Here is a 114449-nt window from a genome sequence, read left to right on the forward strand (position 1 = left end):
CTTAAGAAGAGCGTTGCTCTGCTGTCTCTTGTGAGTCACTCCGCAACTCGCAACGCGGGATGCGGTCGCCTTTGGGTGCGAAATAAAGGAGGAGGCCGCAGGCCGGGGGACATTCGCACCCAAAGGCGTCCGCATCCGGCGCCCGACGGATATCCGCATCCGGCGCCCTGATCAGTCCGTACCCGGCGCCCCATGTCCGACGCCAACAAGCCTTCGCACCGGCCCCGACCAACCTGCGAACCTCGGCGCAGCCCCGCAGCCCGTTGCGCCATGGGAGCTTCGGACGCGGAGGCAATCCCGGCGCGCCAGCGCGCGTTGCCTACGCGTTGCCGGGTGCCTTTCCTGGCGCGCGCAGCAGTCTTGTTGCGCTGGCGCGGTCGTGCCAGGTCAAGCGGTCGCGATCGATCCATGCCCACCAGAACCCCGCGCCGACCAGCAGCAACGACGCAGTGCCGACGGCATAACGCTCGAGCAAGGCCCGCCACGAGGCATTGCCGCCACCGGCGGCCACCACCCGCAGCCGCCACGGGCGCATGCCCAGCGTCTGCCCGCCGCGATGCCAGCTCAGCACCGCGTAGGCGCCGGTCAGCAGCCAGCACAGCAGCCACAGCGCCAACTGCAGCGCACTGAACGGCGCGATGTTCTCGCGCACCGCATGTCCCGTCTCGTAGTAGCCGAAGGTGAAGGCGGCCGACGCCAGCATCCATAGCGCCAGCGCCGGGAACAGGTCGTACACCAGCGCCAGCAGGCGCCAGCCCAGCAGCGCGGCGGGTTCGGGACTCGATGCGGATTCCATCCGGCCAGCATACCGGCGTGCGCCCGGCCGTGGCCCGCGAACGCTAAGCTCGCCGCATGCCATCGACCACGCCCGCCGAACGCCGCCAGCGCGCCACCGCGTTGCCGCCGTTGCGCGACGCCGATGCGATCGCGATCGAGGCCTTCCTGGATGCCAGCTGGGCCGAAGCGGGATTGTCGCGGCAGACGCTGGCCAGCTACCGCCGCGACCTGGAGGGCTTCGCGCGCTGGCGCGACGGCGCCGGCGGCGGTTTGCCCGCGGCCGACCGCGGCGCCCTGTTCGACTACCTTGCCTGGCGCACGCGCGACAACTACTCGCCGCGCAGCAACGCACGCCTGCTGTCGGCGCTGCGCGCCTTCTTCGCCCACGCGTTGCGCCGCGGCGCGCGCACGGACGACCCGACCGCGATGCTGGAGCCGCCGAAGCTGCCGCGCGCGCTGCCCAAGGCGCTGGCCGAGAGCCAGGTCGACGCGCTGCTCGCCGCTCCGGACATCACCACGCCCGCCGGCCTGCGCGACCGCGCGATGCTGGAACTGATGTACGCCGCCGGCCTGCGCGTCAGCGAACTGGTGCAACTGCCCGCGACCGCGCTGAACCTGCGCCAGGGCGTTCTGCGGGTGACCGGCAAGGGTGGCAAGGAACGGCTGGTGCCGCTGGGGGAAGAAGCCCAGCACTGGCTGCAACGCTACCTCGACGAGGCCCGCCCGCAACTGGCAGGCAAGCGCGCACTGGCGACGCTGTTCATCAACGCCAGCGGCGCCGCGCCGACCCGGCAACAGTTCTGGCAGCTCGTGAAGCGCCATGCCGCCGGCGCCGGCATCGACCCGGGCAAGGTCAGCCCGCATGGCCTGCGCCACAGCTTTGCCACCCACCTGCTCAACCACGGCGCCGACCTGCGCGCGCTGCAGATGCTGCTCGGCCACGCCTCGTTGTCCACGACCCAGATCTACACCCTGGTGGCGCGTGAACAACTCAAGCGCCTGCACGAGAAGCACCATCCGCGGGGGTGAGGAAGGCCGCTTGCGCGGCACTGCCGCGCGTCCTGCCGAACGCCCGGCCATGGATGGCCGGGCCGGGGTATCCGGAGCCGAAACCCTGCGCCAGGGACGGCATCGTCGGACTCCGCCACGCGCCGCGCTCGCGCGCAGCAGGCAGCGCGCCTGCGAGCACCGCAGGGCAACCGCCCCCGGGCCGCGCGGCCGATCGGGCCAGATCAACGGCCCGGCTCCTGCCGTCGCGCATGCGACAATCCCCGGAACCCCATGATCGGCACGCGGTCGAAGGCCGTCCGTGCAAGCACCAGGATCCCGATGAAGACTTCCCTGTTCATCCTGCTCGGCGCAATGAGCCTGTCCGCCTGCGCCCAGGACAGCGCGCCGGCCGCGCCGCCGGTTGCCGCCAAGCCCGGCGCGACTGCCAGCAAGGCCGACCTGGCGCTGGCCGCGATCGTCCCCGGCAGCCCCGCCGCGCGGGTCCGCGATGTCCTGCACGAGATCAATCCCGGCGCGCAGATCGAGCAGATCGACCCGGCGCCGCTGGCGGGATTCCAGCAGGCGATCGTCGGCGGCCAGGTGGTCTATGTCAGCAACGACGGCAAGTACCTGATGCAGGGCGCGCTGTACGACGTCGCCGCGAGGAAGGACCTCGGCGAGGCGGCGATGGCGAAGATGCGGGTCAAGCTGCTGCGCAGCATCCCGCTCAGCGACCGCATCGTGTTCGCCCCGGCGAACCCGAAGTACACGGTCACGGTGTTCACCGACGTCGAGTGCGCCTATTGCCGCAAGCTGCACAGCGAGATCGCCGATTACAACAGGCAGGGGATCGCGGTGCAGTACGTCGCGTTCCCGCGCATGGGCCTGGGCAGCGACGACTTCAAGGAAATGGTCGCGGTGTGGTGCGCGCCCGACCAGAAGAAGGCCCTGACCGATGCCAAGAACGACCGCCCGGTGCCGTACCGCAACTGCAACAACCCGGTGACGATGCAGTTCAACCTCGGCCAGCGCATGGGCCTGACCGGCACCCCGATGATCCTGGCCGCCGACGGCACCCAGCTCGGCGGCTACGTGCCCCCGGAGCAGCTGCGCGCAGCACTCGACAAGCTGGCCGCCGACGGCACCAGGCCCGCGGCCAGCACTGCCACCGGCGGCACCTGAGTCGATCGGGGCCCCGGAGCCGGCCCAGCGCCGGCTCCGTTACAATGGCGGGCCGTTTCCCTCGGTTCCGCCGGACATGATCGTCCTTGAGGGCCTGCCGGCCCTGTCGCCGTTCCGCCGCGAGCGGCTGCAAGCCCGCCTGCAGGCCGTCGTCCCCGAGCTGCGCGTCCTTGGCGCCTGGTTCACCTATTGGGTCGAGCCCGAGGCCGATGCCGACGTCGATGCGGCTGCCCTGCAACGCATCCTCCAGGCCGATGACCAGCTGCAGCCGCTGCCAGCGGACGCGGTCGCCCGTTTCGTGGTGCCGCGGCTGGGCACGATCTCGCCGTGGGCGAGCAAGGCCACCGAACTGCTGCACGGGGCACGCCTGCCGGTGCAGCGGGTCGAGCGCGGAACCCGCATCGACCTTGGCGGATGGCCGCGCGATCCCGCGCAACAGGCCGCGCTCGCCAGGCTGCTGCACGACCCGATGACGCAGTCGCTGCTGGCCACGCGCCAGGAAGGCGCGGCGCTGTTCGTGGCGCCGGCGCGCGGCGCGCTCGAGCGCATCCCGCTGGCCGACCTGGACGCCGCCAACGCGCGCCTGGGCCTGGCGCTGGCCGACGACGAGATCGACTACCTGCGCGCGCGCTACGGCGAGCTCGGCCGCGATCCGCACGACGTCGAGCTGATGATGTTCGCGCAGGCCAATTCCGAGCACTGCCGGCACAAGATCTTCAACGCCTCCTGGACCATCGACGGCCGCGAGCAGCAGTCCGCGGGCAAGCCGGTGTCGCTGTTCGGCATGATCCGGCACACCCATGCGACCACGCCGGAGCACACGCTGTCGGCGTACAGCGACAACGCCGCGGTGGTCGCCGGCTACCCGACGCGCCGCTACCGGCCCGATCCGCAGTCGCACGAATACCGCGCCGAGGCGCAGGCCGACAGCGCCTTCTGCATCAAGGTCGAGACCCACAACCACCCGACCGCGATCGCGCCGTTCCCGGGCGCCTCCACCGGCGCCGGCGGCGAGATCCGCGACGAGGGCGCCACCGGCCGCGGCGGCAAGCCCAAGGCCGGGCTTACCGGCTTCAGCGTCTCGCACCTGCGCATTCCGGCCTTGCCGCAGCCGTGGGAGGCCGAACGGGCGCTCAACCCGCGCATGGCGCCGGCGCTGGAGATCATGCTCGACGGTCCGCTCGGCGGCGCCGCGTTCAACAACGAGTTCGGGCGCCCGAACCTCGCCGGTTACTTCCGCAGCTTCGAACTGCACGAAGGCGACGGCCTCAGCCGCGCCTACGACAAGCCGATCATGCTCGCCGGCGGCCTCGGCGCGGTCGACCGGCCGATGGTCGAAAAGCAGCGGCTGCAGCCCGGCGACGCGGTGGTCGTGCTCGGCGGCCCGGCGATGCTGATCGGGCTGGGCGGTGGCGCCGCGAGTTCGGTCGCGTCCGGCGACAGCGCCGAGGACCTCGACTTCGCCAGCGTGCAGCGCGACAACCCGGAGATGGAGCGGCGCTGCCAGGAAGTGATCGACCGTTGCGTCGGCCTGGGCGAACGCAATCCGATCGCGTCGATCCACGACGTCGGCGCCGGCGGCCTGTCCAATGCGATCCCGGAGCTATTGCACGATTCCGGCGTGGGCGGCGTGGTCGACCTCGACAAGGTGCCCAGCGACGATCCTTCGCTGTCGCCGCTGCAGCTGTGGTGCAACGAGTCGCAGGAACGCTACGTCCTCGGCCTGGCGCAGGAGCGCGTCGCCGAATTCGCGGCGCTGTGCCTGCGCGAGCGTTGCCCGTTCGCCGTGGTGGGCGTGGCGACCGCCGAGGAACGCCTTGTCGTGGGGTACGGCGCGACGGCCGAAACCGTGTACGGCCGTGCGATGGGCGAGGCCGCGAATGCCACGCCTTCAGGGCCGGCGCCCGAAGCCGGGCAGCAGGCCCTGGCCGCCGAACCGGGTGCGTTCGCGATCGACCTGCCCATGGACGTGCTCTTCGGCAAGGCGCCGAAGATGCACCGGGATGCGGTGCATCCGCCGCCGCCGCGCTGGCCGTCGCTGGCCACCGGCGTGCTCGACCTGCACGAGGCCGGGCTGCGCGTGCTCGCGCATCCGACCGTGGCCGCCAAATCCTTCCTCGTCACGATCGGCGACCGCAGCGTCGGCGGGCTGACCGCGCGCGACCAGATGGTCGGCCCGTGGCAGCTGCCGGTGGCGGACTGCGCGATCACGCTGTCGGGCTTCGAGGGGCATACCGGCGAGGCGATGGCGATCGGCGAGCGCACGCCACTGGCGCTGCTCGACCCTGCCGCCGCCGCGCGCATGGCGGTGGGCGAGGCGATCACCAACCTGTGCGCCGCGCCGGTGGAATCGCTGGACCGGATCAAGCTCTCGGCCAACTGGATGGCCGCCGCCGGCCACCCCGGCGAGGACGCGCGCCTGTTCGACGCGGTCCGGGCGGTGGGCATGGAGCTGTGCCCCGGGCTCGAACTGAGCATCCCGGTCGGCAAGGATTCGTTGTCGATGCAGGCGCAGTGGCAGGCCGCGGCGGAGGGCGCGGCGGGCGCGCCGCAGAAGTCGGTGTCGCCGGTATCGCTGGTGGTGACCGCGTTCGCGGCGGTCGTCGATACCCGCGCGCAGTTGACGCCGCTGCTGTCGCGCGACGCCGACACCGAGCTGTGGCTGATCGGGCTGGGCGCCGGGCGCCAGCGCCTGGGCGGCTCGATCCTCGCGCAATGCCATCCGCACGCGGTGCAGTCCGGCGGCGGCGGCGACGCCGCGCTGCCGGCCTTCAGCGGCGACGGCGAGGGCTTCGGCGTCCCCGACCTCGACGACCCGCAGCGCCTGCGCGCGTTCTTCGAGCTGATCCGCGACGCGCGCGAAGCCGGCCTGCTGCTCGCCTACCACGACCGCTCCGACGGCGGCGCGTTCGCCGCGCTGGCGGAGATGGCGTTCTGCTCGCACGTCGGCCTGGACATCGTGCTCGACGGCTGGGGCGCGGACCGGATCGAGGACGTCTGCCGCACCCTGTTCAACGAGGAACTCGGCGCGGTGGTGCAGATCGATTGCCAGGACCGCGCCGCGTTCGCCGACCTGGTGGCGCGCCATGGCCTGGTCGACTGCGCGCAACGGATCGCGCGTCCGACCGGGGCGCCGCTGCTGCGGGTCCTCGACAATGGCCAGAGCCTGGCCGAGTGGCGCTGGGAGCAGCTGTTCGACGCCTGGTGGTCGGTCAGCCACGCGATGCAGCGGCTGCGCGACAACCCCGACTGCGCCGACGAGGAGCGCGACGCCCTGCGCCGCTTCGATGCGCCCGGCCTGCGGCCGGCGTTGACCTTCGATCCGGCCGAAGACATCGCGGCGCCGTTCATCGCCACCGGCGCGCGGCCGCGGGTCGCGATCCTGCGCGAGCAGGGCGTCAACGGGCAGGTGGAGATGGCGGCGGCGTTCGAACGCGCCGGCTTCCGCGCCTTCGACGTGCACATGAGCGACCTGATCGCCGGGCGCATGCGCCTGGAAGACTTCGCCGGGTTCGCCGCCTGCGGCGGCTTCAGCTACGGCGACGTGCTCGGTGCCGGCCGCGGCTGGGCCACCAGCATCCTCGAGCGGCCGCAACTGCGCGACATGTTCGCCGACTTCTTCGCCCGCGGCGACAGCTTCGCCCTGGGCGTGTGCAACGGCTGCCAGATGCTCAGCCAGCTCAAGCCGATCATCCCCGGCGCCGGTCACTGGCCGCGCTTCCTGCGCAACCGCAGCGAACAGTTCGAGGCGCGCTTCGGGCTGCTGGAAGTGGTCGAGTCGCCGTCGTTGTTCCTGCGCGGCATGGCCGGGTCGCGGATCCCGGTCTCGATCGCGCATGGCGAGGGCCGCGCCGACTTCGACGGCCCCGACGGCAGCCTGGACCGGAGCGCGGCGCGGGTCGCGCTGCGCTACGTCGCCGGAGATGGCGGCGCCGCCACGTCCTATCCCGCCAATCCCAACGGCTCGGCGGACGGTATCGCCGGCCTGACCAGCGAGGACGGCCGCGCCACCATCCTGATGCCGCACCCGGAGCGCACGCCGCGGCGCGCCAACCTGAGCTGGGCACCGCAGGACTGGCCGGAGGATTCGCCGTGGCTGCGGATGTTCAGGAATGCGCGCGCGTTCGTGAATTGATGGCCCGCGGCGGCGGCGGCGCGCATTGCCCGACCTGCTAGAGTCGGCGCTTCGCCGCGGAGGGCGGGTCGTGAACGCAGTGGCCAACGAAGCAAGCGTGCAGTTGCCGGCCGGCGACGGGGTCGAGGCCAGCGCCGACGAGCGCGTGGTGGCGGCGTTGCTGGACAAGGGCCGGGTCAAGGAGGCCGACCTGGTCCGCGCGCGCCGCCTGCAGGAGGAAACCGGTGGAAGCCTGCTGACCCTGCTGGCGCGGCTGGGGCTGGTGTCCGAGCGCGACCACGCCGAGGCCTGTGCCGCGGTGCTGGGGCTGCCCCTGCGCAGCACCCGCGAGGTGCCGGAACTGCCGCCCGAGGGCGTGGCGCTGACGCCCAAGTTCATGAAGCAGTTCCACGTCGTCGCCGTCGGCGAAGACGACGGCCACGTCGACGTGCTTTGCGCCGATCCGCAGGACGGGTACGCGCTGGACGCGGTGCGCCTGGCGAGCGGGCGCGAGGTGCGGCCGGCGATCGCATTGCGCTCGGAGATCGACGACCTGATCGAACGCTGGTACGGCCAGGGCCGCAGCGCGATGGGCGCGATCGTGGAGACCGCGGAAGGCGAATCCGGCGACCTGGACGACGTCGAGCACCTGCGCGACCTGGCTTCCGAGGCGCCGGTGATCCGGCTGGTCAACCTCATCATCCAGCGCGCCGTCGAGTTGCGCGCGTCCGACATCCACATCGAACCGTTCGAGAACCGGCTCAAGGTGCGCTACCGCATCGACGGCGTGCTCGAGGAAGGCGAGAGCCCGCCGCAGAACCTGACCGCGGCGGTGATCAGCCGGGTCAAGATCATGGCCAAGCTCAACATCGCCGAGCGCCGGCTGCCGCAGGACGGCCGCATCATGCTGCGGGTGCAGGGCAAGGAGCTGGACCTGCGCGTGTCCACGGTGCCGACCGCGCACGGCGAATCGGTGGTGATGCGCCTGCTGGACCGCGAGACGGTGGTGTTCGACTTCCACCGGCTCGGCTTCACCGACCACTTCCTGCCGCAGTTCGAGCACGTGCTGCAGCAACCGCACGGCATCCTGCTGGTGACCGGCCCCACCGGCTCGGGCAAGACCACCACGCTTTACACCGCGCTGAGCAGGCTCAACACGCCCGACGTCAAGATCATCACCGTCGAGGACCCGGTCGAATACCAGATCGAGGGCATCAACCAGATCCAGGCCAAGCCGCAGATCGGGCTCGATTTCGCCAACGCCCTGCGCAGCATCGTGCGCCAGGACCCCGACATCATCATGATCGGCGAGATGCGCGACCTGGAGACCGCGCGCATCGCGATCCAGTCCGCGCTCACCGGCCACCTGGTGCTGTCGACGCTGCACACCAACAACGCCGCCGGCGGCATCACCCGCATGCTCGACATGGGCGTCGAGGATTACCTGCTCACGTCCACGATCAACGGCATCCTCGCCCAGCGCCTGGTCAGGAGGCTGGAGCCCACGCACGCCGAGCGGTACCCGGCGTCGCCCGAGGAGATCGAGAAATTCGCGCTGCGGCGCTACCAGCCGCAGGGCGAGATCTTCCTCTACCGCCCGCGCGGTTCGGCGCTGGCGCCGACGGGTTACCTGGGGCGCACCACGATCATGGAATTCCTGGTGATGGACGATGCCCTGCGGCGCGCGGTGATGCGCCATGCCGGCATGGGCGAGCTGGAGCAGCTCGCGCGCGACGCCGGCATGCGCACCATGTACGAGGACGGCATCGCCAAGGCGCTGGCAGGCACGACCACCATCGAGGAAGTGCTGCGCGTCACCGAGGACGCCTGAGCGCATGCCGCTGTATCGCTACAAGGCGCTGAACACCCGCGGCGAAATGCTCGATGGCCAGATGGAGGCCGCGAACGACGCCGAGGTGGTGCTGCGGCTGCAGGAGCAGGGCCACCTGCCGGTCGAGGCGCGACTGGCGTCCGAAGGCGGCGGCGACGGCGCGTGGCGCGCGCTGTTCAAGCCCAGGCCGTTCGCCGGGCAGCGGCTGGTGCAGTTCACGCAACAGCTGTCGACCCTGCTCGGCGCGGGGCAGCCGCTGGACCGCGCGCTGACGATCCTGCTGGAACTGCCCGAAGATGAAGCCGCCAAGCGCACGATCGCCGACATCCGCGACGCGGTCCGCGGCGGCACCGCGCTGTCGACCGCGCTGGAGCGCCAGCACGGCGCCTTCGGCAAGCTCTACGTCAACATGGTCCGCGCCGGCGAGGCCGGCGGCAGCCTGCACGAGACCCTGGCGCGGCTGGCCGACTACCTGGAGCGCAGCCGCGCGATGAAGGGGCGCGTGGTCAACGCGATGATCTATCCGGCGATCCTGTTGCTGATGGTCGGGTTGTCGCTGCTGTTCCTGCTTGGCTTCGTGGTGCCGCAGTTCGCGGCGATGTACGACAGCCTCGACGCGCCGCTGCCGTGGTTCTCGCAACTGGTGCTCGGCGTCGGCATGTTCGTGCGCGACTGGTGGATCGTGCTCCTGGTGGTCCCGGCGCTGGCGTTGTGGTGGGGCGAGCGCCGCCTGCGTGACCCGGTCGTGCGCGCCGGCTTCGACGAATGGATCCTGCGGCAGAAGTTCGCCGGCCCGCTGGTCGCCAAGCTCGAGACCGCGCGCCTGGCGCGCACCCTGGGCACCCTGCTGAAGAACGGCGTGCCGCTGCTGACCGCGCTGGGCATCGGCCGCAACGTGCTCGGAAACCGCGCCCTCGCCACCGACGTCGAGGCCGCCGCCGACGAAGTGAAGAACGGCGTCGGCCTGTCGAGCGCGCTGGCGCGCGGCAAGCGCTTCCCGCGGCTGGCGCTGCAGATGATCCAGGTCGGCGAGGAGTCCGGCGCCCTGGACACGATGCTGCTCAAGACCGCGGACACCTTCGAGCAGGAAACCTCGCTGGCGCTGGACCGGATGCTGGCCGCGCTGGTGCCGGTGGTGACGATGCTGATGGCGGGCATCGTCGGCATCGTGATCCTTGCCGTGCTGACCCCGATCTACGACCTCACGAACGTGATCGGCTAGGCGCGTGCATGACGCATCGACCAAGACGGATCGACTATGGAGAGGATGAACTGATGGGCAATCGACGGTTCCAGGCCCGACGCATGGTTCGCGTGTCGCCAAACGCTGGCAGCCACGCCATGTGCGGCGCGCAGAACAGCCGCAGGCGAACGAGTGACGCACGCCGTGCCGACGGCATGTACAACGCGGACATGAGCCGCAGGCGCATGGAGGGCGCACGCCGTGGCGACGGCTTGCGTCACGTCGCGGCGTACGGATCCGCCATGCGCGGCTTCAGCCTGATCGAGATCATCCTGGTGGTGGTGCTGATCGGCGGCATCGTCGCCTTCGCCGCCAGCCGCATCCTCGGCGGCGGCGACCGCGCCAAGGCCAACCTCGCCAAGGCGCAGGTACAGACGCTGGCCGAGAAGGTGCAGCAGTACGAAATGGACACCGGCACCTTGCCCGGATCGCTCGACGCGCTGGTCGACAATCCGGGTAATGCCACCGGCTGGCTGGGCCCGTACGCCAAGGCAGCCGAACTCAAGGATCCGTGGAACCACGCCTACGAATACCGCGTGCCCGGCGATGGCCAGCCGTTCGACCTGATCAGCCTGGGCAAGGACGGCCAGCCGGGCGGCGAAAGCGTCGACGGCGACGTGAAGTACCAGTAGCCGCGCGTTACGGGCCGGGGTCGGGAATGTGGTGAGCCGAAGCGCCCCGCTGACGGGTCCTGCGAGCCGTGGCGGCGGTGACGCGGGGCAGGGCCGTGGGCTTGCGGGTGGGACAAGCCACGGCGACGGCTTGGCGACGCCGGCACGGCGTTCAGGCTTGCGCGGCGATGGCTTGCGCAACGCGGTAGCGGGTGCATCGACCATGCGCGGTTTCTCGCTGCTCGAGATCGTGCTGGTGATCGCGATCATCGCGCTCGCCAGCCTGCTCGCGGCGGCCGCGCTCGGCGGTGGCATTGACGGGCTGCGCCTGCGCTCGGCGGCGAAGGAAGTCGCCGCGCAGTTGCGCTACACCCGCGCCCAGGCGCTGGCGACGGGCGAGCCCCAGCGCTTCACGATCGATCCCCATGCCCACACCTGGAGCGCGCCGAAGCAGCGGCATGGCACCCTGCCGGAACAGCTCGGCATCGTGTTCACCGGCGCGCGCGAAGTCCAGCCCTCGCGCGGCGAAGGTGCGATCGTGTTCTTCGCCGACGGCGCCTCCACCGGCGGGCGCGTGCAACTGCAGGTGGACGACGCGGCGTGGAAGGTGGATGTCGCCTGGCTGACCGGGCAGGTGCGGCTGGCGCGCACGGAGGCGGTGCGGTGAGCGGTGTCTGCGACGTGCTGGTGGCCTCCAAGGCGAAAGCCAGGATGCCGGTTTTCAGGGCCCCCGACGGTTTGGAGGGTCCGACGGCGCCTGCAGGCGCCTTGCGCGGCCGCGGCGGCAGTCCGGACAACATGAGGAACCGCCGCGGGCGAGCGGGTAACGCGGGCCGTGCCGACGGCATATGCAATGCGGTAGCGGGTCCATCCACCATGCGCGGCTACACCCTGATCGAGGTGATCATCGCCTTCGCGATCCTCGCGCTGGCGCTGACCTTGCTGCTGGGGACGTTGTCGGGCGCGGCGCGGCAGGTGCGATGGGCCGAAGAAGCCGGGCGCGCGGCGCTGCACGCGCAGTCGCTGCTCGACCAGGTCGGCGTCGGCGAAGTGCTGCAACCCGGCCACAGCGAAGGCGATTTCGAGCACGGTCGCTATCGCTGGACGCTCGACGTGGCGCCGTACCAGGATCCGCTGCTGCCGCCGACCATCGCCCGCGACTTGTCGGCGCCGCAGTTGCTGCAGCTGTCGCTGGCGGTGCAATGGGGCGACGGCGACGATCCACGCCGCCGGCTGCAACTGCAATCGCTGCGCCTGGTGACGCCGGCAGCGGTGGCCGCGGAGCCGCCGTTGTGAGGGCGGGGCGATCAACCATGCGCGGATTCACCCTGATCGAGGTGCTGCTGGCGACCGCGCTGCTCGCCGCGGGGCTGGCGCTGGCGTTCGCGACGCTGCGCGCCGCCACCGCCACCGCCAACCGCGGCGAGGCGATCGCCGCGCGCAGCGAACGCATGCGCGCGGTCGAGGGCTTCCTGCGCGCGCGACTGGTCGCGACCCGGCCGGTGGCCTTCGCGATCGAGGCCGACAGTGGCCTGGCGCAGCGCTTCGTCGGCGAGCCCGGGCGCATGCGCTTCGTCGCCGACCTGCCAGATTACCTGGGCCATGGCGGCCCGTACCTGCACGAGTTCGCGGTCGAGCGCGACGGCGGCGACACGCTGCGCCTGACCGTGGCGCTGTCGGTGGTGCAGGGCGGGGAAGTGGTCCAGGAGCGCGAACCGCGCGCGCCGGAACTGCTCGCCGAAGGACTGCGCGCGGTGCGCTTCCGTTATCGGGCGATGGATGCCGATAATCGCCTGGGCCAGTGGCAGGAACAGTGGCGCACCCCGGAGGCCTTGCCCTTGCAGGTGGAGATCGACCTGCAGGACGCCGATGGCCGCGACTGGCCGCCGCTGGTGGTGGCCTTGCCGCTGGCCGGCAGCTACGCCGCCGCGCCGGGGAACATGCAATGACGCCGGTGCGCCGGCGCCGCCGCGCGCAATCCGGCAAGAGCGGCGGCGCCGCGCTGCTGCTGGTGCTGTGGCTGGTGGCATTGCTGACCGCGCTGGTCGGCGCGTTCGCGCTGGCCGCGCGCACCGAGCACCTGCAGGGCCAGGTGCTCAGTCGCGGCGTGGTCGCGCAGCAGGCCGCGCGTGCCGGCATCGAATACGCGATCACCCGCGTCGGCCAGCAGGACCCGCGCTGGCGCTGGCTCGCCGATGGCCGCGAATACCGCTGGACTTTCGCCGATGCGCAGGTCGAGATCCGGATCGTCGACGAACAGGGCAAGGTCGACCTCAACATGGCCGATGCCGGCCTGCTGGCATCGCTGTTGCAGGCAGTCGGCAGCGATCCGCGCGAGGCCGGGCAAGTGGCGGTGGCGATCCTGGACTGGCGCGACGCCGATTCGTTGACGCAGCCGGCCGGCGGCGCCGAGGACGCCGACTATGCCGCCGCCGGTCGCGCCTACGGCGCCGCCGACGCGCCGCTTGAGAGCGTTGCCGAAGTCGAGCAGGTGCTGGGCATGACGCCGGCGCTGTACGCGCGGCTGGCACCCCACGTCACCGTGTACAGCGGCCGCGAACGCCCGGATCCCGCGTTCGCTTCGGCGCAGGTGCTGGCGGCGATGGGGCTGGACGCGCCGCGGCTGCTGGCGCAGCGGCAGGCATGGACGCCGGCTTCGGGCAATCCACCGCCGCAGTTGCCGGACGGGCAGCCGCTCGTGGGCGCCGATAGCGGCACGTATAGTATCGACAGCCGTGCGCGGCTCCGCGGCCGCACCGCGGTGTTGCGGGTGGTGGTGCGCAGCGGCGGGAACGGCTTGCCGGGGTCGGCATGGACCGCACTGCGATGGGAGGAGGGAGCATCGCCACGATGACGTCGCTGCGCGACCGCATGGGCCGCCAGCTTGCCCGCTGGACCGGCACGGGCGGCTTTTTCGCCTGGTGGGGCCACTCGCTGGCGGCCTGGTTGCCGCGTCGCTGGCGCCTGGCGCTGGGCCTGGATCGTGGCCGCCTGCTGTTGCAGGCCGATGGCGATGCCGTGCAGTTGCGGTTGCAGGACGGCGACGGCATGCGCGACCTCGCGCGCGTCCCTGACCTGGCCGCGGCGGGCGCTGACGTGCTGGCCACGCTGTTGTCGCCAGAGCTGGCCGAGTTGCCGCGCTGGCTGCTGCTGCCCGCCGCCAGCGGCCTGCGCCGCAGGTTGCTGCTGCCGGCAGCCGCGGCCGAGCGCCTGCGCGACGTGGTCGCCTTCGAGATCGACAGGCAGACGCCATTCGCCGCCGACGCCGTGGCCTTCGATGCGCGCCTGCTCGGGCGCCGCGGCAGCGATGGCCAGCTCGACGCCGAACTGGTGGTGGTGCCGCGCGAGGCCTTGTCCGCGCAACTGGACGCGCTGGGCCCCCTGGCCGGCCAGTTGGCCGGCATCGATGTCGCCGGCGGCAGCGGCACGCCGCTGGGCGTCAACCTGCTGCCGCAGGCGCAGCGCCGGCAGCAGCTGGATCCGTGGCGCGCGTGGAACTGGGTGTTCGGCGCGCTGGCGCTGCTCGCCCTTGCGATGATGCTGTGGCAAGTGCTCGATAACCGCGACCGCGCCGCCCAGGCGCTGCAGGCGCGTGCCGACCGCGAGGCGCGCGCCGCGCGCGCAGTCGCGCTGCAGCGCCAGCAACTGGTCGACCTGGTCGAGGGCCGCGCGTTCCTCGACCGCCTGCGCAACGCGCGCCCGACCGCGATCGAGGTGCTCGATGCACTGGCGCGACGGCTGCCGGACAACACCTACCTGGAGAAGCTGGCGATCGAGAACGACCGCCTGCTGCTGATCGGGCTGAGCAGCGAGGCCTCGGCGCTGGTGGGGCGGCTGGAAGGCGCCCGGCCGTGGCGTTCGCCGGCGCTCACCGGCGCGCTGCAACCCGATCCGCGCAGCGGCCGCGACCGGTTCACCCTGACCGCCGACCTCGCGATCGCGCCCGCCGCCGCGCCCGCGCCCGCTGCCCCGGAGCCCGCCGATGCCGGCCACGACTGACCGCGACCGCTGGCTGGCGCTGGGCTTGCTGCTGGCCGCGCTGGCGCTTGCCTACCTGTTGCTCGTGCACCCCTGGTGGACCGTGCCGATGCAGGAAACCGGCGCGCGCATCGCCACCCTGCAGCAACGCGAATTGCGCGCGCGCATGCAACTGCAGCAGGCGCCGGACATCGGCAGGCGGCTGGCGGTCGCGCAACAGCAGGATGCCGCCGCGCCCGCGTTCCTGCCCGAGGCCACCACCGAACTCGCCACCGCCGGGCTGGTGCAGCGGCTGGAGACCGTGGTGGCACAGGCCAGCCCCGGCAATCGCGGCTGCGCCATCAGCAACCGTTCGCCCATGGACGGCAACGGCGGGCAAACCGAGCGATTCGCGCGGGTGACGGTGCAGGTGCGCCTGCGCTGCGGCAACGCCGAACTCGCCGCGGTGCTGCACGCACTGGAAAGCGGCTCGCCCCGGCTGTTCGTCGACAACCTCAACGTGCTGGCGCAGCGCTACTTCTTCCTGCCCGGGCAGAACCGGGCCCAGGATGCCGGCCTGGACGTCAGCTTCGACCTGTACGGCTACCTGCGGCCGCGGCCGGGCCAGGCCGTGGTGGAGGTGCCGCGTGCGCGTTGACGGCGCCGGCCCGCGCACCTGGTTGCTGGCGACGGTGGCCGGCTGGGCGCTGCTGGCCTGGGTGCTGGCGCTGGCCGGCATGGGCGGGCGCGCGGCGCTGCTGGCCGACGACCCCGGCCTGCTGCAGCCGTTGCCGCAGCCGCGGCCTTCGCCGCCGGAGCGGCTCGGGCCGCTGGCGCAGTACGCCGAGATCGGCGCCCGCCCGCTGTTCGCCGAGGACCGCCGCCCGCATCCGTTCTCGCTGCAATCGGGCGATGGCGAGGAGGCGGAGGTCGATGCCTTCGACTACGTGTTGACCAGCGTGCTGATCACGCCGCAACTGCACATGGCGATCGTGCAGCCCAGCCAGGGCGGGGATTCGGTGCGGATCAAGCTCGGCGAAGCCGCCGAGGACATCCCGGCGTGGCGGCTGGTGGAACTGAACGCCCGCAGCGCGGTGTTCGAGGGGCCGGAAGGGCGCAAGGCGCTCGACCTGCGCACCTTCGACGGCGTCGGCGGGGCGTCGCCGACCGAGGTGCGCGAACCCGGTGACCGCGCCGATGCCGGCGATGCGAACGCACCCGGGCGGCGGCCGTCGCCGCCAGTGGCCGCGGCCGAGGCCGATGACGCCACGGAGGCGTCGCCGGCGCCGGCGGCGAACACGCCCGAGCCCACCGCCACCGAAAAGCAGATGGATGCGATCCGCAAGCGCATCGAAGCGCGCCGCGCGCAGTTGCGGCAGGAAGCGCTGCAAAAGACAGCGCCGGCCAGGAAACCGTAGAGTGCCCGACCAATGAACCTTCGTCCCCAGCTCAAAGCGGTGCTCGCCGCGACCCTCGCCAGCCTGCTGGCCGCTTGCGCCAGCATGTCGTCGCCGGTGGTGCAGCGCAGCCAGGCGCGGGCGCCCGCCGTGCAGCCATCGGCGGATGCGGCCAGCCCCACGGGCAACGACGTGCGCAGCCAGGTGCTGCCCGCGGAGGACGCCGGTCCGCAGCCGATCATCCGCCGCGGCACCGGCCAGGTGATCAACCGCGGCGCCGCGGCCGCGCCGCTGCCCAACCTGGTCGGCACCACCGGCGCGGCCACCTTCAACTTCGAGGGCGAGTCGCTGCAGGCGGTGGTCAAGGCGATCCTGGGCGACATGCTCGGCCAGAACTACGTGATCGCGCCCGGCGTGCAGGGCACGGTGACGCTGGCCACCCCGCACCCGGTGAGCCCGGCCGAGGCGCGCAGCCTGCTGGAGATGGTGCTGGGCTGGAACAACGCGCGCATGGTCTACAGCGACGGCCGCTACAACATCGTGCCGTCCGACCAGGCGCTGGCGGGCACCGTCGCCCCGCGCACCGGCTCGGCGGCGAGCGCGCGCGGCTTCGAGTCGCGGGTGGTGCCGCTGCGCTACATCTCGGCGGCGGAAATGGAGAAGGTGCTGAAGCCCTACGCGCGGCCCAACGCCATCGTCAACGTCGATTCCGGCCGCAACCTGATCACCCTGGCCGGGACCCGCGCGGAACTGGAGAACTACCTGCGCACGGTCGAGATCTTCGACGTCGACTGGATGTCCTCGATGTCGGTCGGGGTGTTCCCGCTGCAGTCGGGCAAGGCGACCAAGGTGGTCGCCGACCTGGAAAAGGTGTTCGGCGAGCAGAGCAAGTCGCCGGTGGCCGGCATGTTCCGCTTCATGCCGCTGGAAGGCGCCAACGCGGTGCTGGTGATCACGCCGCAAGCCGATTACCTCGACGACATCCAGCAGTGGCTGCAACGCATCGACAGCGCCGGCGAAGGCGTGCAGCTGTTCTCCTACGAGCTCAAGTACGTCAAGGCCAAGGATCTCGCCGACCGGCTCGCCGAGGTCTTCGGTGGTGGTGGCGGGCGCTCCGACAACGGCGGCGCGCCGAGCCTGATGCCCGGCCTGCAATCGACGCAGATCAAGGACGGCGGCATCGACGACACAGCCAGCAGCGCGCAGGTCGGCGGCGACAGCGGTGGTGGCGGCCTCGGCGACGGCTCGCTGTCGCTGGATCCGCGCCAGTCCGGCAACGGCGCGGTGATGCTGGAAGTGGACGGCGACAAGGTCGGCGTGTCCGCGGTCGACGAGACCAACACCCTGCTGGTGCGTGCCACCGGACAGGCCTGGCGTTCGATCCGCGACGTAATCGAGCGCCTGGACGTGATGCCGCTGCAGGTGCACATCGAGGCGCAGGTGGCCGAGGTCAAGCTCAGCGGTGCGCTGCAGTACGGCGTCAACTGGTACTTCGAGCAGGCAGTCAACGCGACGCCGGCCAATGGCGGCGCCGGGCTGCCGAGCGCGGCCGGCCGCACCATCTGGGGCGACCTGGCCGGCAGCATCCGTCCCGCCGGCGGCGTCAACCCGGGCCTGGCCTGGACCTTCCTCGGCCGCAACGCCGCCGCGGTGATCAACGCGCTCGACGAGGTCACCGACGTGCGCCTGCTGCAGACGCCGTCGGTGGTGGTGCGCAACAACGCCGAGGCGGTGTTCAACGTCGGCAGCCGGATCCCGATCTCCTCGGTGACCTTCAACCCGAACAGCGGCAGCGACGGCAATACCTTCAGCCAGGTGCAGTACCTGGATACCGGCACCATCCTCAAGGTGCGTCCGCGCATCACCCGCGATGGCACCGTGTTCCTGGACCTGGTGCAGGAAATCAGCACGCCGGGTTCCCTGTCCAGCGCCGACCCGAACGGCAACGTGCGCATCGACACGCGCCGGCTCAAGACCGAGGCTGCGATCCAGAGCGGCGACACCATCATGCTGGCCGGCCTGATCAGCGACGGCGTCGACCGGGGCTCATCCGGCGTCCCCGGCCTCAGCCGGATCCCGGTGATCGGCGGCCTGTTCGGCACCCAGCGCTCGGGCACCAGCCGCGAGGAAGTGATCGTGCTGCTGACCGCGACGGTGCTGCGCAATCCGCTGGAAGCACGCGACCTGACCGACGAATACGGCCGTCGCTTCCGCGCCATGGAACCGCTGTACAGGACCCCGAAGCAGCGGTGACGACGGCAGCCACGGCGGGCGACGCGGCGACGACGGCCGGGCAGGGATTGCCGATCGTGCTGTTGCCGGTCGGCAGCGACGACACCGCGCTCGACGCCTGCCTGGCCGCACTCGACGCCGCGACCCCCGCCGGCACCCGGGTGTGGCTGGTCGACGACGCCCAGGCCGGGCCGCGCGGGCTGTCGATCATCGAGCGCTGGCTGCGGCACACGCCACTGGCGGCCGACTACAGCCGCCGCCAGCGCCATGCCGGCGAAGTCGCGCACCTGGACGAGGCGCTGCAGGCCTGCGGCGATGCCGACGTGGTGGTGCTCGCGGCCGACGCGGTTCCCGCACCCGGCTGGCTGGCGCAACTGGCCGCCTGCCTGGCGCGCGATGCCGCGATCGCCACCGCCACGCCCTGGTGCAACGCCGGCGAAACCGCGGCCTGGCCGCGCTGCGGCGAAGTCGCGCTGGTTCCCGAAGATCTCCCGCGCCTGGCCCAGGCCTGCGCGGCGATGCCGCCGCGGCACGCGGAACTGCCGGCGGCGGTGGCGCACGCGGTCGCCCTGCGCGGCAGCGCGCGCCGTCGCGCCGGCGGCCTGGACGGCGCCAGTTACGGTTCCTGGTATGCGGCGCTGGTGGACCTGTCGCTGCGCCTGTCCGGACTGGGCTGGCGCAACGCGCTGTGCGAGACCGCGTTCGTCGCCCGCGGCGGCGAGGGCACGCCCGGCGACGGCGACCTCGACGCGCTGGCCGCGCGCTGGCCGGGGTGGCATGCGCGGCTGGCGAACTTCCTGATGGACGATCCCTTGCGCGACATCCGCCGGCAACTGCAGCAACGCCATGACGCCATCGACGCGGCGCACCCGCAGGCGGACCTGTTCCCGCGCGTCGCGCCCGGGGCGGCGGCCGACGACGGCACCCAGGCGCCATGAACGCGCCCGACATCGCCGCCATCGTGGTCACCCACCAGAGCGCCTCGACGATCGACGACTGCCTGTCGCGCCTGCGCGCGGCCGACGGCGTGGTCGCGATCCGGGTCGTCGACAACGCCTCCAGCGACGACACCGTCGCGGTCGTGCAGCGCCACGCCGCAAGCGACGCGCGCCTGCGTTTCGTCGCCAATCCCGACAACCCGGGCTTCGCCGTCGCCTGCAACCAGGGCGCGGCGGCACTCGGGGACGTCGCCGACGCCACGTGGCTGGCCTTCGTCAATCCCGATTGCCTGGTCGAGGCGGACACGCTGGCGCGCCTGCGCGCGCACGGCCGCCAGCTCGACGGCAACGCGCTGCTCGGTGCCGACCTGGTCGGCGAGGACGGCCTGCGCGACGCGGCCGCGCGCCGGCGCGACCCGGATTTCGCCGGGATGCTCGCGGCGATGCTGCGCTCGCCAGCGGCGGCCCGGCTCGGGGTTCCGTTCGACCCGCAACGCTCGCTGCAGCGCGTCGATGCCGTATCCGGCGCGCTGATGCTGCTGCCGCGGATCCTGTTCGCGCGGGTCGGCGGCTTCGACGCGGGTTACCGGCTGCACGCCGAGGACCTCGACCTGTGCCGGCGCGTGCGCGCTGCCGGCGCCGTGGTCGCGGTCGCCAACGACGTGCGCGTGGTGCACGTGCGCGGGGTGTCGTCGCGGGCGCGGCCGTTGTTCGTGGAGTGGCACAAGCACCGCGGGTTCTGGCGCTACTTCCGCAAGTTCGAGGCGCCGCATCGCGGCGCGATGGCGCGGGCCGCGGTGCTGGCGATGATCTGGGGCCGGTTCCCGGTCGCGGCGCTGCGCGCGCTGCTGCGTCGCGACTGAGTTGCCCGCTGCCGGCGGCGATGCGGCTCGCGCCCGGGGCTGGAGTCAGCGATAGCGGTCGATTTCGTCGCGCAGGCTGCGCGCGGCCGCGGCTGCCGCCTCGGCGTAATCCGCCCCGCGCGATGCGTACAGGATGCCGCGCGAGGAATTCACCATCAGTCCGGTGCCGTCGGCGGCCTTGCCGTTGCGCACCGTTGCTTCGACATCGCCGCCCTGCGCGCCGATGCCGGGCACCAGCAGCGGCAGGTCGCCGACCAGGTCGCGGATGGCCTGCAGCTCTTCCGGGAAGGTCGCCCCGACCACCAGCGCGCAATTGCCGTTGCCGTTCCAGTCGCGGGCGATGGTCGCCGCCACGTGCTGGTACAGCGGCCGGCACGCGCCGCCGTCGGCGGCGACGACGAGTTCCTGGAAGTCGCCCGCGCCGGGATTGGAGGTATGGCACAGGAACACGCAACCGCGGTCGCCGCGGTCCAGGAACGGCTGCGCGGAATCCCGGCCCATGTAGGGGTTGAGCGTGACCGCGTCGGCCGCGTAGCGATCGAACGCCTCGCCCGCGTAGTGCGCGGCGGTGCTGCCGATGTCGCCGCGCTTGGCGTCGAGGATCACCGGGATGCCGGGGTGCGCGGCGTGGATGTGCGCGACCAGTCGCTGCAGCGCATCCTCGGCGGCGAGCGCGGCGAAATGCGCGATCTGCGGCTTGAAGCAGCAGGCGTACTGCGCGGTGGCATCGGCGATGTCGCGGCAGAAGGCGAACACGGCATCGGGGTCGCCCGCGAACCGCGCGGGGAACTTCGCCGGCTCCGGGTCGAGGCCGACGCAGACGAGGGAATCGGCAGCGTTCCAGCGATCGCGCAATGCCTGCATGAAACCCATGTTTCCCCTCCTCAGCCTGCTCTTTGTGGGAGCGGCTTCAGCCGCGAGCTCTGTCGGTGTCCGCATTCTTCAATAGCTCGCGGCTGAAGCCGCTCCCACGGGACGCGTCCGCCGATTGGCGGGCACTGCCTCACTTCAGCGCCTTGAACCGCAGGCGGTGAGGCTGCGCGCCTTCCTCGCCCAGGCGCCGCTTCTTGTCTTCCTCGTACTCGCGGTAGTTGCCCTGGAAGAACTCCACGTGCGAGTCGCCCTCGAAGGCGAGGATGTGGGTGGCGATGCGGTCCAGGAACCAGCGGTCGTGCGAGATCACGAACACGTTGCCCGGGAACTCCAGGATCGCGTCCTCGAGCGCGCGCAGGGTCTCGATGTCGAGGTCGTTGGACGGTTCGTCCAGCAGCAGCACGTTGCCGCCCTGCAGCAGGGTCTTGGCCAGGTGCAGGCGGCCGCGCTCGCCGCCCGACAGCGTGCCCACCAGCTTCTGCTGGTCCTGGCCCTTGAAGTTGAAGCGGCCGATGTAGGCGCGCGACTGGATCTCGACGCCGTTGATGTTGAGGATGTCGGCGCCGCCGGAGACTTCCTGGAAGACGTTGTGGTTGCCTTCGAGCTTCTCGCGGCTCTGGTCGACGTAGGCCAGCTTGACCGTCGGCCCCATCACGATCTCGCCCTTGTCGGGCTTCTCCTGCCCGGTGATCATCTTGAACAGGGTCGACTTGCCGGCGCCGTTGGGGCCGATGATGCCGACGATCGCGCCCGAGGGCACGATCAGGCTGAGGTCGTCGATCAGCAGGCGGTCGCCGAACGACTTCGACACGTGCTTGAACTCGACCACCGACTGGCCCAGGCGCTCGCCCGGTGGAATGAAGATCTCGTTGGTCTCGTTGCGCTTCTGGTAGTCGACCGCCTGCAGTTCCTCGATCCGCGCCAGCCGCGCCTTGCCCTTGCTGCGGCCGCCCTTGGCGTTGCTGCGCGCCCATTCGAGTTCGCGCTGGATCGCCTTCTGCCGCGCCTTCTCCGACGACTCCTCCTGCTTCAGGCGCGCGTCCTTCTGCGTCAGCCAGTCGGTGTAGTTGCCCTTCCACGGGATGCCCCGGCCACGGTCGAGCTCGAGGATCCACTCGGCGGCGTTGTCGAGGAAGTAGCGGTCGTGGGTCACCGCGACCACGGTGCCGGTGTAGCGGGCCAGGAACTGCTCCAGCCATTCGACCGACTCGGCGTCGAGGTGGTTGGTGGGCTCGTCGAGCAGCAGCATGTCCGGCTTCTGCAGCAGCAGCTGGCACAGCGCCACGCGCCGCTTCTCGCCGCCGGACAGGTTGCCGATCCGGGCGTCCCACGGCGGCAGCCGCAGCGCGTCGGCGGCGACTTCCAGCTGGTGCTCGAGCGTGTGCGCGTCGCCGCTGGCGAGGATGGCTTCCAGCCGCTGCTGCTCCGCGGCGAGCTTGTCGAAGTCCGCGCCTTCCTCGGCGTAGGCCTCGTAGACCTTGTCCAGCGCGGCCTGCGCCTGCAGCACTTCGCCGACGCCCTTCTCGACCGCCTGGCGCACGGTATCGTCCGGATCGAGCTGCGGTTCCTGCGCCAGGTAGCCGACCTTGATGCCCGGCTGCGGCCGCGCCTCGCCGACGAAGTCCTGGTCGACCCCGGCCATGATCTTGAGCACGGTCGACTTGCCGGCACCGTTGAGGCCCAGCAGGCCGATCTTGGCGCCGGGGAAGAACGACAGCGAGATGTCCTTGATGATCTGGCGCTTGGGCGGGACGGTCTTGCTGACACCGTTCATGGTGTAGATGTATTGCGACATCGGGGGCTCCGCAGGCGGGCGGCGGCGAGCTGCGAAGGCAGGGCCGCGGGAAAGGGTTCCGGATGGGCGGGATTATCCCGGAACAGGCTGTTCCACGCCAGTTGAATGGCCGTAAACCCCCGCTGCGGCTACACTTTGCGCCTCCCCGACCCCCGCCCGGAGCGATCCATGTTCCCCCGCGATGCCCGCATCGAAGGCTACGATCCCGAACTCGCCCAGGCCATCGCGGACGAGCGCCAGCGCCAGGAAGACCACGTCGAACTGATCGCCAGCGAGAACTACGCCAGCCCGCGGGTGATGGAGGCGCAGGGCAGCGTGCTGACCAACAAGTACGCGGAAGGCTACCCGGGCAAGCGCTACTACGGCGGCTGCGAATACGTCGACGTCGCCGAACGGCTGGCGATCGAGCGCTGCAAGCAGTTGTTCGGTGCCGGCTCCACGGAAGGGATGTACGCCAACGTGCAGCCGCATTCGGGCTCGCAGGCCAACCAGGCCGTGTATTTGGCACTGCTGCAGCCGGGCGACACGATCCTGGGCATGTCGCTGGCGCATGGCGGCCACCTCACCCACGGCGCCAAGGTCAACATCAGCGGCAAGCTGTTCCATGCCGTGCAGTACGGGGTCAACGACCGGGGCCTGATCGACTATGACGAAGTCGAGCGCCTCGCCGTCGAGCACAAGCCGAAGATGGTGGTCGCCGGATTCTCGGCCTATTCGCAAGTGGTCGACTGGGCGCGCTTCCGCGCCATCGCCGACAAGATCGGTGCGTACCTGTTCGTGGACATGGCGCACGTGGCCGGGCTGGTCGCCGCCGGCGCCTACCCGAACCCGGTGCCGCATGCCCACGTGGTCACCTCGACCACGCACAAGACGCTGCGCGGCCCGCGCGGCGGCATCATCGTCGCCAGCCGCGCCGCGATGGGCGACGCCGCTGACGAGATCGAGAAGAAGCTGCAGTCGATCGTGTTCCCCGGCATCCAGGGCGGCCCCCTGATGCACGTGATCGCGGCCAAGGCGGTCGCGTTCAAGGAAGCGCTGGAGCCCGAATTCACCGCCTACCAGCAGCAGGTGGTGAAGAACGCGCAGGCGATGGCCGAAACCATGGTCAAGCGCGGCTACAAGATCGTCTCCGGCGGTACCCGCAACCACCTGATGCTGGTCGACATGATCGGCAAGAACATCACCGGCAAGGATGCGGAAGCCGCGCTCGGCCGCGCCCACATCACCGTCAACAAGAACGCGGTGCCCAACGACCCGCAGAAGCCGTTCGTCACCTCCGGCCTGCGCATCGGCACGCCCGCCGTCACCACGCGTGGCTACAGGGAGCCGGACTGCGTCGCGCTGGCCAACTGGATCTGCGACGTACTCGACAACCCGAACGACGGCAACGTCATCGCCGGCGTGCGCGAGAACGTGACGAAACAGTGCCGGCAGTTCCCGGTGTACGGCGGCTGAGCCGGAAGGTCGCGCCTTGCACTGCCCCTTCTGCCAGCATGTCGACACCCGCGTGATCGACTCGCGCGTCTCCGACGACGGCGCCACGATCCGCCGCCGGCGCGAGTGCGAGGCCTGCGGCGAACGGTTCTCGACGCTGGAGACGGTGGAGTTGAAGCTGCCGGTGATCATCAAGTCCGATGGCCGCCGCGAGAACTTCGACGCGCGCAAGCTGCGCGTGGGCTTCGACCGCGCACTGCAGAAGCGGCCGGTCGCCGAGGAACAGATCGAGGCCGCGGTGCGCGCGGTGGTGCACCAGCTGCGGATGACCACCGAGCGCGAGATCGGTTCGCGCCGGGTCGGCGAGTTCGTGATGGCGGAACTGCGCAAGCTCGACCATGTCGCATACGTACGCTTCGCCTCGGTCTACCGTTCGTTCGAGGACGTGGCCGACTTCCGCGACGAGCTCGACCGGCTGGAACGCGACCTGCCCGGCGAGGGCCAGTTGCCCCTGCTCAGCGCCGAGGTCGTGCCGATCGACAAGCACGCCGAACGCCACGCCGACAAGAAGAAAAAGGGGTCGGAGTCATTTTTCGATCCTGCGCCGCGCCGTCCGACCGGGCCAAGGGAAAAATGACTCTGACCCCTTTTTCTTCCATCGACCACGCGATGATGGCGCGCGCCTTGCGCCTGGCCGAGCGCGGTGCGTTCACCACCAAGCCCAACCCGATGGTCGGCTGCGTGCTGGCAAGGGACGGCGAAGTCGTGGGCGAAGGTTTCCACGAGCGTGCCGGGGGCCCGCACGCGGAAGTGTTCGCGCTGGAAGGCGCACGCGAGCGCGCCAGGGGCGCGACCGCCTACGTCACCCTGGAGCCCTGCTCGCACATCGGCAGGACCGGGCCGTGCGCGGAGGCACTGGTCGCCGCCGGCGTCGCGCGCGTGGTCGGGGCGATGCGCGATCCCAATCCCAGGGTCGATGGCAACGGCTACGAAACCCTGCGCGCCGCCGGCATCCAGGTCGACAGCGGGCTGATGGAAGCCCAGGCGCGTGCGCTGAACCAGGGTTTCCTGTCGCGGATCGAGCGCGGCCGTCCCTGGCTGCGGGTCAAGCTCGCGTCCAGCCTGGATGGTCGCAGCGCGCTGGCTTCGGGCGACTCCAAGTGGATCAGCGGCGAACCCGCGCGGCGCGACGTGCAGCGCTGGCGCGCGCGTGCCGGCGCGCTGCTCACCGGTGCCGGCACCGTGCTGCTGGATGATCCGCACCTGACCGTGCGCCTGGACGACGGCGTCCCCTTCGTCCCGCCGTTGCGGGTGGTGCTGGACCCGGGCCTGGCCACGGTCGCGCGCGGCCACATCCGCGAAGGCGACGCACCCACCCTTTACCTGCACGCGCCCGACGCGCGCATGCCGCGCGGCGTCGACGCCCAGCACATGCACGTGCCGGTGAGGGCCGGCTTGTTCGACCTGCACGCGGTGCTGAAGCTGCTGGCCGAGCGTGGCGTCAACGAGGTCCAGGTCGAGGCCGGCGCCACCCTGGCCGGCGCCTTCCTCGCCGCGGGCCTGGTCGACGAGCTGCTGCTGTACGTGGCGCCGGTGATGCTGGGCGAGCGCGCACGGCCGCTGTTCGAGGGCCTGCACATCGATGCGATGACCCAGCGCCTGAACATGCGCATCGTCGAGACCCGGCGCATCGGCGAGGACGTGCGCGTGCTGCTGCACCCGGAAGCGGTTCCGGTGTCGACCGCCGCCGCACCGCCGCCGCCGCCGGCGGACTAGTCGCAGCATGGCGTCCGCGGTCGCTCCCTTCGCCGATCATTTCTCCGCGGTCGCCGCCGACTATGCCGGCGCGCGCCCGGAATACCCGGACGCCCTGTTCGCGTGGATCGCCTCGGCTGCCCCGGCGACGGCGCTGGCATGGGAAGCGGGCTGCGGCAGCGGGCAGGCCACGCGCGGGCTGGCGCGGCAGTTCGCCCGCGTCCACGCCACCGATCCCAGCGCGGCCCAGGTCGCGCAGGCCCGCGGGCCGGCGAACGTCGCGTTCTTGGTCGAGCCCGGCGAGCGCTGCAGCCTGCCCGACGCCAGCGCCGATGCGGTGTGCGTGGCGCAGGCGCTGCACTGGTTCGACCTGCCCGCGTTCTTCGGCGAATGCGCGCGCGTGCTCAAGCCCGGTGGCGTGCTGGTCGCCTGGGGCTACCAGGACATCGAGGTGCCCGCCGCGCTCGCGGCCGTGAACGACACGCTGCAGGCCGCGATCCGTCCGTGCTGGCCAGCGCAGCGCACGCTGGTCGACCAGGCGTATGCGGGCTTCGACTGGCCATTCCCGGCGATCCGCGCGCCGGGGTTCGAACTGCGCGCGCAGTGGACGCTGCCGCGACTGCTCGGCTATTTCTCCAGCTACTCGGCGACGCAGCGTTACCGGGACGTGCGCGGCGGCGAGGATCCGGTAGCTGCGTTGGCGCCGGCGTTCGCCGATGCCTGGGGCGATCCGGGCACGCTCCGCGACGTGCGCTGGCCGATGTTCGTGCACGCGCGCAGGAAGCCCGCCTGATGTTCACCGGATTGATCGCGGGCGTCGGCCGCCTTGCCGCGCGTGAATCGCGCGGCGGCGACGCGCGCCTGCGGATCGCCGTCGGCACGCTGCCGTTCGCCGACGTGGCGCTCGGCGAGAGCATCGCGGTCAACGGCGTGTGCCTGACCGTGGTGGCGTTCGACGGCGACGGCTTCGAAGCCGACGCCTCCAGCGAGACCCTTGGCCTGACCACGCTCGGTGCGCTCCCCGTCGGCGCCGCGCTCAACCTGGAGCGGGCGCTGCGCGCAGGCGACCGCCTCGGCGGGCACCTGGTCAGCGGCCACGTCGATGGCGTCGGCCGCGTGCTGCGGATCGCGCAGGATGCGCGCGCGCAGCGCTGGGCGTTCGCCGCGCCGGCGCCGCTGCTGCGCTACATCGCGCTGAAGGGCTCGGTCTGCGTCGATGGCGTCAGCCTCACCGTCAACGCCGTGGACGACGCCGGTTTCGAGGTGGCGCTGGTGCCGCATACGGTGGCGCACACCGCCTTCGCCGGCACCGCCGTCGGCGACGCCGTCAACCTGGAAGTGGACCTGGTCGCGCGCTATGTCGAGCGACTGCTGACGACACGGGAACAAGCATGAGTTTCGCACCGATCCCCGAGCTGCTCGAGGAAATCCGCGCCGGCCGCATGGTCGTCATCGTCGACGACGAGGACCGCGAGAACGAAGGCGACCTGATCATGGCCGCCGAGCTGGTGCGGCCGCAGGACATCAACTTCATGGTCACGCACGCGCGCGGCCTGGTGTGCCTGTCGCTGACCCGCGAGCGCTGCCGCCAGCTCGGGCTGCCGCCGATGGTGCGCGACAACACCTCGCCGCACGGCACCAACTTCACGGTCTCGATCGAGGCCGCCGAAGGCGTCACCACCGGCATCAGCGCCTACGACCGCGCGCATACCGTGCGCACCGCGGTGCGCCCGGACGCCAGTGCGGCCGACCTGTCGCAGCCGGGCCATATCTTCCCCCTGCAGGCGCAGCCCGGCGGCGTGCTCAACCGCGCCGGGCATACCGAGGCGGCCAGCGACCTGGCCCTGCTGGCGGGGCTGGAACCGGCCGGGGTGCTGGTCGAAATCCTCAATCCCGACGGCTCGATGGCGCGACGCCCGCAACTGGAGGCGTTCGCCCGCGAGCACGGGCTGAAGATCGGTTCGATCGAGGACCTGATCCGCTACCGCCTGGAAACCGAGCACACGGTCGAACGCATCGATGCGCGCGACATCGACACCGAGCACGGTCCGTTCCGGCTGCACACGTATCGCGACCGGCTCGGCCACGCGCTGCACTTCGCCCTGCTGCGCGGCGAGCCCGACGCCGCGGCGCCGACTTTGGTGCGGGTGCACATGCTGAATCCGCTGGCCGACGCGCTGCACTGGCGCCGCGCCGATTTCGGCCCGGCGGTCGGCGACGTGCTGGCGCGCATCGCGCGCGAAGGCCGCGGCGCGCTGGTGCTGCTCGGGGAGGCCCAGGACAGCGACGCGCTGCTGGCGCGGATCCGCGAACCGCACGACGAGGCCAAGCCGGAAGCGGCGCCCGTGCGCGGCGGCGCGCTGGCCGAATGGCGCCGCAATGGCGCCGGTGCGCAGATCCTCGCCGACCTCGGCCTGGGCAAGCTGCGCGTGCTGGGCACGCCGCGGCGGCAGGTGGGGCTGGCCGGCTACGGGCTCGAGGTCGTGGCCTACCTCGACCCGGCGCAGCGCTAGGGCGGCGGCCAGCCGCACCGGCAGGCGCTAAACTGGCGCACCCCCGCAACGATTCCGACCATGCCGCATTACGAAGGCGACCTGCGCGCTGCCCCGGCTGTCGACGGGCGTGCCGCCCGCTTCGCCATCATCGCCAGCCGCTGGAACCCGCGCATCACCGACGCGCTCGTGGCCGGCGCGCGCAAGTCGTTCGCCGACCATGGCGTGGCCGCCGAGGCGCTCGACGTGGTGCGCGTCCCGGGCGCCTGGGAGCTGCCGCTGGCCGCCGCGCGCATCGCCGCCGCCGGGACCCATGTCGCGGTGGTGGCGCTGGGCTGCGTGGTGCGCGGCGATACCCGCCACTACGAGCAGGTCGCCGACGGTTGCGCCGAAGGCCTGATGCGGGTGGCGCTGGATTACGGCGTCCCGGTATGCAACGGCGTGCTGGCGGTCGAGGACCATGCCGATGCCCAGAACCGCGCCGGCGGCAGCCACGGCAACAAGGGCGAGGAAGCGGCGCTGGTCGCGATCGAGATGGCGCAGCTGCTCGGCCAGTTGCCGTCTGCCCGCGAACGTACCGCCGCAGCCACTCGGGTGGGGCAGCCATGAGCCGGCCACGGCGCGGGGACGGGATCGATCCGGTGGCGCGCTCGCGCGCGCGCCGGCGCGCGTTGCAGGCGGTCTACGCCTGGCAGGTGTCCGGCGGCAGCGCGCCGCAGGTGATCGCCCAGTTCGCGCACGAGCAGGCGCACGAAGTCGCCGACCTGGAGTACTTCGAGGATCTGGTGCGCGGCGTGGTCAAGCACGTGGGCGAACTCGATGCCGCGCTGGCGGCCTTTATCGACCGCGAGGTCGAGCAGGTCGACCAGATCGAGCGCGCCGCGCTGCGGATCGCCGCCTACGAGCTGCTGCACCGCCCGGACGTGCCGTACCGGGTGGTGATCAACGAAGCGATCGACACCACCAAGCGCTTCGGCTCCGAACACGGCCATACCTATGTCAACGGCGTGCTCGACCATGCCGCGGCGGCCTGGCGCGCCCCGGAGTTCGCGGCCGCGCGCGGGAAATAGCCGCGCGCCCTTTGCGCTGCCCGCCGTGGGCAGGGCGCCCCGGGGATCGCGCGGCGGTGCCCACGATGCGGCCATCGCCGTGTCCCGGACGGAAGGCTGGACCCGCATGCCCGAATTCGAACTCATCGCCCGCATCCAGGCGCGCGCCGCGACGCGGGACGACGTGGTGCTCGGCATCGGCGACGATGCGGCGCTGCTGCGGGTGCCGCCGGGACACTGGCTGGCGGTCGCGACCGATACGCTCAATGCCGACGTGCATTTTCCCGCGGGCACCGCCGCCGCGGACATCGGCTGGAAGGCGCTGGCGGTGAACCTGTCCGACCTCGCCGCGATGGGCGCGCGCCCGGCCTGGGCGACGCTGTCCCTGTCGCTGCCGCATGCGGACGGCGACTGGCTCGAGGGTTTCCTCGATGGCTTCCTCGCGCTCGCCGAACGCCATGGTGTCGCGCTGGTCGGGGGCGACACCACGCGCGGTCCACTGTCGATCTGCGCCACCGTGCACGGGTTGGTCGCCGTGGACCAGGCCCTGCGCCGCGACGGCGCGCGCGCGGGCGACGACATCTGGGTCAGCGGCACCCTCGGCGATGCGGCCGCGGCGCTGGCGCAGTGGCGCGCCGGCGGCGCCGCCGAACCCGCGCTGCGCGCGCGCCTGGACCGGCCCACGCCGCGGATCGAACTGGGGCTGGCGCTGCCGGGTATTGCCCACGCCGCCATCGACCTGTCCGACGGCCTGCTCGCCGACCTCGGCCATGTCTGCGTCGCCAGCCGGGTGGGCGCGGAGATCGAACTGCAGGCGCTACCGGCTTCGCCCGCGCTCGCCGCCCGCTTCGACGCGTCGGCGCGCGCAGGCTTGCAGGCCTGCGGCGGCGACGACTACGAGCTGTGCTTCACCGCGCCGGCATCGCGGCGCGACGCGATCGCGTCGCTTGCGCGCGCGCAGCCACAGGCGCTGGCGCGCATCGGCCGCGTCGTCGATGGCGATGGCGTGCGCGCCCTGCACCCGGACGGCAGCCAGTGGCTGCCGGCGCGCGCTGGCTACGCCCACTTCGACCCGACCGGCTGAACGTGCCTCAGCCGCCGGCGGCGCGCGCGTACAGCGGCGCCAGCGCCTCCGCCTTGAGCAGCACCTTGCTGCCATCGCCAGCCAGTTGCGGCTGGGTCTCGATCGGCGTGTCCGGATGGGTCAGCGCGGCCGGCGGCAGCATCGGGAAATCGATCAGCAGGTCCTGCGCCACCGGCGCGCGGCCGGTGACCGCTGAATAGAGTTGCGCGGCCATCACCAGCGAGGAGGCGATGCTGGGATGCATGTCGTCGCTGAAGGGATGCGGGTCGGCGGCGCCCTGTTTCGGCGCCAGCAGCACCGACGCGGCCGCAACCACCTCGACCCGCGCGCCGTCGCCACCCAGGCGGCTGGCGAGTTGCGAATACGCCTCCGAGTAGACCTCGCGCATGCGGCGGCGCAGGTCGTTGTCGCCGAGGTCGCTCGCACGCAGCGGCGGCCATGTCGCCAGCAACAGCACCCGGGCGCCGGCGCCGGTGGCCAGCCGGGTGAAGTCGCGATGCGCGCGCTCGCTGCGCCGGCACTCCGGCTCGCGGCGGTTGTTGGCCATGCAGCGGACGAGGCCGCCGCGCTCCTGCAACACCAGCGCGTCCCACGGCCCCGCACGCAAGGCGTCTGCGGCCTTGCTGTCGTCCCACAGCGTGTCCAGTTCGGCGCCCGGGATGACATAGGTGGCGGTTTCGATCGCCGGGCCGCCCGGCTGGGAAGCGGCGACCGCGCGCAACAGGCGCGGCAGGTTGTTGCTGTAGGTGAGGCTGTTGCCGACCAGCATGACCCGCAACGGCCGCGCCTGGCCCGCTGCCTGGTCGGTGGCTGGCGCGCCGGCGGGTGCCTGCGCGGATGCGGCAAAGGCGATGGCGACCAGCGCCAGCGTCGACAGCATGCGAGCGATCGCGTTCATGGCGACTCCCGGGCGGGTGATGACGCGGAAATTACCACTCCGCGGCCGAAGGCGGTATTCGGCGTCGGCGCCCGAAAACCGCCCCCGATCACAGCCGGGTGCCGCTCACCCCGGCAGGGCGTGCACGCGCTCCCGCAGCACCGGCAGTTGCTCGCGTTCGAACCAGGGGTTGGCCCCGAAACAGCCGACGTTGCGCGGGCCGGGATGCGGCAGCGGCAGGTGCGCCTCGCGGGTGCGGCAGGCGCGGATCCGCCGCGGCAGGTCAATGAACGCGATGCTCACGGCGGCAGCAGCTTGCCCGGATTGAGGATGCCGTCAGGGTCGAATACGGACTTGAGTTGCCGCATCAGGTCCAGCGTCGGTGCAGTGATCGCCCGCGGCATGGAATCGCGCTTGGCCAGGCCGATGCCGTGTTCGCCCGACAGGGTGCCGCCGAGCGACAGCGCAAGGGCGAACACGCGCGCCATCGCGGCGGAGGCGCGCCGGGACTGTCCGGCGTCGGCGGGGTCGAACAGCAGGTTGACGTGCAGGTTGCCGTTGCCGGCATGGCCGAAGGTCACGATCGGCAGCGCGTATTCGCGCGCCAGCGCCTGTACGCCGGCCACCAGTTCCGGGATCCGCGACACCGGTACCACCACGTCCTCGTTGATCTTGCCGGGCGCCAGCGTGCGCAGCGCCGGCGACAGCGCCTTGCGCGCGGCCCAGAGCCTGGCGCGCTCGCCATCGTCCACGGCTTCGTCGAGTGCGACCAGGCCTTCGCCCGTGGCTGCCTGCCGCAGGGCGCGGATCGCGTGCGGCAGCGTGTCGGGGTCGCCGTCGGCTTCGACCAGCAGCAGCGCGCCGGCATCGGCGGGCAGGTCGCCGCCGCCGTTGGCCTGCATGTGTCCGCGCGCCAGGCGCACGCAGTCGCCATCCATGAATTCCAGCATCGACGGTGTCACCGGCTGCGCCATCAGCCGCGCGACCGCCGCCGCGGCGCTGGCGACGTCGCGGTACAGCGCGCGCAGAACGCGCCGGGCCGGGGGCAGCGGCGCCAGTTTCAGCGTCGCCTCCACGATCAGCGCGAGCGTGCCTTCGCTGCCGACCAGCAGGCGCTGCAGGTCGTAGCCGGTCGCGCCCTTGGTGGTGGCGCTGCCGCAGTGGATCAGTTCGCCGGCGCCGGTGACCGCGGTCAGCGCCAGCACGTTGTCGCGGCTGGCGCCGTACTTCACGGCGCGCGGGCCGCCGGCGTTGCAGGCGAGGTTGCCGCCGATGCTCGAGAAGTCGGCGCTGGTGGGATCCGGCGGCCAGAACAGCCCGTGCGCCGCGAGCGCGCGCTGCAGGTCGCCATTGAGCACGCCGGGCTCGACCACCGCGCAGCGGTCGCCCGGGCGGATGTCCATGATCGCATCCATGCGCTCGAACGACGCCACCACGCCACCGGCCACCGGCACCGTGGCGCCGGTGGTGTTGGTGCCGCGGCCGCGCGCCACCAGCGGCAGCGCGTGCGCGCGGCAGGCGCGGACCAGCGCCTGCACCTGTTCGCGCGTGGTCGGCAGCGCAACCGCATCGGGCACGGCCAGCTTGCGCGAATTGTCGTAGGCATAGGCCAGGCAGTCGCTCTCGTCGCGCAACCAGGCGTCGCCGAGCAACGCGCGCAGTTCGCGATCCAGTGCCTGGGGAATGGCGGCCATGCCGCATTGTAGGTGCCGCAGGCAGTCGAAAGCGGCTGCCTGCGCGATCGCGCTTGCCTACACGTCATCCGCCCGGAAGGCATCCCGCAACCAGCTCAGGCGTGGCGCCGCCGGGTCGCCGTCGGCTTCGACCACGTCGAAGCGGCAGGGCGCCTCGCGCAGGGTGCGATGCAAGGCGAGGAAGCGCCGTGCCGCGTGCACCAGCTTGCGGCGCTTGCGCCAGTCCACCGACGCCGCGCCGCCGCCGTAACCGGCGTGGCTGCGATAGCGCACCTCGACGAACACCACCACGGTGCCATCGCGATGGTGGTCGTCGAGCATCACCAGGTCGAGTTCGCCGCCGCGGTAGCTGGCGTTGGCCGCGAGTTCGCGCAGGCCCGCATCGACCAGGTACCGCCGGGCGGCGGCCTCCACCAGCGCGCCGCGGGCACGTCGGTCGACGCGCGGGTCGCCGGCATCAGCCGCCGGCATTGCCCAGCGGCACCGCGGTCGCGCCGCTGTAGGTCGACCATGCCGGCGTGCGCACGACGTTGCCGAAGCCGTCGATGCGCAGGGTGCCGGTGGCGCCTTCGACCTTGCCGTTGGCGTCGTTGGCCAGGCGCTCCAGGTACGCGGTCAGCAGCCACGCGTCGTAGCCGAACGCGAACAGCTTGGCCGCGCCACCGCGCGCGTTCGGCAGCTGCGATGCGGCGCTTGCCGCCGAAGGCAGGCCGGTCACGTTGCGCACCGCCCAGGCTTCGCTGGGGAAGGCGATGCCATCCAGTGCGTGGTCCTTGGTGAGCTCGCTGCTTGCCGACGCCAGTTGCGAGGTCGCCACGCGCAGCTTGCCACCGAGCCCGGCCAGCACCAGCTGCGGCGCCAGCGCGCGCGCCTGCGCGGGCTTCAGCGCCAGGAATACCGCATCGACGCCGCCATCCTTCTGCACGGCAGTGGCGAGTGCCGGCGCCAGGTCGCCCGGCTCGCTGGTGATGCCGATCTCGGCAACGACCGTGCCGCCGCGCGCCTGCAGCTGTTCGCGGAACGCGGCCACCGCGCGGCGCGTGCCGTCGTCGCCATCGGCCAGGACCAGCACCCGCGGCGCCTTGCGCGCGATCAGGTATTCGGCGGCGGCGCTGCCGTCGTCCTCCGGCGCCAGCGAGAAGCTGGCGCTGCCAGGCGGCGGCGGCATGTTGCCGCGGTTGAGCGCCAGCACCGGCACGGTCAGCCTGCCGCTGCGGAACAGGGTGTCGACCTCGTCGCGGCCGAGCGGACCGAGCACATAGTCGGCGCCGGCGGCGACGGCCTTGTCGTAGGCGGCGAGGGTGCCGCCCGCGGTGTCGGCGGTGTCGTAGAAGGCGATGTCGGGGCGGCGGCGCTGCTCGGCGTAATAGCCGGCGAGCAGGCCGTCGCGCACCGGGCCGGCGGCGGTGGACAGGCTGCCCGAAAGCGGCAGCAGCACGCCCAGCTGCATCGGCGGGCGATAGCCGTCGCTGTCGGCCGGTGGGCGGTTGCCCGCGTCGAAGCGCCAGTTGCCGCCGCGATCGAACGGACGCGGCAACGGCAGCCCGCGGTTGAGCAGCGCGCGACCGACGAAGTCGTAGAGCGGGTCGCCCGCGGGCAGGGCCGCCGCATCGCGCGCGAGGGTGGCGTCGTCGATCCCGGCAAGCAGGCGTTCGATGCGGATGCCGTTGTCCACTCGTGCCTGGCCGGCCAGCGCGGCGTGGTTGCGGGCAAGCGCGGCGGCCTCGGCGAACGCGGGCGCCAGCCGCGGCGCAGCCGACGGCCTTGTCACCACCTGCGTCGTGGCGCAGCCGGCGGCCGACAGCGCCAGCAGCAGCGCCAGCAGGAGCCTGGCCCAGCCCGCATCCTTTCGATTCCAGCTCATCTGCATCCGCCGCGCGAGGCGCTCCATGGGGAACCGGGTAGGATTCTACCCGCGCGCGGAAACCGCGCGGTGAGGGGAGCAGCGATGGCAGCGGCCAGCAATCCACCCGGTGGCACGCTTCACGTCGTCGCCACCCCGATCGGCAACCTCGGCGACCTCTCGCCCCGCGCGCTGGACACGCTCAAGACGGCGTCCGCGATCTGCGCCGAGGACACCCGCCATACCCGGCAGTTGCTTGCGCACTACGGCATCGAACGGCCGCTGCTGGCGTTGCACGAACACAACGAGGACGCCATCGCCGACCGGCTGGTCGCGCGGCTGCTGGCGGGCGAATCGCTGGCGCTGGTCTCCGACGCCGGCACGCCGCTGGTCAGCGACCCGGGATATCGCGTCGTGCGCGCGGCACGCGCCGCGGGCATCCGGGTCAGCCCGGTGCCTGGACCCTGCGCCTTCATCGCGGCGCTGAGCGCCGCGGGATTGCCGAGCGACCGCTTCGTGTTCGAGGGCTTCCTGCCGGCGAAGGCGGGCACGCGGCGCGAACGCTTGGCGCGGCTGGCGGGCGAACCGCGCACGCTGGCGTTCCACGAATCCGCGCACCGGATCGAGGACACGCTCGCGGACATGGCCGCGGCCTTCGGCGCCGATCGCCCGGCGGTGCTGGCGCGCGAGCTGACCAAGTTGTTCGAAACCCTGCTGGACGGGACCCTCGGCGAGTTGCAGGCGCGCGTCGCCGCCGATCCCAACCAGCGCAGGGGCGAATTCGTGGTGCTGGTGCAGGGCGCGGGCGAGGATGCCGATGCCCGCATCGCCGAAGGCCGGCGCCTGTACGCCAAGCTCTCCGGGCACCTGCCGCCCTCGACCGCGGCCAAGCTGGCGTCCGAGCTCAGCGGCGCGCCGCGCAAGGCCCTGTACGGCAGGGGCACCGACGAGGACGCGGTCGCCGCGCCCTGAGCCAGGGGCGATTCGCACCGCAGGCGCCAATGGGGGCGTGGAAGCGCGGGGTGGGCCCCAGGGATTGCGCAGCAGACTCTGGGGTATTGGACGGCGATAGCCGTAGAATGCGCGACGGCGGAGTCGGCCAGGCAGTCGCGTCATCCCGTCCATTTCGGTGGGCGCGGATGCCGAGGAAAGTCCGGGCTCCACAGGGCACGGTGCCAGGTAACGCCTGGGCGGCGCGAGCCGACGGAAAGTGCAACAGAAAGATACCGCCGAACGGTCCGGCTGCTGAAAGGCATCCGGACGCGTGGCAAGGGTGAAATGGTGCGGTAAGAGCGCACCGCGAGCCTGGCAACAGGCCGGCACGGCAAACCCCACCGGGAGCAAGGCCAAATAGGGACCTCATGACGTTGCCCGCGTCGGGTCCGGGTAGGCTGCTCGAGCGTAACGGTGACGTTGCGCCTAGAGGAATGACTGCTCCAGACAGAACCCGGCTTATCGGCCGGCTCCGCCACTGTTTCCTGGTCCGTCGCCCGAGTCCGAAAAAAAACGGCATCGGGCGGCCTTCTCGTGGCCTTGCCGTCCAGCGGGGCGCTGCTGCATCCGCATCCGGCGTTGCGAGTTGCGCAGTCACTCACAAGTGCAAAGCAGGGCACGGCGCTTTGGCAAGCCTGCAATCCGACGTCCCGGCGTGGCCGCCAGCCCTTCGGGTCGAAATAAAGGAGGAGGCCGCAGGCCGGGGGACATTCGCCCCGAAGGGCTGGCGGTCACGCCGGGGCCCGTCAGGTCACGACGAGGCCTGCCGGCCACGCCCGGACTGTCAGGTCGCCCCGAAGGGCTGGTGGCCACGCCGGGGCCCGTCAGGTCACGACGAGGCCTGCCGGCCACGCCGGACCTGTCAGGTCGCCCCGAAGGGCTGGCAGCCACGCCGGGGCCCGTCAGGTCACGACGAGGCCTGCCGGCCACGCCGGGCCTGTCAGGTCGCCCCGAAGGGCTGGCAGTCACGCCGGGGCCCGTCAAGTCGCGCGGGCGCCGGCGATTGAACCATCGGGCAAGAGCCCTTGGGGTAATCCGGAGCGTGGACGGATCGAGGTTGTTGCGACGCAACAGCCCTCCGACGGGCCGATGTGACGATCTCGTGAGAGTCGCGTGAGGATCGTCAGATCCGACGAATTCTCAAAATTTGAGACGAAACAGCGGCTTGTGGATAAAGCTTGAACAAGTCTCTGAAGTTTGACGCAAGTCATTGACCTGCCTAGCGAAAATCGCCTCGGAAAGTTGTTGACAACCCTCCGGGGCACTCCTAAGGTGGCGACTCGTGGGGAAACCGGGAAATTCGTGGTTTTCTTGGGTCGTAAACCCGCCTTAGACGGGGGCACCAGGCAGGCATGTTCCAGGGCGAGACCGCCATCACCATCGACGACAAGGGCCGGCTGGCGATTCCGACCAGTTACCGGGACCTGGTCGCGGGCGCCTGCGGCAACCGCTTGGTCATCACCTACAACCCCTTCGACGCCGGCTGCCTCTACCTGTATCCGCACGCGGTCTGGGAAAAGGTCCGCGACCAGGTCAATGCCCTGCCGCGCACCCGCAGCATCAGCCGACAGATGCAGCTGAAGCTGGTCGGCGCGGCCAGCTTCGTCGAACCCGATGGCAGCGGCCGCATCGGCATCCCCGCCAGCCATCGCAGCGCGTGCGGGATCGAGAAACGGGCCGTGCTGCTGGGCATGGGCGACAAGTTCGAATTGTGGAGCGAGCAGGCGCACCACGCGCAGATCCGGCAGACGCTCAGCGATGCCGACCTGGGCGACGGGCTGCTCGACCTGCAATTGTGACGCGGGGTGGCGCGGAGATCCGCTCCGCCCACCTTCCGGTGATGTTCGCGCAGGTCATGGAAGGGCTGCAGGTGAAAGCGGATGGAACGTACCTGGATGGCACGTTCGGACGCGGCGGACATGCGCGCGGCGTGTTGCAACGGCTCGGCCCCGGAGGGCGACTGCTGCTGATGGACAAGGATCCCGAGGCGATCGCGGTGGCCGGACGTGAATTCGGCGGCGACCCGCGCGTGGCGATCTTCCGCGGCAGCTTCGCCGACCTTGCACGCTGGGACGCCACGGCCGCCGGCCTGGACGGCGTGTTGCTCGACCTGGGCGTGTCTTCGCCCCAGCTGGACGTGGCCGAACGCGGTTTCAGCTTCGGCAAGGATGGCCCGCTGGACATGCGCATGGATCCCGATAGCGGCGAAAGCGCGGCGCAATGGCTGGCGCGCGCCGACGAGCAGGCCATCGCCGACGTGCTGTGGACCTACGGCGAGGAGCGCATGTCGCGGCGGATCGCGCGCGCGATCGTCGCGGCGCGCGCGCAGCAGCCGATCCTGCGCACCGCGCAGCTGGCCGGGCTGATCGCCTCGGTGATGCCGCGCGGCGAGCACAAGATCCATCCGGCCACGCGCAGCTTCCAGGCGATCCGCATCTTCATCAACCGCGAACTGGCCGACCTCGAAACCGGCCTCGATGCCGCGCTGGCGCGCCTGCACACCGGCGGCCGGCTGGCGGTGATCAGCTTCCATTCGCTGGAAGACCGCATCGTCAAGCGCTTCATCGCCGGCCACGCCAAGGCGCCGCCGGCCAACCGGCGGATGCCGGAGCTGAACGCGTTCGTGCCCACGCTGCGGACGCTGGGCAACGCGCAGAAGGCCGATGCGGCTGAAACCGCGGCCAACCCGCGCGCCCGCAGCGCGGTGCTGCGCGTGGCCGAAAAGCTGGCCGCGCAGGGGGCGGCGCCATGAGCCTGCGCGTGCTGCTGATGCTGCTGGTCGCCGCCAACGTGCTGTCGGCGATCGCGGTGGTGTTCGCGCGCCACGAGCACCGGCAGTCGTTCATCGCCCTGACCCGGCTGGAGCGCGCGCGCGACGAGCTCAACATCGAATTCGGCCGGCTGCAGCTGGAGCAGGCCACCTGGGCCGAGAGCAACCGCATCGACCAGGTCGCCCGCACCAAGCTGGGGATGAAGTTCCCCGAGAGCAGCGACATCGTCGTGGTGCAGCCATGAGCCGCCGGTCGCTGACGCCTGCAACCTGCACCACGGCGGCGCTGCCATGCGCCGCGCTTGAAACGGGCAGTGCAGCCATGAGCCGCCGGTCGCCGACGCCTGCAACCTGCACCACGGCGGCGCTGCCATGCGCCGCGCTTGAAACGGGCAGTGCAGCCATGAGCCGCCGGTCGCCGACGCCTGCAACCTGCACCACGGCGGCGCTGCCATGCGCCGCGCTTGAAACGGGCAGTGCAGCCATGAGCCGCCGGTCGCTGACGCCTGCAACCTGCACCACGGCGGCGCATGCGCCGCGCTTCAACCGGCAGGTGCAGCCATGATCGGTCGCGCCACCCCCAAGGCGAGCAAGTCCGGCAAGCCGCCGCGCGGCCGCGCGCGGTTCAACCTGCGCGGGCGGCTGGGGCTGGTGGTCGGCACCCTGGGCCTGTGTTCGCTGGCGCTGGTCGGGCGTGCGGTCGACCTGCAGCTGATCGACAACGACTTCTACCGCCAGCAGGGCGATGCGCGCTTCCTGCGCGAGATCCCGATCCCGACCTCGCGCGGCATGATCACCGACCGCAATGGCGAGCCGCTGGCGGTGTCCTCGCCGGTGGAATCGATCTGGGGCAATCCGCAGGAACTGCTGAAGCATCCGGGCCGGCTTCCGGAACTGGCCAAGGCGCTCGGCATCCCGGCCGACCAGCTCACCCGCAAGCTCGGCCAGCGCAGCGACAAGGAATTCGTCTACCTCAAGCGCCGCATCAATCCCGACGAAGCGAAGGCGATCCTCGCCCGCGACATCCCGGGCGTGGCTTCGCAGCGCGAGTTCCGCCGCTTCTACCCGCAGGGCGAGGCGCTGGCGCACGTGCTCGGCTTCACCAACATCGACGACCGCGGCCAGGAGGGCGTGGAGCTGGCGTTCGACGACTGGCTGCGTGGCAAGCCCGGCGCCAAGAAGGTGATCCGCGACCGCCGCGGCCGCATTGTCGAGAACGTCGACCTGGTGCGCGCCGCCGAACCGGGGCGCGACCTCACCCTGTCGATCGACCGCCGCATCCAGTACCTGACCTATCGCGAGCTCAAGCGCGCGCTGCTGGAAACCGGCGCCAGCAGCGCCTCGGCGGTGGTGCTCGACATCGCCACCGGCGAAGTGCTGGCGATGGCCAACCTGCCTTCGTACAACCCCAACGCGGTCGACGGCAGCCATCGTGACGCGCACCGCAATCGCGCGATCACCGACGTGGTCGAGCCGGGTTCGACGATGAAGCCGGTCACCATCGCCGCGGGCCTCGCTGCCGGCGTGGTCACGCCCGACACCCTGATCAACACCAATCCCGGCTGGATGCCCAACGGGCGCTACCGCACCACCGACACCAGCAACCATGGCGTGCTGACCGTGACCGGGGTGATCACCAAGAGCTCCAACGTCGGTGCCGCGAAGATCGCCAACATGGTGCCCGACCGGCAGTTCTACGACTTCGTGCACCGCTTCGGCTATGGCAGCGCCCCGGGCAGCGGCTTCCCCGGGGAGTCGGCCGGCGTGCTGCCGCCACCGGACGGCTGGTACGGCACCACCAAGCAGACCATGGCCTACGGCTACGGCCTGTCGGCGACGCCGCTGCAGATCGCCGAGGTCTACGCCACGCTCGCCGACAACGGTCGCATGCGCGCGCCGACCTTCGTCAAGGGCCAGCGCAACGAGCCGCGGCAGGTGCTGGACCCGGCGATCGCGCACGAAGTGATGAAGATGATGCAGACGGTGACCGAGCCCGGCGGCACCGCCACCACGGCCGCGATCCTGGGCTACCACGTCGCCGGCAAGACCGGCACCGCGCGCATGGCCAGCGGCGGCAGTTACTCGCGTCGTTACGTGTCGCTGTTCGCCGGCGTGGTGCCGGTGGACAACCCGCGCTTCTCGATGGCGGTGGTGGTCAGCGAACCCGATCCCAGCCGCCGCGGCTACTACGGCGGTTCGGTCTCCGGCCCGGTGTTCCACAACGTGATGCAGGGCGCGCTGCGGCTGATGGACGTGCCGCCGGACGACATCGAGACCTGGCTCGCGGCGCAGGCGAAGGAAGAGGCCAGGCGCAAGCCGCCGGTCGCCATCGCGCAAGCGCAGGCACCGGCGCAGGCGCAGGCAGCGCTGCCGGCAGCGGCGCAGGGGGCGGTGCGATGACCCGCGCGATGCTGCTCGCCGAGCTGCTGCCCGACGTGCCGGTACCGCCGGAACTGGCCGTCACCGGGCTGGTGCTGGACAGCCGCGACGTGCAACCGGGCGACGCCTTCGTTGCCATTGCCGGCTTCGGCGCGCACGGCCTGCTGTTCGTCGAGCAGGCGCGGGCTGCCGGTGCCGGCGCGATCCTGTTCGAGCCGCCCGCCCCCGCGGACATCCCGGCGCCGGCCGACGCCATCGCCGTGCCCGGCCTGCGGGCCCGCATGGGCGCGATGGCCGACCAGTTCCACGGCGCACCATCGCGGGCGATGACGATGGTCGGCGTCACCGGCACCAGCGGCAAGACCTCGACCGTGCAGCTGCTGGCGCAGGCGTGGACGCTGCTGGGCACCCGCAGCGGCACCATCGGCACGCTCGGCGCCGGCCCCTACGGCGCGGCGGTCGCGACCGGCTTCACCACCCCGCTGGTGCTGCAGATGCATGCATTGCTGGCGCAGCTGCGCGACGCGGGCACGCAGGCGGTGGCGATGGAAGTGAGTTCGCACGCGCTCGACCAGGGCCGCGTGGACGCCGTGCATTACGACGTCGCGGTGTTCAGCAACCTCACCCGCGACCACCTCGACTACCACGGCGACATGGCCAGCTATGGCGCCGCCAAGGCCAGGTTGTTCTCGCGCCCGGGCCTGCGCGCGGCGGTCATCAACCTCGACGACGGCTTTGGCCGCGAGCTGCTGGCCGCGTTGCCGGAGGGCGTGCGCGCCATCGGCACGAGCTCGCAGGGCGCGCAGGCGGACGTACGCGCGGAGAACGTGGCGCTGGCCGCCGACGGCCTGGCCTTCGACCTGGTGGTCGGCGACGAGCGCCGCGCGCTGCGCTCGCCGCTGCTGGGCCGCTTCAACATCGACAACCTGGTCGCGGTCGCCGGCGTGCTGCATGCGCTGGGCGAACCCGTGGACGCGATCGCCGGCGTGCTGGCGCGGCTGCAGCCGATCCCGGGGCGCATGAACCGGCTCGGCGGCGACGGCGTGCTGCCGCTGGTGGTGGTGGACTACTCGCACAAGCCCGACGCGCTGCAACAGGCGCTGTCGTCGCTGCGCGGCCACCTGCGCGGGCGCCTGACCTGCGTGTTCGGTTGCGGCGGCGAACGCGACCGCGGCAAGCGCCCGCAGATGGCGGCGATCTCCGAGGCCGGCGCCGAATCGGTGATCGTCACCGACGACAACCCGCGCGGCGAGGATGGCGACGCCATCGTCGCCGAGATCATGGCCGGCTTCGCCGAGCCGGCGAAGGCGATCGTGGAACGCGACCGCCGCAAGGCGATCGAACGCGCCATCGGCGCGGCAGGTGCGCAGGACATCGTGCTGGTCGCGGGCAAGGGCCACGAGGCCTACCAGGAAATCGCCGGCGTCAAGCATCCCTTCGACGACAGCGAAGTCGCGCGCGATGCGCTTGCGCGGCACGCGGGCGCGCAGCACGCCGGAGGCATGGCATGAAGCCGCTGCCGCTGTCGCGGATCGCGCAATGGACCGGCGGCCGCCTGCACGGCGCCGACGTCCTGATCGACGCGGTCGCCAGCGATACCCGCACCCTCGACGCCAGCGATGGCCGCGCGGCGCTGTACGTGGCGCTGAAGGGCGAGCGCTTCGACGGCCACGACCATGTCGCCGCGGCGCAGCAGGCCGGCGCGCGCGCGGCGCTGGTGGCGCGCGAGGTCGACAGCCCGCTGCCGCAGGTGGTGGTCGCCGACACCGAGCGCGCGCTGGGCGCGTTCGCGGCCGCCCTGCAGCGCACCCGCGCCACGAAGGTCGCCGCGATCACCGGCAGCAACGGCAAGACCAGCGTCAAGACGCTGCTGCTGCCGATCCTGCAGCGCGCCACGGTCCTGGGCGCAGACGGCGCCTACGCCAACCCGGGCAACCGCAACAACGAGATCGGCCTGCCGCTGGCGGTGCTGGACGCGCCGGAGCACGCGCAGTTCGCGATCTACGAGATGGGCGCCGGCAAGCCCGGCGACATCGCCTACCTGACCGCGATCGCGCGTCCGCACGCCGCCCTGGTCAACAACATCGCGCCGGCGCACCTGGAGCGCATGGGCAGCCTGCTCGGGGTTGCCGACACCAAGGCCGCGATCTACGACGCGCTGCCGCCCGACGGGGTTGCGGTCATCAATGCCGACGACGCCTTCGCGCCCTATTTCGCCGAGCGCGCGCACGGCCGCCGCCTGATCCGCTTCGGGCTGGAGGCCAGCGCCGATGTCGGTGCGCGCGACATCAGCGTCGACGCCGCCGGTTCGCGCTTCGTGCTGACCACCCCGCAAGGCGACATCGACATCGTGCTGGCGCTGGCCGGGCGCCACAACGTGCGCAATGCGCTGGCCGCGGCCTCGCTGGCCCTGGGCCTGGGCGCGACGCTGGAGGCGATCCGCGACGGACTGGCCGCCGCGCGCCCTGTCGCTGGCCGCCTGGTGAACCATCGCCTCGCCAGTGGCGCGTTGCTGATCGACGACAGCTACAACGCCAACCCCGGTTCCATGAACGCCGCGGTGGAGCTGCTCGCCGCGGATACCGCAGGCCACGCAGGCGCAGAGGCCTGGCTGGTGCTTGGCGACATGCGCGAACTCGGCGCCGACGCGCAGGCCCTGCACGCCGAAGCCGGGCGCCGGGCGAAGGCCGCGGGCGTGGCGCGGCTATATGCGCTCGGGCCGTTGAGCGCCGCCGCGGTCGAGGCATTCGGCGGGGGCGCACGCCATTTCGATGGCCACGCGGCGCTGGCCGATGCGCTGCGCCGTGACCTCGCGGCCTTCATGGGTGCGGCTCCGCCCGCGCGTACGACGCGTGGCGACGCGGCGACGGTCGAAGCCACCCGGCAAAGCCTGCGGGTGCTGGTCAAGGGTTCGCGCGGCAGCGCCATGGAGCAGGTCGTCAAGGCCTTGCTCGAGGGGGAGGACACCGATGCTGCTTGAACTGACGCGCTGGCTGGAACAACTGCAGAGCCTGTTCGGGCTGTTCGGCTACCTCACCTTCCGCGGCATCCTCAGCGCGCTGACCGCGCTGGCGCTGTCGCTGTGGTGGGGGCCGGCGATGATCCGCAAGCTGGCGCAGTTCAAGGGCGGGCAGCCGATCCGCAGCGACGGCCCGCAGACCCACTTCTCCAAGGCCGGGACGCCGACCATGGGCGGCGCGCTGATCCTGGTCACGGTACTCGCCTCGGTGCTGCTGTGGGGCGACCTGCGCAACCGCTACGTGTGGGTGGTGCTGGCGGTGATGCTCGCGTTCGGGGCGATCGGCTGGTACGACGACTGGTTGAAGATCGTCAAGCGCGATCCCAACGGCATGAAGTCGCGCTGGAAGTACCTGGCGCAATCGTTGTTCGGCCTCGCCGCGGGCCTGTACCTGTACTACACCGCCGACGTGCAGGCGGCCACCACCTTCTACATCCCGATGTTCAAGGCGGTGGCGTTGCCGCTGGTAAGCGTGAGCTTCGTGTTCATCGCCTACCTGTGGATCGTCGGCTTCTCCAACGCGGTCAACCTCACCGACGGCCTCGACGGGCTCGCGATCATGCCGACGGTGCTGGTGGCCTGCGCGCTGGGCGTGTTCGCCTATGCGTCCGGGCATGCGCAGTTCGCCAGCTACCTGCAGATCCCGCGAATCCCCGGCGCCGGCGAGCTGGTGATCATCTGCGCGGCGATCGCCGGCGCGGGCCTGGGCTTCCTCTGGTTCAACACCTACCCGGCGATGGTGTTCATGGGCGACATCGGCGCGCTGGCGCTGGGCGCGGTGCTCGGCGCGATTGCCGTGATCGTGCGCCAGGAGCTGGTGCTGGTGGTGATGGGCGGCGTGTTCGTGATCGAGACGCTGTCGGTGATGATCCAGGTGGCGTCGTTCAAGCTCACCGGCAAGCGCGTGTTCCGGATGGCGCCGATCCACCACCACTTCGAGCTCAAGGGCTGGCCGGAGCCGCGGGTGATCGTGCGCTTCTGGATCATCTCGGTGGTGCTGGTGCTGGTCGGCCTTGCGACCTTGAAGGTGCGCTGATGAATGCCACGGCTTCCGCCTCGCACGCGCCCTGGACGGGCGCGGCCTCCAGCCAGGCCACCCGGCTCGAGGCCATCGGTGGCCGCTACGACCCCTGGCTGCTCGGGGTGTCGATCGCGCTGGCGTGCTTCGGCGTGGTGATGGTCGCTTCCAGTTCGATCGCGATCGGCGAAGGACTGGGCGTCGGCCCGTTCTATTTCCTCGAGCGGCACGTGCTGTTCCTGGCCGGCGGGGTCGCGCTGGCGGCGTGGGCGATGCGCACCGAGCTGAAGCTGGTCGAGCAGTACGGGCAGTGGTTGCTGCTGGCCTGCTTCGTGCTGTTGCTGCTGGTGTTCGTGCCCGGCATCGGCGTCAGCGTCAACGGCGCGCGGCGCTGGCTCAACCTCGGGCTGGCGAACTTCCAGGCGGTCGAGGCGGTGAAGCTGCTGTACATCGTGTGGCTGGCCAGCTACCTCAAGCGCTACAGCGAGGACGTGACCGCGACCTGGTCGGCGATGCTCAAGCCGCTGGGCGTGGCGGTGCTGCTGGTGGCGTTGCTGGTGTTGCAGCCGGACTTCGGCTCGCTGTCGCTGATCCTGGCGATCACGGCCGGCATGCTGGTGCTGGGCGGCGTCAACATGCCGCGCATGTTCGGGCCGGTGCTGGTCGGGCTGCCGCTGCTGGCGATGATCGCGATCGCCGAGCCCTATCGCATGCGCCGCTTCACCTCGTTCATGGATCCGTGGGCGGACCCGTTCGACAGCGGCTACCAGCTGACCAACGCGCTGATGGCGGTCGGCCGCGGCGAATGGTTCGGGGTCGGCCTTGGCGCTTCGGTGCAGAAGCTGGCCTACCTGCCGGAAGCGCACACCGACTTCATCCTGGCGGTGATCGCCGAGGAGCTGGGGTTCGTCGGCGTGTGCGCGGTGATCGCCGCGTACGCGCTGCTGACCGGGCGCGCGTTCTGGATCGGGCTCAAGTGCGTGGAGATGCGCCGCCACTTCGCCGGCTATTGCGCGTTCGGCATCGCGTTGTGGATGGCGCTGCAGAGCTTCGTCTCGATCGGGGTCAACCTCGGCCTGCTGCCGACCAAGGGGTTGACGCTGCCGCTGATCTCCTCCGGTGGTTCCAGCGTGCTGATGAGCTGCGCCGCGCTGGGCCTGCTGCTGCGGGTCTCCTACGAACTCGATCGCGCGCAGCGCCAGGTCGCGCGGCTGCGCGGCGAAGCGGTGCCGGCCGCCGCTGGCGCAGGCAGCCCGCCGCCGCCGACGGCGCACCCGCTGCCGGCCGCCGGCAAGCCCGCGCGCGGTAGTGCGCGCTTGCGTCCGCGCACCGAGCCTGTCGCCGGGCAATCGCCACCGGTTGCGTCGTCGTCGCTCGGCCTGAGGAAGCGCACGTGAACGCGCCGCGACCCAATGACAGGCCGGTGATGATTCTGGCCGGCGGCACCGGCGGCCACATCTTCCCCGGGCTGGCGGTGGCCGCGGCACTGCGCGCGCGCGGCGTGCAGGTGTCGTGGCTGGGCGCCGATGGCGGCATGGAAACGCGGCTGGTGCCGCAGCACGGGATCGCGATCGACACGATCGCGGTCAAGGGCCTGCGCGGCAAGGGCGTGGCGGCACTGCTGGGTGCGCCGTGGCGCGTGCTGCAGGCGATCCGCGCGGCGTCCCGGGTCATGCGCGCGCGGCTGCCGGTGGCGGTCGTCAGCTTCGGCGGCTACGCCGCGGGGCCCGGCGGCATCGCCGCGAAGCTGCGCGGCGTCCCGCTGGTCGTGCACGAGCAGAATCGCGCGCCGGGGATGACCAACCGCGTGCTTGCGCGATTCGCGCGCCGGGTGCTGACCGGCTTCCCGCAGACCTTCAAGGGCATCGCCGAGGACGTGGTCGGCAATCCGGTGCGCGGCGCGATCGCGGCGCTGCCGCCGCCAGCGCAACGCTTCGCCACCCGCAGCGGCGCATTGCGCCTGCTGGTGCTGGGCGGCAGCCAAGGCGCGCGCGCGCTCAACGAAGCGCTGCCGCGCGCGCTGGCCACGCTCAGCGGCAGCGTGCAGGTCCGCCACCAGTGCGGCGAGAAGCTGCGCGAGGACGCCGAGCGCGCCTACGCACAGGCCGGCGTCGCCGCCAGCGTGGAGCCCTTCATCGCCGACATGGCCGCGGCCTATGCCGACGCCGACCTGGTGGTGTGCCGCGCGGGCGCGCTGACCCTGGCCGAACTGTGCGCCGCCGGCATTGGCAGCGTGCTGGTGCCGTTCCCGCAGGCGGTCGACGACCACCAGACGAAGAACGCCGAATACCTGGTCGAGCGCGGCGCGGCGCTGCTGCTGCCGCAGGGCGAACGCCTGGCAGAGGAACTGCGCGCCGCCCTGGCCGCGCTTGCGCCGGACCCGGTGCGGCGCCTGGCGATGGCCGAAGCCGCGCGCGCGCTGTCCCGCCCGGATGCCGCCGAGCGCGTCGCCGACGCGGTGCTCGCCGCCAGCGCATGGAAGGAAGCCGCATGAGCGCCGTCCGCCGCCTGCTCGGCAGCCGCGACATCGCCCGTACCCGGCTCGATGGCGCCGCCACGCGCGTCCACTTCGTCGGCATCGGCGGCGTCGGCATGAGCGGCATCGCCGAAGTCCTGTGCACGCTGGGCTGCACCGTGTCGGGCTCGGACAATGCCGACAACGCGGTGACCCGGCGGCTGGCCTCGCTGGGCGCGACCATCCACCGCGGCCATGCCGCCAGCCACGTGCACGGCGCCGACTGCGTGGTCGCCTCCAGCGCGATCCAGGCCGACAACCCCGAACTGGCCGAGGCGCGCGCGCGCCGCATCCCGGTGGTGCCGCGCGCGGAAATGCTGGCCGAGCTGATGCGCTTCCGCCGCGGCATCGCGGTCGCCGGCACCCACGGCAAGACCACCACCACCTCGTTGCTGGCCAGCGTGCTCGGCGAGGGCGGGCTCGACCCCACGTTCGTCATCGGCGGCAAGCTGCTGGCGGCCGGCGCCAATGCGCGCCTCGGCGGCGGCGACTGGCTGGTGGCCGAGGCCGACGAAAGCGACGGCAGCTTCCTGCGCCTCAACCCGCTGGTCGCCATCGTCACCAACATCGACGCCGACCATCTGGAGAACTACGGCGGCGACTTCGCCAACGTGCAGGCCGCGTTCGCCGAGTTCCTGCACCGGCTGCCGTTCTATGGCCTGGCGGTGCTGTGCATCGACGACCCGGAGGTCGCCACGCTCGCCGCCGGCACGCCGCGCCACGTGATGACCTACGGCTTCGCCGACGAGGCCGACGTGCGTGCCGAGGACGTCCGCCAGGACGGCGCCTGCATGCGCTTCGTGCTGTGCCTGCCCGATGGCGCGCGCACGCCGGTCGAACTGGCGCTGCCCGGCCGCCACAACGTGCTCAACGCGCTGGCCGCGGCCGCGGTCGGCTGGCAACTGGGGATCGCCGCCGATGCCATTGCGCGGGCGCTGCAGAAATTCGCCGGCATCGGCCGCCGCTTCAACCTGCTGGCCAGGCTCACCACCGCCAGGGGCGCGACGGTCCAGCTGGTCGACGACTACGGCCACCATCCCAAGGAACTGGAAGCGGTGTTCGCCGCCGCGCGTGGCGGCTGGCCGGACCAGCGCCTGGTGGTCGCGTTCCAGCCGCACCGCTACAGCCGCACGCGGGACCTGTTCGACGAGTTCGCGGCGGTGCTCTCCGGCGTCGATGCGCTGGTGCTGACCGAGGTCTACCCGGCCGGCGAACAGCCGATCGCCGGCGCCGACGCCAAGGCGCTGGCACGCGCGATCCGCGCCCGCGGCCGTATCGATCCGGTGGTCGTCGGCAGCGCCGGCGAGCTGGCCACGGTGTTGCCCGACATCCTGCATGACGGCGACCTGCTGCTGCTGATGGGCGCCGGCGACATCGGCCAGGCCGCGCAGCAGCTGGCGGCGAACGGGTTCGGCGCGGGCGAGGGCGCGCAGGCATGACCGCGATGCTTTCGCCGCCGCGCATCACCGATCCGGCGCTGTTCGGGCACGTCGCCGTGCTGATGGGCGGCACCAGTTCCGAGCGTGACGTGTCGCTGGATTCCGGCCGCAACGTGCTGGCGGCGCTGCGTGCGCGCGGGATCAAGGCCGACGCTGTCGACGGCATTCCCAACCTGGTGCGCGAACTGCAGTCCGGGCACTTCGACCGCGTGTTCAACATCCTCCACGGCAACAAGGGCGGTGGCGAGGACGGCGTGCTGCAGGGGCTGCTGGAAGCGCTCGGCATGCCGTACACCGGCTCGGGCGTGCTGGGCAGCGCGCTGTCGATGGACAAGATCCGCAGCAAGCAGGTGTGGCTGGCGCTCGGCTTGCCGACGCCGCGCTACGTGCGGCTCGAGCGGGGCGCGGACGTGCATGCCGCCGCGCGCGAACTGGGCCTGCCGCTGATCGTCAAGCCGGCGTGCGAGGGCTCCAGCGTCGGCGTCAGCCGCGTCCACGGGGATGCCGACCTCGACGCCGCGGTCGAGCTGGCCGCGCGCTATCCCGGCGAGTTGCTGGTCGAGCAGCTGATCGAATCCGACCGCGGCGCCGCCGGCGAGTACACCATCGGCGTGCTCGACGGCCGCGCGTTGGCCAGCATCCACATCGTGCCCAGAGGTGGCTGGTACGACTACAACGCGAAGTACGTCGCCGAGGACACGCAATACATCTGCCCGGGGCTCGACGAAGCCGGCGAAGCGCAGGCGCGGGCGATGGCCGAGCGCGCGTTCGCCGCGCTCGGGCTGCATGGATGGGCGCGGATCGACTTCATGCGCGACCGCGACGGCCGCAACTGGCTGCTGGAGGCCAACACCGCGCCGGGCATGACCAGCCATTCGCTGATGCCCAAGTCGGCGGCGGCGTTCGGCATTGCCTTCGAGGAGTTGTGCTGGCGGATCCTCGAAACCAGCCTGCCGGCGACGGAGGTCGCGCCCGCATGAACGCGATCCTGCGCATCCTCGCCTGGACGCTGGCCGTGGTGCTGGTAGCGCTGCCGGTGGTGGCGGTCGTCAACGGCTGGATCGGCGCCGAGCGCTGGCCGCTGCGCACGCTGCGGGTGCAGGGCGAACTGCAGCGCGTGGATGGCGCCACCCTGCAGAAGACGCTGCTGCCGTACGCGCATCGCGGTTTCTTCGCGGTACGGCTCGAGGACGCGCGCGCAGCGGTGGCGAGGCTGCCGTGGGTCGAGCACGCCGAAGTGCGCAAGCGCTGGCCGGACGTGCTGGAAGTGCGGATCGTCGAGCACAAGCCGTTCGCGCAATGGGGCCGGGACCGCCTGCTGTCGGAGGAAGGGCAGTTGTTCCCGGCGGCCGGGATCGCGGTCCCCAAGGGCCTGCCGCGGCTGGATGGCCCGGATACGCGGGTCGCCGCCGTGGTCGCGCTCTACAACGAATCGCGCGCGCTGTTCGCGCCCAGCGGGATCGGCGTGCGCGGCGTGGCGCTGGACCGCCGCGGCAGCTGGACGCTGGTGCTTTCCGGCGGCACCGACGTGGTCGTCGGCAGCAGCGAGGCACGCCTGCGCCTCGGGCGCTTCGCACGGCTGCTGCCGCAGCTGCTGTCGCAGAAGCAGCTGCCGCTGGCGCGCGCGGACCTGCGCTACACCAACGGCTTCGCCCTGACCTGGGCTGGGGCGACGGCGCCCCAACACAGCGCGACCACTCCCCCACCCGCCACCGCCGGCGGGCGCAGCACGGAAGGAAGTACATGAACCGCAAAGGCGACAAGGCACTGATCGTCGGGCTCGACATCGGCACCTCCAAGGTGGTGGCGCTGGTGGGCGAGTATTCGCCCGGCAACCCGATCGAGGTGATCGGCATCGGCTCGCACGAGTCGCGCGGGCTCAAGCGCGGCGTGGTGGTGGACATCGAATCCACGGTGCAGTCGATCCAGCGCGCGGTCGAGGAGGCCGAGCTGATGGCCGGCTGCGAGATCCGCAGCGTGTACGCGTCGATCTCCGGCAACCACGTGCAGTGCCGCAACTCGCCCGGGATCGTCCCGATCCGCGACGGCGAGGTGACCTGGGGCGACCTCGACCGCGTGCTCGAGGCGGCCAAGGCAGTGGCGATCCCGGCCGACCAGAAGATCCTGCACGCGATCCCGCGCGAGTACGTGCTGGACGATTCCCAGGAAGGCATCCGCAACCCGGTCGGCATGACCGGCGTGCGCCTGGAAGTGCACGCGCACCTGGTGGTGTGCGCGCAGTCGGCCGCCGCCAACATCAGCAAGTGCGTGCAGCGCTGCGGCCTGCAGGTCGACGACCTGATCCTGTCGTCGCTGGCCTCGGCCACCGCGGTGCTGACCAGCGACGAGCGCGAGCTCGGCGTGGTGCTGGTCGACATCGGCGCCGGCACCACGGACCTGGCGGTATTCGTGCTGGGCGCGATCAGCCATACCGCGTCGTTGCCGATCGCAGGCGACCACGTCACCAACGACATCGCGCACATGCTGCGCACGCCCACGCCCGAGGCCGAGCAGATCAAGGTCCGCTACGCCTGCGCGCTGGCGCAGCTGGCGACGGCGGAGGAGTCGATCCAGGTGCCCAGCGTCGGCGACCGCCCGCCGCGGCGCCTGCCGCGGCATTCGCTGGCGCAGGCGGTGCAGGGGCGCTACGAGGAAATCTTCGAGATGGTGCAGGCCGAACTGCGCCGCAGCGGCTTCGAGGAACTGGTGCGCGCCGGCATGGTGCTCACCGGCGGCGCCTCGAAGATGGAAGGCGTGGTGGAACTGGCCGAGGAAATGCTGCAGATGCCGGTGCGCGTGGGCATCCCGCAGCACGTGACCGGCCTGGGCGAAGTGGTCAACAACCCGGTCCACGCCACCGGCGTCGGCCTGCTGCTGATGGGCAGCCAGATCGAGCATCCGCGGCGGCCGGTGATCCCGACCGGGCGCGCGGGCAGCTTCTTCAACAAATTGAAGGACTGGTACCGCGGCGAGTTCTGAGGCCGCGGCGCGGGACAACACCGGCGCGACGGCGCGCCGGCGGCAGGGCAGGCAAGGCGATTGCGGTACTTGGCAACACGACCCGATTCCATAACGAGCAACACAGAACAGAGGACACGGACATGGCGCATTTCGAACTGGTTGAAAAGATGGCCCCGAATGCGGTCATCAAGGTAGTAGGCGTGGGCGGCGGCGGCGGCAACGCGGTCGCGCACATGGTCAACGGCAGCGTCGACGGGGTGGAGTTCATCACCGCCAACACCGACGCACAGGCGATCAAGAACTGCGGCGCCAAGCTGCAGCTGCAGCTGGGCAGCAACGTCACCAAGGGCCTGGGCGCCGGCGCGAACCCGGAAGTCGGCCGCCAGGCGGCGCTCGAGGATCGCGAACGCATCATGGACGCGCTGCAGGGCGCCGACATGGTGTTCATCACCGCCGGCATGGGCGGCGGCACCGGCACCGGCGCGGCGCCGGTGGTCGCGCAGCTGGCCAAGGAGATGGGCATCCTGACCGTGGCGGTCGTCACCAAGCCGTTCCCGTTCGAGGGCCGCCGGCGCATGCAGGTCGCGCTCAAGGGCATCGACGAACTGAGCCAGCACTGCGACTCGCTGATCACGATCCCGAACGAGAAGCTGATCACCGTGCTGGGCCGCAACGCCACCATGATCCAGGCCTTCCGCGCGGCCAACGACGTGCTGCTGGGCGCGGTGCAGGGCATCGCCGACCTGATCGTGCGCCCGGGCCTGATCAACGTCGACTTCGCCGACGTCCGCACCGTGATGAGCGAGATGGGCCTGGCGATGATGGGTACCGGCCACGCCCGCGGCGACGACCGCGCGTCTGCCGCGGCCGAGGCCGCGATCCAGAACCCGCTGCTCGACGACGTCAACCTGTCCGGCGCCAACGGCATCCTGGTCAACATCACCGCCGGCCCGGACTTCACCATGGCCGAGTTCGACGAGGTCGGTCGCACGGTGGAAGGTTTCGCCAGCGAGGACGCGACGGTCGTCATCGGCACCGTGCTCGACCCGGACATGCAGGACGAGGTCCGCGTCACCGTGGTCGCCACCGGCCTCAACCGTGCCGTCTCGCGGCAGTCGGTGCGCGGCGAGCGTGCGGACTTCAGCTCCGAGCCGAACCGCAAGCCGCACGTCCAGCTGATCAATACCCAGAACGGCATGGGCAAGCGCGACGGCACCACCGGCATGCTGATCGACGCGGTCGCCGATCCGTTCAATCCCGGCCAGGGCATCGCCGCCAACCTGCGCGGGCGCAGCAGCGGCAGCGAGGCGCCGGCGCCGGCGGTGGCCGATTTCGGCGGCGACAGCAGCTACCTGGACATCCCGGCGTTCCTCCGGCGCCAGGCCGACTGAGCGGTCGCCGCCCCGGCGGCAGCCGTGTCCTGCTCCAACCCGCCTGGCCTGCGCCGGCCAGGCGGGGCTGTCTTTCGGTCGGTCGGCCCGTGTGGCCGGCCGGCCCGCTTCGCCACCGTCCGCGGATGCCGCGCCACCGCAGCGGTGCCCGGATGGCCCGACCGGTGCAGCTTGCCCATGGCGGCTGCTTCCGTTCATGTTCAGCGGGGTGCATGCTAGGCTTTGCGCCCTCCCGCGGCCCTGACGCCGTCCTTCGCGACGCCCCGTCCGCACCCACGCCCGCGACAGCCCGAGCCTGCATGCTGCAGCAACGCACCCTCAAGAACGTGATCCGCGCCACCGGCGTCGGCCTGCACAGTGGCGAGAAGGTCTATCTCACCCTGCGCCCGGCCGCGGTGGACACCGGCATCGTGTTCCGGCGCGTGGACCTGGACCCGGTGGTGGAAATCCCCGCCAGTGCCGACCTGGTCACCGAAACGATGCTCTGCACCGGCCTGTCGCAGGGCCTGGGCAAGGTGATGACGGTCGAGCACCTGATGTCGGCCTTCGCCGGCCTCGGCATCGACAACGCCTACGTCGATCTGTCGGCGGCGGAAGTGCCGATCATGGACGGCTCGGCCGGGCCGTTCGTGTTCCTGCTGCAGTCGGCCGGGCTGGTCGATCAGGCCGCGGCCAAGCGCTTCATCCGCATCCGGCGTCCGATCGAGGTGCGCGACGGCGACAAGCGCGCCGGCTTCACCCCCTACGACGGCTTCCGGCTCGACTTCACCGTCGAGTTCAACCACCCCGCCATCCCCGCCGCGCAGTCGCGCGCGCAGGTCGAGTTCTCCAGCGAAGCCTACGTGCGCGAGGTCAGCCGCGCCCGCACCTTCGGCTTCATGCGCGACCTGGAATTCATGCGCGAGCGCAATCTCGGCCTCGGTGGCTCGATGGACAACGCGATCGTGCTCGACGAGTTCCGCGTGCTCAACGACGACGGCCTGCGCTACGCCGACGAGTTCGTGCGCCACAAGATCCTCGACGCGGTCGGCGACCTGTACCTGGCGGGGCGCCCGATCATCGGTGCGTTCGAGGGCTTCAAGTCCGGCCATGCGCTCAACAACAAGCTGGTGCGCGCGCTGCTGGCCGAGCGCTCGGCCTGGGAAGAAGTCAGCTTCCCCGACGCCGCCGCCGCCCCGGCCGCCTACGGCCTGCCGCTGCCGGCCTGAGCCCTCCGGGCCACTGCCCGGGGGCTTCCCGGGCCATCGTCATGCCGCTGAACCCTGCTCAGACAAGTGAGTGGGTTGTGAGTGTTTAACGGAAAATTAACGGGAATTTTCCGGTTTTCTAGCGCTTTGTTAACGCTTCTGCCGGTTTCGGCCGGTAGCATGCCCCCTTCGCTGCGGCCCGTAACGTCAAACCGGCCCGCCAGCGGACACTCAGGAGTCGTTCTTTTTCGTCCCGTCGGGGACATCCTTCGGTGCCAGTGCGGCCTGCAACGCTTCGCGTGCGGCGGCCGGGATCGGCAGGGGACGGCGCGGTGCCGGGGGATCCGGCGACAGCGGCACAGTCGTGGTCTTGACGACGACCTCGCCGCATTCCAGCCCGACGGATCGGGCGGCGTCGAGGAGTGCGGGGGCCGCGAGCCGCAAGCGCGCGTGCCAGACCGGCGAATCGACGACGAAAACGAGCTTGGCGCCATCCACGTTCGCAAACCTCGCGTGCGCGGCAAGTGAAGGCGGCAGGTGGGGACGCAGTCGCTGTTCCAGTGCATCGAGCCACAAGGCGCGGCGCAACGGATCGGCGGCACCGCCCGCGAACAGCGCATCCAGCGCGTTGCGCGGCGGCGCCGGGGCCCTGGGGCCGGGCGGCTTCGACGAACCAGATCGGGAACCAGACATCGCATGACTTTACACAGCATCCTCGACAACCTGCGCGGCCGCCTTGGGCGGGCCGCCGAGCACGCCGGCCAGTGCGCCTCACGGCAGCCGGCAGTGACGACCGTGGTGCTGCTGGCCGCGGGCATCGCCTTCGGCGCCGGCGCCCGCACCGGGGTCGGATTCGCCGAGGTCTCGCTGCTGCAGCAGCGCGTGGTGCAACAGCAACTGCAACTGGACAGCACCCGCGACCAGGCCCAGCGCGAGGTCAATGCACTGGCCGCGCGCCTGGGCGAGCTGCAGGCCGAGGCCAACCGCCTCAACGCCCTCGGCGAGCGCCTGACCCAGGTCGGCCAGCTCGGCGACGGCGAGTTCGATTTCGACGCCCCGGTCGGCATCGGTGGTTCCGGCCCGGTGCGCGACATGCCGGCGGCCGAGCTCCGCGCCGGCCTTGGCCAGCTCGACACCCAGTTCAAGGCCTCCGGCGCGCAGCTGTCGGTGCTGGAGTCGCTGCTGTTCAACCGCAAGCTGGACCAGGACGCGACCCCGTCGCGGATGCCGATCGCCAACACCTACATCACCTCCGGCTTCGGCGGCCGCGCCGATCCGTTCGGCGGTGGCCGTGGCTACCACAAGGGCATGGACTTCCACGCCCGCACCGGCGATCCGGTGATGGCGGTGGCCGACGGCGTGGTCAGCTACGCCGGGGTGCGTTCGGGCTACGGTAACGTGGTCGAGATCGACCATGGCAACGGTTACGTCACCCGCTACGCCCACAACTCGCGGCTGCTGGTGCGGGTGGGCGACCTGGTGCGCAGCGGCCAGCAGGTCGCCAAGGCCGGCTCGACCGGGCGCTCGACCGGCGCCCACGTCCACTTCGAGGTCTGGGACAACGGCCGCGTGGTCAATCCGCGCAAGTTCCTGGGCCAGGCGCAGGTCGCCAGCCGCGGCTGAGGCCGCCGCGCCCACGCGCTCCCGACCCGGGCGGCGGACGCCGGGGCGGATGGCGGGAAAGGGCCGCCGCAGCGGGGTGTCGTCGCGCGCGGCGGCGCGTTGCGGCGGCATCGCGGGCAGCGATCAACCTTGCCCCGCTTGATTCCGCGGCCCGCGCCTCCACGCTACAATCCGGTTTGCCGTGAAAAGGGCGCCCCGCGCCCTTTTTCGTTTTCGGGCCGTTCCCCCAGGGGAACGCCGGGGAATTCCGCGCACCCGCGCTGGTCTGCTTTCCCCGGCCACCGACTCCTCCTACCGGATCCAGAATGTTCAATCGCCTGCTCACCAGCGTTTTCGGCAGCCGCAACGAGCGCCTGCTCAAGCAACTCGGCGGCATCGTCAAGAAGATCAACGCGCTCGAGGCGCAGATGGTGGCGCTGTCCGACGCGGACCTGCAGGCCAAGACGCCCGAGTTCCAGCAGCGCCTCGCCAACGGCGAGTCGCTCGACAAGATCCTTCCGGAAGCCTTCGCCGTCTGCCGCGAAGCCTCCAAGCGCGTGCTCGGCATGCGCCACTACGACGTGCAGCTGATCGGCGGCATGGTCCTGCACATGGGCAAGATCGCGGAGATGCGCACCGGCGAGGGCAAGACCCTGGTCGCGACCCTGCCGGTGTACCTCAATGCGCTCGCCGGCAAGGGCGTGCACCTGATCACCGTCAACGACTACCTCGCCCGCCGCGACGCCGGCTGGATGGGCAGGCTCTACACCTGGCTGGGGCTGTCGGTGGGCGTCGTCTACCCGGGCATGCCGCATTCGGACAAGCACGCCGCCTACGCCGCGGACATCACCTACGCCACCAACAACGAGATCGGCTTCGACTACCTGCGCGACAACATGGCGCTGGCGAAGGAGGACCGCTTCCAGCGCGGCCTCCACTACGCGATCGTCGACGAGGTCGATTCGATCCTGATCGACGAGGCGCGCACGCCGCTGATCATCTCCGGCCCCGCCGACGAATCGCCGGAGCTGTACCTCAAGGTCAACGCGATCGTCCCGCGCCTCACCCGGCAGCAGGAAGAGGAAGGCGAGGGCGACTACTGGGTCGACGAGAAGCAGAAGCAGGTGCACCTGTCCGAGGCCGGCCAGGAACACGCCGAGGCGCTGCTGCGCGAGGCCGGGATCCTGGAGGGCGACGACAGCCTGTACGCGTCGCACAACATCCACGTCGTCCACCACCTCAACGCCGGCCTGCGCGCGCACGGCATCTACCAGCGCGATGTCGACTACATCGTCCGCGACGGCGAAGTCATCATCGTCGACGAGTTCACCGGCCGCACCCTGGCCGGGCGGCGCTGGTCCGACGGCCTGCACCAGGCGGTCGAGGCCAAGGAAGGCGTCACTGTCCAGCGCGAGAACCAGACGCTGGCCTCGATCACCTTCCAGAACCTGTTCCGCATGTACGGCAAGCTCGCGGGCATGACCGGCACCGCCGATACCGAGGCCTACGAGTTCCAGTCGATCTACGGCCTGGAAGTGATCGTGATCCCGACCCACCGGCCGATGGTGCGCAAGGACCATTCGGACATGGTGTTCCTCAACCGCGCCGGCAAATACCGCGCGGTGGTCGCAGAGATCAAGGACGCGCACGCCAAGGGCCAGCCGGTGCTGGTCGGCACCACCTCGATCGAGGTCTCGGAGATGCTCAGCGAGCAGCTGCGCGCGGCCGGCATCCACCACGAGGTGCTCAACGCCAAGCAGCACGAGCGCGAAGCGACCATCGTCGCCCAGGCCGGTCGCCCGGGCGCGGTCACCATCGCCACCAACATGGCCGGCCGCGGCACCGATATCGTGCTTGGCGGTTCGCTGGAAGCCGAGCTCGCCGAGCTCGAAGCGCAAACCGGCGCCGAGGTCGACGCCGACACCAGGGCGCGCCTGAAGGCGGAATGGCAGCAGCGCCACGACGCGGTCAAGGCCGCCGGCGGCCTGCACATCGTCGGCACCGAGCGCCACGAGTCGCGCCGCATCGACAACCAGCTGCGCGGCCGCTCCGGCCGCCAGGGCGACCCGGGTTCGTCGCGCTTCTACCTGTCGCTGGAAGACAACCTGATGCGGATCTTCGCCGCGGACTGGGTGCAGCGGGTGATGGCGCGGATGGGCCTGAAGGAAGACGACATCATCGAATCGCCGCTGGTGTCCAAGCAGATCGCCAACGCCCAGCGCAAGGTCGAGGCCCACAACTTCGACATCCGCAAGAACCTGCTGGACTTCGACGACGTCAACAACGACCAGCGCAAGGTCATCTACCAGCAGCGCAACGAGCTGCTGGAAGCCGACAGCGTGCAGGACAACATCCTGGGCATCCGCGACGACGTGGTCGCCGCGACGGTGGCGCGCTTCGTGCCCCCCAACTCGATCGACGAGCAGTGGGACCTGCAGGGCCTGGAATCGGAGCTGGCCAGCGAGTTCGGCGTGCGCCCGGAGCTGGTCGACATGGTCGCCAGGGCCACCGAGATCGACGCCGAGAAGATCGCGACCGAAGTGCAGCAGGAAGTCGAGCGCATCTTCACCGACAAGGAAGCGCAGGTCGGCCCCGAAACCATGCGCATGATCGAGAAGCACATCATGCTCAGCGTGCTCGACGACAACTGGAAGCAGCACCTGGCGCGGATGGATTACCTGCGCCAGGGCATCCACCTGCGCGGCTACGCGCAGAAGCAGCCCAAGCAGGAGTACAAGCACGAGGCCTTCGAGCTGTTCGGCGAAATGCTGGAGAAGGTCAAGCGCGAGGTGGTCACGCTGCTGGCGCGGGTGCGGATCCGCAGCGAGGAGGAAGTGGCCGCGATGGAAGCCGCCGAGCGCATGCAGGCGCAGGCGCAGGCCGGGCAGATGCAGTTCCAGCATGCCGACGCCGGCGGCCTGGGCGCGGACGAGGAAGCGCAGCAGGCCCAGGCCATGGCCGCGGCGCTGCAGTCCGGCATGCCCAAGGTCGGCCGCAACGATCCCTGTCCCTGCGGCAGCGGCAAGAAGTTCAAGCACTGCCATGGACAGCTGGCCTGAGACATCGCCACGGCGCCCTGCCGCGCCACGCACCCCTCACCCTGCTTCGCTGCGCGAAGTTGTCCCGCACTCCGTGCCCCGGCCCTTGCGCATGGCGCAAGGGCGTTCGGTCGTGCGCGAGCCAGTGGCTCGCAAGCCGCACGCCCCCACCCCCGCAGGCGGGGCGAGGGTGATGCCGGGCAGCCCCTGCTGTTCCTTCTCCCTGCCTGCGGGGAGAAGGTGCCGAAGGCGGATGAGGGGCGGGCAGGACGACGCGAATTCGCGCTGCGACGCACATGCCTGAGCCCATCGTCGATGTCGTCGCCGGCGCCATCGCCGACGCCCGCGGCCGCATCCTGCTCGCGCGCCGCACCGAAGGCCGCGACCTCGCCGGGCTGTGGGAATTCCCCGGCGGCAAGCGCGAGCGCGGCGAAACCCCGGAAGCCGCGCTCGCGCGCGAGCTGCACGAGGAACTCGGCATCACCATCGAGATCGGCGCGCCGCTGATCGCGGTGCCGCAGCAGTACCCGCACAAGCGCCTGCGCCTGGACGTGCGCCGGATCGACGCCTGGCGCGGCACGCCCAAAGGCCTGGACGGCCAGGCGCTGGCCTGGGTGCCGGCGCACAAGCTGGCCAGCTACGCGATGCCGCCGGCCGACCGGCCGGTGGTTGCGGCACTGCTGCAGCCGGACCGCTACCTGGTCACCCCCGCGCCCGGCAGCGACGCGGGCCGCTGGCTTCAGGCGCTGGAAGTCGCCCTGGCCCAAGGCGTGCGTCGCGTGCAGTTGCGCCCGGGCGAGGGCACCGAGCCTGCGCGCTGGCGCGCGCTGGCGGCACGGGCGGCCGCGTGCTGCCGCAGCGCCGATGCCGAGGTCCTGGTCAACGGCGACCTGGCGCTGGCGCGCGACCTCGAGGTCGGCGTCCACCTGCGCGCCGCGCAACTGCAACAGCTTGAGCAACGCCCGCTGCCTGCGGGCCTGGTGGTGGCCGCATCGGCCCATGACGCCGACGACCTGCGCCATGCCGAAAGACTGGGCTGCGACTTCGCCGTGCTCGGTCCGCTCAAACCCACCCCCACGCACCCGCGCGCCAAGGGCCTGGGCTGGCGCGCGTTCGCGGCCCTGCGCGAACAGGTATCGCTGCCGCTGTACGCGATCGGCGGCCTGGCGGCCGACGACATCGCCGACGCCCGTGCCCACGGCGCCCAGGGCATCGCCGCCATCCGCGCACTGTGGCCCGCGCACGCGTAGGAGCGGCTTCAGCCGCGACCGTGGGTTGCGCGCATCTCTCCTGGCACGGGCACCGTAAGCCGTCCTTGTGCGGCGGATCGCCGCTTACCCCGCAGTGCCCAGGGCATCGCCGCCCTCGGCGCGCTGTGGCCCGCGTACGTGCAGGGCTTCAGCCGCGAGCGTTGGTTGCGTGCAGCCCACTTCTCAGGAGCGCAGTAAGCCGTGATGCGCTTGTGCGGCGGATCGCACCTCGAGTTGCTGCCACGGAATGGCAAGCGGGGCGGTGCGCGGGCAACCGGCTTGTCGCGGCTGAAGCCGCTCCTACACGTGCGGGCGATCCCGGCGTGCCGGCGCCGCCGCGCCGCCGCATCGATGAAGCCGCTTCGGACCGTCTAGCCAGCCGCCAGCCGCCGGTACAGCGCATCCAGCGCCGCCACGTGCGCGTCCAGCGCGTCCAGCGTGCCGTTGTTCACGATCACGTCGTCGGCGATCGCCAGCCGCTGCGCGCGCGTGGCCTGCGCGGCAAGCATGCGCTCGGCCAGGGGCTGGTCGATGCCGTCGCGTTGCCGCAGGCGCGCCATCTGCACCTGCTCCGGCACGTCCACGACCAGTATCCGGGCCAGCCACGGATAGGCCTCGCGGCCGCCGCCTTCGGCCAGCAGCGGGATCGCGGCGATGGCATACGGCCCGGCGGCCGCCGCGCATTGCGCGTGCAGCGTCGCGCGCACGCGCGGATGCACGATCGCCTCCAACGCACGGCGTGCCGCGTCGTCGGCAAAGACCCGCCGCCGCATCGCGGCCCGGTCCAGCGCCCCGGATGCGTCCAGCACGCCCGCGCCGAAAGCCGCCACCACGTCCGCCAACCCTTCGGACCCGGGTTCCACCGCCGCGCGCGCGGCGGCATCGGCATCGGCCACCGCGACCCCGAGCGCCTCGAACCGGCGCTGCACCTCGCTCTTGCCCGAGGCGACGCCGCCGGTGAGGCCGATGATGTAGTGGCTCATGCGTGGATCATGCGGCGCGGAGCGGATCGCCGAGGTTACCGCAGCCCGGAAAACCGCAGATACGCGTCGACCATCCAGTCGCCCCAGAAGAACACGATCCAGCCGGCGACGGCCAGGTAGGGGCCGAACGGGATCGGGGTGGCGCGATCGCGGCCCCTGGCCGCCAGCCAGATCGAGCCGACGATGGCGCCGACCAGCGACGACAGCAGGATCGTCGGCAGGATGCCCTGCAGGCCCACCCAGGCGCCCAGCGCGGCCAGCAGCTTGAAGTCGCCGTGGCCCATGCCTTCCTTGCCGGTGAGCTGCTTGAACAGCCACCACACCGACCACAGGCTCAGGTAGCCGATGACCGCGCCGACCACCGCCGGCTTGCTCGGCAGGTACAGCGCATCGATGCTGGCGATCAATCCCAGCCACAACAACGGCAGGGTCAGCTGGTCGGGCAGCAGCTGCGTGCGCAGGTCGATGCCCGACAGCGCGACCAGGAAACAGGTCAGTACGATCGCGCCGAAGCCCTGCCAGCCGAAACCGAAGCGCCACACGCAGCACAGCACCAGCAGCATGGTCAGCAGTTCAACCAGCGGGTACTGGATCGAGATCGGCGCATGGCAGTGGCGGCAGCGCCCGCGCAGCGCCACCCAGCTCAGCACCGGGATGTTCTCGTACCACGACAGCTGCGCCTTGCAGTGCGGGCAGTGCGAGCGCTCGACCACGATCCCCGGCGGTGGCGGATCGTAGATCTCCGGCTCGCCCAGCACTTCCAGGCTGTCGCGCTTCCACTGCCATTCCAGCCGCCTGGGCAGGCGCAGGATCACGACGTTGAGGAAGCTGCCCAGCAGCAGCCCGAGGCCGGCCGCGACCGGGAAGCCGAGGCCGGGGTTCTGGTCCAGAAAAGACATTCAATCTCCCCGGGATTTCATCGGCATCGGATTCCGTGCCGAAAACTCGGAAGCGTGTAGCGCAGCGCGCGGCGGCGCGTTGGAGCGGCGTCGCTGGCAGCGATCGCCGCGGCGCGGTCAAGGAAGGACATGCAGCGAGGGCAGCGTCACATTGCCGCGGCAAGCTTGAAGATCGGCAGGTACATGCCGATCACCATGCAGCCGACGATACCGCCGATGAACAACATGATCATCGGCTCCAGCAGGCTCGACAACGCATCGACCGCGTTGTTGACCTCTTCCTCGTAGAACTCGGCGACCTTGAACAGCATCGCGTCCAGCGCGCCGGCCTCTTCGCCGATGGCGGTCATCTGCACCACCATGTGCGGGAACAGGTTGACCTGCTTCATCGCCATGTTCATCTGGTAGCCGACGGCGACGTCGTTCTTGATCCGGTGCACGGCCTCGGTATAGACCTTGTTGCCGGTGGCGCCGGCGACGATGTCCAGCGCCTCGACCAGGGGGACGCCGGCCCTGAAGGTGGTCGCCAGGGTACGCGCGAAGCGCGCGACCGCGGCGTCGTGCAGGATCTTCCCGACCACCGGGATCTTCAGCATCATCCGGTCGACCAGGTGCTGCAGCTGTTCGGAGCGCTTGTAGAAGTACAGGAAGGTAAAGACCGCGCCGACAATGATCAGCAATATCAGCCACCACCACTTGATCATGAAATCGCTGGCGGCGAGGATCATCACGGTGAACGCGGGCAGGTCGGCACCGAAGCTCTGGAACACCTGCCGGAACTGCGGCACCACGAACACCAGCAGGATTGCGCTGACGATGATCGCCACCGCGATGACGGTGGCGGGGTAGAACAGCGCCTTCTTGATCTTGCCCTTCAGGCTCTCGGTGTTTTCCTTGTAAGTGGCGATGGTGTCGAGCACCGTCTCCAGCACGCCCGCGGTCTCGCCGGCCTTGACCAGGTTGCGGTAAAGCTCGTCGAACTGCACCGGGTGCTTGAGCATGGCCTCGTACATCGACGAACCGCCGGCGATGTCCTCGCGCAGGGTGTCGATCAGCAACTTGGCCTTGGGGTTCTTCTGGCCGCCGGCAATGATCTCCAGGCCCTGCACGATCGGGACGCCGGACTTCATCATCGTCGCCAGCTGGCGGCTGAACACGGCGATGTCCTTGGCCGTGACCCGCTTGCCGGCGCTGCCGAACAGCGGCTTGGGCTTGGCCTTGACCATGGTCGGGTTGATGCCCTGGCGGCGCAGGTCGGCGCGGACGAAATTCTCGCTCTTGGCCGCGGCCTCGCCCTTCATCTTGGTGCCGCGCTTGTCGGTGCCTTCCCAGACGAAGGCCTTCAGCGGCTCCAGCTGGCGGGTAGCGGTCTTGGCTGCAGTACGGGTCACGGCCATGGGTCAGTTCCTGTGCCAGATGCAAGAGCGGGAGGGGCCGGCCGTTGCCGACCGTTCCGGGATTCCAATGAGCGGGATTGCGGGGGTTCTTCCTTCTCCCCGCAAGCGGGGAGGCGACGAAAGCGGCGGGCGCAGCGGGCGCATGGCCATCAATCCTTCGTCACGCGATTGATCTCGGCGAGGCTGGTGACGCCATTCTTCACCTTCATCAATGCCGACTGGCGCAGGTCGCGGACGCCGGATTGCAGCGCCGCTTCGGTCAGCTGCTGCACGTTGCCGCCGGCCAGCACGATCGCCTGGATCTCGTCGGTCATCGGCATCACCTGGTACAAGCCGGTGCGGCCCTTGTAGCCCTCGGTGCAGTCCGGGCAGCCGACCGCCTCGTAGATGGTCAGGCCGGCGTGGACCTCGTCCGGGGTGAAGCCTTCCGCCAACAGTGCGTGCTCGGGCAACTCCTGCACGCGCTTGCAGTCGTGCAGGCGCCGTGCCAGGCGCTGCGCGATCACCAGCGTCACCGACGAGGTGATGTTGAACGGCGCCACGCCCATGTTCATCAGGCGCGAGATGGTCTGCGGCGCGTCATTGGTATGCAGGGTGGACAGCACCATGTGGCCGGTCTGCGCGGCCTTGATAGCGATCTCGGCGGTTTCCAGGTCGCGGATTTCGCCGACCATCACCACGTCCGGGTCCTGGCGCAGGAAGCTGCGCAGCGCCGCGGCGAAGGTCATGCCGCGCTTGACGTTCATCTGCACCTGGTTGATGCCCGGTACGCGGATTTCGACCGGGTCCTCGACCGTGGAGATGTTGCGGGTGTCGTCGTTGAGGATGTTGAGCGCGGTGTACAGCGAAACGGTCTTGCCCGAGCCGGTCGGGCCGGTAACCAGCACCATGCCGTAGGGCTTCTGCACCGCGTCGAGGAAGAGCTTCTTCTGGTCTTCCTCGTAGCCCAGCTTGTCGATGCCCAGCTTGGCGGCGCCGCCGTCGAGGATGCGCAGCACGATCTTCTCGCCGAACAGGGTCGGCAGGGTGCTGACGCGGAAGTCGATCTGCTTGGTCTTGCTCAGGTTGAGCTTGATGCGGCCGTCCTGCGGCACGCGCTTCTCGGCGATGTCCAGCTGCGCCATCACCTTCAGGCGCGCGGCGATGCGCGGCGCCAGCTTGACCGGCACCTTGGCCACCTGCTTGAGCAGGCCATCGATGCGCAGGCGCACCCGGTACTTGTCCTCGTACGGCTCGAAGTGCACGTCCGAAGCGCCGCGGCGGATACCGTCGAGCAATATCTTGTTGATGAACTTGACCACCGGGGTGTCGTCGCCCTTGGCGTCGACGCCGCTTTCGGCGGCAAAGTCGTCCTCGCCCCCGCTGACCTCGAGGTCCTCGAGACCCTCGCTGTCGCCGACCGCGTCGGCCAGGGCATCGGCCGTCTCCAGCCACTGGTCGATGGTGCGTTTGATCCGGTCCTCGTCGACCAGGATCGCCTCGACGGTCAGGTTGGTGTGGAACTTGAGTTCGTCGAGTGCGCGGGTGTTGGTCGGGTCGGCCAGGCCGACGTACAGGCGACCGCCGCGCTTGAACAGCGGCAGCGCGTTATGTTTGCGCACCAGTTCCTCGCTGACCAGCTTGATCGCCGACTGCGCGGGATCCATCGACGAAACGTCGAACAGCGGCATGCCGAACTCGATCGAGTTGGCCGCGGCCAGGTCGGCCGGCGCGATCAGCTTGGTCTCCAGCAGGTAGTCGGCGACCCGGCGCTTATCCCGGGTGGCCGCCTCCAGCGCCGCACGCGCGTCCGCGTCGCCCAGGACCCCGTCCAGCACCAGGCGCCGGGCAATGCCGGTGATTCCCGCCAGGTTCGCAGTTGCGGCATCGGCCATGACAGGCCCTCCAGAGTCCCCACCCCGACTTTACCCCAATCGCGCCCCAGCGCGAACGCTGCGCCAGCCCCGTCCCCGGCGTGCGACGGCCATCACAACGCGCCGTGCCCGGAAGTCCGCCGTGCGCCCTGCGTGCCGCGACAAGCGCGGGCCGGGCTCTACGCCACGGACGGGAAGTCGAAGAACTCCAGGCCACGACGCCGCGCACCGCCCCCAACTCCTCCTTTCAAGCTACCCTTCACGACAAGGGGCCCCGCATGCAACTCACCGTCATCCTCCCGGCCAAGAACGAAGCCGAAGGCCTGCGCCAGACGCTGCCGGCCCTGCGTGCCTGCCTGCCGGATGCCGAGATCATCGTCGTCGACGACGGCTCCGCCGACGACACCGCCGCCGTCGCCGCCCGGCACGGCGCCACCGTCATCAGTTCGCCGTATCCGATGGGCAACGGCGCCGCCATCAAGCGTGGCACCCGCGCCGCCCGCGGCGGGATCCTCGTGTTCATGGACGCCGACGGCCAGCACGACCCGGCCCTGATCCCGCAACTGCTGGCCAGGCTCGACCAAGGCTTCGACATGGTCGTCGGCGCCCGCAACGGCCAGGGCCAGGCCAACGTCGGCCGTGGTGCCGCCAATGCCTTCTACAACAGGCTCGCCAGCTGGATGACCGGGCACCGGGTCGCCGACCTGACGTCCGGTTTCCGCGCGGTGCGCGCGGACCGGTTTCGCGAGTTCCTGCACCTGCTGCCCAACGGCTTCAGCTACCCCACCACCAGCACCATGGCGTTTTTCCGCAGCGCCTACCCGGTGGCGTACGTGTCGATCCCGGTGGCGAAACGGATCGGCACCGGCAGCCATATACGCCCGCTCAAGGACGGCATCCGCTTCCTGCTGATCATCTTCAAGATCGCGACCCTGTACTCACCGCTCAAGCTGTTTGCGCCCACGGCGTTCCTGTTCTTCATGACCGGGCTCTGCTACTACGTGTGGACGTTCGCCACCGAGCATCGCCTGACCAACATGAGCATGTTGCTGTTCAGTGCCTCGGTGATCATTTTCCTGATCGGGCTGGTTTCGGAGCAGATCACGGCGCTGATCTACAAGCGCGCGGAATGAGGGCGATGAAGACCATACGATCCCGCGCGGACCTGGCGATAAACGGCGCCCCCCCTGCCTTCGCCGAACCGCTGCACGTGGGGCGCCCCAACATCGGCGATCGTCAGGCATTCCTGCGCAACGTCGAAAACGTCCTCGACAACCAGTGGCTGACCAACAACGGCCCGCTGGTGCGCGAGTTCGAGCGGCGCATCGCGCAATACCTGGGCGTGAAGCACTGCGTGGCGATGTGCAACGGCACCATCGCCCTGGAAATCGCCATCCGCGCGCTGGGGCTGCAAGGCGAGGTGATCGTGCCGTCGTGGACCTTCGTCGCGACCGCGCACGCGCTCTACTGGCAGGGCATCACCCCGGTCTTCGCGGACATCGACCCGGCCACGCACAACCTCGATCCCGGTGCGGTGCGCCGCATGATCACGCCGCGCACCACCGGCATCATCGGCGTCCACCTCTGGGGCCGGGCGGCGCCCGTCGACGAACTGCAGTCGATCGCGGACGAGCACGGACTCAAGCTCATGTTCGACGCGGCGCATGCCTTCGGCAGCACGCACAAAGGCGAGAGCATCGGTCGTTTCGGCGCCTGCGAAGTCCTGAGTTTCCACGCCACCAAGGCGTTCAACACCATGGAGGGCGGCGCGGTCGTCACCGACGACGACGAACTCGCCGAGGCCATGCGCCTGATGCGCAACTTCGGCTTCATTGGCTACGACAACGTCATCCATCCCGGCACCAACGGCAAGATGATCGAGGTGTGCGCCGCGATGGGCCTGGCCAACCTCGGCGGGTTCGACGGCATCGTCGCGACGAACCGGCGCAACCACGCCGCGTACAACCAGGCCTTCGCGGGTGTCCCCGGCGTCGCGGTACTGGATTACGACGCGTCCGAACGCAACAGCCACCATTACGTCGTGGTCGAGGTCGGAGGGGGTTGCCCGTCCTCGCGCGACGAAATCCTCGCCGCGCTGCACGCGGAGAACATCCTCGCCCGCAAGTATTTCTGGCCCGGCAGCCACGGCATGAAACCGTACCGCGACCTGTTCCCGCATGCGGGGCTGCTGCTTCCGAATACGCGCGCGGTGGCGGAGCGGGTGCTCGTGTTGCCGAACGGCCAGTCGCTGCCTGACGGCGCTATCGAAACGGTCGCTGGCCTTTTCAAGGCCCTTAGCGGTGCTGTCCCCTGATGCGGCTGGTAGATGCCAAGGCAGCGGTGCTGCCAAGCCACCAGGAACTCACGGCCGCCGCCGCCTTGCATGGTGACGGGTTCTGGTTGCTATCTACCGATCGGGTTCGCGGGAATATCCGCGCATTTCGAGAAGCCTTTCTGAGGGCGGGACTGCCCGAGGTCGAAATCGGCTGGTCCGTCAAGACGCAATGGCTGCCTGCTGCCATGGCGGCAGCGTTTTCCGAGGGCGCCGCGGCCGAGGTCGTCTCGGCCCACGAAATGGAGTTGGCGCTACAAGCGGGAGCTGCCACGGCGTCGCTCATCTTCAACGGCGTCGGCAAGTCGGTCGCTGACGTGGAGCGGGCGCTTGCCTTGGGGGCGCGCGTGCATCTTGACGGCGAAGATGAAGTTCAGGACCTCATTGGGCTGGCAACTGATCATCCGAGCCACCAGTACAGGGTGGGGTTACGCGTAAATTTCGAACTGGGGCTGGGAGACCGCGGACGGTTCGGGCTGGATGCCGAATCGGGGCAATTCCAAGCTTGCTACCTTAAGCTGAGCAGCTTGCCGAACGTCGCCGTATGCGGAATACATCTCCATGTTTCCGGGGCGCGGCGTGCGAAGCAATTCAGCCAGCGCATGGCCAGGTTAGCCGGGCTGGCGAACGAGGTCCGGGCTTTTGGCGGCGAGTTGGAATACATGGACATTGGCGGTGGCTTTTGCGGATCAATGCCGGTTGAGCTCGCCGCACAGATGCCATTCGCGCCCCCATCATTCGACGAATACGCAACGGCTATCGCAGGCGAGTTTTTGTCGCACTGGCCAATGTCCGGGCCGCGCCTGATCCTGGAGCCGGGCGTGGCCCTCGCTGCGGATACAACCTGGTTTGCCGCGAAGGTCTTGGCAATTAAAACCATCGGCAGCCAACGTCACGCGATTACATCAGCCAGTGTTTACACGGTTAAGCCGATGCAGCACGCGATGGACATGCCGTTCATCCACGTGCCGTCAAACCCAAGCGCAGTCCAGCAAGGCGATTCAAGCAACGCAACGGTCGTCAGTGGCTACACATGCATGGAGTCCGACATCCTGCATCGGCGATGCACAGCTCCGTTGCAGCGCGGGGACTGGCTTCTGTTCCCCAACTGCGGTGCCTACACACACGTGCTGACCCCGCGTTTCATCAGGGCCACACCGGCCACCCTCTTGTTGAACGGCTCCGTGTTGCGTCCATGCATGCGAGCAGAGCGTGTTGGAGACTGGCTTGGCTTGCAGGTCCTAAGTAGATGAACCTACTTTTCTCCTGCATCGGCCGGCGTGGGTACATGGCCGATTATTTTCGCCCGCACCTACTTCCTGGGGAGCGAATCATAGGCACCAGTCACTCCGCATGGACGGTAGGCCTGGCTGCGTGCGACGAGGCAGTCATCCTTCCACCCATAGAATCTGGCGAATACCTCGAAACGGTTCTTGATTTATGCGGCCGCCGTGAAATCAATGCGGTACTTTCCTTCTACGATCCGGATGTCGCGTTTCTCTCATCCCATCGTGACAGCCTGGCGAACGCCGGGTGCATGCCGCTGCTGGCCACGCCGCGTACGGTAGCGATCGCATACGACAAGTCGGCGATGCATGATCGGTTGCGAGCCATGGGCTATCTTGTGCCGTACACCGTCGCAACGATCGAAGAAGCCGAAGCGTCGATCTCCGAAGGGTTGTTGCGATTCCCATTGGTGGTCAAGCCGCGTCGCGGGTTCGGCAGCCTGAACACGTTCGTCGCAAACACCGTGGAGCAGATGCGGGTGTTTCATGGTTACGCGGCCGACATGCTGGTGCAAGAGTTCATTGTCGGGGAGGAGCTTAACTCAAGCATCTTCTCCGACATGGACGCTCGCGTGCTATCCGTTGTGCCATGTAGGAAGCGCCTGATGGCAGGTGGGGAAACGCAGCACGCGGAGAGCATCGAGCACCCGGGTCTCCTGGCACTAAGCCATCGATTGGCAGAGGATATTGGCTCGGTTGGGCCGTTGGACGTCGACTTCATGGAGTCGCGCGATGGTCGCTTGTACGTGTTGGATCTGAATCCTCGCTTTGGCGGGGCCTATCCCGTTGCGCAAGTTGCCGGCGCCGATTTTCCTTCCCTGGCGATGGCAATCATCAGGGGAAATGCTGTGGCGCCGACGGTCGGGGCGTATCGGCGCGGCGTCTACATGATGAAGGCCATCGCGATTGCCGGCGGGCCGCTGACCAGCCTGGACGACAGGTCCTACGATGACCGACGATATTAGGCGAGACAACGGGTTCGCCCGTAACGAGTCCCTTGAGGCCTTGCTGGTTGAGTTGAACGCCATGCTCTCCAGGGCGGAGCAGGGGTTGGCGTTGCCGTCGCAACCCACCTTGCCGGTGCTCCTCGTGGTCGGGCCGCCGCGCAGTGGGACCACCCTGGTAATGCAGTGGCTGGCTGCTACGGGGAGTTTTTCCTGGCCAACCAACCTGCTGTCGCGCTTTTACGCTGCTCCATATGTCGGTGCGCGCATTCAACAACTGCTCACCGATCCGCAATTCAACTATAGGAATGAACTGATTGCGGATGCTTCGCCATCCGGTTTTGAGTCGGACCTCGGAAAGACTCGCGGCTTGTTGCAGCCTAATGAATTCTGGTATTTCTGGCGGCGCTTTTTTCCGCTTCAGTGGCCAGAACCACTGTCCCAGGAGCAGCAGGTGAGTGCCGACGGGGCCGGGTTCGTCGCGGGACTTGCTGCCATTGAATGCGCTCTCGGAAAGCCATTTGCCGCAAAGGCGCTGCTCCTGCAATACAACCTGACGCTGCTTTCGGCCCTGCTGCCCAAGGCCATTTTCCTGCATGTTCGGCGCAACCCTGTGGAAAACGCAGCGAGCTTGCTGCGCGCGCGAGAGCGCTTCTGGGGCGATTCCGAACAATGGTATTCGGCGCGACCTCCGGGTTCGGAGTCGCTTCTCATCCGCAACAAGTACGAGCAAGTCGCTGGCCAGGTCGCCTATACGCATTCCTCCATAGAGCGCGAACTCTCCTTGTTGCCGAATGAGCGACATTTGCGAATTGATCTGGAGGAATTCCGTAGCTCCACGCATCCGACCTGGCGCGCCATAGTCGAGCGATGCGAGCTCCTTGGTCATCGGTTGCCGAGCAGTCACGCTGCGCCTCGAGGCTTTGCAAGGCAGGACTCCGTGATTTCGGATGACACCGCCAGCGCGCTAACTTCGGCATTCGATCGCGTCGCGATGCCTTGATGGTCGCCGTCACAGCACTGGCCTTATGACGTCCTCTGGCAGCCTCACCCATCGCGCCGCGAACGCCACCTGGTGGAGCGCGCTGGAGATCGCGGCGCGCTATGGCGTGCAGCTCGGGGTGATGATCGTGCTGGCGCGGCTACTCTCGCCATCCGACTTCGGCCTGGTCGCGATGCTGTTGGTGTTCACTTCGGTCGCCGTGCTGCTGGTCGATGCCGGCTTCGGCACCGCGCTGGTGCAGCAGCAGCGCACCAGCGACGACGACGAGAGCACGGTGTTCCTGACCGGCATCGGCGCCAGCGTCGTGGCCTGCTGCATCCTGTGGCTTGCGGCGCCTTCCATCGCGGCCTTCTATTCGCAACCCGTGCTGGTGCCGCTGGTCCGGCTGCTGCTGTTCGTGCTGCCGCTCAGCGCGCTGGCTGCGGTTCCCGATGCGCTGCTGACGCAGCGGCTGGACTTCCGCGCGCGGGCGAACGCGGAAGTCTTCGCCTCGCTCGCCTCGGGCGCGGTCGCGGTGCTGCTGGCCTGGCGCGGCTTCGGCGTATGGAGCCTGGCCTGGCAGTCGATCGTGGCGATCGGCGTGCGCGCCGCGCTGCTGTGGCTGTATTCCGGCTGGCGCCTGCGCGGGCGATTCCGGCTCGCATCGTTCCGGAGGTTGTTCGCATTCGGCAGCTACATGCTGTTGGCCAACCTGCTGAACACCCTCTCGATCCGCCTGCAGTCATTGCTGATCGGGCGCATGTTCGATTCGCGCGCGCTCGGCTATTACACCCTGGCACAGAACACCCAGCAGGCGCCGGCGCAGTTCATGAGTGGGGTATTGAACCGCGTTGGCCTGCCGGTGTTCTCGACGATCGCCGACCAGCCGGCCAAGCTGGTCGGCGCCTTGCGCCTGTCGCTGCGGGTGGCGATCTTCGCGTTCGTGCCGTGCATGGTCGGCATCGCGGTGATAGCCAAGCCGCTGGTCGTGATGTTGTACGGTCCGCGCTGGGCGCCGGCGGCGCCGATCCTGGGCCTCCTCTCCGCCAGCGCCGCGTTCTGGCCGCTGCACGTGCTGAACATGGCCGCCATCGGGGCGCAGGGGCGCTCGGACCTGGTCTTCCGGCTCGAGCTGGTCAAGCGCATCGCATCGATCGGCCTGATCGTCGCAGCCAGCCCCCGGGGCCCGGTCGCGATCGCCTGGGCGGTCCTGGTCGCGAGCCTGTTCGCAGTCGCGGTCAATACCTGGTATTCGAAGAAGCTGCTGGGTTACGGCGCGCTGGCGCAACTGCGCGACCAGGCCGGCACGTTGCTGCTCTCGGCGCTGGCCGCGTCGGCCGGCTGGCTCGTGCTGCGATGGCTTCCCCCGGGCACCGGCGCAATGGTCGCCGCGATCGCGGCAGCGGTCATCGTGTACCTCACGGGTGCGGTGCTGGGCCGGCACCCGGCGCTCGCCGACCTGCGGGAGCTGTGGCGCGCATTGCGCACGGGCGCCGCGCCCCGACCCGCCGCCGGCGACGAGGGCAGGGCATGAGTCCGCCGCGCGTCACCGTATGCGTGGCGACCTGCAACCAGCGCGGTTTCATCGCGCAATGCCTGCGCAGCGTCGTCGAACAGCACGCCGATGCGGACCTGCGGTTGCTGGTCGGCGACGACGCATCCGATGATGGCACCAGCCAGATCGTCGCGGCGCTCGCGGACGAATACCCCGGGACGATCCTGCCGTTGCGGCGCCCGCGGCGAGTGGGTGCCTTCGCCAACATGCGCGACCTCATCGCCTGCGCCGACGGCGATTTCGTCGCGCGGATGGACGGCGATGATTACTGGCTCCCGGGGAAACTGCAGCGGCAGCTGGACTACCTGCAGGCGCACGCCGACTGCGCCGCGGTTTACACCAACGCGATCACCGTGGACGCGGCCGGCAACAGGATCGGGCTGTTCAACGACGTGGGCGATGCGCGGTTCGACCTGGCTGCCATGCTTCGCCGCGGGAACTTCCTCAACAACAGTTCCGTGCTGTTCCGGGCGTCGGGTCGGCGGGCCTGGCTGGATGTCGAGGTCCCGCAGATCGACTACCGCGCGCATCTGTGGCATGCGCGGCACGGCCATCTCGCGCACCTGGGCGAGCCGCTGGCGGCTTACCGGGTTGCGACGCGCGGGTCGATGGTCGCGGAAATGAACGACCGGGTCCGCGCGTTGTACTGGGAGGCCATCCAGAGCGTGCCGCGCGGCGCCGTCGCCGACGCGGACCTGGCCGCCGGGATGGCGGATTTCATGCGCAAGACCGCATTCCATGCATTGCGGTCGGGCAATGCCTCCCTCGTGCACGAATGGCTGCCGCGGGTGATGGCCGCGTCCCCCGTGGCCCGCTGGCGTTTGCTCGCCCTGCTTGCGTCATCGGTCGCGCGTGGCGCCGCGGGGGAGGCCTGGGGGCGGCTGGCGGACGCGGCCCGTGGCGGCGGGCATGCCGTCCTTTACCGGAGGTGACGCGGATGCGGTTCCACGACCCGATCAAGCTGCTGCGTTACGCCCTGGCTGGCTGGCTGCCGGGCGGCAGGCGCCGATGCGTGATGTGCGGGCATTGCGTCTGGCGGTTCATGCCCTACCGGAGTGGCCTGCGGGTCGCGTTGATGGACGCGCTCGATATGGTCGGCAGCGATACCCGCAACCATGCATGCCCGCGCTGCGGGGCGCACGACCGCGAACGACACCTGCTCATGTACATGCAGGCCTCCGGCCTCTGGGATGGACTTCGCGGGCTGCGGGTCCTGCACTTCGCCCCCGAACGCCACCTGTCGCCCCGGATTGCCGCGGCGGGCCCGGAAGCCTACGTCCGTTGCGACCTGCACCCGCGCTCGGACGACGTCCGCCAGGCCGACATCCAGGAGATGCCATTCGATGCCGGCAGCTTCGACCTCGTCATCGCCAATCATGTGCTGGAGCACGTCGGCGACGACCGGCGCGCCCTTGCGGAGATCCACCGGGTACTGAAGCCGGGCGGCGCCGCGATCCTGCAGACACCTTACAGCGCCGCCCTGCACCATACCTGGAGCGATCCGGGGATCGCGAGCGAGCAGGCGCGGTTGCAGGCCTACGGCCAGGAAGACCACGCCAGGCTCTTCGGCCGCGACATTTTCGATCGCTTCGCCGCCAGCGGCCTGCGCGCATGCATTGCCACCCACGACGAACTGCTTCCCGGTTGCGATGCGCGGGAACACGGCGTCAACCGGCGCGAGCCCTTCTTCCTGTACCGCCGCGCCGGTTGAGTTCGGTCAGTTGCCGATCGCGGGGAAACCGTGGCGCAGCAGCATGGCCAGTTTTTGCGGGATCCAGCGCGTGAACGCGAACAGCGTGGCCGGCGGGGCCGTTCGCCGTTGCCGCAGGCTTCGTCGCAGCGCCCTGGCCTGCCGCCGCCGCGCCCACAACTGCCGCGGCAGCGGGGCATAGATCGCCAGCACCGTCGCGGCCCCCGCGCCGGACACCAGCAGGGCGCAGGCTTCGATCGCCAGCAGCAGCGCATGGATCGGCAGGATGCAGGCCAGGGCAGGCCACGGATAGCAGCACAGCATCGTCAGCGTCTTGTTGCGTTCGCTCAACGCGCGACGCCGCACCGTGGTCTGCAATCCACCATCCACCAGCTTCCCGCCCCCCAGTTGCTTGCCTACCCAGTGGTCGAAGCCGGGGCCATCGAGCACGAAGACGCGATGGCCGAGCAGGCGCGCGGCCAGGCACAGGAAGATGTCCTCGGCAACCGACTCGAACCACGGCGGGAATCCGCCCACCTCGTCCCATGTCTGTCTTGGTATCCACAGGCAAGCGCCGGTCGCCACGCCGACCTCATGGGTTTGCGGGTCGAGCATGGGGATTGGATTCAGGAAAGGATCCGTGCGGTAGCCGCGATCCACCAGCGCTCCATCCGCCATGGCGTACTGCGGCAGTCCCAGGATGCAGTCCTGGTGGCCCTCCTCGGCGAACCGGAGCAGGCGTTGCAGGCTGCCGGGGCGCAACACCGCATCGTTGTTGAGCAGCAGCAAGTAGCGGCCGCTGGCTGCCGCGGCCATGCGGTTGTTGCTGATGCAGAAGCCACAATTCGCTTCGCTGGCGATTACCCGTGCGTTCGGGAACCGTGCGCGTATCCGTTCTGGCGAGCCATCGCTGGACGCGTCATCGTGGACGAGCACTTCGATCCGGAAGCCGCCCTGCTGCGCAAACGCCGAGTCGAGGCACTCAAGCACGAGTTCGCCGCCGTTGTAGTTGGCGATGCATACGCTGATATCCGGCTGGCTCACGCTGCTCATGCCAGGCGCCTCGTCGCATGCCTGGCGGCGAGTTGGCGCACCAAGGGCAACAGGCGGTCGCCGATTACGCGCCCGGACAGGCGTTGCTCGTACAGCGCCCGCCCGCGCCTGCCGATGGCGGGCAGTTCCGCGCGATGGTCATGCGCCCATCGGATCGCCTCCGCCAGCGCCGCGGCATTGCCCTGTTCCACCAGTAGGCAATTGTCGCGGTCGATGAATCCGTAGTCCTCGTCGATCCGCCCGATGACCGTGGCCTTGCCCGACGCCATGCATTGCGATGCCTTGCCGGTGACCACGCGGCGCGCCTGCGGCGTACCGCCGAACGGGCCACCCAGGCACAAGTCGGCGCCCGGGATTTCGTGCTGCAGCAAGTGCTCTAACGGAACCCAGCGGCGATGCGTGTAGCGCTGGATGCCCCGGGTGTTGCAGGCGGCGCGGAACTGCCGTGCCTGGGCACGGCTGCCGCCGATGAAATCGAACTCGATCGGCAGGTCGGAAAGGCTTGCAGCCGCATCCAGGATCACGTCCATGCCATGCAATGGCAGGAACGAGCCATAGAACAGCACGCGCAAGGGCCCATGCGATGCCGTCGACGGGGGAATCGCCGGATCGCCCGCGCGCTCGATCGCGCCAACCGGTATCGCGATGACCTTGTCGACGGGTAGGCGGAACTCATCGCGGTAGTACGCGGCCTGCAGGTGCGTGTCGGCCAGCACCGCGTCGGCCAGGTGCAGGATCGCGCCCTCGTACCGCCGCCAGCATGGCGCCAGCACCCGGCCCAGGAGCCCCAGCTTCCCCTCTTCCTTCATCGCGGCATAGGGCGACATCAGCGCGTCCAGGACCAGCTGCCTGTCGCGTGTCAGCCAGCGGACCAGCCACGCGATTTCGTGGCCGCGGAATCCGAGGATGTAGACATCGGGATCGAAATTGCTGCGCACGTGCAGCAATTGGCGGATCGATTGCCAGTACCGCCTGATGCCCTTGGTGCGATTGACCGCCAGCCACAGGTCGACCGCCCCGGAGCCTGCGAGTGCCGCGCAGAGCGCGCGCCCGCGGATGTAGTCGGGTGCACGATAGGCCAGAACGAAGCAGACCTTCGGCTTGGCCCCCCCGGGATGGCCTGGTGGCGCACTCGCGGCACGGGCACTCAATTGGGCCGGTCCCGGTAGCGCGCCATCAGCTGGCGGAACCGGCGGGTTTCATCGCCTTCCCGCAGGCGTGGTTCAAGCTGCGTGGCCAAGGCATCGGCTTTCGCGGATTCGCCCCGGGCCAGGTAGGCCCCGAGCAATTCCAGGGCTGCGTCATTGCGCGCCGCATCCGCCGCCACCGCTTCCGCGAGCAGGGCTTCGTAGCCGCTTTCATCGCTGAAGTTGCGTTGCAGGCGGGCCTTGGCGAGCAGCGCATCGCCCGCGCCACCGGCCAGCCCGCGTCGCCCGTATTCCGCTGCCAGGTCATCGAGGAATTCCTCAAGCTGGCCGCGGCCGATGCCGTTGCAGGGATAGGGATTGGTGTTGTCCGCGATCGATACAAGCGCGCTGGACGACCAGGGATCCTCAGGGTGCAGCAGCGCCACGCGTCGCAATTCGGGCCAGTCCGGCGGCCCGGGCAGGAGCCGGCATGCGACCAGGATGAGCTTTTGCGATTGGGCGAAGAAGTTGTCCGGGAAGCGCGAAGCGAGCAGGGCGGTCGAGCTTGCCATGCCCTTCTCGTCGCCGTGGCGGAAATGGTACTCGCCCAGATTGTTCAAGGCGCGGAAAGATTGGGGATGCCGTTGTGCTTCCAGGCGCAGGAAGCGGCCTTCATCCGACCATTCACGGGCACGCTGCAGGGTGCAGGCCCCCAGCATGGCCGCCACGATGCAGGCGAGCCAGGGGAAGGCACGCGGCCGCGCGGAGCAAACACTCCATGCACACCCCGCCGCCCACAGGGCGACGCCGAACAGCGCCAGGTAATTGCGATGTTCGAAGGCCAGTTCCAGGCCGAAAACGGTGGATTCGAGCAGGTGGCATCCAAGGAACCAGAGGATGGCGAACGCGGCCAACGGGAAGCGCCTGCGACCGATCCATGCAGTGACTGCCGCGAGCAGCCAGAACCCGGTCGCGGCCAGGGATGCTGCATCGCCGGGCTGGTGCAAGGGATAGTCCAGGTGCAAGCCCATCTGGCGGATGTCGGGCCATAGCATCGCGCCCAGGTAGTGCAGCAGGATCACCGGCTCCGTGGCCAGGCGCTGCGGTAGCGTGAAGTCGCGACGCTGGTAGCTCGCGATGACGACATCCCAGTTCACCAGCAACAGCAAGGCATACAGGGCCGCCGGCAGGACTGCGGCCAGCAGCACGAACACGCGGCGGCTGCGGCGGGCCTGGGCGCCATCCGGCGCAGGGATGAAGGCCGCCAGCAGCCCGATGAGGACTGGCACCAGTACCGTGATTTCCTTGGCCAGCAAGCCCAGGACACTGCAGAGGACGACCAGCGCCAGGGTGCGCGCGCTGCGGCGCGGGCCAAAGTCATTCCCGCCCAGGAAACGCGCCGTCACCAGCAGGGAAAGCAGCATGCCGGTGGTCGCCAGCAGCGTCATCCGTTGCACCACGTACAGGACACTGCCCACCTGCAACGGATGCAACAGCCAGAGCGCTGTGGCGAGCAGGGCCACGCCGCGCGCCTGCGTGGGCATTGTGGCGCGGGCCATGGCGGGATAGAGCTGACTGGCAAGCGCGAACACCAGCAGCCCGTTGCAGCCATGGATCAGCACGTTCACCAGCTTGTAGCCCAGCGGAAACTCGCCGGAGACCATGGCGTTTGCAGCGAAGCTGGCCATTGCCAGCGGCCGGCCGAAGGGGCCGGACGCATTGCCGGAAATCGCGCGCCACCAGTCGCCGTCCTGCAGTGCGGACAGCACGGGCTGCAGGTTGACGTTGTCGTCAAGCATGAACGGCCCGGCGATGCCGGGCAGGAACGGCAACAGGCACAGGCCGATGACAAGCCACACGGCGCGCTTACCGGATGGCATGTTCACGGCGCGCGCTTGCCGGGTGCGGGCGCGGTCCCTGGCGATGGTGCGGCGGCCATGCGTGCTTGTGTGACCTGCGCATCCAGTTCGTCGATGCGGTAGCCGACCAGGCGGTGTCCCGGCTGCCGCCGCCGCAGCTCCGCGACAGCATCGGCTGCGGCTTCGGGGCGGCCGCGATTGAGTTCGAGGTAGGCCAGGTCGAACAGCACCTCCACCGCACCGGGTGCTTCCTTGGCCGTGCGCCGCATCCAGCGCGCCGCACGCGCGGTATCGCCCTGGCTGCTGGCCATCCAGCCAAGATAGCTGCCGAAGGATTCGACCTGGTTGCCGTTGCCGTCCGCGAGCGCCCTGGCATACGCGGTTTCGAGCAGGCGTGCGAGGCGGGGGCGATCCAGGTGCGGGCACTTGCCTTCGATCATGTTGATGGCCGCCTGTCGTAGCATCTTCATGGTAGCGGCATCGGTGCCGTCCCGATGGATGCGTCGCGCCAGCGTATCCCACTGCACCGGCGTTTCGGGTTGGCTGCAGCGGATCGACAGATCCAGCGCCAGCGGCCACGACGCGTCCGGGTCCAGTGCGTGGATCCTGCGACGCATCGAGGCAGTGGCGGCCACGTCGCCGTTGGCGACGTACAGGGCAAGCAACTGGGTCGCCGCGCGGTCGGAGCGTGGATGGTGGGCGTATTCGCTGGCGGCGAACAGCTGCGGTGAAGACCAGTCATGCGCGCGCTGCAGCGTGGCGCCGGCCAGCAACACGATGGCGGCCGCGGCTGCCAGCGCTGCATGGATCCGCAGCCGCTCCGACAGCCGCACAATCGCGCTTGCGCTCAGCAGTGCGATGCCCGGCAGGGCGAGGTAGTTGCGGTGCTCGTACACCAGTTCCAGCGGCAGGACGGTCGATTCCATCGCATGCGCGGCGAGGAACCACAGCGCCGCGAACGCGGCCAGGGGATAGCGTCGCCGCCAGTGCCAGGCGCCGGCCAGGACCGCCAGCCACGCCGCGATCGCCGCCCATCCACCCCAGTCGCCGACGCCGAACGTGGGCAGGTCGTTGTACAGCCCCATCCACGGTATCCACGGGATGAACCACAGGCGCAGGTAATGCCACAGCACCACCGCTTCGGTCAGCAGGCGCTGCGGCAGGGTGAAATCGCGGCCGGCGTAGCCGCCCAGGACGAAATCCGGGCGCAGCGCGAAGGCGAGCACGCCCAGCAGCAGGGGCAGCGCGATGCTGACCCCCGGCAACCATGCCGGTGGCCGCGGCTGCCCGCGATTGACGGTGCGGTGCATGCCCCATTGCACTGCCATCAGCAGTGGCGCGAGCGCGCCGTTCTCCTTGGACGCCACCGCCAGCAGGACCAGCACGGCCCAGCGAGGCAGGAAGCGCAGCGCAGCGCGGGTGCTGGCGTCGCCGCGGTTGAGATACCGCTGGAACTGCCAGGCCAGCAGCAGCAGGAACAGCGTCGAGAGCTGCGCCATCCTTTGCACCACGTAGAGCGCGGTGCTGGCCTGCAACGGGTGCACGGTCCACAGCATTGCCGCCAGCAGCGCCACCGCATTGCGGCGCGCGGGCGACGCCTGCGGCCACAGGCCCGCCAGCAGGGCGCGGCCGAAGGCCAGCAGCGCCAACCCGCAGGCGCCGTGCAGCAACAGGTTCACTACCTTGAAGCCGAACGGCGTGCGCCCGTGCAGCCAGAGGTCGGCGGCGAAGCTCAGGTTCGACAGCGGCCGATGCAACGGCCCGGTCGGGTTGCGCAGCGCCGCGTCGACGGCGCCCTGCAGCGACAACGGCCCCACCAGCAGGTTGCGCAGGTTGGCCTCGTCGTCGAGCAGGAACGGCCCGCCCAGCCCTGGCAGGAACGGCAGCAGGCAGGCCAGCACGCACAGCCAGGGCGGCAGTCGGCGCAGGGAAGCGTTCATCGGCCTAGTCTAGTGCGCGGGCAAAAAAATACCCCGCCGAAGCGGGGTATCGGGTGTTGCGCAACGGCAGCCCTGGATCAGCGGCAGGTGCCCGGCGCGTACTTGGTGGTGCCGGTGGCCTTGCACTTCCAGTCGATGTCGCCGCTGGTGGCGTTGACGGTGGGCGAGTCGATGATGGTGACGTTGCCGGTACCGCCGGTCTTGGTGGACGGAGCTTGAACCGAGATCACGCCGTTGGCGATCGTCAGCTGGTCGCAGTACTTGGTCGCCTGCGTGTCCACGCCGGCGGCAGCGGCATTGGTCGGCAGCGCGGTGTGCGATGCGCGGTACTCGGCCACGGCGGTCTTGGCGGACGCCATCATGTTGGCGCACTCCGACACCTTGGCGCGGACGGTGTAGTCCTGGTACGCCGGCAGCGCAATGGCGATCAGGATGCCGAGGATCGCGATGACGATCATCAGCTCGATCAGGGTGAAGCCTTGCTGGTACTTCTTCATGGTGTATCCCCTAGGAGTGGTTGAACTTCACGTGCCCCGCGTGGCCGGCCATTCCGGTCCGTCGGGTAGCCGTGCAACGATGCACGTGCACGTGGATCATACGCAGAAGCCATGCCAGCAAGGCCAGCGGGCAGGGCGGTGGACGCAACTGTCACCGGCGTCACAAAAATCGTGCCGGTTGCGATGGGCGGGTGTGACCCGTTGCGTCACCATGCGCCGCCGACGTGACCATTTGCGGCAGGCAGTCCGCCCGCCCGGTGTTGCGCCGGCGCGACATGGGTGCAGTTTCAATCCCCGGCCAGCTCCAGCGGCAAGGCGCGCAGCGGACGGCCATTGCCGGCATCGACCAGCATGGTGGCGCGGCCGGCGCGCGAGCTCACCGGGATGGCGCGCACCTGTGACTCCACGCGCCCGAGGCTGGCGAGTGCGTCGGTGATCGTGGCCTGGTCCCGTGCCGTGCGCGCGGCGGTTGCCGCCACCGGACTGGCGTTGGCCAGCAGCGTCGGCGCCGATCGTCCGTAGGCAATATAAAAAGCTGGTTGCTCCGGATACTGGCGGGCATACACGCCCGCCGCCAGCAGGTCCCGTGCTTCAAAACCCGGTACCTGGAGGCCGACCAGGCGCGGGCCGGTCCAGGACAATGCGTGCGGGTCGATGCCGGCGTCGGCCAGGTCGCCGCGATCGATGTCCATGGCCCGCACCAGCACCAGGTGGTCGCCGGCGGCGACCAGGAATACCGGCCGGATCCGGCTGAGCATGAAGCAGGCGTACGACAGGAAAGCCACCTGGATCAGCACGATCACCACCAGGTCGAGGCGCAGCGTTTTCTTGCCCGCGCGGTACGCCATCAGGGTCAGCCCCGGCCCTGCCAGCAGCACGGCCAGGAACAGGCCGGCAAGCGCCGGCCCCAGCCCCGACAAGGGCCACATGTCGAAGTGGTACCACAGCAGCATCGGTGCCAGCAGCGCAGCCGCGGTGACGACGGTGCTGGCGGCGAGGTGGATGCCGGCCGCTTTCCAGCGGGTCATGGTCGATTGTCCCCGGCCGGGGCGCGCCGGCGACGGCATGGCTTGGCGGCCCCCATCTGCTCAGTCGATTCCCAGCTTCTTGAGCTTGTAGCGCAGCGCGCGGAAGGTGATGCCGAGCGCCTTGGCCGCCTTGGTCTTGTTGTAGCGGCTGTCCTGCAGCGCCTGTTCGATCGCCTGTCGCTCGACCTCCTCGATGTAGGAAGGCAGGGCGGTCGTGGCGCTTTCGAACGGGCTGACGGTGCGCGGGTCGCGCGCGGCGTCGGGTGCGCGTGGTGCGGGCGGCGCTGCGGGCTCGACCGCGGACGCGGCGGCTGCCGGCGCGGCCGGCAGGCGCAGGTCGTCGGCGTCGATGTGGTCTTCGTCGGCCAGGGCGAGCGCGCGCTCGAGGATGTTTTCCAGTTCGCGCACGTTGCCGGGGAAGGGGTAGGCCAGCAGCGCGGCCAGGGCGTCGTCGCCGAGCGCGGGCGCGGCGCGGTTCTGTTCGCGGCCCAGGCGCGCGAGGATGCCGGCCGCCAGTTGCGGCAGGTCGTCGCGGCGCTCGCGCAGCGGCGGCACCCGCAGCTCGATCACGTTGATGCGGTAGTACAGATCGTGGCGGAAGCTGCCGTTGGCGACCAGCGCGGCCAGGTCCTTGTGGGTGGCGCTGAGGATGCGTACGTCCACCGGCACTTCGGCCGCGGCGCCGACCGGGCGGATCGATTTCTCCTGGATCGCGCGCAGCAGCTTGACCTGCATCGGCAGCGGCAGCTCGGCGATCTCGTCCAGGAACAGGGTGCCGCCGTCGGCGGCCTGGAACAGGCCCTGCTTGTCGGCGTGGGCGCCGGTGAAGCTGCCCTTCTTGTGGCCGAAGAACTCGCTTTCCATCAGCTCGGCCGGGATCGCGCCGCAGTTGACCGGGACGAACGGACCCTTGGCACGGCCGCCTTCGGCATGGATGGTGCGCGCGACGAGTTCCTTGCCGACGCCCGATTCGCCGGTGATGGCGATCGGCGCCTGGCTGCGCGCGACCTTGGCGACGGTGGCGCGCAGCGCCTGCATCGCCGGCGAGTCCCCGCGCAGGCGGCCGAGGCCGGCGTCCGCGGCGGCCTTGCCGGCGGCTTCGCGGCGGCGCAGGTTGAGGTCCAGCGCGTGCTTGACCAGGCCGCGCAGGACGTTGATGTCCACCGGCTTGTTGACGAAGTCGAAGGCGCCGGCCTTGAGCGCGTCGACCGCGGCTTCGACGTTGCCGTAGGCGGTGATGACGGCGGTCGGGGTGTCGGGGTGGCGGGCGGTGATCTCGGCGACCAGGTCGATGCCGGAACCGTCGGGCAGGCGCATGTCGGTCAGGCACAGGTCGTAGTGGCCCTGCGCCAGCTGCGCCCGCGCGGCGGCGAGCGAGGCGGCGGTGTCGGTGCGCAGGCCCATGCGACCCAGGGTGAGGACCAGCAATTCGCGGATGTCGCGCTCGTCGTCGACGATCAGCGCACTGGACGGGATTCCGCGGGGTTCACTCATGCGCGCACCTTAGCGGAAGCGTGGCGCGGGGGCCAAGTGTGGCTTTCGGGGCTTTGCCCTCGCCCCGCGCCGTGCTGCCGTCGCCCGGGCAGCGGAAGAGGGGCGGCGCGCAACGCGGCAGGGTGGGGGCGGCGGCCCTACGCCGGCAGCAGTGCGTTCGGACCCGGCAGGGTGACGCGGAAGCAGCTGCCGCCACCGGGGACGGGCACGTAGTCGAGCGTTGCTTCGTTGGCGCGGCACAGTTCGCGCGCGATGTAGAGCCCCAGGCCGGTGCCGTGCTCGGAAGTGGTGAAGAACGGGCGGAACAGCTGCACCTGCGCGCCGGCGGAGATGCCCGGGCCACGGTCGAGCACGTCGATGGTGGGGAGGCCGTCGGCGGCGTGCACCGCCAGCGTCACCCGCGCCGGGTCGCCGGGCAGGTGGCCGTAGGTGAGCGCGTTCTGCAGCAGCACGGTCAGCACCTGCTGCAGGTGGCGCGGGTCGGCCAGCGCCGGCACCGGCAGCGGGCCGCCGGTGACCTGCACGCTGCCCGATTCGGGCGGCAGCATCTGCTTGTAGTCCTCGACGAAGCGGCGGGTGAACGTCACCAGGTCGACGTGCTCGGCGCTGGCGCGCTCGCGCCGCGCCAGTCCGAGCACGCTCTCGACGATGCCGTTGGTGCGCAGGCATTGCTGGTGGACGATCTGCAGCAGGCGGCGGTCGCCGGCGGAGATCTCGGTGGATTCCTCCAGCAGCTGGGTGGCGTAGCTGATCGCCGCCAGCGGGTTGCGGATCTCGTGGGCGAGGCTGGCGGAGAAGCGGCCCAACGTGGCCAGGGTCATCGATTCGGCGCGGCGCGACACCAGGCTGGTGTCGTCGAGGAACACCAGGGTGCTGTCGCCCTGCGCCAGCAGGCGGGCGAAGCGCGGCAGCACTTCGAGCTGCTCGCTGCCGAAGCGAAGCGGGCTGTCGTCGGGCTCGCCGTCGCGCAGCCATTTGCGCAGGCGGCGCGCCAGTTCCGGCGCGGCCAGCGCGAGGTTGCGCTCGCCTTCGACCTCGCCCAGCAGCAGCAGCGCGGCCTCGTTGGCCAAGCGGATGTGGCAGTCGCCGTCGACCAGCAGCACGCCGGTGCGCATGCGGCGGATGATCAGTTCGTTGATCGCGGCCAGGTCGGCGACCTCGGCGCCGCGGCGTGCGGCCAGCTCCTGGCTTTCGCGCATCTGCCGGCCGAGCAGGTAGGTGAGCATCGCGATCGAGAGGTAGCTGACCGCGAACATCACGCGCTCGGCCAACGGGTGCCCGGTATCGGTGTCGAACAGCGCGTTCCAGACGAACTCGGCGATCATCGTCGCGCTGGCCAGCGCCCCCAGGCCCAGGCCGTAGCGCAGCGGCACGATCAGCGCCGCCGCGCCGATGTTGAACATCAGCAGCAGTGCGATGCCGGGTGCGGCCATCGGCAGCGAGTGGATCGCCAGGGTGGCGGCGGCGATGTCGATGGTGGTGCCGACGATCACCTGCGTGCGCGGTGCGCGCCGGCGCTGCGCCCAGTACAGCAGCAACCCCGAGGCCGCGAGGTAGACGACGGTGGTGGCCTTGCCAACCAGGGCGTGACGCGGTTCGCCGATCAGCGCGCCGGTCGGGCTGAACAGCATCAGCGCCAGCAGCGCGGCTTCGAACACCCGGTAGAGGCTGAAGAAATACTGGTCGCGACGATGGGCGTCGGCGTCGGAAGGCGCGTTGGTCCGTCGCGCGGTGGCGGGGCTGGGCGGCACGCGGGCTCCGGGCGGGCGGTGTCGCCGGCGAGTATAGGCGGGTGTCGCGGGCCCCTTGCGCCCCGGCTCGCCGGGCGCCCCGGTTTTGCCCGCGGCCGGCGCATGCGCGACAATGGCGGTTCCGCTCGCGTTTCGACGGCGTGCCGGCCGGCCCGATGGGCCTGCGTGGCGCGGCCCGCCCGGGCGTTCCCCTCCTCCGCTGGACGATCGATGAACTTCCACGAATACCAGGCCAAGCAGTTGTTTGCCGACTACGGCATTGCGGTTCCCGCCGGGCGCGTCGCGCGCACGCCGGAAGAGGCGGTCGATGCGGCCAAGGCCATCGGCGGCGATTTCTGGGTGGTCAAGGCGCAGATCCACGCCGGCGGCCGCGGCAAGGCCGGCGGCGTCAAGCTGTCGCGCTCGCTGGACGAGGTCCGCGAGTACGCCAAGGGCATGCTCGGCACCAGGATGGAAACCTACCAGTCCGCCGGCGTCGCCCTGCCGATCGACAGCGTGCTGGTGACCCAGGCCACCGACATCGCCCAGGAGCTGTACCTGTCGGTATTGGTGGACCGCTCGACCAAGTCGATCACCTTCATCGCTTCGTCCGAGGGCGGCGTGGAGATCGAGAAGACCGCCGAGGAAAACCCGGACGCGATCAAGACCCTGCACGTGAACTACGTCCAGGGCCTGCAGCCCTACCAGTGCCGCGAGATGGGTTTCTCGCTCGGCCTGAGCGCCAAGCAGGTCAACCAGCTGACGAAGATCATGCTGGGCCTGTTCAAGCTGTTCAACGACAAGGACCTGGCGCTGGTGGAGCTGAACCCGCTGGCGATCCTGAAGGACGGCAACCTCGCGGTGCTCGACGGCAAGGTCAACTCCGACGACAACGCCACCTTCCGCCACGCCGACCTGGCCGCGATGCGCGACATCCGCCAGGAGGACGAAACCGAGGTCAAGGCCAGCCAGCACGACCTCAACTACGTGACCATGGACGGCAACATCGGCTGCATGGTCAACGGCGCCGGCCTGGCGATGGCGACGATGGACGTGATCAAGCTGGAAGGCGGCGAGCCGGCGAACTTCCTCGACGTCGGCGGCGGCGCCAACAAGGAGCGCGTGACCGAGGCGTTCAAGCTGATCCTGTCCAGCGACAAGGTCAAGGCGATCTTCGTCAACATCTTCGGTGGCATCGTGCGCTGCGACATGATCGCCGAGGGCATCATCGCCGCGGTCAAGGACGTGGGCGTGCAGGTGCCGGTGATCGTGCGCCTGGAAGGCACCAACGTCGAAGCCGGCAAGGCGCTGCTGAAGAACTCGGGCCTGGCCATCATCGCCGCCGACGACATCAACGACGGCGCCCGCAAGGCGGTCGAAGCGGTCAAGGCCGCCTGACGCTCGCATTGTTTCCGTTTCTCCAGCCCCCTTGAGTCAAGGGGGCGACCTCGACGCGAAGCGGCGAGGTGGGGGATGTGGGGACACGGTTTGGCGGACAACGGTATTGGGCGTTGTCCGACGTGGCCGAAGTCCCGGCAATCAATATCCAAGGAACTCCAAGAAATGTCCGTTTTGGTCAACAAGAACACCAAGGTCATCGTCCAGGGCTTCACCGGCACCCAGGGCACCTTCCACGCCGAGCAGATGCTCGACTACGGCACCAAGGTCGTCGGCGGCGTGACCCCGGGCAAGGGCGGCAGCGAGCACCTGGGCCTGCCGGTGTTCGACACCGTCGCCGACGCGGTCGCCGAGACCGGCGCCGACGCCTCCGTCATCTACGTGCCGCCGCCGTACGCGGCCGACGCGATCCTGGAAGCGGCCGACGCCGGCATCAAGGTGATCGTCGCCATCACCGAGGGCATCCCGGTGCTGGACATGCTGCGGGTCAAGAACACGCTGAAGGGCTACGAGGACGTGGTGCTGGTCGGGCCGAACTGCCCGGGCATCATCACCCCCGGCGAGTGCAAGATCGGGATCATGCCGGGGCACATCCACATGCCGGGCAAGGTCGCGATCGTCTCGCGCTCGGGCACGCTGACCTATGAAGCCGTGAAGCAGACCACCGACGCCGGCCTGGGCCAGTCGACGGTGATCGGCATCGGCGGCGACCCGATCAACGGCCTGAACTTCATCGACTGCCTGAAGCTGTTCCAGGACGACCCGCAGACCGAGGGCATCATCATGGTCGGCGAGATCGGCGGTTCCGCGGAAGAGGAAGCGGCGGAGTTCATCAGCGAATACGTCACCAAGCCGGTGGTCGGCTTCATCGCCGGCGCCTCGGCGCCCAAGGGCAAGCGCATGGGCCACGCCGGCGCGATCGCGTCGGGCGGCGCCGGTACCGCGGAAGGCAAGTTCGCGGCGATGGAGAAGGCCGGCGTCACCACCGTGAAGTCGCCCGGCGACCTCGGCGCGGCGATCGCGAAGCGGCTGGCGAAGTAGGCGCGCCGCCACTGGGGTGTCGCGAAGGGCCGCATTGTGCGGCCCTTCGCGTTTTGCACGGGCCTATCGGCCGCGATCACCCGTTACGATGATGGACCGCCCCGTGCAGGTACCCCCCATGCAATACCGCCGCCTCGGATCCTCCGGCCTGCAACTGTCGGTGCTGTCGTTCGGCGCCTGGGTGACCTTCGGCAACCAGGTCGGGCGTGGCGCGGCCCGCGAGATGGTCGCGGCGGCCTGGGACCACGGCATCAACTTCTTCGACAACGCCGAGGCCTACGCCAATGGCGAAGCCGAGCGCGTGATGGGCGACGTGCTGGCGGACCTGCGCCTGCCGCGCGACGGCTATTGCGTGTCGAGCAAGGTGTTCTTCGGCGCCGCGAAGGAGCCGGGGCCGACGCAGAAGGGGCTGTCGCGCAAGCACGTGGTCGATGCCTGCCACGCTGCATTGAAGCGCCTGCGCGTGGACTACCTCGACCTGTACTACTGCCACCGTCCCGATCCGGACACCCCGATCGAGGAAACCGTGCGCGCGATGGACGGCCTGGTGCGCCAGGGCAAGGTGCTGTACTGGGGCACGTCGGAATGGTCGGCGCAGCAGATCCGCGAGGCGCACAAGATCGCGCGCCTGCGACACCTGGAACCGCCGACGATGGAGCAGCCGCAATACAACCTGATGCACCGCGAGCGGGTCGAACTGGAATACGCGCCGCTGTACGCCGAGTTCGGCATGGGCACCACCACCTGGTCGCCGCTCGCGTCGGGCCTGCTCACCGGCAAGTACAACCACGGCGTGCCGCCGGAGACGCGGCTCGGGCAGGAAGGGTACGGCTGGCTGCAGCGCATGGTGCTGGGCGAGGCGAAAGAGCGCCGGGTGGAGCGCGCGCGCCGGTTCACGCTGCTGGCGCGCGACCTCGGGGTGGCGCCGGCGCCGCTGGCGATCGCCTGGTGCCTGCGCAACCCGCATGTGTCCACGGTGCTGCTCGGCGCCTCGCGCACCGAACAGCTGCTGCAGAACATGGAGGCGCTGACGCTGGGCGAACGCCTGGACGAGAACGCCTGGAAACGCGTGGAGGCGGCGACCGCCTGAGAGGCGCGACGCTCGAACCGCTTTCCGCAAGCCCGGCGCCGTATGATGGGACTGCGCCCGGGGGGCGCTCCTACGAGGGGTCCGCAATGTCCGTATCGCTGCTCGCCATCGTCCTGCTGGTCGCAGGCGTCATCATCCTGTTCAAGACCGTGCGCATGGTGCCGCAGGGCTGGGAGTGGACGGTGGAGCGCTTCGGCCGCTACACCGAGACCCTGAGCCCGGGCCTGCATTTCCTGGTGCCGATCGTGTACGGGATCGGGCGCAAGGTGAACATGATGGAGCAGGTGCTGGAGGTGCCGTCGCAGGACGTCATCACCAAGGACAACGCCGTGGTCAAGGTCGACGGCATCGTCTTCTTCCAGGTGCTGGACGCGGCCAAGGCGGCGTATGAAGTGGCCACCCTGGAGATCGCGATCCTCAACCTGGTGATGACCAACATCCGCACCGCGATAGGCTCGATGGACCTGGACGAGTCGCTGTCCAAGCGCGACGAGATCAACGCCAAGGTGCTGGTGGCGGTCGACCAGGCGACGCATCCCTGGGGCATCAAGGTCAACCGCATCGAGCTCAAGGACATCGCGCCGCCGCGCGACCTGGTCGAGGCGATGGCGCGGCAGATGAAGGCCGAGCGCGAGAAGCGCGCCAACATCCTCGAGGCCGAGGGCTTCCGCCAGGCGGCGATCCTCAAGGCCGAGGGCGAAAAGCAGTCGACGATCCTGGAAGCCGAGGGCGACAAGGAGGCCGCATTCCGCCAGGCCGAGGCGCGCGAGCGCCTGGCCGAGGCCGAGGCGGCGGCGACCAAGGCGGTGTCCGATGCGATCGCCGGCGGCAACGTGCAGGCGATCAACTACTTCGTGGCGCAGAAGTACATCGAGGCGTTCAAGGCGCTGGCCGAGGCGCCGAACCAGAAGTTCGTGATGATGCCGATGGAATCGGCCGGCGTGATCGGTTCGCTCGGCGGCATCGCCGAACTGGCCAAGGAAGCGCTGCACCAGCAACCGGGCCGCGCCGTGATCGCGCCGGCGCCGCGCGCCGGAGGCTGAGCCATGCGCTGGGACGTGTTCGCGTGGGCCGCGGTCGCGCTGCTGCTGTTCGCGGCGGAAGCGCTGGCGCCGGGGGCGTTCATGCTGTGGCTGGGGCTGGCCGCGGCGGTGGTGTTCCTGGCGGTATGGATCGTGCCCGGGATCCCGCTGCTGCTGCAGGTCGGCGCCTTCGTGGTGCTGAGCTTCGTCTCGATCCAGGTCTACCGGCGCTGGTTCCGCGGACGCGAACCGGCCAGCGACCAGCCGGCGCTGAACCGGCGCGCCGTCGCGCTGGTCGGCCGCGTGGTGCCGCTGCAGGCGGCGATCGTCAACGGCCGCGGCCGCGTGCAGATCGCCGACGCGTACTGGGACGTCAGCGGCCCCGACCTGCCGGTCGGCACCGCGGTGCGCATCACCGGGGCCGAGGACATGCTGTTGCAGGTGGAACCGGCCTGAGGCGCGCGCGCGCGGCGCAGGCGCCGTGGGCACGAGCAGGATTGGCCGTGGCGCGGGATAATCGCCGTCTCCCCACGCCCGAGCCACCGCGATGACCCAGAAGACCATCCTCAACGACGCCCATCGCGCCCTGGGCGCCAAGATGGTCGACTTCGGCGGCTGGGACATGCCGCTGCATTACGGCTCGCAGGTCGAGGAACACCACCAGGTGCGGCGCGACGCCGGCATGTTCGACGTCTCGCACATGACCGTGGTCGACCTCGAGGGCGCGCGCGTGCGCGAGTTCCTGCGCCACCTCGTCGCCAACTCGGTGGACAAGCTGCAGAAGCCGGGCAAGGCCCTGTACACCTGCATGCTGAATGCGCAGGGTGGGGTGATCGACGACCTGATCATCTATTACCTGGCCGACGATTTCTTCCGGCTGGTGGTCAACGCCGCCACCCGCGACAAGGACCTGGCGTGGATCAACGCGCAGGCGCAGGCGTTCGCGGTGGCCGTCACCGAGCGCCGCGACTTCAGCATGATCGCGGTGCAGGGCCCGGGCGCGCGCGAACGCGTGCTCGGCCTGCTCGATGCCGACGGCGCCAGGGTCGCCGGCAAGCTCGGCAAGTTCGCTGCCGCGCAAGTGAAGGCCGCCGACGGCGGCGCGCTGTTCATCGCCCGCACCGGCTACACCGGCGAGGACGGTTTCGAGATCGTGGTGCCCGGGGAGCGCGCGGTCGCGCTGTGGGATGCGCTGCTCGCGGCCGGGGTCAAGCCCGCGGGCCTGGGTGCGCGCGACACGCTGCGGCTGGAAGCGGGCATGAACCTCTACGGCCAGGACATGGACGAGACGGTGACGCCGTACGAGGCGGGCCTGGCGTGGACCGTGGCGCTGGACGACGGCGCGGACGGCAAGCCGCGCGACTTCATCGGCCGCGACGTGCTGCAGGCGCAGAAGGACGCGGGCGTGCCGCGCCAGCTGATCGGGCTGGTGATGGACGACAAGGGCGTGCTGCGCCATGGCCAGCGCGTGCTCACGCCGCACGGCGACGGCGAGATCCTCTCGGGCACGTTCTCGCCGACGCTGGGCAAGGCGATCGCGTTCGCGCGGGTGCCGGCCGGCGACATCGCCATGGGCGCGGGCGGGCAGGTACGCGTGGACATCCGCGGCAAGGAAGTGCCGGTGCGCGTGGTGCGGTTCCCGTTCGTGCGCGACGGCAAGCCGCAGGACGGCATTTGATTTTCCCGCCCCCGGCTTGGCTAAACTACGATCCCTACCACGACGGTCCGACCGACCCGTACCCCCGGAGCACACGATGAGCGAGATCCCCGGCGACCTGAAGTTCCTGAAGTCCCACGAGTGGGCCCGCGTCGAAGGCGACGGCAAGGTCACCATCGGCATCTCCGACCATGCGCAGGGCCTGCTCGGCGACTTGGTCTATGTCGAACTGCCGAGCGTCGGCGACCGCGTCGAAGCCGGCAACGCCAGCGCCGTGGTCGAGTCGGTGAAAGCGGCGTCGGACGTGTACAGCCCGGTCACCGGCACCGTGGTCGAGGTCAACAGCGCGCTGTCGGACAAGCCCGAGACGATCAACGAAGACGCCTACGGCGACGGCTGGCTGTTCGTGGTCGAAGCCGAGGAACCGGACCAGCTGAACGAGTTGCTGGACCCGGACGCCTACGCCGAACTGCTCGAGGAAGAAGACCACTGACGCGTTCGCGCGCAGCGTCGTTCCGCTCCGGCCGCCATGTGCGGCCGGATTCGTTTCCGGGGGTCGCACGCTTGCCCGGCGCTGTGGACCAGGTGCGCCGGCGGGGGACGCGCGGTTGTGTTCGCGGCACACCGCGCGGATGCGAAGAGTTGTTTCGCGAGGGCGAAGACACGGGTTGCAGCGCCGTCGCGACGGCTTCGAACGGCGTTCGCGGGAACCGCGCGGGCGCCGGAATTCTTGCGCACTTTGGCGCATTCGGGCTGTTGCGACGCGCAACCGGTGCTTCGGCCGCGGTCGCCCGATGCGCGTCGGTTCAGCGCCTGTCGACGCCGCCGGCGACGTCGCGTGCAGCATCCGTGCAACAGCGCCGGTTGCGCCGCCGTCGTTGCGACGCGCATGCACAAACCGCATAAAACGCGGCATTTTTTGCACGACGCGATTCGTGTTGCGTCGTCGGCCGGCGATCGTCGTCGCACGTGTCGCCGCTGTCGCGCGCTCGCCGCGCCCCGAGCGGCGACGGCGGCCGCGGCCGCCGGGCAGGATTTTTTTGCGACAGGTTGTTGACAGTTGAAAAAACCGTGATTAGGTTTCGCCCCAGCAGACGTGACCTGCGGACGAGAGTGAGTCGAGCAACCAAGACAACGAGCAGCACAACGCAGCCCTCCGCCCCGGCAGTCTCGAAGGTGGACGCGGGCACCGTCTCCTCCGCGAAAACAGATTCCAACCCCGAACACGCCGACCTGCATCGCCTCGCGACGCGGGTTTTTTATTGCCGGCAGGCGCGCGCCGGCATCCCCTTGGTGCGGATCCGTCCGCAGGAGCCGGCGCTTCCAGGCGCGGGCTCGCCAGCAAGATCCGTTCCGGTGCGCCTTGCGCGCCGGCGGTTGATCGCGGGTCCGACTCCCGCGATGTCGTTTCGTACTGGGCTGCAGTACCTGTAAGTCAACTGACGAGGAGCCATCCCATGGCCATGAAGAAAGCTGCGAAGAAGTCCGCCAAGAAGGCGACGAAGAAGGCCGCCCGTAAACCGGCGGCGAAGAAGGCTGCGAAGAAGACCGTGCGCAAGGCCGCCAAGAAGACCGCGCGCAAGGCCACCAAGAAGACCGCGAAGAAGGCCGTCCGCAAGACTGCCGCCAAGCGTCGTCCGGCCAAGAAGGCCGCCAGGAAGACCGCGAAGAAGGCGACCCGCAAGACCGCCGCCAAGCGTCGTCCGGCCAAGAAGGCTGCCAAGAAGACCGCGAAGAAGACGGCCCGCAAGGCCGCCAAGCGTCCGGCGAAGAAGGCCGCGGCCAAGCGCCGTCCGGCGAAGAAGGCCGCGAAGAAGACCGCCAAGAAGGCGGCGAAGCGTCCTGCCAAGAAGACCGCCAAGAAGGCCGCGAAGAAGGCCAAGCGTCCTGCGAAGCGAAAGGCTGCCCCGGTGGCAATGCCCTCCGCTCCCGCACCGATGATGTAAGCAAGACCCGATTAGCCGTCATCGAGACTCCCTCTCCGCACGCCCAGGCGGAGGGGGAGTTTTTTTATGGGCCAATGTCGCCTTCCGCCCGCCGCGCCGCGTCCCCGCAACGGCGGCCGCGCCGCGTCCCCGAAACATCGGCCGCACGCGCCGGTCTTTCCTTCTCCCGCCAGGCGGGAGAAGGTGCCCCGAAGGGGCGGATGAGGGCAGTACGTCAGTCAGCCGCAGGGCCCGCAGGACCTCCTCGAGCACTTCCTCCTGCGCCCGCAGCACCTGGTGGTTCCAGAACCTCAACACCCGATACCCGCGCGATTCCAGGTAGGTCGTCCTCGTCCGGTCGTAACCCGCCTGATCCAAATGCTGTCCACCGTCCGCTTCGATGACCAGCCGGCGGTCGATGCAGGCGAAGTCGGCGAAATACGGGCCGATGGATTGCTGTCGACGAAACTTGAATCCTTCCAGCCGGCGATCGCGCAGCAGGTGCCATAGGCGGCGTTCGGCATTGGTCTGGCGACGCCGCAGGATGCGTGCGCGATTGCAGTCCTGGCCTCTCCGCATGGTCGTGCGCCCGTTGCCGTGATCAGGCAATGGTGCGTTCGCGAAGACACGCCGGGAATCGGAAAGGTCTTTGTTCTGGTGTGGGTGAAGCGCCCTCATCCGCCGCTACGCGGCACCTTCTCCCGCTTTGCGGGAGAAGGAAAGGATGGTTCCTTTGCGGCGTCGGGCGTCGGGCGTCGGGCGTCCGCCTGCCGACGGTGCGGAAGCGTTATTCCGGCTTCGCGCGCGAGGTCGAAGCCTCGCTGCCGGCCTGCGACGGCGTCGCCTGCGCCGGGCGCTGCTGCGCATACAGCAGGTCGACCTCGTCCTCGTCCAGGTCCAGCCAGTCGCCGGACGGCAGCCCGATCGCGCTGTCGAGGATGGTCGGCATCAGTCCGCTCGGGACGCCGCTGGTGCTGTTCCAGAGGATCACCACGCCGAGGTCGCGCTCGGGCACCAGCGCGATCGAGGCGCGATAGCCCTGCACCGCGCCGCCATGGAACACCACCCGGTGGCCGGCGTAGTCGTACACGCGCCAGCCGATGCCGTAGCCGGCCGCGCCGAGGCGTTCGCGCCGCCACGAGGAGCCGCGCATTTCGGTCGGCGTGTCGATCACCGGCGCGTGCAGCGTGGCCAGCAGCGATTCGGGCAGCACGTCGGGACGGTGCCCGGTTTGCGCGACCAGCCATTGCGCCATGTCGCTGATGCTGGCGTTGACGCCGGCGGCGGGGGCGACGCGGTAGTAGGTCGGCTTCGGGGTCAGCGCCACCCATCCCCTGCCGCCGCGCACGTGCGGGCGCGCCCAGCGCGGGCTGTTCTCGATGCCTTCCAGGCCGTAGCTGGCGTCGTCCATGCCCAGCGGCTTGAAGATGCGGCGCGCGACGGTTTCGCTGAAGAAGCGCCCGGTGGCGGCGAACACCACGTCGCCGATCAGGCTGAAGGCGACGTTCTGGTAGGCGTAGCACTGGCCGGGCGCGCACTTCATCGGCGCGTAGGCGAGCCGCTGCACCAGGCTGCGATAGTCGGCGCCGTCCTCGATGTCGCGGTCGTAGGCGTTGTGGGTGAGGCCGACGCGCTGGCTGAGCACTTCGGCGACGGTGAGCTGCTGCGCGGCGCCGGGTTGCGACAGGCGCAGGTCGGGCATGAAGTCGGCGACGCGGCTGTCCCAGCGCAGCGCGCCCTCGGACACCAGCATGCCGGTGACGGTACCGGCGAAGGCCTTGGACAGCGACGCCAGCCGGAACACGGTGTGCGCGTCGACCGGTTCGGGCTGGCCGACGTCGGTGACGCCATAGCCGCGCGCGCTGACGATGCGGCCATCCTTCACCACCGCCAGCGCCAGGCCCGGCACGCGGCCGTCGGCGACCATCGCCTGCGCCATCGCCTCGAAGCGATGCACGTCGAAGCTCGGGGCCAGCGGCAGCGCGCGCGGCGGTGGCGGTGCATAGGCGATCTGGTGCGGCGACACCGGCGCGGCCGGCAGCGACGGCGTGACCACGGTGGCCAGGCGGGTGGCCTGTGGCGACGGCTGCCAGCGCAGCGATGTCTGTGCGGTGGAACCCAGCGCCAGCGGCAGCAGCACCGCCAGCGCGGCGAGCCGCGGCGTGCGCCAGCGATGGCTGGCCTGGTCGCGTGGAGCCTGGAAGCCGGGCCGGATCGCGTCGTCTTTCATCGGGCATGCCCCCTGCGTATGCTGCGCCTGCAGGCCGATCATAGCGCCTGCTCCGGACTTTGCATGAACAAGGGGAACTTCGATGGGCACGCTCCTGATTCTGCTGGTAATTGTGGTCGCCGTCGCATTCTTCGCCGTGGCTATCTACAACGGCCTGGTCACCGCCCGCAATGCCTTCAGGAATGCCTTCGCCCAGATCGACGTGCAGCTGCAACGCCGGTTCGACCTGATCCCCAACCTGGTCGAGACCGCCAAGGGCTACCTGACGCACGAGCGCGAGACCTTCGAGGCGGTGACCGCCGCGCGCGCGGCGGCGATGTCCGGGCTGGCGGCGGCCAAGGCCAGCCCCGGCGATCCGGCGGCGATGGCCGAGCTGGGCAAGGCCGAGGGCGTGCTGAACGGCGCGCTTGGACGCCTGATGGTGTCGGTCGAGGCCTATCCGGAACTCAAGGCCAGCCAGAACATGATGCAGGTGTCCGAGGAACTGACCTCGACCGAGAACAAGGTCGCGTTCGCGCGCCAGGCGTTCAACGATTCGGTGATGGCCTACAACAACAAGCGCGAAGTGTTCCCGTCGAGCGTGGTCGCCGGCATGTTCAACTTCGCCCCCGCGGCGCTGCTGGAGATTCCCGAAGCGCAGCAGGCAGCGGTGCGTGCGGCGCCCAGGGTGCAGTTCTGATCGATGCCCGTCCACGCCGGGCGGGCGCACGGGTCGGCGCCGCCCCTCGTCGCCCTGTGCCGTAGGCAGGCAAGGGGAACCCACACGCCATGAACTTCTTCGAACACCAGGCCGCCGCGCGCCGCACCTCCACGCGGCTGGTAGTGTTGTTCGCGCTGGCGGTGCTGGGGATCGTGCTCGCGGTCGATTTCGCGGTGTACGTGCTGTTCGGTGGCGCGTCCGGGCAGGGTGGCGCGCTGCTGGCGTTCACCACCGTCGCGACGCTGGGCATCATCGGCCTGGGTTCGCTGTACCGGATCGCCTCGCTGCGTGGCGGTGGCGAACCGGTGGCACTGCAGCTGGGCGGCGTGCCCGTTCCCGAGGACACCGCCGACTTCAACCTGCGCCGGCTGCGCAACGTGGTCGAGGAGATCGCGATCGCTTCCGGGGTACCGGTGCCCAAGGTCTACGTGCTCGAGCACGAGGCGGCGATCAACGCCTTCGCCGCCGGCTACACGCCGTCGGACGCGGTGGTCGCGGTCACCCGGGGCGCGCTCGACCGGCTCAACCGCGACGAACTGCAGGGCGTGATCGCGCACGAGTTCAGCCACATCCTCAACGGCGACATGCGCCTGAACGTGCGCCTGATCGGCGTGCTGTTCGGTATCCTGATGCTGGGCATCATCGGCCGCAAGGTGCTGCAGTTCGGGCCTCGCGGGCGCAACAACAAGGGTGCCGGCGCGATCATGGTGGCGGCGCTGGTCGCGCTCGTGGTCGGCTACATCGGGCTGTTCTTCGGGCGCATGATCAAGGCCGGGGTGAGCCGCACGCGCGAGTCGCTGGCCGATGCCAGCGCGGTGCAGTTCACCCGGCAGACGCAGGGCCTGGCGGGCGCGCTGAAGAAGATCGGTGGCCTCGGCGAAGGCTCGAAGCTCAACGATCGCGGCGATGCCGAGGAGGTCAGCCACATGCTGTTCGGCGACGGCATCGGTTTCTCCGGCCTGTTCGCCACCCATCCACCCTTGCTCAAGCGGATCCAGCTGCTGGATCCGCAGTTCCGCGCCGACCAGCTCGGCGAACTGCAGCGGCGCTGGCTGGCGTCGCCACCGGACGGACTGGAGGAGGACGCGCGCCTGGGCCTGACTGCAGGCACCGCCGCTGCACTGCCGGGCGCTGCCAGCCAGTTTTCGGTGACGCCGCCGATGGTGGTGGCGCAGGTGGCGACGCCGGCCGCGGACGACTATCGGCGGGCCGATGCGATCGTCGCCCGCATTCCCGACGAGCTGCGCGCGCTCGCCGCGCGCCGCGACGCGGTGATGCCGCTGCTGCTCGGCCTGCTGCTGGCCGACGACCCGGCGCTGGCGCGGATCCAGGGCACCGAGATCTCCGCGCGGCTGGGCGCGGCCGCGGCCGAGGCGGCCACGGCGTTGCATGCGCGGCAGCTGGCCGGGCTGCACCCGATGTTGCGGCTGCCGCTGGCGGCGCTGGCGTTCCCGGTGCTGCGGTTGCGGCCGCGACCGGAGCTCGACACGTTCCTGGACACCGTGCACGCGGTGGTCAATGCCGATGGCGAGGTATCGCTGTTCGAGTATTGCCTGGGGCGGCTGCTGCAGGTGCAGGTGCGCGAGTCGCTGGATCCCGGGCGCAACGCGACCTTCGGTCGCCGCAAGCTGTCGGCGGTGCGCAGCGAGGTCTCCACGTTGTTGTGCGTGGTCGCGCAGGCCGGCAACGGCAATCCGGCCGACGCGCAGCGCGCCTACCTGGCCGGCATCCAGCGGGTGCTGCCGAGCGACCACCTGCCGTACCTGGCGCGCGAAGGCGTACGCGCCCTGGATGCGGTGTGGGAGCCGCTGGATGCGCTCGATCCGCTGGCCCGGCAGGCGCTGGTCGAAGGCATCACCGCGACCATCAGCCACGACGGCCGCGTCAACGTCGCCGAGTCGGAACTGCTGCGCACGATCTGCGGCGTGCTGCACTGTCCGCTGCCGCCGATGCTCGAGCACTCCTGATCCGGCGATCGCCCCTTCCCCGTGACTTCGGGCACGCGCGCCGTGCGCGAAGGCTGCGATGCTTGGCCGGACCCGAGGGGGAACCACCATGGACCTGCCGTACGACAAGATCATCAAGACCATCTGGCTGGCGTTCGCCCTGTGCTGGCTGTGGTACGCGCGCCAGGCCAAGGCGGTGCAGCGACGCGAATCGCCCGGGTTGCGTTTCGCCAAGTACTGGCTGCCGCTGATCGCGGCCGGGGCGCTGCTCGGCCCCGGAGAGTGGTACGACGCGGCCGGCGCCTGGCTGAAGTTGCGGTGGCTGCCCGAAAGCGACTGGCTGCGGGCGCTGGGCTGCCTGCTGGCGCTGGTCGGCATCGCGTTCGCGGTGCGCGCGCGCCAGGTGCTGGGCGAGAACTGGAGCGTCGCGGTGCAGCTCAAGCGCGGGCACGAGTTGATCGAGCGCGGCCCCTATCGCTGGGTACGGCATCCGATCTACACCGGGCTGCTGCTGGCGTTCCTCGGCACCGCGGTGCTGATCGGAGAGTTGCGCGGCCTGTTGGCGCTGGCGATCGTGGCGGCGTCGTTCTGGTTCAAGCTGCGGCTGGAGGAGCGCTGGCTGGGCGAGCAGTTCGGGCCGGCGTATGCCGACTACAAGACGCGGGTGAAGGCGCTGGTCCCCGGTCTCCTTTGAGGGCATGCCGGGGCGTCGGACCGACGCTTCGCCCGGCGACTGCGCGAGCTTGGAGATGCTTCTTCGAGTGGTTCTTGCGACCCCACTCCCGGTTCCCGGGAGGGGCTTCCGCACGATTGTTCGGCCGCATGCCTTCGCGGAGGCTTGGCGGGCCCCGGCGCGGCCGGCAGCGCTTCGCCGCGATCTGACAGCCCGGCGTGGCCGCCACCCCTTCGGGGCGAATGTCCCCCGGCCTGCGGCCTCCTCCTTGATTTCGCCCCGAAGGGCTGGCGGCCACGCCGGGACGTCGGATCGCAGGCCTGCGGAAGAGCGCTGCCCTGCTTTGTCTTGTGAGTCACCCCGCAACTCGCAACGCATCCGGCGCCCGACGAATGCACGTATCCGCGCGCCCGGCCATTCCGCAGGCGAAGCGCTTTCCCTTCAATCGGGCGCGCGTTGTTTCGGGCGCCGGCACTCTCGCGGCGGTGCCTGCATCTTCCCTGGCGATCGCGGCGCCTGTCTTGACTACGCCGGGGGGGCGTGGCCGCGGATCAGGTCCGCCGCGCGCTCGGCGATCATGATCGTCGGTGCGTTGGTGTTGCCGGTGGGCAGGGTGGGCATCACCGAGGCGTCGACCACGCGCAGGCCATCGACGCCGCGCACGCGCAGCTGCGGGTCGACCACCGCGGCGTCGTCGCTGCCCATGCGGCAGCTGCCGACCGGGTGGTACACGGTTTCGGCCTTGGCGCGGACGAAGTCGACCAGTTCGGCGTCGGTGAGACCATCGCGCGCGGGGAAGATCGGCGCGCCACGGTAGGCATCGAATGCCGGCTGCGCGAACAGCTCGCGCGATACCTTCGCGCATTCAACCATCATCCGCAGGTCGTGGCCCTCGGCGTCGCCGAGGTAGTTGGCCTCGATCCGCGCCTTGTCGCTGGCACGGTTGCTGGCGAGCGCGATGCGGCCGCGGCTGCGCGGGTGCAGGAAGCAGGCGTGCAGGGTGTAGCCGTCGCCGGGCAGGCGATGGCGGCCGTGGTCGTCGAGCATCGCCGGCACGAAGTGGAACTGCATGTCGCAGCGCTCGTCGGCGGCCAGCGCCGAGCGGAAGAAACCGCCGGCCTCGGCGATGTTGCTGCTGCCGGCGCCGCGATGCCCGCGCAGGAACCAGTCGAACGCGGTCTTCAATTCGCTGGCGCGGTCGTAGCTCAGGCCGGGTGGGCAATGGCGCAGGGTGCAGATGTCGAGGTGGTCCTGCAGGTTGCGGCCGACGTCGCCGGCGTCGACCACCACGTCGATCCGGTGCCGGCGCAACTCCGCGGCCGGGCCGACGCCCGACAGCATCAACAGTTGCGGCGAATTGATCGCGCCGCCGCAGACGATGACCTCGCGCGCAGCCTGCTGGTGGAAGGCCTTGCCGAGCATCGAATAGGTGACGCCGTTGGCGCGCGGATTGGAAGATGAGGCCTTGTCGAAGGTGATGCGGCTGGCCAGCGCGCGGGTATGCACGGTGAGGTTGGGCCGCGGTTTCGCCGGGTCCAGGTAGGCCACCGCGGCCGAGCAGCGCGCGCCGTCGCGCTGGGTGACCTGGTAGAGGCCGACGCCCGCCTGGGCGGGACCGTTGAAATCGGGGTTGTGTCGCAGCCCGGCCTGCTGCCCGGCTTCGACGAAGGCACGCGACAGCGGATTGACGTGGCGCAGGTCCGAGACCGTCAGCGGGCCATCGCCGCCGTGCAGCTTTTTCCAGTCCCGCTCATCCTGAGCTTGTCGAAGGACGCGGGTGTTGCCTTCGCTGCGGCGGAAGTACGGCAATACCGCTTCCCAGTTCCAGCCGTCGGCGCCGGCGGCCGCCCAGCTGTCGTAGTCGGCGGGGACGCCGCGGATGTAGCACATCGCATTGATCGAACTCGAGCCGCCCAGCACCTTGCCGCGTGGCCACCAGAGCGTGCGGTTGTCCAGTTGCGGTTGCGGTGCGGTGTCGTAGTCCCAGTTGACGCCCTTCTGCCCAACCAGCCTGGCCAGGCCCGCGGGCATGTGGATGAAGGGGTGCCAGTCGCGGCCGCCGGCCTCCAGCAGCAGCACCTTGCAGTCCGGATCCTCGCTGAGGCGGTTGGCGAGCACGCAGCCGGCCGAACCGGCGCCGATGATGATGTAGTCGTACACGGACCGCCCCGCGGCACGGAGCGTGCCGATCTGCAGCCAAACTATGCCGCGATACTGGAGCAATTGCTCGGCCACGCGGCGCCGCGCTGGCGGCCGGCGCCCGCCATCGGCTAACGTGCACGCGCTGCCGGGCCGGCAGCGACAGTGGAGCGGCGATGGCCGACAGCCGCAAACGCGTCCATGCCGGCGAACTGCACGCGCTGGCGCTGTCGTTCACCTATTTCTTCTGCGTGCTGGCCGCGTACTACATGATCCGGCCGGTGCGCGAGCAGCTGTCGGCGGCGGTCGGTTCGACCCAGCTTCCGTGGTTCTACGCCGCCACCTTCGTGGCGATGCTGGCGCTGGCGCCGGTGTTCGGGGCGCTGGTGTCACGCTACCCGCGGCGGGTCGTGGTGCCGTTGCTCAACCTCGTGTTCATCGCCTGCCTGGTCGGCTTCGTGCCGCTGTTCACGCAGTCGGGGCTGCTGTCGCCGCGCGCGCTGGGGGTGCTGTTCTTCGTCTGGGTGAGCGTGTTCAACCTGTTCGTCGTGTCGGTGTTCTGGATCTTCATGACCGACATCTGGAGCGTGGAACAGGCGCGGCGCCTGTTCCCGCTGATCGCCCTGGCCGGGACCGCCGGCGCGGTGGCCGGGCCGATGCTGACCCGCGGCCTGGTCACGGTCGTCGGCGTGGCGCCGCTGCTGCTGGTCTCCGCCAGTTTGCTCGGCGTGGCGGTCGCGTGCGTGGTGCTGCTGGGGCGCTGGGCGCGCAGGCACGGCGCCGGCCGCCACGACGCGCGCCACGAGGCCGCGGTCGGCGGCGGCATGTGGGACGGGCTGAAGCAGATCTTCGCCACGCCGTTCATGCGCGCGATGGCGATCCTGCTGTTGCTCGCCGACGGCATCGGCACGGTCAACTACGCGTTGGTCACCGACTATTCGAAGGCGGCATTCACCGATGCGGTGGCGCGCACCGCGTTTGCCGCCAACGTCGACCTCGCCACCAACGTGCTGACCGCGCTGGTGCAGCTGACGCTGACCCGCTGGCTGCTGCCGCGCCACGGCGCCGGCCCGACCATCCTGGTGTGGGCAATCACCAGCATCGCGATGCTGTTGCTGGTGGTGTTTTCCGCCGATCCGCACGCGCCGCTGCTGGCGGGCATGCCGGCGGTGGCGCTCGCGCTGATCGTCAGTCGCGGCCTGGCCTACGGCATGGCCGAACCTGCACGCCACAGCCTGTTCGCCGGGGTGCCGCGCAACATCCGCTACAAGGGCCAGAACGCGGTGGACACGGCGGTGTGGCGCTTTGGGGACGTGACCATCGCGCTGGGCATGAACGCACTGCGCGCGCTCGGCGCGACCGTCTCGACCTTTGCCGCGATCAGCGCGGTATCGGCGCTTGCGGCCGGCGCGATCGGCTGGCGCACTGCGCGAGAGGTCGACCGCGGCATGGCCGGGCGGGCACGGGCGGAAGCGTCGCCATGACCGCGCCGCGGGTGCGACCGAAGGCGCGATCGCGCGTGCCATGAGGGACCAGGCCCTCGAGCAGGCGATACCCGAGCGCTCGCGTCGCCATCGCCGCTGGGGGCAGCGCGCGCTGTGGCTGCTGGCCGCGCTGCTGCTGGCCTTCCTGGCCTGGGGTTTCGTCTGGGAACCGGCGCAGCTGGTCGAACGCGATTACACGCTGGCGTTGCCGCGTTGGCCGGCGCGTTGCGACGGCTTGCGCGTGGACGTGGTCGCCGACCTGCACACCGGCTCGCCGCGCAACGGCGTCGACAAGCTCGACCGCGTCGTCCGCCGCCTCGAGGCCAGCGACAGCGACGCGGTGCTGCTGGCCGGCGATTACGTGATCCTCAAGGTGCTGCTGGGCCGTTACGTGGCGCCGGAAGTGGTTGCCGCGCACCTGCGGCCACTGGCGGCGCGCAAGCCGGTGTACGCGGTGCTGGGCAACCACGACTGGTGGAAGAACGGTCGCAAGGTCCGGCGCGCGCTGGAATCGGCCGGGATCGTGGTGCTGGAGAACCAGGCGCGCGAACTGAGCTTGCGCGGTTGTCGCTTCTGGCTGGTCGGGATCGGCGACCTGTGGGAAGGGCATCCGGATGTCCGCGGCAGTTTCGCGCAGGTGCGCGACGCCGCGCCGGTGATCGCGCTGACCCACAACCCGGAGATCTTCCCGCGGATGCCGGCGCGCGCATCGCTGGTGGTCGCCGGGCACACCCATGGCGGCCAGGTCTGGCTGCTGCCGGGGCGTCCGTCGATGCGCGGCCCCCATTACCTGGCCGGGCAAATTGTCGAGGGCGGGCGGCGCTTGTTCGTCAGCCCCGGGATCGGCACCAGCATCCTGCCGTTCCGTTTCCGGGTCCCGCCGGAGATCTCGCGCCTCACCTTGCGCCGGATGGCCCCCGGGCCACTTCCGCCCGCGCCGCCTTAAACCCGAGGCCGCGTGGCGGCATCGGACTGGATATGCTCACCCTCACCGTGACCGACTGGCTTCCCGATACCGACCCTGCCGCGTCCGCGGCCGATGTCGACCAGGCCTTGGCGCGTTCGGCCGCCGCCGGCGACACCGGAGCCTTCGAGGCGCTGTACCGGCGGCACGCGGCGCGCGTGCATGGGGTGGTCGCGCGGCTGGTCGGGTTCGACCGCGCCCGGGCCGAAGACCTGGTGCAGGAGGCCTTCGTCCGCGCCTGGCAGGCATTGCCGGCGTACCGCTTCGAGAGCGCGTTCGGCACCTGGCTGCACCGGCTGGCGGTCAACACCGCGCTGATGGAGCTGCGCGCGCGTCGCAGCCGGCCGCAGGCCGATGGCGACGACGAGGCGCTGGAGCGCCTCGGCGCGCCGGATTCGGCGGGTCATGCGACCGCCTTGTCGCTGGACCTGGAACGCGCCGTCGCGACCTTGCCGCCGCGCGCCCGCGCGGTGCTGGTGCTGTACGACGTGGAAGGCTGGAAACACGAGGAGATCGCCGACGCGCTGGGCATGGCGGTCGGCAGCTCCAAGGCGCAACTGCACCGCGCCCGGGGCCTGTTGCGCACACGCTTGGGAGAACACGCATGAACGACCACGTCGATCCGTCCCGCGACGACGCCCCGCTCGACGCCAGCCTGCGCCTGCAGTTGCGGGGCCTGCGCCGCGAACTGGCGCCGGAACACGACCTGTGGCCGGGAATCGCGGCGCGCATCGCCGCGGTGCCCGCCGCAAAGCATCGCGCATCGCCACGACGCTTCGCGCCATGGGCGCTGGCGGCTTCGCTGGTGCTGGCGCTCGGCGTGGCGTGGCAATTGCAGCCGCCGTCGTCGCCGGTGGCCAAGCAGGATTCGACCTCGCAGGCATCGGCCGGCCTGATCGACCGCGAAGCCGAGGCGATGACCCGCGAATATCGCGCCGCGCTGCGCGAACTCCAGGCCTCGACGCCGCCTTCGGGCACGCCACAACCGGTGCAGCCCGCATTGCGTGAGCTCGATCGCAGCGCGCGGCAGATCCGCACTGCGCTGGCCCGCGATCCCGACGCGCGCTTCCTGCTCGAGCGCCTGCGCCGCACCTATTCACTGCGCCTGGAGTTGACCCAGCGCGCGGCCCTGACCTGATTCGCCGCGTCGCGAATCGACCGATCGAATTTTCCCGGAGAACCCCCATGCGCCCTTCCATCCACGTCCTGACGCTGGCCCTGCTGGCCGGCGTCGCCAGTGCGCCGCTGTTCGCGGCCACCCCGATCGACCAGACCCGGCCGCTGGATCCGCGCGGCCGGGTCGAGATCGACAACCTCAAGGGCCGCATCCAGGTCCGCGCCTGGGATCGCAATGAAGTCCACGTCACCGGAACGCTGGGCGAAGGCGTGGAAAAACTGGTGGTCGAGGGCGACGCCGGGCACCTCCTGGTCCGCGTCCAGTACCCGAAGAACATCGGCGCCTGGCGCACCGACCAGACCGGGCCCAGCAACCTGCAGCTGCAGGTCCCGCTGCAGGCGGACCTCGAAATCGAATCGGTTTCGGCCGACATGGACATCGATGGCGTCGCCCCCGGCGAGCTCGACCTCAACACCGTCAGCGGCAACGTGGTCGTCGCCGCCGCGCCCGGGCACGCCGACATCAACAGCGTCAGCGGCGACCTGCGGCTGACCCTCAACAGCCGCGAGGCTTCGGCCGAAACGGTCAGCGGCGACATCCTCCTGGCCGGGCGCCTGGACGGTGAAGTACATGCCGAGTCGGTGTCCGGGGACGTCACCATCGACAGTCGCGGCAAGCGCCTGCGTCGCCTGTCGACCGGCACCGTGTCCGGCGACATCACGGCGCGCTTCGGCCTGCTCGATGGCGGCCAGGTCAAGTCCGAAACCGTCAGCGGCGACATCCGCCTGCGCCTGCCGCGGTCGCTGTCGGCGCGCGTCAGCGGCGAGAGCTTCAGCGGCGACCTCGACGCGCCGGGCGCGAACGTCCGCAAGGAGGAGTTCGGGCCGGGGAAGAGCTTCGAGGCGAGCTACGGCAGCGGCGCCGGCGAAATCCGCATGGAGACCTTCTCCGGCGATGCCGAGCTGATCCTCGGCGACTGAACCCGGCGCTGGGAGACCGGGCGGCCTCAACCCCGCCTGGGCGACACCCACATGTCGATGCGCGCGCGGAACACCGTCTCGCCGGCATCGTTGGCGACATCGACGTCGAGGGGCAACGCGTAACCGGCGTCGGCGGCCACCGGCTCGAACGCGGGCACGGCCAGCGCATGCATGCGACCGGCCGCCTTCTTCAGGTATTCGACCGCCATCCCTTTCGGGATCCAGCGCATCGACGCGGGAATGCTGGCCTCGCAGGTCAGCCCGCCGATGAATTCGGCCAGGTTGCACAGCGCGATCGCATGCACGGTCCCGAGGTGGTTGCTCACCGCGTGCCGGTGCCGCAGCGTGGCTTCGCCGCGCCCGGGTGCCAGCGACACGATCCGCGGCGCGATGCTGGAGAAATACGGCGCCTTCCAGCACACCAGCCGCGAGAACAGCCAGCGGCCGGCAGGCCAGCGCGATATGCGCTTGTACAGCCGCAGCACCGACGCCGCCATCGTTACGCGGCCGCGCGTGCGCCCGGGGTGCCGTGCAGGCGGGCGTAACCGGCGGAGCGCAGTTCCGCGGGGTCGAAGTCGTCGACCGTGATCGCGTCCAGCGTCATCGCCCGCAGCTCCTCGAGTTGCGCGCGCTCCTCTGCGGTGATCCAGCCTTCGCGCACGCCTTCCTCCAGCTGCCCGGCGAACTCGAGCGCCTCGATGTCGCTGTGCTTCAGCGCCTTGAGGAACTTGCGTTCGACAGGCTCCGCCAGCACCACCTTGGGCAGGTAGCTGTCGATGCGCCCGGCCGGGTTGTTGGCGCAGGGCGTGAGGAACACGCCCTCGGCAAGGCGCGCGCGCGCGTCGCACGGCGTCATCAGCAGCGCCGCGGCGCGGCGGCTGAGGCGGTCGCCCGGGGCCTGGGCGCGACGGCCGAGCGGGAACACCAGCAGCCACAGCAGCCAGCCCATGGGCCGGATCGGGAAGTTGCGCAACGCCAGCGACAACGCGGTCTCGATCTTGTTGACCGCGTCGTGCACGGCCCACGCCAGCAGCGGCTGGTCGCCCTCGGGCGCACCTTCGTCCTGGTAGCGCTTGAGCATGGCGCTGCAGATGTACAGCTGGCTGAGCACGTCGCCCAGGCGCCCGGACAGCGACTCCTTGAACTTGAGCTTGCCGCCGAGCAGCAGCATCGAGGTGTCGGCCATCACCGCCAGCGTCGCCGAGTAACGGTCGAGCTTGCGGTAGAAGCGGCGGGTGTAGGCATCGCCCGGCGCGCGCCCGACCTTGGCGAAGGTGAGGCCGTACCAGAACGCGCGCACGGCATTGGAGATCGCCGCGCCGATGTGCCGGAACAGGTACTTGTCGAACTCCTCCAGGCGCTGCGCCGGATCTTCCAGCTGCGCCGCCTTCATCTCCTTCAGCACCCACGGATGGCACAGGATCGCGCCCTGGCCGAAGATCATCAGCGATCGCGTCATGATGTTCGCGCCCTCGACGGTGATGCTGATCGGGGTCGCCTGCCAGCCGCGGCCGAGGTAGTTGCGCGGCCCTAGGATGATGCCCTTGCCGCCGTGGACGTCCATCGCGTCCTTGACCACTTCGCGGCCCATCTCGGTGCAGTGGTACTTGGCGATGGTCGACGGCACCGCCGGGTTCTCGCCGCGCGACACCGCCGCTGCGGTCGCCTGCGACAGCGCGCTGATCGCATAGGCCTTGCCGGCGATCCGCGACAGCGCTTCCTGCACGCCCTCGAAGCGACCGATCGAGAGGCCGAACTGCTTGCGGATGCGCGCATAGGCGCCGGTCACCACCGCGGCCATCTTGGCGCCGCCGCTGGCGGTGGAGGGCAGGGTGATCGAACGCCCGATCGACAGGCATTCCATCAGCATCTGCCAGCCGCGGCCGGCGTAGTCCTCGCCGCCGATCAGCTGCGACAGCGGGACGAACACGCCCTCGCCGTGGATCGGGCCGTTCTGGAACGGCGTATTGAGCGGGAAATGGCGACGCCCGATCTCCAGCCCCGGCGTGTCGGCGGGCACCAGCGCCAGCGAGATGCCGATGTCGGGCTTGTCGCCGAGCAGCCCGTCGGGGTCGTACATGCGGAACGCGACGCCGACCAGCGTCGCCACCGGCGCCAGGGTGATGTAGCGCTTGTTGAGCGTGAGCCGGATGCCCAGTACCTGCGCACCACCCCATTCGCCCATCGCGACGATCCCGTAGTCGGGGATCGAGGTGGCGTCGGAGCCGGCGAACGGCCCGGTCAGCGCGAAGCACGGGACGTCGGTGCCGTCGGCCAGGCGCGGCAGGTAATGCCGCTTCTGCTCTTCGGTGCCGTAGTGCATCAGCAGTTCCGCCGGCCCCAGCGAATTGGGCACGCCGACGGTGGAGCTGACCACGGACGAGATCGACGCCAGCTTCTGGATCACCTTGTGGTTCATCAGCGCCGAGAAACCCAGGCCGCCGTATTCCTTCGGGATGTTCAGGCCGAAGAAGCCCTGCGTTTTCACGAACTCCCACATCTCCGGCGGCAGGTCTGCGCGCACGTGGGTGATGTCCCAGTCGTCGACCATCCTGCACAGCTGCTCGCAGGGGCCGTCGAGATAGGCCTGTTCCTCGGCGGTGAGCTCAGGCTTGGGCTGCGACAGCAACTGGCTCCAGTCCGGTTTGCCGGAGAACAGCTGGCCCTCGAAGCCGACCGTTCCCGACTCGATCGCGGTGCGCTCGGTATCCGACAGCGGCGGCAGGATCCGGGTGTAGAAGCCGAGCAACGGCGCGGTGATGTAGGGCTTGCGGATCCCGGGGAGCAGCAGCGGCAACGCGACCAGCGCCACCAGCAGCGCGGCGACCGCGGTCGCGGCCGGGCTTGCGCCGAGCAGCCAGCAGGCCAGCAGCAGGCAGGCGGTGAGTGCCGCCCAGACCGCCAGCCGCAGCCGGTGGTAGGCGGCGAACGCGCCGGCGAACAGGAAGGCGAGGAAGGGAATGGCGACGCTCATGCAAAGGTCTCCAGCAGGCCCTGGCCGCAGTCCGCAGCCAATCGAGGGAGGCACGCCGGGCGGCGCGGATCCGACTGGCGGAGTGTGCACCCGGGCTATACCATACGCCCAAGTATGGATAGGCGGCCGAGGCACTGTCAATCGACGGGCGCGGCGGCGATTGCCCTGACCCGATCCGGGGCTAGCGCGTACTATTACCCGATATGGCGTATGGACAACCCCCACCGATGACGGCTGCCACGACCCCGGCCAGATCCAATCCGCACGCGCGCGGGACCGGCCGGCTCAGCGCCGGGGACTGGGCCCAGGCTGCACTCGACCTGATCGCCGAGCAGGGCGTGGCCGCGGTGGCGGTGGAACCGCTGGCGCGGCGGCTCGGCGTTACCAAGGGCAGCTTCTACTGGCACTTTCCCTCGCGCGAGGCCTTGCTGGTGGCGGCGCTGGAGCGCTGGGAAAAGGTCGAACAGGAAGAAGTCTTCGGCCAGCTCGAGGCGATCCCGGATCCCGGCCAGCGCCTGCGCGCACTGTTCGACCTGGTCGCGCACGAGGCGCGCTCGCACATCATCTACAGCGAGCTGCTCAAGGCGCTGGACCACCCGGTGGTCAAGCCGGTGATCGGCCGCGTCTCCGCGCGCCGGCTGGAATACCTGACCGCCTCGTTCCGCCAGGCCGGGCTCAGCCGCAGCGATGCCCGGCATCGCGCGCGCCTGGCCTACGCGGCCTACGTCGGCTTCCTGCAGCTGAGCCTGCAGTTGCACCAGCCGCGGCTGCCGCACGACGAGTTCGAGGCCTACGTCGAGCACGTCATGGCCACGCTGATCCCGTCCTGAATTCCCCTTTCTGTTCTCGATTCCGCTGGAGGCGACACCGGTGAACGCAATTTCCAAAGACCTGCCCGCGCCCGGAAGCGCGGGCAGCACGCTGCAGGCCTTGAACCAATGGGTGGTGGACGTCGCGGCACTGACCCGGCCCGATGCGATCCACTGGTGCGACGGCAGCGATGCCGAGAACGCGGCCCTGGTCGCGAAGATGGAAGCCGATGGCACCCTGGTTCGACTCAACGAGCAGACCCATCCGCAAAGCTGGTTGCACCGCTCGCACCCCGACGACGTGGCGCGCGTGGAGCACCTGACGCTGGTATGCACGCCCGAACGCGAGGACGCCGGCCCCAACAACCACTGGATGGCGCCGGCGCAGGCGCACGCGAAGATCGACGCGCTGTTCGACGGCTGCATGCGGGGCCGCACGATGTACGTCATCCCGTATTGCATGGGCCCGATCGATTCGCCGCTGTCGCGTTGCGGCGTCGAGGTCACCGATTCGCCGTACGTGGTCGCCAACATGCGGATCATGACCCGCATGGGCGCGCCGGCGCTGGCGCGGATCGAGCGCGAAGGCTCCTTCGTCAAGGGCCTGCACTCGATCGGCGAGCTCGATCCGGAGCGCCGCTTCATCATGCATTTCCCCGAGGAACTGACGATCAAGTCGTACGGCTCGGGCTACGGCGGCAACGCGCTGCTGGGCAAGAAGTGCCATGCGCTGCGCATCGCCTCGCACCAGGCGCGCAGCGAAGGTTGGCTGGCCGAGCACATGCTGATCCTCGGGCTCGAGGATCCGCAGGGGAAAACCCATTACATCGCCGCCGCATTCCCGTCGGCCTGCGGCAAGACCAACCTGGCGATGCTGATCCCGCCGGAGGGCTACCGCGAGGCCGGCTGGAAGATCTGGACCATCGGCGACGACATCTGCTGGATGCGCCCGGGCGCCGATGGCCGCCTGTACGCGATCAACCCGGAGGCCGGCTTTTTCGGCGTTGCGCCGGGCACGTCGAGGAAGTCGAACCCGAATGCGCTGGCGTCGATCCAGTCGCACACGATCTTCACCAATGTCGGCGTCACCGCCGACAACCAGCCGTGGTGGGAAGGCATCGGCGACGACCGGCAGCCCGTCACCGACTGGCGCGGCGAACCGTACGACGCCGCCAAGGGCCCCGCCGCGCATCCCAATTCGCGCTTCACCGTCTCCGCGAAGCGTTGCCCGAGTTACTCGGACAAGGCCGAAGACGCGCAGGGCGTGCCGATTTCGGCGATCGTGTTCGGCGGTCGCCGCGCCTCGCTGGTGCCGCTGGTGTTCGAGGCGCGCGACTGGACCCACGGCGTGCTGGTGGGCGCCGCGATGGGTTCGGAAACAACGGCCGCGGCGACCGGTGCGGTTGGCGTGATGCGTCGCGATCCGATGGCGATGAAACCGTTCTGCGGCTACAACTTCGCCGACTACTTCGCGCACTGGCTGTCGTTCGACCAGCCCGGCGCGCAGCTGCCCAAGGTCTTCCACGTCAACTGGTTCCGCAAGGGTGACGACGGCAAGTTCCTGTGGCCGGGCTTCGGCGACAACCTGCGGGTGCTGGAGTGGATGATCCGGCGTGTCGACGGCAGCGCCGAGGGCGTCGAGACCCCGATCGGCGTGCTGCCGCAGGCGGGCGAGATCGACCTCGAAGGCGTTGCCTTGGCGCCAGGCGCCCGGGACATGCTGCTGGGCTTCGACCGCGAGGGCTGGCGCGCCGAATTCGAGGCGTTGGGGGCTTACCTGGCCGAATACGGCCCGCGGATGCCCGAGGCGCTCCGGGCCGAGCAGCAGCGGATCGCGGAGCAGTTGCAGGGCTGAGGCGTCCACGTCGGCTTAACGAACTGGCGTGCTGCATCGCAACAACACTGGCGCCGGCGGGCTGGAACTGGCCGCCGGCGTTTTCTTTGCAAAACAACGGGATGCGCCAAGAATGAGGCCCGGTCGCGGGCTTGGGGGCGAAACCGTCCGGTTTCAACGCGATTCACGGGCGAAAGGGGTTGTTAAAGAATTGTTGCCTGTTCTATAGTCGGCCGGTCTAGCCATCCTCGGCTTTGACGTACATGTACATCTCAAGGTCCTTCGTCCCTATGGGGGTTACAAAAAATGGCTTCTAAGAATCTCGCCAAAGGCCTGAAGCGAAGCGCACTGACCGCGGCACTGGGTCTTTGCTTCGTGGGTGGCGCCTATGCACAGACCAACGCGGCCGGTGCGATCACCGGTAGCGCCAATCCCGGCGACACCATCACCGTCACCAACGCCTCGCGCGGCTTCAGCCGCACGATCACCGTCGGTGCCGATGGCAACTATCGCTTCTCCGCCCTGCCGACCGGCCAGTACGAGGTCTCGGACAACGGCGGCGCGGCGCGCCCGGTCACCGTCAACGTCGGTACCTCGAGCACGGTCAACTTCACCAGCGGTGATGCGACCACGCTTGGCACCGTGACCGTTGTCGGCACCAACCAGGTCAACCCGATCGACGTCTCCTCGGTGGAGTCGACCACGATCCTGACCGCCGAGCAGATCGCCAAGATCCCGGTTCCGCGCGACGGCACTTCCGTGGCCCTGCTGGCACCGGGCACCGTGCGTGGCGACTCCGCGTTCGGCAACCTGGCCTCGTTCGGCGGTTCGTCCGTTGCCGAGAACCAGTACTACCTCAACGGCTTCAACATCACCAATACGTTCGCCAACCTGAACTTCGTGCAGGTGCCGTTCGAAGGCATCGCCGAGCAGCAGGTCAAGACGGGTGGTTACGGCGCCGAATTCGGTCGTTCGACCGGTGGCGTGCTGAACCAGATCACCAAGCGCGGCAGCAACGAGTTCCACGCCGGCGGCAACATCTTCTACTCGCCGGAATCGTTGGACGGAAACCCGCACGACCTGTTCCTCAACGACGGCACGCTGGTGCGTGACCGCTCCGAGAACAGCTCCTGGGATGCCACGGCCGCGATCTGGGCCAGCGGCGCGCTGGTCAAGGACCGCCTGTTCGCCTACGGGTTGCTGCAGTACGGCAAGTCCGAATCCGATGCCTACCCGGGCGTGCTCGAGGGCGGTTCCAACATCGCTTCCAGCCAGAAGCGCCCGAACTGGCTGTTGAAGATGGACTGGAACATCAACGACAGCAACATCCTCGAACTGACCTCGATGTCGGATACCCGCAAGACGGATACCGATTACTTCGAGACCAACTTCGACGCGGATGGCAAGCCGAGCCGCGGCGACTACCTGGGCACCGACTACAGCGAGAGCGGTGGTGACTTCTACGTGCTGAAGTACACCGGCTACCTGACCGACACCTTCACCCTGTCGGCGCTGGCGGGCCATGGCACCTTCAAGCGCAACAACTACAGCGTCTCGGCCAATGGCCTGACCAACTCCTACAGCGGCAATGTTGGTGGCGCGGTCCCGGGCTGCCCGCTGGTGATCGACGGCCGTCCGCCGAGCCAGAAGGACGTCACCGGCGTGTACTCGGGCTGTGACCTGGCTTCGCAGCTGGGCCGTCCGGACGCCCAGGACACCCGCGACCAGTACCGCATCGACGCCGAATGGCAGTTGGGCGACCACCTGCTCCGCGGCGGCGTCGACATCGACAACTTCGAGTCGGTCGCCGGCGAGTCCTACAGCGGCGGCATCTACTGGCGCTACATCCAGGACGGCGTCGTGCGCAAGCGCGTGTTCCAGTCCGGCGCCACGGTCGAGGTCGACCAGACTGCCTATTACATCGAGGACAGCTGGAGCATCACCGACAACTTCATCGCCTACCTGGGCCTGCGCTGGGATACGTTCGAGAACAAGAACGGCAATGGCGAGACCTTCGCCAAGATCAGCAACCAGTTCGCACCGCGCCTGGGCTTCTCCTGGGACGTGTTCGGCGACTCCACCTTCAAGGTGTTCGGCAACGCGGGCCGTTATGCCCTGCCGCTCACCGCGACGGTGGCCGTCCGCGGCGCCAGCGCATCGCTGTTCAGCGAGGAGTACTACACCTACACCGGCGTCGCCACCGACGGTACCGGCGCACCGACGGGTATCGCTCCCATCCCGGGCACCTTCCGCTACCTGAACAACGAGTTCGGCGTCGGCAAGAACCCGGCCACGATCGCGTCGTCCACGCTTGATCCGATGTACCAGGACGAGTACATCCTGGGCTTCCAGAAGCAGCTGACCGACAACGTCTCGCTCGGTGTCCGCGGCATCTACCGTGACCTGAAGCGCGCCATCGACGATACCTGCGACTACCGTCCGATCATCGACTGGGCGCTGGCCAACGGCTTTACCGCCAACGACGGTATCTTCCAGGCTCCGGAAGACCGCAGCGCACCGAACGAAATGGCCTTCTACAACCCGGGCTTCCCGTTCTGCCGCCTGTACAACCCGGGCCAGGATTCGGTCTACCACATGGACGTCAACGGCGACGGCGTGCTCGAGACCATCCCGGTCTCCGCCGAGGACGCCGGCGCGGGCGCGAAGCGTACCTACTCGGCGCTGGAGTTCTTCTTCCAGGGCAACTGGGACCGCTTCTTCCTGCAGGGGTCGTACACCTACGCCAAGAGCAAGGGCAACACCGAAGGTGGCGTCAAGTCCGATATCGGCCAGTCCGATACCGGCACCACGCAGGACTTCGACTACCCCGAGCTGACCTACGGCGCCTACGGCTACCTGCCGAACGATCGCCGCCACACCCTGAAGCTGTTCGGCAACTACGAGATCACCGATGAGTGGTCCGTGGGCGCCAACCTGCTGGTGCAGTCCGGCCGTCCGGTCAACTGCTTCGGCGCGTACGGTGCACGTCCGGACCATGGCTACGGCAACGGTTACTTCTCGTGCGATCCGGGCGTCCCTGATGCTGACCAGAACAATGGCTACACCATCGTTCCGCGTGGCAGCCAGGGCACGACGCCGTGGACCAAGACCCTGGACCTGAACGTGGCTTACCAGCCTGCGTTCGCCCCGGGCCTGCAGTTCAAGGTCGACGTGTTCAACGTGTTCAACGCCCAATCGGCCTCGACCTTCGACGAGTTCGGCGA

97 protein-coding genes, 1 other RNA gene and 1 pseudogene (1 of these 99 running past the window's edge) are annotated in these 114449 nt (G+C 70.0%); 73 read left to right on the forward strand and 26 right to left on the reverse strand.

Going from position 1 to position 114449, the window contains the following annotated elements:
- Nucleotides 1–319: 319 nt before the first annotated feature.
- Entirely contained in the window at nucleotides 320–796 is a 477-nt protein-coding gene (locus MQC88_RS06710; protein WP_243320377.1) for an RDD family protein, read from the reverse strand.
- A 56-nt stretch (nucleotides 797–852) separates the two neighbouring features.
- Between MQC88_RS06710 and xerD the strand changes: the two genes are divergently transcribed.
- The 16 genes from xerD (at nucleotide 853) to MQC88_RS06790 (ending at nucleotide 20135) form a co-directional block, all read left to right on the forward strand.
- Nucleotides 853–1806 carry a site-specific tyrosine recombinase XerD gene (gene xerD / locus MQC88_RS06715; RefSeq protein ID WP_243320379.1) on the forward strand — a complete coding sequence of 318 codons (954 nt, stop codon included), beginning with the start codon at nucleotides 853–855 and terminating at the stop codon, nucleotides 1804–1806.
- A 300-nt stretch (nucleotides 1807–2106) separates the two neighbouring features.
- Complete coding sequence (locus MQC88_RS06720; RefSeq protein WP_243320381.1) at nucleotides 2107–2949, forward strand: DsbC family protein; 843 nt, start codon at nucleotides 2107–2109, stop codon at nucleotides 2947–2949.
- 76 nt (nucleotides 2950–3025) lie between these two features.
- The gene (gene purL, locus MQC88_RS06725) at nucleotides 3026–7084 is read left to right on the forward strand and encodes a phosphoribosylformylglycinamidine synthase (RefSeq protein WP_243320383.1); all 4059 of its coding nucleotides are present in this window, start codon (nucleotides 3026–3028) and stop codon (nucleotides 7082–7084) included.
- Between the two features lie 97 nt (nucleotides 7085–7181).
- The gene (gspE, locus tag MQC88_RS06730) at nucleotides 7182–8894 is read left to right on the forward strand and encodes a type II secretion system ATPase GspE (protein ID WP_243321280.1); all 1713 of its coding nucleotides are present in this window, start codon (nucleotides 7182–7184) and stop codon (nucleotides 8892–8894) included.
- Between the two features lie 4 nt (nucleotides 8895–8898).
- Entirely contained in the window at nucleotides 8899–10116 is a 1218-nt protein-coding gene (xpsF, locus tag MQC88_RS06735) for a type II secretion system protein XpsF (protein WP_243320384.1), read from the forward strand.
- A gap of 263 nt (nucleotides 10117–10379) precedes the next feature.
- A complete protein-coding gene (gene gspG / locus MQC88_RS06740) occupies nucleotides 10380–10769 on the forward strand; it encodes a type II secretion system major pseudopilin GspG (RefSeq protein ID WP_243321282.1) in 390 nt (129 codons plus the stop codon).
- A 202-nt stretch (nucleotides 10770–10971) separates the two neighbouring features.
- The gene (gene xpsH / locus MQC88_RS06745) at nucleotides 10972–11415 is read left to right on the forward strand and encodes a type II secretion system protein XpsH (protein WP_243320387.1); all 444 of its coding nucleotides are present in this window, start codon (nucleotides 10972–10974) and stop codon (nucleotides 11413–11415) included.
- A gap of 209 nt (nucleotides 11416–11624) precedes the next feature.
- Nucleotides 11625–12044, forward strand: coding sequence for a type II secretion system protein XpsI (gene xpsI / locus MQC88_RS06750; protein ID WP_243320389.1), 420 nt, complete (start codon nucleotides 11625–11627; stop codon nucleotides 12042–12044).
- A 17-nt stretch (nucleotides 12045–12061) separates the two neighbouring features.
- Complete coding sequence (locus MQC88_RS06755) at nucleotides 12062–12697, forward strand: prepilin-type N-terminal cleavage/methylation domain-containing protein (RefSeq protein ID WP_243320391.1); 636 nt, start codon at nucleotides 12062–12064, stop codon at nucleotides 12695–12697.
- Complete coding sequence (locus MQC88_RS06760; protein WP_243320393.1) at nucleotides 12694–13602, forward strand: type II secretion system minor pseudopilin; 909 nt, start codon at nucleotides 12694–12696, stop codon at nucleotides 13600–13602. Before MQC88_RS06755 ends, MQC88_RS06760 begins: the two co-directional genes overlap by 4 nt.
- Nucleotides 13599–14747 carry a PilN domain-containing protein gene (locus MQC88_RS06765; RefSeq protein ID WP_243320395.1) on the forward strand — a complete coding sequence of 383 codons (1149 nt, stop codon included), beginning with the start codon at nucleotides 13599–13601 and terminating at the stop codon, nucleotides 14745–14747. Before MQC88_RS06760 ends, MQC88_RS06765 begins: the two co-directional genes overlap by 4 nt.
- Complete coding sequence (gspM, locus tag MQC88_RS06770; protein ID WP_243320397.1) at nucleotides 14731–15363, forward strand: type II secretion system protein GspM; 633 nt, start codon at nucleotides 14731–14733, stop codon at nucleotides 15361–15363. Before MQC88_RS06765 ends, gspM begins: the two co-directional genes overlap by 17 nt.
- Nucleotides 15353–16123: a general secretion pathway protein GspN gene (locus MQC88_RS06775; RefSeq protein ID WP_243320399.1), complete on the forward strand. Its 771-nt coding sequence runs from the start codon at nucleotides 15353–15355 to the stop codon at nucleotides 16121–16123. The genes gspM and MQC88_RS06775 overlap by 11 nt, the downstream gene beginning before the upstream one ends.
- 12 nt (nucleotides 16124–16135) lie before the next feature.
- A complete protein-coding gene (gene gspD, locus MQC88_RS06780; RefSeq protein WP_243320402.1) occupies nucleotides 16136–18355 on the forward strand; it encodes a type II secretion system secretin GspD in 2220 nt (739 codons plus the stop codon).
- Nucleotides 18352–19272 carry a glycosyltransferase gene (locus tag MQC88_RS06785; protein ID WP_425491597.1) on the forward strand — a complete coding sequence of 307 codons (921 nt, stop codon included), beginning with the start codon at nucleotides 18352–18354 and terminating at the stop codon, nucleotides 19270–19272. The genes gspD and MQC88_RS06785 overlap by 4 nt, the downstream gene beginning before the upstream one ends.
- The gene (locus MQC88_RS06790; protein WP_243320405.1) at nucleotides 19269–20135 is read left to right on the forward strand and encodes a glycosyltransferase; all 867 of its coding nucleotides are present in this window, start codon (nucleotides 19269–19271) and stop codon (nucleotides 20133–20135) included. Before MQC88_RS06785 ends, MQC88_RS06790 begins: the two co-directional genes overlap by 4 nt.
- Nucleotides 20136–20180: 45 nt before the next feature.
- On the opposite strand, the gene pyrF is transcribed toward MQC88_RS06790, so the two are convergent.
- Both pyrF and ettA read right to left on the reverse strand, forming a co-directional pair.
- Nucleotides 20181–21008 carry an orotidine-5'-phosphate decarboxylase gene (pyrF, locus tag MQC88_RS06795; RefSeq protein WP_243320407.1) on the reverse strand — a complete coding sequence of 276 codons (828 nt, stop codon included), beginning with the start codon at nucleotides 21006–21008 and terminating at the stop codon, nucleotides 20181–20183.
- 130 nt (nucleotides 21009–21138) lie between these two features.
- Entirely contained in the window at nucleotides 21139–22803 is a 1665-nt protein-coding gene (gene ettA, locus MQC88_RS06800; protein WP_243320409.1) for an energy-dependent translational throttle protein EttA, read from the reverse strand.
- 168 nt (nucleotides 22804–22971) lie between these two features.
- On the opposite strand from ettA, the gene glyA reads away from it, so the two are divergent.
- The 9 genes from glyA to thiL all read left to right on the forward strand — a co-directional run bounded on the left by glyA (nucleotide 22972) and on the right by thiL (nucleotide 30617).
- Nucleotides 22972–24258, forward strand: a complete 1287-nt coding sequence (gene glyA, locus MQC88_RS06805) for a serine hydroxymethyltransferase (protein WP_243320411.1) — start codon at nucleotides 22972–22974, stop codon at nucleotides 24256–24258.
- 16 nt (nucleotides 24259–24274) lie between these two features.
- Nucleotides 24275–24874 (forward strand): transcriptional regulator NrdR, encoded by a 600-nt coding sequence (nrdR, locus tag MQC88_RS06810; protein WP_425491598.1) that lies wholly within the window; start codon nucleotides 24275–24277, stop codon nucleotides 24872–24874.
- Nucleotides 24871–26013 (forward strand): bifunctional diaminohydroxyphosphoribosylaminopyrimidine deaminase/5-amino-6-(5-phosphoribosylamino)uracil reductase RibD, encoded by a 1143-nt coding sequence (gene ribD, locus MQC88_RS06815; protein WP_243320413.1) that lies wholly within the window; start codon nucleotides 24871–24873, stop codon nucleotides 26011–26013. Before nrdR ends, ribD begins: the two co-directional genes overlap by 4 nt.
- Before the next feature lie 7 nt (nucleotides 26014–26020).
- Nucleotides 26021–26785 (forward strand): class I SAM-dependent methyltransferase, encoded by a 765-nt coding sequence (locus MQC88_RS06820; RefSeq protein WP_243320415.1) that lies wholly within the window; start codon nucleotides 26021–26023, stop codon nucleotides 26783–26785.
- Nucleotides 26785–27387, forward strand: a complete 603-nt coding sequence (locus MQC88_RS06825) for a riboflavin synthase (protein ID WP_243320416.1) — start codon at nucleotides 26785–26787, stop codon at nucleotides 27385–27387. The genes MQC88_RS06820 and MQC88_RS06825 overlap by 1 nt, the downstream gene beginning before the upstream one ends.
- On the forward strand, nucleotides 27384–28505 hold the full coding sequence (ribB, locus tag MQC88_RS06830; RefSeq protein ID WP_243320419.1) for a 3,4-dihydroxy-2-butanone-4-phosphate synthase: 1122 nt from the start codon (nucleotides 27384–27386) through the stop codon (nucleotides 28503–28505). The genes MQC88_RS06825 and ribB overlap by 4 nt, the downstream gene beginning before the upstream one ends.
- A 60-nt stretch (nucleotides 28506–28565) precedes the next feature.
- A complete protein-coding gene (ribH, locus tag MQC88_RS06835) occupies nucleotides 28566–29093 on the forward strand; it encodes a 6,7-dimethyl-8-ribityllumazine synthase (RefSeq protein WP_243320421.1) in 528 nt (175 codons plus the stop codon).
- Complete coding sequence (nusB, locus tag MQC88_RS06840; protein WP_243320423.1) at nucleotides 29090–29554, forward strand: transcription antitermination factor NusB; 465 nt, start codon at nucleotides 29090–29092, stop codon at nucleotides 29552–29554. Before ribH ends, nusB begins: the two co-directional genes overlap by 4 nt.
- Before the next feature lie 106 nt (nucleotides 29555–29660).
- Complete coding sequence (gene thiL, locus MQC88_RS06845; protein ID WP_243320426.1) at nucleotides 29661–30617, forward strand: thiamine-phosphate kinase; 957 nt, start codon at nucleotides 29661–29663, stop codon at nucleotides 30615–30617.
- Between the two features lie 7 nt (nucleotides 30618–30624).
- Here thiL and MQC88_RS06850 read toward each other — a convergent pair whose 3' ends face one another.
- The 5 genes from MQC88_RS06850 to MQC88_RS06870 form a co-directional block, all read right to left on the reverse strand.
- Nucleotides 30625–31515 (reverse strand): SGNH/GDSL hydrolase family protein, encoded by an 891-nt coding sequence (locus tag MQC88_RS06850; RefSeq protein WP_243320428.1) that lies wholly within the window; start codon nucleotides 31513–31515, stop codon nucleotides 30625–30627.
- A gap of 105 nt (nucleotides 31516–31620) precedes the next feature.
- Entirely contained in the window at nucleotides 31621–31797 is a 177-nt protein-coding gene (locus tag MQC88_RS06855; protein ID WP_243320431.1) for a uracil-DNA glycosylase family protein, read from the reverse strand.
- Nucleotides 31794–33188, reverse strand: coding sequence for an FAD-binding oxidoreductase (locus tag MQC88_RS06860; protein ID WP_243320432.1), 1395 nt, complete (start codon nucleotides 33186–33188; stop codon nucleotides 31794–31796). The genes MQC88_RS06855 and MQC88_RS06860 overlap by 4 nt, the downstream gene beginning before the upstream one ends.
- A 57-nt stretch (nucleotides 33189–33245) precedes the next feature.
- Nucleotides 33246–33659 carry a YraN family protein gene (locus MQC88_RS06865; protein WP_243320434.1) on the reverse strand — a complete coding sequence of 138 codons (414 nt, stop codon included), beginning with the start codon at nucleotides 33657–33659 and terminating at the stop codon, nucleotides 33246–33248.
- Complete coding sequence (locus MQC88_RS06870; RefSeq protein WP_243320436.1) at nucleotides 33646–35052, reverse strand: penicillin-binding protein activator; 1407 nt, start codon at nucleotides 35050–35052, stop codon at nucleotides 33646–33648. The genes MQC88_RS06865 and MQC88_RS06870 overlap by 14 nt, the downstream gene beginning before the upstream one ends.
- 84 nt (nucleotides 35053–35136) lie before the next feature.
- On the opposite strand from MQC88_RS06870, the gene rsmI reads away from it, so the two are divergent.
- The 18 genes from rsmI to lpxC all read left to right on the forward strand — a co-directional run bounded on the left by rsmI (nucleotide 35137) and on the right by lpxC (nucleotide 54724).
- Entirely contained in the window at nucleotides 35137–36003 is an 867-nt protein-coding gene (gene rsmI, locus MQC88_RS06875) for a 16S rRNA (cytidine(1402)-2'-O)-methyltransferase (protein WP_243320438.1), read from the forward strand.
- Nucleotides 36004–36122: 119 nt separating this feature from the next.
- Nucleotides 36123–36502: RNase P RNA component class A (gene rnpB, locus MQC88_RS06880), an RNA gene on the forward strand.
- A gap of 874 nt (nucleotides 36503–37376) precedes the next feature.
- Nucleotides 37377–37823: a division/cell wall cluster transcriptional repressor MraZ gene (gene mraZ, locus MQC88_RS06885; protein WP_243320440.1), complete on the forward strand. Its 447-nt coding sequence runs from the start codon at nucleotides 37377–37379 to the stop codon at nucleotides 37821–37823.
- Nucleotides 37817–38776, forward strand: coding sequence for a 16S rRNA (cytosine(1402)-N(4))-methyltransferase RsmH (rsmH, locus tag MQC88_RS06890; protein WP_315857091.1), 960 nt, complete (start codon nucleotides 37817–37819; stop codon nucleotides 38774–38776). Before mraZ ends, rsmH begins: the two co-directional genes overlap by 7 nt.
- Nucleotides 38773–39039 carry a cell division protein FtsL gene (gene ftsL / locus MQC88_RS06895; protein WP_243320444.1) on the forward strand — a complete coding sequence of 89 codons (267 nt, stop codon included), beginning with the start codon at nucleotides 38773–38775 and terminating at the stop codon, nucleotides 39037–39039. The genes rsmH and ftsL overlap by 4 nt, the downstream gene beginning before the upstream one ends.
- On the forward strand, nucleotides 39036–39359 hold the full coding sequence (locus tag MQC88_RS06900) for a hypothetical protein (RefSeq protein ID WP_243320446.1): 324 nt from the start codon (nucleotides 39036–39038) through the stop codon (nucleotides 39357–39359). Before ftsL ends, MQC88_RS06900 begins: the two co-directional genes overlap by 4 nt.
- Nucleotides 39356–41194, forward strand: coding sequence for a peptidoglycan D,D-transpeptidase FtsI family protein (locus tag MQC88_RS06905; RefSeq protein WP_243320448.1), 1839 nt, complete (start codon nucleotides 39356–39358; stop codon nucleotides 41192–41194). The genes MQC88_RS06900 and MQC88_RS06905 overlap by 4 nt, the downstream gene beginning before the upstream one ends.
- Entirely contained in the window at nucleotides 41191–42684 is a 1494-nt protein-coding gene (locus tag MQC88_RS06910; RefSeq protein ID WP_243320451.1) for a UDP-N-acetylmuramoyl-L-alanyl-D-glutamate--2,6-diaminopimelate ligase, read from the forward strand. The genes MQC88_RS06905 and MQC88_RS06910 overlap by 4 nt, the downstream gene beginning before the upstream one ends.
- Nucleotides 42681–44153, forward strand: a complete 1473-nt coding sequence (locus MQC88_RS06915; RefSeq protein ID WP_243320453.1) for a UDP-N-acetylmuramoyl-tripeptide--D-alanyl-D-alanine ligase — start codon at nucleotides 42681–42683, stop codon at nucleotides 44151–44153. Before MQC88_RS06910 ends, MQC88_RS06915 begins: the two co-directional genes overlap by 4 nt.
- Nucleotides 44143–45228: a phospho-N-acetylmuramoyl-pentapeptide-transferase gene (gene mraY / locus MQC88_RS06920; RefSeq protein ID WP_243320455.1), complete on the forward strand. Its 1086-nt coding sequence runs from the start codon at nucleotides 44143–44145 to the stop codon at nucleotides 45226–45228. Before MQC88_RS06915 ends, mraY begins: the two co-directional genes overlap by 11 nt.
- Nucleotides 45228–46607, forward strand: a complete 1380-nt coding sequence (gene ftsW, locus MQC88_RS06925; RefSeq protein ID WP_243320457.1) for a putative lipid II flippase FtsW — start codon at nucleotides 45228–45230, stop codon at nucleotides 46605–46607. Before mraY ends, ftsW begins: the two co-directional genes overlap by 1 nt.
- Before the next feature lie 29 nt (nucleotides 46608–46636).
- Nucleotides 46637–47704, forward strand: a complete 1068-nt coding sequence (gene murG, locus MQC88_RS06930) for an undecaprenyldiphospho-muramoylpentapeptide beta-N-acetylglucosaminyltransferase (protein WP_315857092.1) — start codon at nucleotides 46637–46639, stop codon at nucleotides 47702–47704.
- The gene (gene murC / locus MQC88_RS06935; protein ID WP_243320458.1) at nucleotides 47701–49164 is read left to right on the forward strand and encodes a UDP-N-acetylmuramate--L-alanine ligase; all 1464 of its coding nucleotides are present in this window, start codon (nucleotides 47701–47703) and stop codon (nucleotides 49162–49164) included. The genes murG and murC overlap by 4 nt, the downstream gene beginning before the upstream one ends.
- Entirely contained in the window at nucleotides 49161–50144 is a 984-nt protein-coding gene (locus MQC88_RS06940) for a D-alanine--D-alanine ligase (protein WP_315857081.1), read from the forward strand. Before murC ends, MQC88_RS06940 begins: the two co-directional genes overlap by 4 nt.
- Complete coding sequence (locus MQC88_RS06945; protein ID WP_315857082.1) at nucleotides 50141–50911, forward strand: cell division protein FtsQ/DivIB; 771 nt, start codon at nucleotides 50141–50143, stop codon at nucleotides 50909–50911. Before MQC88_RS06940 ends, MQC88_RS06945 begins: the two co-directional genes overlap by 4 nt.
- A complete protein-coding gene (gene ftsA, locus MQC88_RS06950) occupies nucleotides 50908–52143 on the forward strand; it encodes a cell division protein FtsA (RefSeq protein ID WP_243320460.1) in 1236 nt (411 codons plus the stop codon). The genes MQC88_RS06945 and ftsA overlap by 4 nt, the downstream gene beginning before the upstream one ends.
- A gap of 122 nt (nucleotides 52144–52265) precedes the next feature.
- Complete coding sequence (ftsZ, locus tag MQC88_RS06955; protein ID WP_243320462.1) at nucleotides 52266–53516, forward strand: cell division protein FtsZ; 1251 nt, start codon at nucleotides 52266–52268, stop codon at nucleotides 53514–53516.
- Between the two features lie 299 nt (nucleotides 53517–53815).
- Complete coding sequence (gene lpxC, locus MQC88_RS06960; protein ID WP_243320463.1) at nucleotides 53816–54724, forward strand: UDP-3-O-acyl-N-acetylglucosamine deacetylase; 909 nt, start codon at nucleotides 53816–53818, stop codon at nucleotides 54722–54724.
- Nucleotides 54725–54934: 210 nt separating this feature from the next.
- On the opposite strand, the gene MQC88_RS06965 is transcribed toward lpxC, so the two are convergent.
- A complete protein-coding gene (locus tag MQC88_RS06965) occupies nucleotides 54935–55396 on the reverse strand; it encodes a DciA family protein (protein ID WP_243320465.1) in 462 nt (153 codons plus the stop codon).
- Between the two features lie 3 nt (nucleotides 55397–55399).
- Here MQC88_RS06965 and MQC88_RS06970 point away from each other — a divergent pair, with 3 nt between their 5' ends.
- The 3 genes from MQC88_RS06970 to MQC88_RS06980 all read left to right on the forward strand — a co-directional run bounded on the left by MQC88_RS06970 (nucleotide 55400) and on the right by MQC88_RS06980 (nucleotide 60593).
- The gene (locus MQC88_RS06970) at nucleotides 55400–56326 is read left to right on the forward strand and encodes a M23 family metallopeptidase (protein ID WP_243320466.1); all 927 of its coding nucleotides are present in this window, start codon (nucleotides 55400–55402) and stop codon (nucleotides 56324–56326) included.
- Nucleotides 56327–56631: 305 nt separating this feature from the next.
- Nucleotides 56632–59364: a preprotein translocase subunit SecA gene (secA, locus tag MQC88_RS06975; RefSeq protein WP_243320468.1), complete on the forward strand. Its 2733-nt coding sequence runs from the start codon at nucleotides 56632–56634 to the stop codon at nucleotides 59362–59364.
- 275 nt (nucleotides 59365–59639) lie between these two features.
- On the forward strand, nucleotides 59640–60593 hold the full coding sequence (locus tag MQC88_RS06980; RefSeq protein WP_243320470.1) for a Nudix family hydrolase: 954 nt from the start codon (nucleotides 59640–59642) through the stop codon (nucleotides 60591–60593).
- A 371-nt stretch (nucleotides 60594–60964) separates the two neighbouring features.
- Here the strand turns inward: MQC88_RS06980 and coaE are convergent, their stop codons facing one another.
- The 4 genes from coaE to pilB all read right to left on the reverse strand — a co-directional run bounded on the left by coaE (nucleotide 60965) and on the right by pilB (nucleotide 65746).
- Nucleotides 60965–61576, reverse strand: coding sequence for a dephospho-CoA kinase (coaE, locus tag MQC88_RS06985; RefSeq protein ID WP_243320471.1), 612 nt, complete (start codon nucleotides 61574–61576; stop codon nucleotides 60965–60967).
- A gap of 35 nt (nucleotides 61577–61611) precedes the next feature.
- Complete coding sequence (locus MQC88_RS06990) at nucleotides 61612–62475, reverse strand: prepilin peptidase (protein WP_243320473.1); 864 nt, start codon at nucleotides 62473–62475, stop codon at nucleotides 61612–61614.
- Between the two features lie 146 nt (nucleotides 62476–62621).
- Entirely contained in the window at nucleotides 62622–63872 is a 1251-nt protein-coding gene (locus tag MQC88_RS06995) for a type II secretion system F family protein (protein ID WP_243320476.1), read from the reverse strand.
- Between the two features lie 149 nt (nucleotides 63873–64021).
- Nucleotides 64022–65746 carry a type IV-A pilus assembly ATPase PilB gene (gene pilB, locus MQC88_RS07000; protein ID WP_243320478.1) on the reverse strand — a complete coding sequence of 575 codons (1725 nt, stop codon included), beginning with the start codon at nucleotides 65744–65746 and terminating at the stop codon, nucleotides 64022–64024.
- Nucleotides 65747–66003: 257 nt separating this feature from the next.
- Between pilB and MQC88_RS07005 the strand changes: the two genes are divergently transcribed.
- Genes MQC88_RS07005 through MQC88_RS07040 form a run of 8 tightly spaced genes read left to right on the forward strand, consistent with a single transcriptional unit; the run spans nucleotide 66004 to nucleotide 74535 of the window.
- Nucleotides 66004–66858: a glycosyltransferase family 2 protein gene (locus MQC88_RS07005; protein ID WP_243320480.1), complete on the forward strand. Its 855-nt coding sequence runs from the start codon at nucleotides 66004–66006 to the stop codon at nucleotides 66856–66858.
- A gap of 5 nt (nucleotides 66859–66863) precedes the next feature.
- Nucleotides 66864–68039 carry a DegT/DnrJ/EryC1/StrS family aminotransferase gene (locus tag MQC88_RS07010; protein ID WP_243320481.1) on the forward strand — a complete coding sequence of 392 codons (1176 nt, stop codon included), beginning with the start codon at nucleotides 66864–66866 and terminating at the stop codon, nucleotides 68037–68039.
- Nucleotides 68039–69310 (forward strand): type III PLP-dependent enzyme domain-containing protein, encoded by a 1272-nt coding sequence (locus tag MQC88_RS07015; protein WP_243320484.1) that lies wholly within the window; start codon nucleotides 68039–68041, stop codon nucleotides 69308–69310. Before MQC88_RS07010 ends, MQC88_RS07015 begins: the two co-directional genes overlap by 1 nt.
- A complete protein-coding gene (locus MQC88_RS07020) occupies nucleotides 69307–70308 on the forward strand; it encodes an ATP-grasp domain-containing protein (protein WP_343226374.1) in 1002 nt (333 codons plus the stop codon). Before MQC88_RS07015 ends, MQC88_RS07020 begins: the two co-directional genes overlap by 4 nt.
- Entirely contained in the window at nucleotides 70292–71290 is a 999-nt protein-coding gene (locus MQC88_RS07025; RefSeq protein WP_243320488.1) for a sulfotransferase, read from the forward strand. The genes MQC88_RS07020 and MQC88_RS07025 overlap by 17 nt, the downstream gene beginning before the upstream one ends.
- A gap of 25 nt (nucleotides 71291–71315) precedes the next feature.
- Nucleotides 71316–72803 carry a lipopolysaccharide biosynthesis protein gene (locus MQC88_RS07030; RefSeq protein ID WP_243320490.1) on the forward strand — a complete coding sequence of 496 codons (1488 nt, stop codon included), beginning with the start codon at nucleotides 71316–71318 and terminating at the stop codon, nucleotides 72801–72803.
- A complete protein-coding gene (locus tag MQC88_RS07035; RefSeq protein WP_243320492.1) occupies nucleotides 72800–73756 on the forward strand; it encodes a glycosyltransferase in 957 nt (318 codons plus the stop codon). The genes MQC88_RS07030 and MQC88_RS07035 overlap by 4 nt, the downstream gene beginning before the upstream one ends.
- 5 nt (nucleotides 73757–73761) lie before the next feature.
- A complete protein-coding gene (locus tag MQC88_RS07040; RefSeq protein WP_243320494.1) occupies nucleotides 73762–74535 on the forward strand; it encodes a class I SAM-dependent methyltransferase in 774 nt (257 codons plus the stop codon).
- A gap of 6 nt (nucleotides 74536–74541) precedes the next feature.
- Here MQC88_RS07040 and MQC88_RS07045 read toward each other — a convergent pair whose 3' ends face one another.
- The 8 genes from MQC88_RS07045 to MQC88_RS07080 all read right to left on the reverse strand — a co-directional run bounded on the left by MQC88_RS07045 (nucleotide 74542) and on the right by MQC88_RS07080 (nucleotide 85263).
- Nucleotides 74542–75567 carry a glycosyltransferase family 2 protein gene (locus MQC88_RS07045; RefSeq protein WP_243320496.1) on the reverse strand — a complete coding sequence of 342 codons (1026 nt, stop codon included), beginning with the start codon at nucleotides 75565–75567 and terminating at the stop codon, nucleotides 74542–74544.
- The gene (locus MQC88_RS07050; RefSeq protein WP_243320499.1) at nucleotides 75564–76718 is read right to left on the reverse strand and encodes a glycosyltransferase; all 1155 of its coding nucleotides are present in this window, start codon (nucleotides 76716–76718) and stop codon (nucleotides 75564–75566) included. The genes MQC88_RS07045 and MQC88_RS07050 overlap by 4 nt, the downstream gene beginning before the upstream one ends.
- On the reverse strand, nucleotides 76715–78574 hold the full coding sequence (locus MQC88_RS07055; RefSeq protein ID WP_243320502.1) for a hypothetical protein: 1860 nt from the start codon (nucleotides 78572–78574) through the stop codon (nucleotides 76715–76717). Before MQC88_RS07055 ends, MQC88_RS07050 begins: the two co-directional genes overlap by 4 nt.
- 2 nt (nucleotides 78575–78576) lie before the next feature.
- A complete protein-coding gene (locus MQC88_RS07060) occupies nucleotides 78577–80493 on the reverse strand; it encodes a tetratricopeptide repeat protein (protein ID WP_243320504.1) in 1917 nt (638 codons plus the stop codon).
- Between the two features lie 77 nt (nucleotides 80494–80570).
- A complete protein-coding gene (locus MQC88_RS07065; protein ID WP_243320506.1) occupies nucleotides 80571–80990 on the reverse strand; it encodes a pilin in 420 nt (139 codons plus the stop codon).
- Between the two features lie 287 nt (nucleotides 80991–81277).
- The gene (locus MQC88_RS07070; protein WP_243320508.1) at nucleotides 81278–82018 is read right to left on the reverse strand and encodes a hypothetical protein; all 741 of its coding nucleotides are present in this window, start codon (nucleotides 82016–82018) and stop codon (nucleotides 81278–81280) included.
- A 60-nt stretch (nucleotides 82019–82078) separates the two neighbouring features.
- The gene (locus MQC88_RS07075) at nucleotides 82079–83512 is read right to left on the reverse strand and encodes a sigma-54-dependent transcriptional regulator (RefSeq protein WP_243320510.1); all 1434 of its coding nucleotides are present in this window, start codon (nucleotides 83510–83512) and stop codon (nucleotides 82079–82081) included.
- Nucleotides 83513–83649: 137 nt separating this feature from the next.
- On the reverse strand, nucleotides 83650–85263 hold the full coding sequence (locus tag MQC88_RS07080) for a sensor histidine kinase (RefSeq protein WP_243320512.1): 1614 nt from the start codon (nucleotides 85261–85263) through the stop codon (nucleotides 83650–83652).
- A gap of 210 nt (nucleotides 85264–85473) precedes the next feature.
- Here MQC88_RS07080 and sucC point away from each other — a divergent pair, with 210 nt between their 5' ends.
- From sucC to MQC88_RS07120, 8 genes are all read left to right on the forward strand, one after another.
- A complete protein-coding gene (sucC, locus tag MQC88_RS07085) occupies nucleotides 85474–86640 on the forward strand; it encodes an ADP-forming succinate--CoA ligase subunit beta (protein ID WP_243320514.1) in 1167 nt (388 codons plus the stop codon).
- A 165-nt stretch (nucleotides 86641–86805) separates the two neighbouring features.
- Complete coding sequence (sucD, locus tag MQC88_RS07090) at nucleotides 86806–87681, forward strand: succinate--CoA ligase subunit alpha (RefSeq protein WP_243320516.1); 876 nt, start codon at nucleotides 86806–86808, stop codon at nucleotides 87679–87681.
- Nucleotides 87682–87799: 118 nt separating this feature from the next.
- Nucleotides 87800–88771 carry a potassium channel beta subunit family protein gene (locus MQC88_RS07095; protein ID WP_243320519.1) on the forward strand — a complete coding sequence of 324 codons (972 nt, stop codon included), beginning with the start codon at nucleotides 87800–87802 and terminating at the stop codon, nucleotides 88769–88771.
- Between the two features lie 86 nt (nucleotides 88772–88857).
- Complete coding sequence (locus tag MQC88_RS07100; RefSeq protein ID WP_243320521.1) at nucleotides 88858–89814, forward strand: SPFH domain-containing protein; 957 nt, start codon at nucleotides 88858–88860, stop codon at nucleotides 89812–89814.
- A 3-nt stretch (nucleotides 89815–89817) separates the two neighbouring features.
- Nucleotides 89818–90249: an NfeD family protein gene (locus tag MQC88_RS07105; protein WP_243320523.1), complete on the forward strand. Its 432-nt coding sequence runs from the start codon at nucleotides 89818–89820 to the stop codon at nucleotides 90247–90249.
- A 91-nt stretch (nucleotides 90250–90340) separates the two neighbouring features.
- Nucleotides 90341–91471, forward strand: a complete 1131-nt coding sequence (gcvT, locus tag MQC88_RS07110) for a glycine cleavage system aminomethyltransferase GcvT (protein WP_243320526.1) — start codon at nucleotides 90341–90343, stop codon at nucleotides 91469–91471.
- A gap of 76 nt (nucleotides 91472–91547) precedes the next feature.
- A complete protein-coding gene (gcvH, locus tag MQC88_RS07115) occupies nucleotides 91548–91943 on the forward strand; it encodes a glycine cleavage system protein GcvH (RefSeq protein WP_243320528.1) in 396 nt (131 codons plus the stop codon).
- A 769-nt stretch (nucleotides 91944–92712) separates the two neighbouring features.
- Nucleotides 92713–93396: a hypothetical protein gene (locus MQC88_RS07120; protein ID WP_243320530.1), complete on the forward strand. Its 684-nt coding sequence runs from the start codon at nucleotides 92713–92715 to the stop codon at nucleotides 93394–93396.
- 186 nt (nucleotides 93397–93582) lie between these two features.
- On the opposite strand, the pseudogene MQC88_RS13125 reads toward MQC88_RS07120, so the two are convergent.
- Nucleotides 93583–93954: pseudogene (locus tag MQC88_RS13125) on the reverse strand (endonuclease domain-containing protein); the annotation flags it as partial.
- A gap of 208 nt (nucleotides 93955–94162) precedes the next feature.
- Nucleotides 94163–95605, reverse strand: a complete 1443-nt coding sequence (locus tag MQC88_RS07130; RefSeq protein WP_425491600.1) for a serine hydrolase domain-containing protein — start codon at nucleotides 95603–95605, stop codon at nucleotides 94163–94165.
- Between the two features lie 82 nt (nucleotides 95606–95687).
- Here MQC88_RS07130 and MQC88_RS07135 point away from each other — a divergent pair, with 82 nt between their 5' ends.
- The 3 genes from MQC88_RS07135 to MQC88_RS07145 all read left to right on the forward strand — a co-directional run bounded on the left by MQC88_RS07135 (nucleotide 95688) and on the right by MQC88_RS07145 (nucleotide 98945).
- On the forward strand, nucleotides 95688–96284 hold the full coding sequence (locus MQC88_RS07135) for a LemA family protein (RefSeq protein WP_243320532.1): 597 nt from the start codon (nucleotides 95688–95690) through the stop codon (nucleotides 96282–96284).
- Nucleotides 96285–96373: 89 nt separating this feature from the next.
- On the forward strand, nucleotides 96374–98272 hold the full coding sequence (locus tag MQC88_RS07140) for a M48 family metallopeptidase (RefSeq protein WP_243320535.1): 1899 nt from the start codon (nucleotides 96374–96376) through the stop codon (nucleotides 98270–98272).
- An 88-nt stretch (nucleotides 98273–98360) separates the two neighbouring features.
- Nucleotides 98361–98945 (forward strand): methyltransferase family protein, encoded by a 585-nt coding sequence (locus tag MQC88_RS07145; protein WP_243320537.1) that lies wholly within the window; start codon nucleotides 98361–98363, stop codon nucleotides 98943–98945.
- Nucleotides 98946–99449: 504 nt separating this feature from the next.
- Here MQC88_RS07145 and MQC88_RS07150 read toward each other — a convergent pair.
- Nucleotides 99450–101084, reverse strand: a complete 1635-nt coding sequence (locus tag MQC88_RS07150; RefSeq protein WP_243320539.1) for a GMC family oxidoreductase — start codon at nucleotides 101082–101084, stop codon at nucleotides 99450–99452.
- Nucleotides 101085–101239: 155 nt separating this feature from the next.
- Between MQC88_RS07150 and MQC88_RS07155 the strand changes: the two genes are divergently transcribed.
- Genes MQC88_RS07155 through MQC88_RS07175 form a run of 5 tightly spaced genes read left to right on the forward strand, consistent with a single transcriptional unit; the run spans nucleotide 101240 to nucleotide 105608 of the window.
- On the forward strand, nucleotides 101240–102547 hold the full coding sequence (locus MQC88_RS07155) for an NTP/NDP exchange transporter (RefSeq protein ID WP_243320541.1): 1308 nt from the start codon (nucleotides 101240–101242) through the stop codon (nucleotides 102545–102547).
- Between the two features lie 40 nt (nucleotides 102548–102587).
- Nucleotides 102588–103493 (forward strand): metallophosphoesterase, encoded by a 906-nt coding sequence (locus MQC88_RS07160; RefSeq protein ID WP_243320542.1) that lies wholly within the window; start codon nucleotides 102588–102590, stop codon nucleotides 103491–103493.
- Nucleotides 103494–103525: 32 nt separating this feature from the next.
- Nucleotides 103526–104119 carry an RNA polymerase sigma factor gene (locus MQC88_RS07165; protein WP_243320544.1) on the forward strand — a complete coding sequence of 198 codons (594 nt, stop codon included), beginning with the start codon at nucleotides 103526–103528 and terminating at the stop codon, nucleotides 104117–104119.
- A complete protein-coding gene (locus MQC88_RS07170; RefSeq protein ID WP_243320546.1) occupies nucleotides 104116–104649 on the forward strand; it encodes a hypothetical protein in 534 nt (177 codons plus the stop codon). Before MQC88_RS07165 ends, MQC88_RS07170 begins: the two co-directional genes overlap by 4 nt.
- Nucleotides 104650–104696: 47 nt before the next feature.
- Nucleotides 104697–105608, forward strand: coding sequence for a DUF4097 family beta strand repeat-containing protein (locus MQC88_RS07175; RefSeq protein WP_243320548.1), 912 nt, complete (start codon nucleotides 104697–104699; stop codon nucleotides 105606–105608).
- Nucleotides 105609–105634: 26 nt separating this feature from the next.
- Here MQC88_RS07175 and MQC88_RS07180 read toward each other — a convergent pair whose 3' ends face one another.
- Both MQC88_RS07180 and MQC88_RS07185 read right to left on the reverse strand, forming a co-directional pair.
- Complete coding sequence (locus tag MQC88_RS07180; RefSeq protein WP_243320550.1) at nucleotides 105635–106105, reverse strand: hotdog fold domain-containing protein; 471 nt, start codon at nucleotides 106103–106105, stop codon at nucleotides 105635–105637.
- A gap of 2 nt (nucleotides 106106–106107) precedes the next feature.
- Nucleotides 106108–108582, reverse strand: a complete 2475-nt coding sequence (locus MQC88_RS07185; RefSeq protein ID WP_243320552.1) for an acyl-CoA dehydrogenase — start codon at nucleotides 108580–108582, stop codon at nucleotides 106108–106110.
- A 227-nt stretch (nucleotides 108583–108809) separates the two neighbouring features.
- On the opposite strand from MQC88_RS07185, the gene MQC88_RS07190 reads away from it, so the two are divergent.
- The 3 genes from MQC88_RS07190 to MQC88_RS07200 form a co-directional block, all read left to right on the forward strand.
- A complete protein-coding gene (locus MQC88_RS07190; protein ID WP_243320553.1) occupies nucleotides 108810–109412 on the forward strand; it encodes a TetR/AcrR family transcriptional regulator in 603 nt (200 codons plus the stop codon).
- Between the two features lie 40 nt (nucleotides 109413–109452).
- Nucleotides 109453–111246 carry a phosphoenolpyruvate carboxykinase (GTP) gene (locus MQC88_RS07195; RefSeq protein WP_243320556.1) on the forward strand — a complete coding sequence of 598 codons (1794 nt, stop codon included), beginning with the start codon at nucleotides 109453–109455 and terminating at the stop codon, nucleotides 111244–111246.
- 285 nt (nucleotides 111247–111531) lie between these two features.
- Nucleotides 111532–114449 carry the 5' portion of a TonB-dependent receptor gene (locus MQC88_RS07200; RefSeq protein WP_243320559.1) on the forward strand. Its footprint extends 97 nt past the window's final position, so the window shows 2918 of its 3015 coding nt (coding positions 1–2918); it begins with the start codon at nucleotides 111532–111534; the stop codon falls past the right edge of the window.

The organism is Cognatiluteimonas sedimenti, from assembly GCF_022808325.1.
GTDB lineage: Bacteria > Pseudomonadota > Gammaproteobacteria > Xanthomonadales > Xanthomonadaceae > Cognatiluteimonas > Cognatiluteimonas sedimenti.

Excerpts from the sequence above, each read along its gene's own strand:
- MQC88_RS06825 (WP_243320416.1), top strand. The coding sequence starts at position 26,785 with ATGTTCACCGGATTGATCGCGGGCGTCGGCCGCCTTGCCGCGCGTGAA.
- MQC88_RS06945 (WP_315857082.1), top strand. The coding sequence starts at position 50,141 with ATGAACGCGATCCTGCGCATCCTCGCCTGGACGCTGGCCGTGGTGCTG.
- MQC88_RS07035 (WP_243320492.1), top strand. The coding sequence starts at position 72,800 with ATGAGTCCGCCGCGCGTCACCGTATGCGTGGCGACCTGCAACCAGCGC.
- MQC88_RS07100 (WP_243320521.1), top strand. The coding sequence starts at position 88,858 with ATGTCCGTATCGCTGCTCGCCATCGTCCTGCTGGTCGCAGGCGTCATC.
- MQC88_RS07185 (WP_243320552.1), bottom strand. The coding sequence starts at position 108,582 with ATGAGCGTCGCCATTCCCTTCCTCGCCTTCCTGTTCGCCGGCGCGTTC.
- MQC88_RS06940 (WP_315857081.1), top strand. The coding sequence starts at position 49,161 with ATGACCGCGATGCTTTCGCCGCCGCGCATCACCGATCCGGCGCTGTTC.
- MQC88_RS06755 (WP_243320391.1), top strand. The coding sequence starts at position 12,062 with ATGCGCGGATTCACCCTGATCGAGGTGCTGCTGGCGACCGCGCTGCTC.
- MQC88_RS07130 (WP_425491600.1), bottom strand. The coding sequence starts at position 95,605 with ATGAAAGACGACGCGATCCGGCCCGGCTTCCAGGCTCCACGCGACCAG.
- MQC88_RS07040 (WP_243320494.1), top strand. The coding sequence starts at position 73,762 with ATGCGGTTCCACGACCCGATCAAGCTGCTGCGTTACGCCCTGGCTGGC.
- MQC88_RS07060 (WP_243320504.1), bottom strand. The coding sequence starts at position 80,493 with ATGAACGCTTCCCTGCGCCGACTGCCGCCCTGGCTGTGCGTGCTGGCC.
- ftsA (WP_243320460.1), top strand. The coding sequence starts at position 50,908 with ATGAACCGCAAAGGCGACAAGGCACTGATCGTCGGGCTCGACATCGGC.
- MQC88_RS06965 (WP_243320465.1), bottom strand. The coding sequence starts at position 55,396 with ATGTCTGGTTCCCGATCTGGTTCGTCGAAGCCGCCCGGCCCCAGGGCC.
- MQC88_RS07135 (WP_243320532.1), top strand. The coding sequence starts at position 95,688 with ATGGGCACGCTCCTGATTCTGCTGGTAATTGTGGTCGCCGTCGCATTC.
- purL (WP_243320383.1), top strand. The coding sequence starts at position 3,026 with ATGATCGTCCTTGAGGGCCTGCCGGCCCTGTCGCCGTTCCGCCGCGAG.
- MQC88_RS06970 (WP_243320466.1), top strand. The coding sequence starts at position 55,400 with ATGACTTTACACAGCATCCTCGACAACCTGCGCGGCCGCCTTGGGCGG.
- xpsF (WP_243320384.1), top strand. The coding sequence starts at position 8,899 with ATGCCGCTGTATCGCTACAAGGCGCTGAACACCCGCGGCGAAATGCTC.
- gspG (WP_243321282.1), top strand. The coding sequence starts at position 10,380 with ATGCGCGGCTTCAGCCTGATCGAGATCATCCTGGTGGTGGTGCTGATC.
- MQC88_RS06850 (WP_243320428.1), bottom strand. The coding sequence starts at position 31,515 with ATGAACGCGATCGCTCGCATGCTGTCGACGCTGGCGCTGGTCGCCATC.
- MQC88_RS07025 (WP_243320488.1), top strand. The coding sequence starts at position 70,292 with ATGACCGACGATATTAGGCGAGACAACGGGTTCGCCCGTAACGAGTCC.
- MQC88_RS07070 (WP_243320508.1), bottom strand. The coding sequence starts at position 82,018 with ATGACCCGCTGGAAAGCGGCCGGCATCCACCTCGCCGCCAGCACCGTC.
- MQC88_RS07140 (WP_243320535.1), top strand. The coding sequence starts at position 96,374 with ATGAACTTCTTCGAACACCAGGCCGCCGCGCGCCGCACCTCCACGCGG.
- mraZ (WP_243320440.1), top strand. The coding sequence starts at position 37,377 with ATGTTCCAGGGCGAGACCGCCATCACCATCGACGACAAGGGCCGGCTG.
- thiL (WP_243320426.1), top strand. The coding sequence starts at position 29,661 with ATGCCCGAATTCGAACTCATCGCCCGCATCCAGGCGCGCGCCGCGACG.
- MQC88_RS06995 (WP_243320476.1), bottom strand. The coding sequence starts at position 63,872 with ATGGCCGTGACCCGTACTGCAGCCAAGACCGCTACCCGCCAGCTGGAG.
- gcvH (WP_243320528.1), top strand. The coding sequence starts at position 91,548 with ATGAGCGAGATCCCCGGCGACCTGAAGTTCCTGAAGTCCCACGAGTGG.
- MQC88_RS06870 (WP_243320436.1), bottom strand. The coding sequence starts at position 35,052 with ATGAGCTGGAATCGAAAGGATGCGGGCTGGGCCAGGCTCCTGCTGGCG.
- xerD (WP_243320379.1), top strand. The coding sequence starts at position 853 with ATGCCATCGACCACGCCCGCCGAACGCCGCCAGCGCGCCACCGCGTTG.
- MQC88_RS06710 (WP_243320377.1), bottom strand. The coding sequence starts at position 796 with ATGGAATCCGCATCGAGTCCCGAACCCGCCGCGCTGCTGGGCTGGCGC.
- MQC88_RS07165 (WP_243320544.1), top strand. The coding sequence starts at position 103,526 with ATGCTCACCCTCACCGTGACCGACTGGCTTCCCGATACCGACCCTGCC.
- nusB (WP_243320423.1), top strand. The coding sequence starts at position 29,090 with ATGAGCCGGCCACGGCGCGGGGACGGGATCGATCCGGTGGCGCGCTCG.
- murG (WP_315857092.1), top strand. The coding sequence starts at position 46,637 with ATGATTCTGGCCGGCGGCACCGGCGGCCACATCTTCCCCGGGCTGGCG.
- MQC88_RS07065 (WP_243320506.1), bottom strand. The coding sequence starts at position 80,990 with ATGAAGAAGTACCAGCAAGGCTTCACCCTGATCGAGCTGATGATCGTC.
- pilB (WP_243320478.1), bottom strand. The coding sequence starts at position 65,746 with ATGGCCGATGCCGCAACTGCGAACCTGGCGGGAATCACCGGCATTGCC.
- MQC88_RS07045 (WP_243320496.1), bottom strand. The coding sequence starts at position 75,567 with ATGAGCAGCGTGAGCCAGCCGGATATCAGCGTATGCATCGCCAACTAC.
- ftsZ (WP_243320462.1), top strand. The coding sequence starts at position 52,266 with ATGGCGCATTTCGAACTGGTTGAAAAGATGGCCCCGAATGCGGTCATC.
- mraY (WP_243320455.1), top strand. The coding sequence starts at position 44,143 with ATGCTGCTTGAACTGACGCGCTGGCTGGAACAACTGCAGAGCCTGTTC.
- MQC88_RS07075 (WP_243320510.1), bottom strand. The coding sequence starts at position 83,512 with ATGAGTGAACCCCGCGGAATCCCGTCCAGTGCGCTGATCGTCGACGAC.
- coaE (WP_243320471.1), bottom strand. The coding sequence starts at position 61,576 with ATGAGCCACTACATCATCGGCCTCACCGGCGGCGTCGCCTCGGGCAAG.
- MQC88_RS06720 (WP_243320381.1), top strand. The coding sequence starts at position 2,107 with ATGAAGACTTCCCTGTTCATCCTGCTCGGCGCAATGAGCCTGTCCGCC.
- MQC88_RS07160 (WP_243320542.1), top strand. The coding sequence starts at position 102,588 with ATGAGGGACCAGGCCCTCGAGCAGGCGATACCCGAGCGCTCGCGTCGC.
- murC (WP_243320458.1), top strand. The coding sequence starts at position 47,701 with ATGAGCGCCGTCCGCCGCCTGCTCGGCAGCCGCGACATCGCCCGTACC.
- MQC88_RS06820 (WP_243320415.1), top strand. The coding sequence starts at position 26,021 with ATGGCGTCCGCGGTCGCTCCCTTCGCCGATCATTTCTCCGCGGTCGCC.
- MQC88_RS06905 (WP_243320448.1), top strand. The coding sequence starts at position 39,356 with ATGATCGGTCGCGCCACCCCCAAGGCGAGCAAGTCCGGCAAGCCGCCG.
- rsmI (WP_243320438.1), top strand. The coding sequence starts at position 35,137 with ATGGCAGCGGCCAGCAATCCACCCGGTGGCACGCTTCACGTCGTCGCC.
- gspD (WP_243320402.1), top strand. The coding sequence starts at position 16,136 with ATGAACCTTCGTCCCCAGCTCAAAGCGGTGCTCGCCGCGACCCTCGCC.
- MQC88_RS07015 (WP_243320484.1), top strand. The coding sequence starts at position 68,039 with ATGCGGCTGGTAGATGCCAAGGCAGCGGTGCTGCCAAGCCACCAGGAA.
- MQC88_RS07005 (WP_243320480.1), top strand. The coding sequence starts at position 66,004 with ATGCAACTCACCGTCATCCTCCCGGCCAAGAACGAAGCCGAAGGCCTG.
- MQC88_RS07170 (WP_243320546.1), top strand. The coding sequence starts at position 104,116 with ATGAACGACCACGTCGATCCGTCCCGCGACGACGCCCCGCTCGACGCC.
- MQC88_RS07145 (WP_243320537.1), top strand. The coding sequence starts at position 98,361 with ATGGACCTGCCGTACGACAAGATCATCAAGACCATCTGGCTGGCGTTC.
- MQC88_RS06760 (WP_243320393.1), top strand. The coding sequence starts at position 12,694 with ATGACGCCGGTGCGCCGGCGCCGCCGCGCGCAATCCGGCAAGAGCGGC.
- MQC88_RS06860 (WP_243320432.1), bottom strand. The coding sequence starts at position 33,188 with ATGGCCGCCATTCCCCAGGCACTGGATCGCGAACTGCGCGCGTTGCTC.
- MQC88_RS07055 (WP_243320502.1), bottom strand. The coding sequence starts at position 78,574 with ATGCCATCCGGTAAGCGCGCCGTGTGGCTTGTCATCGGCCTGTGCCTG.
- MQC88_RS07190 (WP_243320553.1), top strand. The coding sequence starts at position 108,810 with ATGACGGCTGCCACGACCCCGGCCAGATCCAATCCGCACGCGCGCGGG.
- MQC88_RS06900 (WP_243320446.1), top strand. The coding sequence starts at position 39,036 with ATGAGCCGCCGGTCGCTGACGCCTGCAACCTGCACCACGGCGGCGCTG.
- gcvT (WP_243320526.1), top strand. The coding sequence starts at position 90,341 with ATGACCCAGAAGACCATCCTCAACGACGCCCATCGCGCCCTGGGCGCC.
- MQC88_RS07105 (WP_243320523.1), top strand. The coding sequence starts at position 89,818 with ATGCGCTGGGACGTGTTCGCGTGGGCCGCGGTCGCGCTGCTGCTGTTC.
- MQC88_RS07020 (WP_343226374.1), top strand. The coding sequence starts at position 69,307 with ATGAACCTACTTTTCTCCTGCATCGGCCGGCGTGGGTACATGGCCGAT.
- MQC88_RS07095 (WP_243320519.1), top strand. The coding sequence starts at position 87,800 with ATGCAATACCGCCGCCTCGGATCCTCCGGCCTGCAACTGTCGGTGCTG.
- secA (WP_243320468.1), top strand. The coding sequence starts at position 56,632 with ATGTTCAATCGCCTGCTCACCAGCGTTTTCGGCAGCCGCAACGAGCGC.
- MQC88_RS07155 (WP_243320541.1), top strand. The coding sequence starts at position 101,240 with ATGGCCGACAGCCGCAAACGCGTCCATGCCGGCGAACTGCACGCGCTG.
- MQC88_RS07010 (WP_243320481.1), top strand. The coding sequence starts at position 66,864 with ATGAAGACCATACGATCCCGCGCGGACCTGGCGATAAACGGCGCCCCC.
- ettA (WP_243320409.1), bottom strand. The coding sequence starts at position 22,803 with ATGTCGCAATACATCTACACCATGAACGGTGTCAGCAAGACCGTCCCG.
- MQC88_RS07030 (WP_243320490.1), top strand. The coding sequence starts at position 71,316 with ATGACGTCCTCTGGCAGCCTCACCCATCGCGCCGCGAACGCCACCTGG.
- ribB (WP_243320419.1), top strand. The coding sequence starts at position 27,384 with ATGAGTTTCGCACCGATCCCCGAGCTGCTCGAGGAAATCCGCGCCGGC.
- ftsW (WP_243320457.1), top strand. The coding sequence starts at position 45,228 with ATGAATGCCACGGCTTCCGCCTCGCACGCGCCCTGGACGGGCGCGGCC.
- MQC88_RS06980 (WP_243320470.1), top strand. The coding sequence starts at position 59,640 with ATGCCTGAGCCCATCGTCGATGTCGTCGCCGGCGCCATCGCCGACGCC.
- ribH (WP_243320421.1), top strand. The coding sequence starts at position 28,566 with ATGCCGCATTACGAAGGCGACCTGCGCGCTGCCCCGGCTGTCGACGGG.
- MQC88_RS06765 (WP_243320395.1), top strand. The coding sequence starts at position 13,599 with ATGACGTCGCTGCGCGACCGCATGGGCCGCCAGCTTGCCCGCTGGACC.
- gspM (WP_243320397.1), top strand. The coding sequence starts at position 14,731 with ATGCCGGCCACGACTGACCGCGACCGCTGGCTGGCGCTGGGCTTGCTG.
- sucD (WP_243320516.1), top strand. The coding sequence starts at position 86,806 with ATGTCCGTTTTGGTCAACAAGAACACCAAGGTCATCGTCCAGGGCTTC.
- MQC88_RS06865 (WP_243320434.1), bottom strand. The coding sequence starts at position 33,659 with ATGCCGGCGGCTGATGCCGGCGACCCGCGCGTCGACCGACGTGCCCGC.
- MQC88_RS07180 (WP_243320550.1), bottom strand. The coding sequence starts at position 106,105 with ATGGCGGCGTCGGTGCTGCGGCTGTACAAGCGCATATCGCGCTGGCCT.
- MQC88_RS07175 (WP_243320548.1), top strand. The coding sequence starts at position 104,697 with ATGCGCCCTTCCATCCACGTCCTGACGCTGGCCCTGCTGGCCGGCGTC.
- MQC88_RS06915 (WP_243320453.1), top strand. The coding sequence starts at position 42,681 with ATGAAGCCGCTGCCGCTGTCGCGGATCGCGCAATGGACCGGCGGCCGC.
- MQC88_RS06790 (WP_243320405.1), top strand. The coding sequence starts at position 19,269 with ATGAACGCGCCCGACATCGCCGCCATCGTGGTCACCCACCAGAGCGCC.
- xpsH (WP_243320387.1), top strand. The coding sequence starts at position 10,972 with ATGCGCGGTTTCTCGCTGCTCGAGATCGTGCTGGTGATCGCGATCATC.
- ftsL (WP_243320444.1), top strand. The coding sequence starts at position 38,773 with ATGAGCCTGCGCGTGCTGCTGATGCTGCTGGTCGCCGCCAACGTGCTG.
- xpsI (WP_243320389.1), top strand. The coding sequence starts at position 11,625 with ATGCGCGGCTACACCCTGATCGAGGTGATCATCGCCTTCGCGATCCTC.
- ribD (WP_243320413.1), top strand. The coding sequence starts at position 24,871 with ATGACTCTGACCCCTTTTTCTTCCATCGACCACGCGATGATGGCGCGC.
- MQC88_RS06910 (WP_243320451.1), top strand. The coding sequence starts at position 41,191 with ATGACCCGCGCGATGCTGCTCGCCGAGCTGCTGCCCGACGTGCCGGTA.
- pyrF (WP_243320407.1), bottom strand. The coding sequence starts at position 21,008 with ATGGGTTTCATGCAGGCATTGCGCGATCGCTGGAACGCTGCCGATTCC.
- sucC (WP_243320514.1), top strand. The coding sequence starts at position 85,474 with ATGAACTTCCACGAATACCAGGCCAAGCAGTTGTTTGCCGACTACGGC.
- glyA (WP_243320411.1), top strand. The coding sequence starts at position 22,972 with ATGTTCCCCCGCGATGCCCGCATCGAAGGCTACGATCCCGAACTCGCC.
- MQC88_RS06990 (WP_243320473.1), bottom strand. The coding sequence starts at position 62,475 with ATGTCTTTTCTGGACCAGAACCCCGGCCTCGGCTTCCCGGTCGCGGCC.
- lpxC (WP_243320463.1), top strand. The coding sequence starts at position 53,816 with ATGCTGCAGCAACGCACCCTCAAGAACGTGATCCGCGCCACCGGCGTC.